The 115343-nt window shown below is 44.6% G+C and carries 91 protein-coding genes, 1 other RNA gene and 1 other annotated feature; of the genes, 62 read left to right on the forward strand and 30 right to left on the reverse strand.

What is annotated here, in order from left to right; genetic code table 11:
• Positions 1-115 precede the first annotated feature (115 nt).
• Together ACFI6G_RS11140 and ACFI6G_RS11145 are read right to left on the reverse strand one after the other, a co-directional pair.
• The gene (locus tag ACFI6G_RS11140) at positions 116-1378 is read right to left on the reverse strand and encodes an inorganic phosphate transporter (protein WP_010434641.1); all 1263 of its coding nucleotides are present in this window, start codon (positions 1376-1378) and stop codon (positions 116-118) included.
• A 128-nt stretch (positions 1379-1506) separates the two neighbouring features.
• Entirely contained in the window at positions 1507-2187 is a 681-nt protein-coding gene (locus tag ACFI6G_RS11145; protein WP_010434644.1) for a TIGR00153 family protein, read from the reverse strand.
• A 207-nt stretch (positions 2188-2394) separates the two neighbouring features.
• Here ACFI6G_RS11145 and ACFI6G_RS11150 point away from each other — a divergent pair, with 207 nt between their 5' ends.
• Positions 2395-3912, forward strand: coding sequence for a CYTH and CHAD domain-containing protein (locus tag ACFI6G_RS11150; RefSeq protein WP_010434654.1), 1518 nt, complete (start codon positions 2395-2397; stop codon positions 3910-3912).
• 51 nt (positions 3913-3963) lie between these two features.
• Here the strand turns inward: ACFI6G_RS11150 and ACFI6G_RS11155 are convergent, their stop codons facing one another.
• Positions 3964-4713, reverse strand: coding sequence for a potassium channel family protein (locus tag ACFI6G_RS11155; protein ID WP_010434656.1), 750 nt, complete (start codon positions 4711-4713; stop codon positions 3964-3966).
• A gap of 96 nt (positions 4714-4809) precedes the next feature.
• Here ACFI6G_RS11155 and ACFI6G_RS11160 point away from each other — a divergent pair, with 96 nt between their 5' ends.
• From ACFI6G_RS11160 to hldE, 3 genes are all read left to right on the forward strand, one after another.
• Positions 4810-6066 carry a methyl-accepting chemotaxis protein gene (locus ACFI6G_RS11160; protein ID WP_010434658.1) on the forward strand — a complete coding sequence of 419 codons (1257 nt, stop codon included), beginning with the start codon at positions 4810-4812 and terminating at the stop codon, positions 6064-6066.
• A gap of 242 nt (positions 6067-6308) precedes the next feature.
• Positions 6309-9158 carry a bifunctional [glutamate--ammonia ligase]-adenylyl-L-tyrosine phosphorylase/[glutamate--ammonia-ligase] adenylyltransferase gene (gene glnE / locus ACFI6G_RS11165; protein ID WP_102336816.1) on the forward strand — a complete coding sequence of 950 codons (2850 nt, stop codon included), beginning with the start codon at positions 6309-6311 and terminating at the stop codon, positions 9156-9158.
• Between the two features lie 121 nt (positions 9159-9279).
• Complete coding sequence (hldE, locus tag ACFI6G_RS11170) at positions 9280-10710, forward strand: bifunctional D-glycero-beta-D-manno-heptose-7-phosphate kinase/D-glycero-beta-D-manno-heptose 1-phosphate adenylyltransferase HldE (RefSeq protein ID WP_010434661.1); 1431 nt, start codon at positions 9280-9282, stop codon at positions 10708-10710.
• A 167-nt stretch (positions 10711-10877) separates the two neighbouring features.
• On the opposite strand, the gene tolC is transcribed toward hldE, so the two are convergent.
• Positions 10878-12206: an outer membrane channel protein TolC gene (tolC, locus tag ACFI6G_RS11175; protein ID WP_016787597.1), complete on the reverse strand. Its 1329-nt coding sequence runs from the start codon at positions 12204-12206 to the stop codon at positions 10878-10880.
• Between the two features lie 227 nt (positions 12207-12433).
• On the opposite strand from tolC, the gene nudF reads away from it, so the two are divergent.
• The 6 genes from nudF to parC all read left to right on the forward strand — a co-directional run bounded on the left by nudF (position 12434) and on the right by parC (position 19412).
• The gene (gene nudF / locus ACFI6G_RS11180; protein ID WP_010434668.1) at positions 12434-13063 is read left to right on the forward strand and encodes an ADP-ribose diphosphatase; all 630 of its coding nucleotides are present in this window, start codon (positions 12434-12436) and stop codon (positions 13061-13063) included.
• A 4-nt stretch (positions 13064-13067) separates the two neighbouring features.
• Positions 13068-13508: a DUF1249 family protein gene (locus ACFI6G_RS11185; RefSeq protein WP_010434670.1), complete on the forward strand. Its 441-nt coding sequence runs from the start codon at positions 13068-13070 to the stop codon at positions 13506-13508.
• Positions 13509-13568: 60 nt separating this feature from the next.
• Complete coding sequence (cpdA, locus tag ACFI6G_RS11190; RefSeq protein ID WP_010434672.1) at positions 13569-14393, forward strand: 3',5'-cyclic-AMP phosphodiesterase; 825 nt, start codon at positions 13569-13571, stop codon at positions 14391-14393.
• A gap of 31 nt (positions 14394-14424) precedes the next feature.
• Positions 14425-15030, forward strand: coding sequence for an esterase YqiA (gene yqiA, locus ACFI6G_RS11195; protein ID WP_010434674.1), 606 nt, complete (start codon positions 14425-14427; stop codon positions 15028-15030).
• A gap of 239 nt (positions 15031-15269) precedes the next feature.
• A complete protein-coding gene (gene parE / locus ACFI6G_RS11200) occupies positions 15270-17150 on the forward strand; it encodes a DNA topoisomerase IV subunit B (RefSeq protein ID WP_010434676.1) in 1881 nt (626 codons plus the stop codon).
• Positions 17151-17153: 3 nt separating this feature from the next.
• Positions 17154-19412, forward strand: coding sequence for a DNA topoisomerase IV subunit A (parC, locus tag ACFI6G_RS11205; protein WP_010434678.1), 2259 nt, complete (start codon positions 17154-17156; stop codon positions 19410-19412).
• 123 nt (positions 19413-19535) lie between these two features.
• Here the strand turns inward: parC and degS are convergent, their stop codons facing one another.
• From degS to zapG, 3 genes are all read right to left on the reverse strand, one after another.
• Positions 19536-20600, reverse strand: a complete 1065-nt coding sequence (degS, locus tag ACFI6G_RS11210) for an outer membrane-stress sensor serine endopeptidase DegS (protein ID WP_010434680.1) — start codon at positions 20598-20600, stop codon at positions 19536-19538.
• Positions 20601-20755: 155 nt separating this feature from the next.
• Positions 20756-22111, reverse strand: coding sequence for a DegQ family serine endoprotease (locus ACFI6G_RS11215; protein WP_010434682.1), 1356 nt, complete (start codon positions 22109-22111; stop codon positions 20756-20758).
• A 126-nt stretch (positions 22112-22237) separates the two neighbouring features.
• The gene (gene zapG / locus ACFI6G_RS11220; protein WP_010434684.1) at positions 22238-22693 is read right to left on the reverse strand and encodes a Z-ring associated protein ZapG; all 456 of its coding nucleotides are present in this window, start codon (positions 22691-22693) and stop codon (positions 22238-22240) included.
• 219 nt (positions 22694-22912) lie between these two features.
• Here zapG and zapE point away from each other — a divergent pair, with 219 nt between their 5' ends.
• The 8 genes from zapE (at position 22913) to sspB (ending at position 29255) form a co-directional block, all read left to right on the forward strand.
• Positions 22913-24016, forward strand: a complete 1104-nt coding sequence (gene zapE, locus ACFI6G_RS11225; protein WP_010434686.1) for a cell division protein ZapE — start codon at positions 22913-22915, stop codon at positions 24014-24016.
• Between the two features lie 247 nt (positions 24017-24263).
• The gene (gene rplM / locus ACFI6G_RS11230) at positions 24264-24692 is read left to right on the forward strand and encodes a 50S ribosomal protein L13 (RefSeq protein ID WP_010434689.1); all 429 of its coding nucleotides are present in this window, start codon (positions 24264-24266) and stop codon (positions 24690-24692) included.
• 13 nt (positions 24693-24705) lie between these two features.
• Positions 24706-25098 (forward strand): 30S ribosomal protein S9, encoded by a 393-nt coding sequence (rpsI, locus tag ACFI6G_RS11235; protein ID WP_004740758.1) that lies wholly within the window; start codon positions 24706-24708, stop codon positions 25096-25098.
• 330 nt (positions 25099-25428) lie between these two features.
• Complete coding sequence (gene petA / locus ACFI6G_RS11240) at positions 25429-26019, forward strand: ubiquinol-cytochrome c reductase iron-sulfur subunit (RefSeq protein ID WP_010434692.1); 591 nt, start codon at positions 25429-25431, stop codon at positions 26017-26019.
• Positions 26019-27284 carry a cytochrome b gene (locus tag ACFI6G_RS11245; protein ID WP_009848941.1) on the forward strand — a complete coding sequence of 422 codons (1266 nt, stop codon included), beginning with the start codon at positions 26019-26021 and terminating at the stop codon, positions 27282-27284. The genes petA and ACFI6G_RS11245 overlap by 1 nt, the downstream gene beginning before the upstream one ends.
• The gene (locus ACFI6G_RS11250; protein ID WP_010434698.1) at positions 27281-28018 is read left to right on the forward strand and encodes a cytochrome c1; all 738 of its coding nucleotides are present in this window, start codon (positions 27281-27283) and stop codon (positions 28016-28018) included. Before ACFI6G_RS11245 ends, ACFI6G_RS11250 begins: the two co-directional genes overlap by 4 nt.
• Before the next feature lie 98 nt (positions 28019-28116).
• The gene (gene sspA, locus ACFI6G_RS11255; protein ID WP_010434700.1) at positions 28117-28752 is read left to right on the forward strand and encodes a stringent starvation protein SspA; all 636 of its coding nucleotides are present in this window, start codon (positions 28117-28119) and stop codon (positions 28750-28752) included.
• Positions 28753-28757: 5 nt separating this feature from the next.
• Positions 28758-29255, forward strand: a complete 498-nt coding sequence (gene sspB / locus ACFI6G_RS11260; protein ID WP_010434702.1) for a ClpXP protease specificity-enhancing factor — start codon at positions 28758-28760, stop codon at positions 29253-29255.
• A 156-nt stretch (positions 29256-29411) separates the two neighbouring features.
• Here sspB and ACFI6G_RS11265 read toward each other — a convergent pair whose 3' ends face one another.
• From ACFI6G_RS11265 to ACFI6G_RS11280, 4 genes are read right to left on the reverse strand one after another with little or no spacing between them, the layout of a single operon-like run.
• The gene (locus tag ACFI6G_RS11265; protein WP_010434703.1) at positions 29412-30020 is read right to left on the reverse strand and encodes a BON domain-containing protein; all 609 of its coding nucleotides are present in this window, start codon (positions 30018-30020) and stop codon (positions 29412-29414) included.
• 16 nt (positions 30021-30036) lie between these two features.
• Positions 30037-30627, reverse strand: a complete 591-nt coding sequence (locus ACFI6G_RS11270; protein WP_010434705.1) for a phosphoheptose isomerase — start codon at positions 30625-30627, stop codon at positions 30037-30039.
• Positions 30628-30629: 2 nt separating this feature from the next.
• Positions 30630-31028, reverse strand: coding sequence for a YraN family protein (locus ACFI6G_RS11275; RefSeq protein ID WP_010434707.1), 399 nt, complete (start codon positions 31026-31028; stop codon positions 30630-30632).
• The gene (locus tag ACFI6G_RS11280) at positions 31015-32832 is read right to left on the reverse strand and encodes a penicillin-binding protein activator (RefSeq protein ID WP_016783970.1); all 1818 of its coding nucleotides are present in this window, start codon (positions 32830-32832) and stop codon (positions 31015-31017) included. Before ACFI6G_RS11280 ends, ACFI6G_RS11275 begins: the two co-directional genes overlap by 14 nt.
• 61 nt (positions 32833-32893) lie before the next feature.
• Here ACFI6G_RS11280 and rsmI point away from each other — a divergent pair, with 61 nt between their 5' ends.
• From rsmI to ACFI6G_RS11390, 22 genes are all read left to right on the forward strand, one after another.
• Positions 32894-33760: a 16S rRNA (cytidine(1402)-2'-O)-methyltransferase gene (rsmI, locus tag ACFI6G_RS11285; protein ID WP_010434711.1), complete on the forward strand. Its 867-nt coding sequence runs from the start codon at positions 32894-32896 to the stop codon at positions 33758-33760.
• Between the two features lie 176 nt (positions 33761-33936).
• Positions 33937-34376, forward strand: an RNA gene (gene rnpB, locus ACFI6G_RS11290) — RNase P RNA component class A.
• 228 nt (positions 34377-34604) lie between these two features.
• Entirely contained in the window at positions 34605-35555 is a 951-nt protein-coding gene (gene rsmH / locus ACFI6G_RS11295) for a 16S rRNA (cytosine(1402)-N(4))-methyltransferase RsmH (protein WP_010434714.1), read from the forward strand.
• Positions 35556-35558: 3 nt separating this feature from the next.
• On the forward strand, positions 35559-35876 hold the full coding sequence (gene ftsL, locus ACFI6G_RS11300) for a cell division protein FtsL (protein ID WP_010434716.1): 318 nt from the start codon (positions 35559-35561) through the stop codon (positions 35874-35876).
• Entirely contained in the window at positions 35873-37630 is a 1758-nt protein-coding gene (locus tag ACFI6G_RS11305; protein WP_010434717.1) for a peptidoglycan glycosyltransferase FtsI, read from the forward strand. The genes ftsL and ACFI6G_RS11305 overlap by 4 nt, the downstream gene beginning before the upstream one ends.
• Before the next feature lie 18 nt (positions 37631-37648).
• Positions 37649-39136 carry a UDP-N-acetylmuramoyl-L-alanyl-D-glutamate--2,6-diaminopimelate ligase gene (gene murE / locus ACFI6G_RS11310; RefSeq protein ID WP_016789749.1) on the forward strand — a complete coding sequence of 496 codons (1488 nt, stop codon included), beginning with the start codon at positions 37649-37651 and terminating at the stop codon, positions 39134-39136.
• Positions 39133-40506: a UDP-N-acetylmuramoyl-tripeptide--D-alanyl-D-alanine ligase gene (locus ACFI6G_RS11315; RefSeq protein WP_010434721.1), complete on the forward strand. Its 1374-nt coding sequence runs from the start codon at positions 39133-39135 to the stop codon at positions 40504-40506. The genes murE and ACFI6G_RS11315 overlap by 4 nt, the downstream gene beginning before the upstream one ends.
• Positions 40503-41585, forward strand: coding sequence for a phospho-N-acetylmuramoyl-pentapeptide-transferase (gene mraY, locus ACFI6G_RS11320; RefSeq protein ID WP_010434722.1), 1083 nt, complete (start codon positions 40503-40505; stop codon positions 41583-41585). The genes ACFI6G_RS11315 and mraY overlap by 4 nt, the downstream gene beginning before the upstream one ends.
• A gap of 57 nt (positions 41586-41642) precedes the next feature.
• A complete protein-coding gene (gene murD / locus ACFI6G_RS11325; protein WP_016791799.1) occupies positions 41643-42959 on the forward strand; it encodes a UDP-N-acetylmuramoyl-L-alanine--D-glutamate ligase in 1317 nt (438 codons plus the stop codon).
• A gap of 22 nt (positions 42960-42981) precedes the next feature.
• Entirely contained in the window at positions 42982-44178 is a 1197-nt protein-coding gene (gene ftsW / locus ACFI6G_RS11330) for a cell division protein FtsW (RefSeq protein WP_010434740.1), read from the forward strand.
• 12 nt (positions 44179-44190) lie between these two features.
• On the forward strand, positions 44191-45252 hold the full coding sequence (gene murG / locus ACFI6G_RS11335; RefSeq protein ID WP_016789751.1) for an undecaprenyldiphospho-muramoylpentapeptide beta-N-acetylglucosaminyltransferase: 1062 nt from the start codon (positions 44191-44193) through the stop codon (positions 45250-45252).
• 13 nt (positions 45253-45265) lie between these two features.
• Entirely contained in the window at positions 45266-46726 is a 1461-nt protein-coding gene (murC, locus tag ACFI6G_RS11340) for a UDP-N-acetylmuramate--L-alanine ligase (RefSeq protein WP_010434743.1), read from the forward strand.
• A gap of 191 nt (positions 46727-46917) precedes the next feature.
• Positions 46918-47697, forward strand: a complete 780-nt coding sequence (locus ACFI6G_RS11345) for a cell division protein FtsQ/DivIB (protein WP_010434745.1) — start codon at positions 46918-46920, stop codon at positions 47695-47697.
• Entirely contained in the window at positions 47690-48958 is a 1269-nt protein-coding gene (gene ftsA / locus ACFI6G_RS11350; RefSeq protein WP_010434747.1) for a cell division protein FtsA, read from the forward strand. Before ACFI6G_RS11345 ends, ftsA begins: the two co-directional genes overlap by 8 nt.
• A gap of 31 nt (positions 48959-48989) precedes the next feature.
• Complete coding sequence (gene ftsZ / locus ACFI6G_RS11355) at positions 48990-50219, forward strand: cell division protein FtsZ (RefSeq protein WP_010434749.1); 1230 nt, start codon at positions 48990-48992, stop codon at positions 50217-50219.
• 96 nt (positions 50220-50315) lie between these two features.
• Complete coding sequence (lpxC, locus tag ACFI6G_RS11360; protein WP_010434751.1) at positions 50316-51233, forward strand: UDP-3-O-acyl-N-acetylglucosamine deacetylase; 918 nt, start codon at positions 50316-50318, stop codon at positions 51231-51233.
• 388 nt (positions 51234-51621) lie between these two features.
• Positions 51622-54348 (forward strand): preprotein translocase subunit SecA, encoded by a 2727-nt coding sequence (gene secA, locus ACFI6G_RS11365; protein WP_065612351.1) that lies wholly within the window; start codon positions 51622-51624, stop codon positions 54346-54348.
• Between the two features lie 342 nt (positions 54349-54690).
• Positions 54691-55089, forward strand: coding sequence for an 8-oxo-dGTP diphosphatase MutT (gene mutT / locus ACFI6G_RS11370; protein WP_016767750.1), 399 nt, complete (start codon positions 54691-54693; stop codon positions 55087-55089).
• A gap of 93 nt (positions 55090-55182) precedes the next feature.
• Positions 55183-56007, forward strand: a complete 825-nt coding sequence (dapB, locus tag ACFI6G_RS11375; protein WP_016783966.1) for a 4-hydroxy-tetrahydrodipicolinate reductase — start codon at positions 55183-55185, stop codon at positions 56005-56007.
• A gap of 503 nt (positions 56008-56510) precedes the next feature.
• Complete coding sequence (gene carA, locus ACFI6G_RS11380) at positions 56511-57665, forward strand: glutamine-hydrolyzing carbamoyl-phosphate synthase small subunit (RefSeq protein WP_010434758.1); 1155 nt, start codon at positions 56511-56513, stop codon at positions 57663-57665.
• Positions 57666-57681: 16 nt separating this feature from the next.
• Positions 57682-60912, forward strand: coding sequence for a carbamoyl-phosphate synthase large subunit (gene carB / locus ACFI6G_RS11385; RefSeq protein ID WP_016767749.1), 3231 nt, complete (start codon positions 57682-57684; stop codon positions 60910-60912).
• A gap of 195 nt (positions 60913-61107) precedes the next feature.
• A complete protein-coding gene (locus tag ACFI6G_RS11390; RefSeq protein WP_010434762.1) occupies positions 61108-61887 on the forward strand; it encodes a TSUP family transporter in 780 nt (259 codons plus the stop codon).
• Here ACFI6G_RS11390 and ACFI6G_RS11395 read toward each other — a convergent pair.
• The 10 genes from ACFI6G_RS11395 to gltB (ACFI6G_RS11440) all read right to left on the reverse strand — a co-directional run bounded on the left by ACFI6G_RS11395 (position 61838) and on the right by gltB (ACFI6G_RS11440) (position 79186).
• On the reverse strand, positions 61838-62683 hold the full coding sequence (locus ACFI6G_RS11395; protein ID WP_010434764.1) for a LysR family transcriptional regulator: 846 nt from the start codon (positions 62681-62683) through the stop codon (positions 61838-61840). The genes ACFI6G_RS11390 and ACFI6G_RS11395 overlap by 50 nt on opposite strands.
• 207 nt (positions 62684-62890) lie before the next feature.
• Positions 62891-63508: a TRIC cation channel family protein gene (locus ACFI6G_RS11400; RefSeq protein ID WP_016767748.1), complete on the reverse strand. Its 618-nt coding sequence runs from the start codon at positions 63506-63508 to the stop codon at positions 62891-62893.
• 74 nt (positions 63509-63582) lie between these two features.
• A complete protein-coding gene (btuF, locus tag ACFI6G_RS11405) occupies positions 63583-64452 on the reverse strand; it encodes a vitamin B12 ABC transporter substrate-binding protein BtuF (RefSeq protein ID WP_010434768.1) in 870 nt (289 codons plus the stop codon).
• Between the two features lies 1 nt (position 64453).
• A complete protein-coding gene (locus tag ACFI6G_RS11410; RefSeq protein ID WP_016767747.1) occupies positions 64454-65407 on the reverse strand; it encodes a cobalamin biosynthesis family protein in 954 nt (317 codons plus the stop codon).
• Positions 65408-65417: 10 nt separating this feature from the next.
• Positions 65418-66113, reverse strand: coding sequence for a 5'-methylthioadenosine/S-adenosylhomocysteine nucleosidase (mtnN, locus tag ACFI6G_RS11415; RefSeq protein ID WP_010434770.1), 696 nt, complete (start codon positions 66111-66113; stop codon positions 65418-65420).
• A gap of 127 nt (positions 66114-66240) precedes the next feature.
• The gene (locus tag ACFI6G_RS11420) at positions 66241-66669 is read right to left on the reverse strand and encodes a DUF1499 domain-containing protein (protein WP_010434771.1); all 429 of its coding nucleotides are present in this window, start codon (positions 66667-66669) and stop codon (positions 66241-66243) included.
• A gap of 171 nt (positions 66670-66840) precedes the next feature.
• Positions 66841-68253, reverse strand: coding sequence for an FAD-dependent oxidoreductase (locus ACFI6G_RS11425; protein ID WP_016767746.1), 1413 nt, complete (start codon positions 68251-68253; stop codon positions 66841-66843).
• Positions 68254-68269: 16 nt separating this feature from the next.
• Positions 68270-72733, reverse strand: a complete 4464-nt coding sequence (gene gltB / locus ACFI6G_RS11430) for a glutamate synthase large subunit (RefSeq protein WP_010434773.1) — start codon at positions 72731-72733, stop codon at positions 68270-68272.
• Positions 72734-73169: 436 nt separating this feature from the next.
• Positions 73170-74639 (reverse strand): glutamate synthase subunit beta, encoded by a 1470-nt coding sequence (locus tag ACFI6G_RS11435; protein WP_016767745.1) that lies wholly within the window; start codon positions 74637-74639, stop codon positions 73170-73172.
• Positions 74639-79186 carry a glutamate synthase large subunit gene (gene gltB, locus ACFI6G_RS11440; RefSeq protein WP_016767744.1) on the reverse strand — a complete coding sequence of 1516 codons (4548 nt, stop codon included), beginning with the start codon at positions 79184-79186 and terminating at the stop codon, positions 74639-74641. Before gltB (ACFI6G_RS11440) ends, ACFI6G_RS11435 begins: the two co-directional genes overlap by 1 nt.
• Before the next feature lie 528 nt (positions 79187-79714).
• Between gltB (ACFI6G_RS11440) and mnmL the strand changes: the two genes are divergently transcribed.
• The 4 genes from mnmL (at position 79715) to ACFI6G_RS11460 (ending at position 85539) form a co-directional block, all read left to right on the forward strand.
• A complete protein-coding gene (gene mnmL / locus ACFI6G_RS11445; protein WP_010434776.1) occupies positions 79715-80671 on the forward strand; it encodes a tRNA modification radical SAM protein MnmL/YtqA in 957 nt (318 codons plus the stop codon).
• Between the two features lie 88 nt (positions 80672-80759).
• Entirely contained in the window at positions 80760-82511 is a 1752-nt protein-coding gene (locus ACFI6G_RS11450) for a diguanylate cyclase (RefSeq protein WP_016786006.1), read from the forward strand.
• Between the two features lie 189 nt (positions 82512-82700).
• The gene (arcB, locus tag ACFI6G_RS11455) at positions 82701-85088 is read left to right on the forward strand and encodes an aerobic respiration two-component sensor histidine kinase ArcB (protein WP_016767743.1); all 2388 of its coding nucleotides are present in this window, start codon (positions 82701-82703) and stop codon (positions 85086-85088) included.
• A 7-nt stretch (positions 85089-85095) separates the two neighbouring features.
• Positions 85096-85539, forward strand: coding sequence for a hypothetical protein (locus ACFI6G_RS11460; protein ID WP_016767742.1), 444 nt, complete (start codon positions 85096-85098; stop codon positions 85537-85539).
• Between the two features lie 152 nt (positions 85540-85691).
• Here ACFI6G_RS11460 and arcA read toward each other — a convergent pair whose 3' ends face one another.
• Both arcA and ACFI6G_RS11470 read right to left on the reverse strand, forming a co-directional pair.
• Positions 85692-86408: a two-component system response regulator ArcA gene (arcA, locus tag ACFI6G_RS11465; protein WP_004741534.1), complete on the reverse strand. Its 717-nt coding sequence runs from the start codon at positions 86406-86408 to the stop codon at positions 85692-85694.
• 372 nt (positions 86409-86780) lie between these two features.
• Positions 86781-86939, reverse strand: a complete 159-nt coding sequence (locus ACFI6G_RS11470) for a hypothetical protein (protein WP_016767741.1) — start codon at positions 86937-86939, stop codon at positions 86781-86783.
• A gap of 47 nt (positions 86940-86986) precedes the next feature.
• Here ACFI6G_RS11470 and ACFI6G_RS11475 point away from each other — a divergent pair, with 47 nt between their 5' ends.
• Complete coding sequence (locus ACFI6G_RS11475) at positions 86987-87472, forward strand: putative 4-hydroxy-4-methyl-2-oxoglutarate aldolase (RefSeq protein WP_010434787.1); 486 nt, start codon at positions 86987-86989, stop codon at positions 87470-87472.
• A 131-nt stretch (positions 87473-87603) separates the two neighbouring features.
• Here the strand turns inward: ACFI6G_RS11475 and ACFI6G_RS11480 are convergent, their stop codons facing one another.
• Complete coding sequence (locus ACFI6G_RS11480; protein ID WP_010434788.1) at positions 87604-88080, reverse strand: DUF7840 domain-containing protein; 477 nt, start codon at positions 88078-88080, stop codon at positions 87604-87606.
• Between the two features lie 317 nt (positions 88081-88397).
• Positions 88398-88516 (forward strand) — a sequence feature (Thr leader region).
• Between the two features lie 29 nt (positions 88517-88545).
• Here ACFI6G_RS11480 and thrA point away from each other — a divergent pair.
• Genes thrA through thrC form a run of 3 tightly spaced genes read left to right on the forward strand, consistent with a single transcriptional unit; the run spans position 88546 to position 93259 of the window.
• Positions 88546-91005 carry a bifunctional aspartate kinase/homoserine dehydrogenase I gene (thrA, locus tag ACFI6G_RS11485; RefSeq protein WP_010434791.1) on the forward strand — a complete coding sequence of 820 codons (2460 nt, stop codon included), beginning with the start codon at positions 88546-88548 and terminating at the stop codon, positions 91003-91005.
• Positions 91006-91022: 17 nt separating this feature from the next.
• A complete protein-coding gene (thrB, locus tag ACFI6G_RS11490; protein WP_032544909.1) occupies positions 91023-91979 on the forward strand; it encodes a homoserine kinase in 957 nt (318 codons plus the stop codon).
• A complete protein-coding gene (gene thrC, locus ACFI6G_RS11495) occupies positions 91976-93259 on the forward strand; it encodes a threonine synthase (protein WP_010434795.1) in 1284 nt (427 codons plus the stop codon). The genes thrB and thrC overlap by 4 nt, the downstream gene beginning before the upstream one ends.
• 79 nt (positions 93260-93338) lie before the next feature.
• Here the strand turns inward: thrC and grcA are convergent, their stop codons facing one another.
• Positions 93339-93716 carry an autonomous glycyl radical cofactor GrcA gene (gene grcA, locus ACFI6G_RS11500; protein ID WP_009848415.1) on the reverse strand — a complete coding sequence of 126 codons (378 nt, stop codon included), beginning with the start codon at positions 93714-93716 and terminating at the stop codon, positions 93339-93341.
• A 326-nt stretch (positions 93717-94042) separates the two neighbouring features.
• On the opposite strand from grcA, the gene nfo reads away from it, so the two are divergent.
• From nfo to ACFI6G_RS11515, 3 genes are all read left to right on the forward strand, one after another.
• Positions 94043-94951 carry a deoxyribonuclease IV gene (gene nfo, locus ACFI6G_RS11505; RefSeq protein WP_010434798.1) on the forward strand — a complete coding sequence of 303 codons (909 nt, stop codon included), beginning with the start codon at positions 94043-94045 and terminating at the stop codon, positions 94949-94951.
• 406 nt (positions 94952-95357) lie between these two features.
• Positions 95358-96038 (forward strand): uracil-DNA glycosylase, encoded by a 681-nt coding sequence (gene ung, locus ACFI6G_RS11510; RefSeq protein ID WP_016767739.1) that lies wholly within the window; start codon positions 95358-95360, stop codon positions 96036-96038.
• Positions 96039-96124: 86 nt separating this feature from the next.
• Complete coding sequence (locus ACFI6G_RS11515) at positions 96125-96676, forward strand: hemerythrin domain-containing protein (protein ID WP_010434801.1); 552 nt, start codon at positions 96125-96127, stop codon at positions 96674-96676.
• A gap of 212 nt (positions 96677-96888) precedes the next feature.
• Here the strand turns inward: ACFI6G_RS11515 and ACFI6G_RS11520 are convergent, their stop codons facing one another.
• Positions 96889-97077, reverse strand: coding sequence for a DUF3545 family protein (locus ACFI6G_RS11520; protein WP_010434803.1), 189 nt, complete (start codon positions 97075-97077; stop codon positions 96889-96891).
• Between the two features lie 712 nt (positions 97078-97789).
• Between ACFI6G_RS11520 and ACFI6G_RS11525 the strand changes: the two genes are divergently transcribed.
• Together ACFI6G_RS11525 and yaaA are read left to right on the forward strand one after the other, a co-directional pair.
• Positions 97790-99217, forward strand: coding sequence for an alanine/glycine:cation symporter family protein (locus tag ACFI6G_RS11525; protein ID WP_010434805.1), 1428 nt, complete (start codon positions 97790-97792; stop codon positions 99215-99217).
• Positions 99218-99425: 208 nt separating this feature from the next.
• A complete protein-coding gene (yaaA, locus tag ACFI6G_RS11530; RefSeq protein ID WP_016791804.1) occupies positions 99426-100202 on the forward strand; it encodes a peroxide stress protein YaaA in 777 nt (258 codons plus the stop codon).
• Positions 100203-100349: 147 nt separating this feature from the next.
• Here the strand turns inward: yaaA and srmB are convergent, their stop codons facing one another.
• Positions 100350-101615, reverse strand: a complete 1266-nt coding sequence (gene srmB / locus ACFI6G_RS11535; RefSeq protein WP_010434808.1) for an ATP-dependent RNA helicase SrmB — start codon at positions 101613-101615, stop codon at positions 100350-100352.
• 107 nt (positions 101616-101722) lie between these two features.
• On the reverse strand, positions 101723-102451 hold the full coding sequence (locus ACFI6G_RS11540; RefSeq protein ID WP_010434811.1) for a tRNA1(Val) (adenine(37)-N6)-methyltransferase: 729 nt from the start codon (positions 102449-102451) through the stop codon (positions 101723-101725).
• 314 nt (positions 102452-102765) lie between these two features.
• Here ACFI6G_RS11540 and brnQ point away from each other — a divergent pair, with 314 nt between their 5' ends.
• Positions 102766-104079 carry a branched-chain amino acid transport system II carrier protein gene (gene brnQ / locus ACFI6G_RS11545; protein WP_010434813.1) on the forward strand — a complete coding sequence of 438 codons (1314 nt, stop codon included), beginning with the start codon at positions 102766-102768 and terminating at the stop codon, positions 104077-104079.
• A 170-nt stretch (positions 104080-104249) separates the two neighbouring features.
• Here brnQ and fldB read toward each other — a convergent pair whose 3' ends face one another.
• Positions 104250-104771 (reverse strand): flavodoxin FldB, encoded by a 522-nt coding sequence (fldB, locus tag ACFI6G_RS11550; protein WP_016791805.1) that lies wholly within the window; start codon positions 104769-104771, stop codon positions 104250-104252.
• A 150-nt stretch (positions 104772-104921) separates the two neighbouring features.
• Here fldB and xerD point away from each other — a divergent pair, with 150 nt between their 5' ends.
• The 8 genes from xerD to ACFI6G_RS11590 all read left to right on the forward strand — a co-directional run bounded on the left by xerD (position 104922) and on the right by ACFI6G_RS11590 (position 114374).
• The gene (gene xerD / locus ACFI6G_RS11555) at positions 104922-105836 is read left to right on the forward strand and encodes a site-specific tyrosine recombinase XerD (protein ID WP_010434816.1); all 915 of its coding nucleotides are present in this window, start codon (positions 104922-104924) and stop codon (positions 105834-105836) included.
• A 26-nt stretch (positions 105837-105862) separates the two neighbouring features.
• Complete coding sequence (locus ACFI6G_RS11560; protein WP_010434817.1) at positions 105863-106642, forward strand: thioredoxin fold domain-containing protein; 780 nt, start codon at positions 105863-105865, stop codon at positions 106640-106642.
• An 80-nt stretch (positions 106643-106722) separates the two neighbouring features.
• Positions 106723-108459: a single-stranded-DNA-specific exonuclease RecJ gene (gene recJ, locus ACFI6G_RS11565; protein WP_016767733.1), complete on the forward strand. Its 1737-nt coding sequence runs from the start codon at positions 106723-106725 to the stop codon at positions 108457-108459.
• 236 nt (positions 108460-108695) lie between these two features.
• Positions 108696-109794 (forward strand): peptide chain release factor 2 gene (gene prfB, locus ACFI6G_RS11570; protein WP_100208942.1). Its coding sequence is split into 2 segments (ribosomal slippage): positions 108696-108770 and positions 108772-109794, totalling 1098 coding nucleotides; the frame shifts between segments, so codons are not numbered across the junction.
• Between the two features lie 98 nt (positions 109795-109892).
• Entirely contained in the window at positions 109893-111425 is a 1533-nt protein-coding gene (lysS, locus tag ACFI6G_RS11575) for a lysine--tRNA ligase (protein WP_010434820.1), read from the forward strand.
• Between the two features lie 271 nt (positions 111426-111696).
• Positions 111697-113031 carry a cyclic-di-GMP-binding transcriptional regulator VpsR gene (gene vpsR / locus ACFI6G_RS11580; RefSeq protein WP_010434821.1) on the forward strand — a complete coding sequence of 445 codons (1335 nt, stop codon included), beginning with the start codon at positions 111697-111699 and terminating at the stop codon, positions 113029-113031.
• 587 nt (positions 113032-113618) lie between these two features.
• On the forward strand, positions 113619-113870 hold the full coding sequence (locus ACFI6G_RS11585) for a hypothetical protein (RefSeq protein WP_004735015.1): 252 nt from the start codon (positions 113619-113621) through the stop codon (positions 113868-113870).
• A 192-nt stretch (positions 113871-114062) separates the two neighbouring features.
• The gene (locus ACFI6G_RS11590) at positions 114063-114374 is read left to right on the forward strand and encodes a DUF6482 family protein (RefSeq protein ID WP_004735016.1); all 312 of its coding nucleotides are present in this window, start codon (positions 114063-114065) and stop codon (positions 114372-114374) included.
• Positions 114375-114427: 53 nt separating this feature from the next.
• On the opposite strand, the gene mutH is transcribed toward ACFI6G_RS11590, so the two are convergent.
• On the reverse strand, positions 114428-115093 hold the full coding sequence (gene mutH / locus ACFI6G_RS11595; protein ID WP_010434822.1) for a DNA mismatch repair endonuclease MutH: 666 nt from the start codon (positions 115091-115093) through the stop codon (positions 114428-114430).
• Positions 115094-115343 lie beyond the last annotated feature (250 nt).

Genomic DNA, 115343 nt, shown 5'->3' on the forward strand with positions numbered 1-115343 from the left:
GAAGGGAGGCAAAGCCTCCCTTTCTGTGCGTTTGAGTCAATAATGACATTGCATTTACATATCGTTACTGAAGCTCACAGTATTCTGACGCTAGTATTCACTAACGAAATCGCTATTACACGCTAAACACAGCCTGAATTGCGTAGAAGAATACAACAGCAAGCAGAGCACCTGCTGGTAGCGTTACAATCCAAGATGCAACGATGTTACGTACAACACCTAAATTCAGCGCCGCGATACCACGAGCAAAACCTACACCCAGAACCGCACCAACTAATGTTTGTGTGGTTGAGATTGGAAGACCAGTACCAGAAGCCAATACAACTGTACATGCTGTCGCTAGTTGAGCTGCAAAGCCACGGCTAGGTGTTAGTTCTGTAATACCAGTACCTACGGTTGCCATTACTTTATGGCCCATGGTCGCAAGACCAACAACGATACCAATACCACCTAGAGGAAGAATCCACCATGCGATGGTGCTCTTACCTGAGATTTCACCCATGTGCTCAACCGTTGAAACAACCGCTGATAGTGGGCCAATCGCGTTTGCTACATCGTTTGAACCGTGTGCAAATGCCATCGCACAAGCTGTGATAACCATTAGTACGCTGAAGATGCCTTCTACGCCAGTAAAGCCATGGTCTTCTTCGCGGTTAGCAAATTTCTTCTGAATGTATAGGTAGCCGCCGACCATGATCAGGCCAGATACGCCAGCAGACCACATCCACGCTTCAGAGTTGCTTAGGTGAAGACCTACGTGCTTAAGACCTTTCTTGATCGTTACAAGTGCAATGACCATTGTGGTAATGAACATGTATACAGGTACAAAACGTTTCGCATTGAATAGCGGGTTTTCTGTATCGAATATCAGTCGTTGAGCACTGACAAAAATGAGATAGGCGAAAATACCGGAAATCAACGGTGTGACAATCCAACTACCAACAATACCTTGAACACTGTTCCAGTCTACTGCTTCTGTACCTACAGACACACACGCAAAACCGATGATTGCACCGATGATTGAGTGAGTTGTTGATACTGGCCAGCCCATGTATGACGCTAGAAGTAGCCATGTACCAGCAGCAAGTAGTGCAGACATCATGCCGTAAACAAGTACGTCAGGTTGCTCTGCGAAAAGAGATGTTTCGATAACACCTTTACGGATTGTGTCAGTTACTTCGCCGCCCGCAAGGTAAGCACCTGCGAATTCAAAGATCATTGCGATAATGATCGCTTGTTTTACGGTTAGAGCTTTAGAGCCTACTGAGGTGCCCATTGCGTTCGCAACGTCATTTGCACCAATACCAATAGCCATCAAGAAACCGAAAGCTGCTGCAACAATAATCAGGACAGTGCCGTAGTTAGCAAGGATATCCATCGTAATACCTAGTTGTTTGATAACAAGCGGAACAAATTTAGACGCAAAAAACCGCTCAGCGAGAGAAATACTCAGCGCATAAGTGGTTTGTTCAAAAAATGCTCTTCGTTATATGGTTAACGTATGATTTAAGATCGAGAAAGCATTACTTCAAGACGAGCGCCTACACGCTGTGCTTGATCTGCAATACCACCGACCCATTCAAGAATCTTGTATAAGAACATGATATCAACTGGATTCAGATCGCCTTCAATCGCCATTAGTTGTTGGCGTAGTTCGATCTGCATCGCATCCGTGTCATCTTCAATTACATCTAATTGATGAATCATTTCAGCAACGAGAGTTACTTCACGGCCTTTAAAGCCAGTCTCAAGTAATTCGTCTAATTCATTGATTACGTTTTGTGCTTGGTTCGCTGCATCTAAACAACGTTTAACGTAAGCGATGAAGTTTTCTTGCATAGGAGCAGGAATGACAAGTTGTCGACCATATACACGGCCAGCAATGTCTTTCGCTAGGTTTGCGAGTTTGTCTTGTTGCGTTAATAGCTCCAACATGTCGGTGCGATCAACTGGCATAAACAAACCACGAGGAAGTTTAAGGCGAATTTCACGTTTTAGTACGTCAGCTTCTTTCTCAAGGTGAGAAATTTGAGCTCGAATTTCTGATGCTTTTTCCCAGTCACCTTTTGAAGAAACTTCAAAGAAATTAACCAGGTGAGAACAACATTCGTTCACGCATACTACGTGACGCTGCAAAGGTTTAATTGGGGACTTTGCAAATAACCCCATAATTGTATTTACTGGCATGGTCATCCAACCTAATAAATAATAACCTTAAAACAACATACACCATATTCATGGTGAAATGTTAAGCGATGGCTACAAAGTCGCGCATGTTAACCTAATCAATGTCTCATTAAAACTGTTTTAGATCATCATAAGGGCGATATTTCTGACTTGCTGACTTTTGAAATTGGCAATATCCTGTCCCTATCTTCACAGAAAGGTATAACTATGGAAACCGAGATAGAACTGAAGTTTTTTGTTTCGCCTGATTTTTCAGAGACTTTACGCAATAAAATTGCTGAAACTAAAGTACTTCAGCACAGTTGTCGAGAGCTAGGTAACATCTACTTTGACACCCCTGACAACTGGCTACGTAAGCACGATACAGGCTTGCGCATTCGACGCTTTGATGACGTATTTGTACAAACCGTAAAGACCGCTGGTCGTGTGGTCGCTGGCCTGCACCAAAGGCCTGAATACAATGCTGAGCATGACAGCAACGAACCCAAGTTATCTTTACATCCAGAAGACATTTGGCCTGAGGGTAAAGATATTGAAACGTTGCAAGCTGAGCTGACGCCTCTATTTTCTACTAACTTCACGCGCGAGCAGTGGTTGATTGGTATGCCTGATGGTAGCCAAGTCGAGGTTGCGTTTGACCAAGGCTTTGTTGAATCCGGTGAGCTGCAAGAACCCATTTGTGAAGTTGAGTTAGAACTTAAATCTGGTCAAACGGATGCGCTGTTTACACTTTCTCGTCAATTTTGCGAGCAAGGAGGCATGCGCCTGGGTAACCTTAGCAAAGCGGCTAAGGGTTATCGTCTTGCCCAAGGTTATCAAGGGGATGAAGTCACTCCTTTGACCTTAGTTGATACTAGCAAAAGTGATACTGTTGAATCGTGTTTCATTCAATCTTTAGAGCACGCTCTCGCTCATTGGCATTATCACGAACAGATTTTCACGGAACGCCAATCGATTGAAGCGTTACATGAGATCAGTCATTCGCTGAGTTTCATTCGTCAAACTTTCACCATTTATGGCGGTATCGTGCCACGCCGTGCGAGTGCTATTCTGCGTCAAGAGTTGAAGTGGCTTGAGCAAGAACTCGATTGGCTTAAGAGCTATGACCATTTCGAGGATTTACTTGAAGACAAAGGCCATGTGCTGCGCAAATTGGACGCACGTAAATTCTTGGTAGCTGAGCTTAAAGAAATGCAAGATCAGCTTCCTGATCGTGAAGACTTACTCACTTTGCTAAGTTCGGCACGTTACACTGGTTTATTATTGGATTTGAGCCGCTGGATCTTGTCTCGTGGCTGGCAGCCGTTTCTTGATGATAAAGCGCGTGAACAAATGGAACGTGGTATTGAATGGTTTTCAGTGCAGCAACTCGATCGAACATGGGCAGAGTTGATGGAAGCCTTCCCACCAGAACGTGTCATGACCAGCCAAGCGTATATTGATCAGCAATACCGTTTGATGCGAAACCTATATTCTGGCGTTGGTTTCGCGAGTTTGTATGATGACGCTGAACGAAACAGCTTCCGCTTGCCATGGGCCGATATGGTTCAAGGCATTGATGACTTGCTAGCACTTAAAACATTAGAGCCTTTGACTGAGAAGCTGGAAGGCGACGAGAAGGTTCAGCTAGAGCGTTGGTTGGCTCGCCAAGAAGTGTCTATTCTGCATGCGATGGAGCAGACGCGCCAAATCAGTGTTGAGGTTGAGCCGTACTGGCAAGACTAAACCCAATACCGGTATCAATATTAATATGAATTTGAAAATAGGGCCTCGGCCCTATTTTTTTGTTTGTTGCTCGAGCTTTTCTAGTCGCTCTAGTATTTTTTGTTGTTGCTCTATTATCTTTTCAAGGTGCTTCTCTTTGTTTTCTGCTCGTTTATTTTCATGGTGAGTTGGAGAGGTGATCAAAGAAGTAATCAAGCCTGAAATCATACCGAACACACCCACACCACAGATTATCACCAGAGAGGCAACTAATTTGCCTGAGCTCGTCACAGGATAATGGTCACCGTATCCTACAGTACTGATGGTAACAAAAGCCCACCATAAAGCATCTTGGCCAGTGGTAATGTTGGCATTGGGATCTTTGTGCTCCAAGAGCAGGATAGTGCCTGCACCTATGGTCAATAAAATAACCAGCAGTAGAATGATTGAGGCGAGCGTGGTCTCTCTTCGATTACGAAAGAGCTCTCTGAAAACCCGTTTACCTGACCGCAAAACGAGAATGACACGCAGGATTTGAAAAATGCGAGCGAAACGAAGAGGTTCGATCATTGGGAGACTTGCTAAGAAATCGATCCAGTGTACTTTTAGATATTCTTTCTTGTTTTGTGATCTGAATAGATCAATTGTGAGCTGAAAAAGAAAAACACTACAGATTACAAAATCGAGGCCGATAAGGACTTGTTTTGATTCTTTATCAATCGGTGCAAACAATAAGCCTGAGATCACAAATAACGCTAAGAAAGAGAGAATCAGTGATAATAAGCTCATCGGCTTGGTTGCGTCTTTGGTACTATTCAACATTCATACGAGGCTCAAAATAAATCGCGACTTTGACTGACATAGCCACCTCGCGGATATAGAAGCCATCAATATATAAGAATTAATGGAGAACTGACAATGACTAAACTGTCATTCAAGCCGTGGGAAAGGGTAATCTCTGACGTTCGTCTCGTTCCGAAAATGGTCATGCTGATGATATTCAGCACTATTTTGATCATTTCAAAACAGCTATGGGACGCAAGTACGTTTTATGATTCATTGCTTGCAGTAACGAACAATGCGCAGGTTGCTCAGCAGCACTATGAGACTTATCTAGTTCAAGTCGCATGGCAAACCGCTTTAATGATCGTCGTGTTTGTGGTTCTCTTATTAGCTGCCGCTCGCGTGATGTTGCGTCAAACCCAGTACCTAAACGATGCTATTAAAACCATGGCCGATAAGAACTTATCAGTACCGATTGAAATGGACTGTAAAGATGAATACGGTGATGTGGCACGCGAGCTTGAAAAAACTCGTGTTCAATTGAATGACATGATTAAAACTCAAGTGGCATCTTCAGACGAGCTATTCGCTTTGACCGAAGTGATGACCATAAGCATGTCTGAAACCAAAGATTCTGCTCAAGAAGAGTTCAACGAAATCGACCAGCTAGCAACTGCAATGAGTGAGATGACATCTACCGTGCAAACCGTAGCCGAGCATGCACAAAGTGCTTCTTCATTGACTGAGCAGGCTTCAGGCCAAGCTCTGACTGGTCAAAAGTTCGTTCAAGGTTCTGTTTCCAAGATGAGTGAGTTGTCTTCAGATATCGCAGCCTCTGCTGCTGCGGTAAACCAAGTTGAAGAGCGCGTTGACTCAATTGGTAGCGTTGTGGGCACTATCCAAGGCATTTCAGAGCAAACTAACCTACTGGCACTGAACGCAGCGATAGAAGCAGCGCGTGCGGGTGAAGCTGGACGCGGTTTTGCGGTTGTTGCCGATGAGGTTCGTAACCTTGCGCAGCGTACTCAACAAGCAACAGTAGAAATCCAAGACATGATCAGTCACCTACAAAGCAGCGCTAACTCTGCGGTAGAACTGATGGAAAAAAGCGTGGTGGAAGCGGCTGAAGGTGTTGAACTTGTTACTAATGCTGGGTCTGAACTCGATGGTATCGTGAGCCAAGTAAATCAGATTAATGATATGAACTTCCAAATTGCAACGGCTGCGGGGCAGCAGAGCAGCGTAGCGGAAGAGATGAGTGTCAACCTCACCAATGTTCGTGAGTTGGTTGAAGCATCTGTAGTTGTCGTTGGTGAGCTTCTTGAAACATCTCAGATCATGGAAACCAACGCGCAAGAACTGGACGGTAAGATTAAGCAGTTTAAGGTGTAAATTTTAGGTTCTAGCCTTTGTTCTCAGGGGATATCCCTAGAGGTTTATTACGATAGACGAAGGCACTACTCGATAAGTTAACTGATAAAACGCCCACATTGCTAATGTGGGCGTTTTTTATTGGCGTAACTTTGGTATAACTTACTTTTGTTTTTCTAAACAGTCATTGAAACTCGTCTACTAGAACTCTTTATTAAAAACAAAACTGATTTTTCGGCTCGCAGCTAACACAAGGAAGAAACATGCCATTGCCTTCTCAACTCGTCACTCATTCCCAGTCTGCTTTTGAGCAATTGTTAGAGCACCAAAGTCAAGCTATTAGTACTTGGCCCGAGCCACTTATTGACGATCTTAAGCGTGTATTGGGCTTGAGTTGTTTTGTGGGTGATTGCTTACAACGAGACACGATACTATCCAGTACTTTACCTGATATGTTGGCATGCGAAGATCGTGCTGAAGGGTATCGTGAGCGATTGGCCGAGTTGCTTTCTGGTTGCACGGATGAAATGAGTGGCCAACGTGTGTTACGCCAATTCCGTAATCGAGAAATGACCTACATTGCGTGGCGCGATTTTATGGGGGCGTGGGAGCTAGAGCAGAGTCTAAACCATCTATCGATGTTGGCTGAGGCGATGATCTTCGAAACCTACCAATGGCAGTACGATATTTGTTGTAAAGAGTGGGGTACACCTTGCAATGAGCAAGGTGAAGCGCAGCCAATGTTGATCATTGGCATGGGCAAGCTCGGTGGTGGTGAGCTTAACTTCTCTTCTGATATCGATCTGATTTTTACCTACCCTGAGAATGGCGAAACCCAAGGAGCAAGACGCAGCATTGCCAACGCGCAATTTTTCACGCGTTTAGGGCAACGTATTATCAAAGCGTTGGATCAACAAACCTTTGATGGATTCTGTTACCGAGTCGACATGCGCCTTCGCCCGTTTGGTGAGAGTGGCCCATTGGTCATGAGTTACGCGGCTTTGGAAGATTACTACCAAGAACAAGGTCGTGATTGGGAACGCTACGCGATGGTGAAAGCACGGGTGATGGGCAGCGAAATGTACCCTGAATACCAAGAGCTTCGCCAAATGTTGCGTCCATTTGTGTTCCGTCGTTATATCGATTTCAGTGCGATTCAATCTCTGCGCCGTATGAAATCAATGATCAGCAGCGAAGTACGCCGCCGTGGCCTTTCAAACAATATCAAGCTTGGTTCTGGTGGTATTCGCGAAGTTGAGTTTATAGCCCAAGTCTTCCAATTGATTCGTGGTGGACGCGAACCAAGCCTTCGTGGCCGAGGATTATTAGAAACCTTGAGTGCGATTGAGTCACTTAACCTTCTGGAAGCTCAAGAAGTGGGACATTTACGTGAAGCTTACCTGTTTTTACGCCGCCTAGAAAACCTATTACAAGCGATGGCCGATAAGCAAACTCAAACCCTACCCGATGGTGAATTCGAACAGTTACAGCTAGCCGTCGCCATGCAGTTTTCCGATTGGGATGGTTTGATTGATGCGGCCCGTGCTCATATGGCAAATGTACATACGGTATTTGAAGACTTGATTGGGGTCGATGAAGAAGATGCGAACCCAATCGCGAGCCACTTTAGCGAGTTGTGGGATATGGCCCATAAACCCGATGTAATTGAGCACGTGTTGGAACACGATATTGCGGTCGCGAGCCCGCCTGATGCGGCGAAAACGATCATTCAGTTTAAAGCCGATTTGGCTAAAAAGACCCTTGGCCCTCGTGGGCGGGAAGTCCTGAATCGTCTAATGCCTAAAGTATTTCAAGCTTTATATACGAATAAAGACGCCGAGTTTGGTTTGTCGCGAGTACTACATTTACTGCAAAAGATAGTGACGCGTACCACTTACCTTGAGCTATTGGATGAACACCCAGCAGCGCTGACTCAGTTAGTTCGCTTATGTACAGCAAGCCCGATGATCTCGGAACAACTGGGTCGCTATCCTATTCTGCTGGATGAACTTATCGATCCTCAGCAACTTTATAACCCTGTGCCATTGGAATCTTACAAGACGGAGCTGCGTGATTACCTTGCTCGTATCCCAGAAGATGATATGGAGCAGCAGATGGAAGGTCTGCGTCAGTTTAAGCAGACTTGCATTCTCCGTATCGCAGCGGCTGATATTGCAGGTGTGCTTCCGGTGATGAAGGTCAGTGATCACCTGACGTATTTGGCTGAAGCGATAGTAGAAGCTGGTGTTAACCAAGCTTGGTTGCAGGTCTCGGCTAAGTTTGGCGAACCTACCCATGTCAAAGATCGCGAAGGGCGTGGTTTTGCGGTGGTTGGTTATGGAAAAGTTGGTGGTTGGGAGCTTGGATACAACTCCGACCTCGATATTGTGTTCATACACGATTGCCCGGTACACATCTATACTGATGGCAAAAAAGAGATAGATGGACGCCAGTTTTACCTAAGGTTGGCGCAGCGAATTATTCATATTTTCTCGACCAGAACGGCTTCTGGAATTTTATACGAGGTCGATACTCGCCTACGACCTTCAGGTGTCTCTGGCTTGCTTGTGAGCCCTACAGATGCTTTTGATGAGTATCAGCACAATGACGCGTGGACATGGGAGCACCAAGCGCTCACTCGTGCTCGTATGATTTACGGTGATGACTTATTGGCATCTGCGTTTAACAAAACTCGGCATGAGGTTTTGTGCTTGCCACGAGATGAGGCAACACTCAAAAAGTCAGTTGTCGATATGCGTGAAAAAATGCGTGGTCATTTAGGTGGCAAAAAAGTCGACCGGTTCATGCTGAAACAAGATGCTGGTGGTATCACTGATATTGAGTTTTTGGCGCAATATTTAGTACTTAGATACAGCAACGAGAAACCTAAGCTTACTCGTTGGTGTGACAATGTGAGAATCTTTGAAAGCTTGTTGTCGCAAGGAATAATGGACGAGCAACAAGGTATGGCATTGACCAATGCGTACACCACATTAAGGGATGAAATCCACCACCGTAATCTACTTAACCTTGATGCGGATGTGGCGATCGATAAGTTTGAAATGGAAAGAGAGCATGTCGTGCAAGCATGGAAGCAGTGGATGGAAGCGTAACCCAGCCATTGCGTAGTGGCTGCTGTGTCTATCTTGATAAGCTTTTACCCATTTATCTATAGTTTAGCCACTGTAATCAGTGTGCTAGACTCTAGCCAGATTTGATTTTTGGAGATCAATAATGAAACCAATTCTACCTGACTACAGCCAATCAGGTGTTCTTATTGTCGGTGACGTCATGCTTGATCGTTACTGGTATGGCCCAACTGGCCGTATTTCACCTGAAGCACCTGTGCCCGTTGTTAAAGTAGAAAATAACGAAGAGCGTCCTGGTGGTGCTGCCAACGTAGCAATGAATATTGCGTCTCTCGGTGGTCACGCTCATGTTGTTGGTTTAACTGGCAAAGATGAGCCTGCTGAGGTGTTAAAAAATACCTTAGGCGCACTAAAGGTTAAATGTGATTTCGTTGAGTTAGAAGATTACCCAACCATTACTAAATTGCGTGTAATGAGCCGTGGTCAGCAGCTGATCCGTCTTGATTTTGAAGACAAGTTTGAGAATACAGACCCTGAGCTTATTTTGTCTCGCATGGAGCAAGCGCTTCCAAATGTACGTTCGGTCATTCTTTCTGATTACGCGAAAGGTGCGTTAGAGCATGTGCAAAGTTTTATTCAAAAAGCTCGTGCGGCAAAGGTTCCGGTATTTATCGACCCGAAAGGTGCTGATTTAGAACGCTACCGTGGTGCGACTTTGCTTACGCCAAATATGTCTGAGTTCGAGTTGGTTGCAGGTAAGGTTAAATCGGAAGAAGATCTTATCGAGAAAGGCATCGCCTTAATCGAAAAATACGACTTTGAAGCCTTGTTAGTGACTCGTAGTGAGCATGGCATGACCTTACTTCGTAAAGGGCAGGCGCCATTCCATTTGCCGACTCAAGCGAAAGAAGTGTATGACGTGACCGGTGCGGGCGATACGGTTATCTCAGTATTGGCTGCTTCGGTGGCTGCGGGCAAACCTCTAGATGAAGCGTGTGCACTCGCGAATGCGGCGGCTGGTGTGGTAGTTGGCAAACTTGGTACATCGACACTGTCTACAATTGAGTTAGCGGAAGCGATTCACGGAAGCCAAGATACCGATTACGGCGTGATCTCTGAAGCGGCATTAGTTGAAGCGGTGAAACGTGCTCGTGCGAAAGGTGAGAAAGTGGTTATGACTAATGGTTGCTTTGATATTCTGCATGCCGGACATGTTTCTTACATGAACCATGCCGCTGAGTTGGGTGACCGTTTGATCGTTGCCGTTAATACTGATGAGTCAGTGAAACGCTTGAAAGGCCCAGGTCGCCCAGTGAACCCAACCGATCGTCGTATGGCGGTATTGGCTGGTTTAGGTGCGGTTGATTGGGTTGTTCCGTTTTCTGAAGATACGCCTCAACGTTTGATCTCTGAAGTATTGCCAAGCATTTTGGTAAAAGGCGGGGATTATAAACCTGAAGATATCGCTGGCGGTGCGGAAGTGATTGCGGCTGGTGGCGAAGTTAAAGTACTTAACTTTGAAGATGGTTGCTCTACAACTGAAATTATCAAAGCGATTAAAGGTGGTCGAGGTTAACCCTTCGCCTTCGAGTATAAAACCTTTAGCCTCAAGCTCATAGTCAGATTGTAAATCTAACTTTTGATAGATAATAAAAATGCCGCTCAATGAGCGGCATTTTTGTAACGGTAATCTAGTCGCTTTATTAAAGACTTTGATTAGAGTCTTTAACTAGGATTTAAGAATTACTTGCTTGCTACTTTTAGACCTGCGTTTACATCAACGATGTCTTGTTCGCTTAGTGTACCAACCGCTTGACGAAGCTGAAGAACACTTAGGATGTAGTTGTAACGAGCATCTGAAAGGTTTTTGTTCGCATCGTATAGACGGCGAGTCGAATCTAGTACGTCAACGATAGTACGAGTACCCACATCAAAACCAGCTTCTGTTGCTTCTAGAGCAGACTGAGCTGAAACAACAGACTGTTCGTAAGCGCGTAGAGCACCAATAGAAGCTGTGATGTTGTTGTTGAAGGCACGTACGTCTTTTACAACGCTACGGTAAGTTGCTTCTAGATCTTCACTTGCTGCAACGTAGTTGTATTCAGCCTGTTTAGTCAAAGAAGTTGTGCTACCACCCGTGTATAGAGGTACATTTAAGTTAACGCCAACATTGAAGTTGTTTGTGGTACCGTCAGAAGTAGCACTTGAACCAATATCAGTATAGTCGTATCCACCATCAAGAGTTAGAGATGGTAGATGACCTGAGCTCTGTAGTGAAATATTGTCTTTAGCTATGTCTTGCGAGATTCGCGCAGCAAGTAGACTAAGGTTTTTTTGCTCAGCTTGTTCAACCAGTGCAATCGCAGACTCAGAAGATTTGCTTGCTGAGAAACGGTCAGTGTCTAGGATGCTTAGGTTAGAGTGTTCTTGACCTGTAATCTCACGTAGACCTTCGTAGTTATTAATCAGAGTGTTCTCTGCTAAAACTTCATCAGCTAAAACGGCATCGTATTGAGCTTGCGCATCATGTACATCGGTGATTGCTGAAAGACCTACTTCAAAGCGCTGTTTTGTTTGTTCTAGTTGGCGCGCAACCGCTGCTTTTTCTGCACGAACGAACTCTAGGTTATCTTGAGCACGCAGTACTTCGAAGTATGCTGTTGCTACACGCAGGATCAAAGCTTGTTGCTCTGCTGCATACGCTGAATCAGATTGACGAGCTGTTTTTTCTGCTGTATCTAGCGTGATCCAAGAAGAACGTTGGTATAGTTCTTGAGAAAAGCTAATACCAGCTGTTAGAGCATTCTGGTCATTATCGCGAGTCGATGCTGAATCGAAATCTGTATCACCACGAGTAAGGTTGTACCCAGCTGTCAAATTGATTTGCGGTAATAAAGAGCTACGGCTTGACGTTACTGCTTCAAAAGCGGCATCGCGCTGCGCTGCTGAACGAAGAAGTTGTGGATCGTTCTGTTTTGCTTGGTCGTAAACTTCAGCTAGCGTATCAGCGAAAGCTGACGAACTCAGGCTGCCAATTGCTGCACTGATAAATAGTGGAAGCAGTTTTTTCATTTTCCTATTCCTGCCTTTAATAGAATTTTCTCTGAAAGAGTTTAACCCAGTTTGATGGTAATTTACTCGAAACTTTGCACTTTTTTACATTTAACTGTCCACTTGTGCAATATTTATTTTTTAAAACTTAACTTTAATTATAAAATTTATACAAAAAGTTGAACCTTATCCTTGGTAGTTAACTCGGACAATGAGTAAACTATAAAGATCACTTAGTGAGGTACCAAATGCAACAGTATGATAATCAACGACACGAGTTTACTCCTCAAGATGTGGAAATAGTCTCAAAAGAGACGCTGTTTCGTGGTTTTTTCAAAATGGTTAAATACACATTTAAACATAAGCTGTTTGAGGGGGGCTGGAGCCAACCTATAGAACGCGAGATGTTTGAACGTGGTCATGCTGCCGCTTTGTTACCTTATGATCCTATTCGTGACGAAGTGGTGATCGTAGAACAGATCCGTGTCGGCGCTCTAGAGCATGAGAACCCTTGGCAATATGAAATTGTGGCCGGGATCATTGATACGAACGAATCATCACAAGATGTTGCTCGTCGTGAAGCGATGGAAGAAGCGGGCGTTGAAGTCGGATCTGTATTGCCTATCACTTCGTATTACCCTTCATCTGGCGGTTGTTCAGAAAAGCTCGACGTCTTTGTTGGTTGTGTTGATACAACCACAGCAAAAGGTGTACACGGTTTAGATTACGAAGGTGAAGATATTCGCGTACAAGTGATGACTCGCGATGCGGCTTATCAGTTAGTAAAAGAGGGTGTGTTTGAAAATGGGGCCACAATTATTGCGCTGCAGTGGCTACAATTGAACTACCAAGAATTACAGTCAGAGTGGATAGATTAACGTTATGCCAAATATAGCAGTCAAGAAACCGTATCATGTTGATCTTGCTGAACTGATGCGAGTTTACGAGACTAACTATGCCAAGCTTAACGCTCTGTTACCGGTAGGGCATGAGGTTGGTGATGTTCGCTGTTACCAAGCCGTTAATATGGTGTATCAATTGACAGTGAATGAGGTCACAAAATACACCACATTAATAGACATATGTCAGAGTGACGAGACGCCAGTGTTTCCTTTGCCAAAAATGTCTGTCAGGCTATATCACGACGCTCGAGTTGCAGAAGTGTGCGCTAGCGGGGATTTTTCACGAGTCAAAGCGAAATATGACTATCCCAACACTAAGCTTCTGCAAAAGGATGAGAAATTTCAGTTGAACAAATTTCTTGGAGAATGGTTAACGTTTTGTTTAAAAACGGGTATCAGCCGTTCGCCAATTCCTTTTTAATTGAGCCCCATTGTAAAAACACTTTAAAGTTTAAACAGTAACGTATCTGGATTTGGTATTTTGGAATTATCACACACTTCAAAATTTGATGAGAGCAGTATTAAGCTTGTACAGCTAACGGACACGCATTTGTTTGCGCCGAGCAATGGCAGCTTATTAAGCATCAATACTCAAGATAGCTTTCGTGCTGTAGTTGATGGCATTGTTAACCAAGGCTTCGATTATGAGGCGATCTTGGCGACGGGTGATATCTCTCAAGATCACAGTGCTGAGTCGTATCAAAAATTTGAATCAGGTATTCAACCTCTGGAAAAGCCATGTTATTGGTTGCCAGGAAACCATGATTTCAAGCCTAATATGGGCAGTGTCTTACCATCACCTCAAATACAGTGCGTTGACCATGTCTTACTGGGTGATAACTGGCAGATGGTGATGCTGGACTCGCAAGTGGTTGGTGTGCCTCATGGGCGTCTAAGCGATCAACAACTTGATCTGTTAGAACAAAAATTGATCGAATTCCCTGAGCGTAATACCTTGGTTTTACTGCACCACCACCCGTTATTAGTGGGCAGCGCATGGCTGGATCAACATAACCTAAAAGATGCGGATCAATTTTGGGATGTGGTTCAGCAGCATACCAATGTCAAAGCGGTACTGTGTGGCCACGTTCATCAAGACATGAATCGAGATCATCATGGTGTGCAAGTCATGGCAACCCCGTCGACTTGTGTGCAATTCAAACCTAATTCAGATGACTTTGCCGTTGATACATTGTCTCCGGGGTGGAGAGAGATTGAATTACATCAAGATGGCACAGTAAGCACTCAAGTGCGCCGCTTGCCTAATGGGCAGTTCTTACCTGATTTTGAAGCGGGTGGTTATTGATGTTAGTGATTATTGTTGTAGGAGGCTATTAATGTCCGGTTCTAATCAGCAAGTCGCTAAGCCATCATTGCTTCTCTATATTCATGGGTTTAACAGTTCATCTCGTTCTCATAAAGCGAATGTGATGGCTAATTACTGTGCGGAGCATCGGGCTGATATTAAAGTCGTCACTCCTCAACTGCCGAGTTTCCCTCAGCAAGCGGCACTTCATCTGCAACAGCTGGTGGAACAATATAAAGAGCAATATCAGATTGCATTGGTCGGTAGCTCATTGGGTGGCTATCTTTCAACATGGCTGAATAGTCATTATGGTTTTAAAGCGGTTGTTGTAAATCCAGCAGTGAAGCCGTATGAGCTTCTTGCCGACTATTTGGGTGAACAAGTAAACCCATACACACATGAGCGATATGTACTGGAAACAAAGCATATTGATGAACTGAAGGCGTTAGAGGTTCCGGCTCTTTCTCAGCCGAGTGATTTCTGGTTACTTCAGCAAACGGAAGATGAAGTTCTGGATTATCGACAAGCTGTCGAAAAGTACCAAGGTGCAACACAAACAATAGAAAAGGGTGGGGATCATAGCTTTGTTGATTTTGAGCGTTACCCACAACAAATCATTACTTTTTTAGATTTATAACCTGTTCCATTAACTGAGTAATTTTCTCTTGTTTGTCTGTTATTTCATCTATCAATGGTGAAATATCATAGTTTGATGTCTTAGTTTTTGAACTAGCTTGACATCATTACTCAGCTTCCAGACTATATTCCCCAATACTTCGCTCATTCGCTCTACTATGACGGTTCATAGTAATGATTCTGCTTTAGTGAAACTAGAGCCAGCGAACTGACGCAAACTTTTTGAGTAAACTCCGTATTATGACTGAACAATATAATGCAAAAGACCTCGAGGTACTTGAAGGTCTCGATCCGGTGCGACACCGCCCGGGAATGTATACCGAGACAGAAAGACCCAACCACCTTGCCCAAGAAGTCATTGATAACTCGGTCGATGAAGCATTAGCGGGACACGCTAAGAAAATCAAAGTTGTGCTTCATGCTGACCAATCGTTAGAAGTTACCGATGATGGCCGTGGTATGCCTGTTGATATCCACCCTGAAAAAGGGATCTCAGGTGTTGAGCTGATTTTAACTAAGCTCCACTCTGGCGGTAAATTCTCAAACAACAACTACAAGTTTTCTGGTGGTTTGCACGGTGTAGGTATCTCGGTCGTAAACGCGCTGTCAAAACGTGTTGAAGTAACGGTTCGTCGTGATGGTCAAGTGCATGAGATCGCCCTTGAAGGTGGTCATGCTGTTACTGACCTGACAGTGACAGGAACTTGTGGTCACCGCAATACTGGTACTACGGTGCATTTCTGGCCGGATCCAAAGTATTTCGATAGCTCTAAATTTTCGACACTTCGTCTTATCAATAACCTACGAGCAAAAGCGGTACTTTGCCCTGGTTTAGAAATTACCTTTGTTGATAAAGTTGGTGGTGAAGAGCATAAATGGTTCTATGAAGATGGTCTAAAAGACTATCTAGCTGAGGGCGTAAAAGGTTACACCTTATTGCCTGAAGACCCATATGTTGGTGAGTTCGTTGCTGAAACGGAAATGGCTAACTGGGCAATCATTTGGCAGCCAGAAGGCGGTGATATGATCACCGAGAGTTACGTGAACTTAGTACCAACCAAGCAAGGTGGTACGCACGTAAATGGTCTTCGTCAAGGTTTGCTTGATGCAATGCGTGAGTTCTGTGAATTCCGTAACCTACTACCACGTGGCGTTAAGCTAACGGGTGATGACATCTTCGATCGCTGTTCATACGTACTATCGGTGAAGATGCAAGATCCGCAGTTTGCTGGTCAAACAAAAGAGCGTCTATCTTCTCGTCAAACCGCAGCGTTTGTTTCTGGTGTTGTAAAAGATGCCTTCAGCCTATGGTTGAATGAAAAACCGCAACTGGCAGAGCAATTGGCTGAAGCTTGTATTGCCAATGCTCACCGCCGTATGCGCGCGAGTAAGAAAGTTGTTCGTAAAAAGATCGCATCTGGCCCAGCGTTGCCGGGTAAATTAACTGACTGCTCAGTTCAAGATTTAAGTCGCACCGAAATCTTCTTCGTGGAAGGGGATTCGGCGGGTGGTTCTGCTAAGCAAGCTCGTGATCGTGAGTTCCAAGCGGTAATGCCACTGCGTGGTAAAATCCTAAATACATGGGAAGTGTCAGCAGACCAAGTCTTGGCTTCACAAGAAGTACACGATATCTCGGTTGCTCTGGGTATCGACCCTGATAACGATGACTTGTCGGGCCTGCGTTACGGTAAGATCTGTATCCTTGCCGATGCGGACTCGGATGGTCTTCATATCGCGACACTGCTATGTGCACTGTTTACTCGCCATTTCCATGCTCTGGTTGAAGCGGGTCATATCTATGTGGCAATGCCTCCTCTGTATCGTATCGATTGCGGTAAAGAAGTGTTCTACGCACTCGATGACGCAGAGAAAGATGGTGTGCTTGAGCGACTATCGCAGAAGAAAGCCAAGATTAACGTGCAACGATTCAAAGGTCTGGGTGAAATGAACCCACTTCAGTTGCGTGAAACCACCATGGATCCAAACACTCGTCGCCTTGTTCAATTAACGATTGATGATAACGAAGCAACCAACGAGATGATGGACATGCTGCTTGGTAAGAAGCGTGCAGATGATCGCCGTACATGGCTACAGACTAACGGTGATATGGCCGAGGTATAATGGATGTCTAACGAAATTACATATGATGGTGTTGAACAACTGCCGATGCGCAAGTTCACTGAAGACGCCTATTTAAATTACTCAATGTACGTGATCATGGATCGTGCATTGCCATATATCGGTGATGGCTTAAAGCCAGTACAGCGTCGTATTATCTATGCGATGTCAGAACTCGGCTTATCAGCTGCATCGAAATATAAAAAATCAGCTCGTACCGTTGGTGACGTGTTAGGTAAGTATCACCCACACGGTGATTCTGCTTGTTACGAAGCGATGGTATTGATGGCACAACCTTTCTCTTACCGCTACCCATTGGTAGATGGTCAAGGTAACTGGGGTGCTCCGGATGACCCGAAATCGTTCGCTGCAATGCGTTATACCGAAGCGAAATTATCTAAGTTTGCTGAGGTTCTTCTAGGTGAGCTAGGTCAAGGCACCGTTGATTGGCAACCCAACTTTGATGGCACGATGAAAGAGCCTCAAATGTTGCCAGCTCGCCTGCCTCATATCCTGCTTAACGGCATCACTGGTATTGCGGTTGGTATGGCGACCGACATCCCCCCTCACAATGTCCGTGAAGTGGCGGATGCAGCGATTCATTTGATTGACACGCCGAAAGCAGAGCTTCCTGATGTGATGGGTTTCATTCAAGGCCCTGATTACCCGACAGAGGCTGAAATTATTTCGCCAAAGTCGGACATCGAAAAGATCTATCGCACTGGACGTGGCAGCATTAAGATGCGCGCGGTTTGGCACAAGGAAGGCTCTGATATTGTTATCACGGCTCTTCCTCATCAAGTGTCAGGTGCTAAGTTACTTGAGCAAATTGCTAACCAGATGCGCGCTAAGAAGCTGCCAATGGTTGACGACTTGCGTGATGAATCTGATCACGAGAACCCAACGCGTATCGTCGTGGTTCCTCGTTCGAACCGTATCGACTGTGATCAACTGATGAGTCACTTGTTCGCTTCGACGGATCTAGAGAAGAACTTCCGCGTTAACTTGAACATGATTGGTTTAGACAGTCGCCCTCAAGTTAAAGGCCTGGTTCAAATTCTGAAAGAGTGGATTGAGTTCCGCCGTACAACGGTTCGCCGCCGTCTTCAGTACCGTTTAGATAAAGTACTGGCACGTTTGCACATCTTAGAAGGTTTGCTTGCTGCTTATCTTAATATCGATGAAGTCATTGAGATCATTCGTACAGAAGACGAACCATGTCCTGTATTGATGAGCCGTTTCAATATTTCTGAAATTCAAGCCAATGCGATTCTTGATATTAAACTTCGTAACTTAGCTAAGTTAGAAGAGTTTAAGATTCGAGCTGAACAAGAAGAGCTTGAAGCTGAACGTGAAAAGCTTGAGAAGCTACTTGGTTCAGAGCGTCGCTTGAATACACTAATCAAAAAAGAGATCCAAGCAGATGCGGATAAATACGGCGATGATCGTCGTTCTCCGTTGATTGAACGTGCTGAAGCGAAAGCGCTAACAGAACGCGACTTAGTACCAAGCGAGCCAATCACGGTTGTGTTGTCTGAGAAAGGTTGGATTCGTCATGCTAAAGGGCATGAAGTTGATGCCGAAGGCTTGAACTACAAATCTGGTGATAAATTCTTGGCGAGCGCTAAGGGTAAGAGTAACCAACAAGCGGTATTCCTGGGCAGTGATGGTCGAAGTTACTCCCTTGAGTCTCATTCATTACCGTCGGCTCGAAGCCAAGGTGAGCCTATTACAGGTCGCCTGAACGTCAGCCCTGGCACTTCGATTCGCCAAGTGGTGATGGGAGAGAATGAGCAGCTATGGTTAGTGGGTTCTGATGCTGGGTACGGTTTTGTTTGTAAAGGCAGTGATTTATTGTCTAAGAACAAGAGTGGTAAAGCGTTAGTTAACTTGCCACAAGCTTCTGAAGTGATGTTGCCAAGCCCGATTGCTGACTTGGATACTAACCAGATTCTGGCGATTACTAATCAAGGCCGCATGTTGTTGTTCCCGATTAAAGACCTACCTCAGTTGAGTAAAGGTAAGGGTAACAAGATCATCAACATTCCTTCTGCGAAAGCAAAAGAGCGTGAAGAGTTTGTCTCGCATTTAATGGCTATCCCTGAGAATGCAACGCTGACTATCTACGCGGGTAAACGTAAGCTTGGCTTGAAACCTGCAGATCTTGAAAACTTCCGTGGTGAGCGTGGCCGTCGTGGAGGGTTGCTGCCAAGAGGTCTACAGCGAGTGACTCGCATCGATATCGAAGCTCCTAGCGAATCATAAAGACGTTTGTTCTAGGTTCTCGTGACTAGATAAAAGAAAACCCAGCCTGAGAGCTGGGTTTTTTGTATCTATGTTCTTTTCTATGCGTACTTTAGTGGTTTGAATCTAGCGCCATGATTCGCTCTACAAGCGAGTATCTTCCGCTATCGTAACCTTGAGAGTTTTGTTCTCTCCTTGGCGCAATATACCAACCTCAATCACCGTACCCGGTCGAAGATCAGTAACAATATCCATCACGCTCTGTCTCCCGTTAATTTGGGTATTATTGATACTGATAATTATATCTTGTGCTTCAAAACCAGCATCTGCTGCAGGGCCGTTCGGGTCAATGCCTAATACGACAATGCCACCAATGTTCTTATTGCCAAGTAAGCGTGACGTTACTGAGTTGATGTCTTGCCCGTCAATACCAATGTAGCCACGAATTACACGACCATCTGCAATGATCTTTTCCATGATTTTATTGGCCAGTGGGTAGGGGATAGCAAATGAAATCCCGTAGGTTTCCATGTCTGTGGCTTGCTGGAAAGACGCGGTATTGATACCGACTAGTTCGCCTTGTGAGTTGACGAGTGCTCCCCCTGAGTTACCTTCATTGATCGCAGCATCGGTTTGGATAAAGGCTTGATGGCCGTCAGCACTGATCGAAGATCGGCCCGTAGCTGAGATAATGCCAAAAGTGGTCGTTTGACCTAGGTTGTATGGGTTACCGATCGCCAGAACCACATCACCGACATTGGCCTTGTAACTTGGATTGAGTGGAATCACGGGTAGGTTGTCACCACTGACTCTAAGTATTGCGATATCGGTGCGTTTATCAGAACCGACTAATTGCGCGGCAGCGACTCGTCCATCTTGAAGTGCTACTACAATTTGGTCAGCTTGAGCTACAACGTGGAAGTTGGTAATGATGTAGCCTTTTTCGCTGACAATGACTCCTGACCCTAAGCCTTGAGTCAGCAGTTTGTTGCGATCGCTCTCTGCGTATTTACGGCTATAGATATTCACAACAGCAGGTGCTGCACGGCGTACTGCTTGGTTAAATGAAATCTGAAGAGAGGCGATATTATCCACTTTAGGGGTGGTGACGTCAGAAACAATGCCTGATCTTAAACTCGGAAATGCGAGAAGAATAAGCGCCGCTGAAACAAGTCCAAGGGAAATAGAACGAAATAGAAAGGACAGCATGTTTCCCTCTTCAACAAGTAAGGTACGAAGCCATCAGCGAATGGATGACTTAATTACAAGTGAAGCATAGCATTTTGATTCATCTAAAGAAAAGGGAGACTGAGTAAGTTTCAAGCAAACTTATGCGGCCTCCCTTTGGTTATACTGACAAATTATTAACGAATGACTAGGTAGATAGTTCTATTTCCTCGTTGGATATTCAATGCCAATACGCCAGGTTGTTTCTCTAAAATATCTCTGAACTGCGCAAGGTTCTTAACCGTTTGGCGGTTTACGCCGATGATGATGTCATCTTTCAGAAGCTGGTAGGCTTCTGCTGGTGAGCCTTTAGCCACATTTGATACCTTCACTCCTGTAGCTGCATCGCTATCGTTAGTGTTGGTCAACTCAGCACCCGCAAGTCCTTCATGGAGCTTTTCAGCTTGTGTTTTGTTATTGGTTGATTCGCCTAACGTGACATCAAAGGTTTTGCTTTTTCCGTCACGAACGATTCCAAGCTCAATTTGCTTACCTGCACCGAGAGTGGCCACTTTGGCTCTTAATTCGCTAAAGGTATCAATGCGTTTACCATTGATAGAGGTAATTATATCACCCGCTTTCAGGCCTGCTTTATCTGCTGCGCTGTCTGGTACAATTTGGCTAACAAACGCACCTTTACTTGATTCATAACCGAGCGCCTCTGCTAATTCAGAGGTCACTTCTCCACCTTGAACTCCCAACATACCGCGCTTCACTTCACCGAAATCGAGAATCTGTTCTGTCAGGTTTTTCATCATATTAGACGGGATTGCAAAACCGATACCGACATTGCCTCCGTTAGGGCCAAGAATGGCGGTGTTGATACCAATCAGTTCACCGTTAAGGTTGACTAGCGCACCACCAGAGTTACCACTATTGATCGCGGCATCGGTTTGAATGAAGTTTTCAAAGTTCTCAAGGTTTAAGCCGCTTCTTCCTAGGGCCGATACGATACCTGATGTGACAGTTTGCCCGAGTCCAAATGGGTTACCGATAGCCACGCTAAAATCACCGACTCTTAATTGATCTGAGTCTGCGAGTTTTATCTGGGTTAGGTTCTTGGCTTCCTCTAATTTCAGAAGCGCAATATCAGACATTTGGTCGCCACCGATGAGTTCGGCATCATATTCTCGACCATCATGAAGTTTCACTTTGATATCGTCGGCGCCATTAATTACGTGATAGTTGGTGACGATATGGCCTTTTTTAGCGTCAATGATGACACCCGACCCCAAACCTCGGAACGGTCGCTCTCGAGTTTGCTCTGGGCCAAAAAAGAATTGGAATTGTTCAGGGATTTGCTGACGTTGTACTTGTTTGCCTTCTACAGCAATACTAACCACAGCGGGGGTAACTTGCTCAAGCATAGGAGCTAGGCTAGGTAATTGTTCATTACCCACACTTAGGGGAAGTGCGGCTGTCGCTTGAATTGGCGTGATGATTGAACTTAAGCTTAAAGTCAGTACCGATAAAGCAAGCAAAGGTTTTTTCATCATAAACTCCTCTCTAGTTAAGGTCTTAGCCTTCTCATATTTGCTATAGATATGAGAAATTTCAAATGACCTGAGTGAAAGTTATGACTCAAAAACCTTTGTAAAGTTCACAGAAGTATTAAATGTTTACGATGCTTTTGCTGTAACGACATCCGGAGCATCAATAATTTCTTTCTTCTGCTCAGTAAATAACCCCGTTGCGCCATTGGCGTAATCTTTGGGTTGTTCCTCAAGTGTTGCCTCTTTAACAGAAGCTTTATCTTGTGGCTTGTCTGAGTGTGCAGCCGCTGTTTTCACAAATGGATTGTCTTGCTCAGGTAGATTAGGGATGAGTTCTGAGCTCGTTTTTTCCATGTGCTGATACAGTTTCGTGTAGTCCTTACCTAAGGTATCCAGCATTTCTGCTGATTTCGCAAAGTGGTCAGCCAGCTCTTGTCGCTGTTGCTCAAGGGCAAACTTTGCGCTATCTAATTCTTTCTGTACGTTCTTTTGTTTTTTGTATTCAGGTGTCATGAGACGAGAAATAGCGACCCCTAAAATAACTCCGACTAGTAAACCGGCAACGGCATACATCCAAGGCATAACAGCTCCTTATTATTGTTTTTTAACATGTTTGTTACTGCTTAGTTACACGTGGTACGGCTCCATGGTACTATGAGAAAGCCGCAGTATAAAGAGAAATGCGTGTGCGCTAGTTAGCAGTTTAGTGCTGCTTTATTCGCCGTATGGCATTAACTCTAGAATTGTTTAGGCTCATTTTTCTTCGCTGTCTGATATTGCTTTCATTGTGGAAATGTCGTCATGAATCCCATTAAAAAATACGAACAAGATATAAAAGAACATGGATTTCAAAGAGATCCAGCACAAGAGCAAGCCGTTAAATCTTTAGATGAACTCTTTCATCAGTTCCAAGAATATATGAATACTCCTATTCCTGAGTTGACTCGATTTCAGAAGCTACTAGGGAAAAAAGTTCAATCACCGAAACCACCCAAAGGTCTCTATTTTTGGGGCGGTGTAGGGCGCGGTAAGACGTATTTAATGGATACGTTCTATGATGCCTTACCGACCACAAATAAAATGCGAGTTCACTTTCACCGTTTTATGTATCGCGTGCATGATGAGTTGAAAGCATTAGGTAATGTGAGCGATCCATTGCCTTTGGTGGCAGATAAGCTAAAAGAAGAAGCGGACATTATCTGTTTCGATGAGTTTTTTGTTTCGGACATTACGGATGCAATGATTCTAGGGACTTTGTTCCAAGAACTTTTCGCACGAAACGTTATTTTAGTCGCGACCTCAAATATCCCACCTGCAGATTTGTATCGCAATGGTTTGCAGCGCGCGCGATTCTTACCTGCAATCAAGCTTATTCAAGACAACTGTCACATTCTTAATGTCGATAGCGGGATCGATTATCGACTGCGTACTTTAGAGCAAGCTGAAATCTATCATTACCCATTAGATAGCCAAGCGAATATCAATCTTGAAAAGTACTACGCACAGTTGGTGGGCGAAGATAAACAGAAGTTAAAGCAAATAGAGGTTAACCATCGTCAATTAGACGTAATAGAAGCAAGTGACGGCGTTCTACATGGAACCTTTGCTCAGCTTTGTCAGTCGGCCCGTAGCCAGAATGACTATATTGAACTGTCTAAGGTTTATCACACGGTATTATTGGCAAATGTTTTGCAAATGGGTTCCACCTCAGATGACGCGGCACGACGCTTTATTGCGTTAGTCGATGAGTTCTACGAGCGCAATGTTAAGCTGATAATTTCAGCAGAGGTTGAGCTAGAAAGTTTGTATACTCATGGTCAGCTGGAGTTTGAATTTAAACGTTGTCAGTCGCGCTTAATCGAAATGCAGAGCCACGAATATTTGGCAAAAGAACACTTAAGTTAGCTTTGATTATCTCGAATAAGAAAGAGAATTAAAAAAATCGTGATTTTGTTCAAAAAGAGGTGATTTTTTCTTCGCTCTTCTCTATAATCCTGCGACCTACCGTTACTGCGGGCCTCTAGCGATGAGTAAAATCACGTTATGCCAAGAGTTTTCCAACACTCGAAGGGGTGATGAATGGTAACTCTTAGACAGTGGGAGTACGCGAGTATTCCTTAAGTGTAAATTTTTTAAATAGGTAATTATTAGCATGAAAACTTTCGTTGCTAAACCAGAAACTGTAAAACGCGACTGGTATGTTGTAGACGCTGAAGGCAAAACTCTTGGCCGTCTAGCAAGTGAAATCGCTTCTCGCCTACGCGGCAAGCATAAAGCAGAATACACTCCTCACGTAGACACTGGTGATTACATCATCGTTGTTAACGCTGAGAAAGTTGCTGTAACTGGTAACAAAGCTAAGGGTAAGGTTTACTACCGTCACTCTGAGTTCCCAGGTGGTCTTAAAACTATCACTTTTGAAAAGCTAATTGCTAAGAAACCAGAAATGGTTCTTGAACTAGCAGTTAAAGGTATGCTTCCACGTGGTCCTCTAGGCCGCGCGATGTACCGTAAGCTTAAAGTGTACGCTGGTACTGAGCACAACCATGTTGCTCAACAGCCACAAGTACTAGACATCTAAGGGGATTATGAAAATGGCAGAGAATCAATACTACGGCACTGGTCGTCGCAAAAGCTCAGCAGCTCGTGTTTTCATCAAACCAGGCTCTGGTGAGATCGTAATCAACAAGCGTAGCCTTGATGTTTACTTCGGTCGTCCAACTTCTCGTATGGTTGTTAAGCAACCTCTTGAGCTAGTTGAACTAACTGAGAAACTTGACCTTTACATCACTGTTTCTGGTGGTGGTATTTCTGGTCAAGCTGGCGCAATCCGCCACGGTATCACTCGCGCTCTTATGGAGTACGATGAAACTCTACGTCCTGCTCTACGTGCAGCTGGCTACGTTACTCGTGACGCTCGTTGCGTTGAACGTAAGAAAGTTGGTCTACGTAAAGCACGTCGTAAACCTCAATTCTCTAAGCGTTAATTTTTCTTTACGAAAAAGTACACGCTCCCAGTTTTACGACTGGAATTGTGGTTCAAAGCTCGGCTATATGCCGGGCTTTTTGTTTTTATACCCCCTCTAAACGCTTTCCCTCCCTCGTTTTATTTCCAAATTCTTATATTTTGAAAGCTTTTGTAACCCAATGTGCGCTTTGCCTCATGATTGTTACAAAAAGGTAGCTTTATCTTGTCAAAAAGTAGGGTTTTATTTATCATTTGCCGTCAATAAATAGAACTAAATACATATTTTGTTAGCCATGCTCTTTATTCGGAATTATTTCAATCCATAAGGAGCAAATGGGAGAATGTTTGGATGAGCAACGCGCCTTTAAATAACGGTCGCAGGCGTTTCTTAACCGCAACAACAGCCGTTGTTGGTGGTTTAGGAGCAGCTGCTGTAGCCGTGCCTTTTATTAAATCATGGAATCCGAGTGCTAAGGCGAAAGCTGCAGGCGCCCCGGTGGAAGTGGAAGTCAGTAAGTTAGAACCGGGACAAATGGTTCGTGTCGAGTGGCAAGGTAAGCCTGTATGGGTTGTACGCCGAGCTGAATCGGTACTAGAAAACCTAAAAGCGATCGGTGGTCAACTTCGTGACCCTCAATCTGAAGCTGAACAACAACCTGAATACGCACAGAACGAGTTCCGTTCGATTAAGCCGGAATTCTTCGTTGCTGTTGGTTTCTGTACGCACTTAGGTTGTTCTCCAACTTACCTACCGGATTCTTTTGCAGAACAAGTTCAGGGTGTTAAGTCTGGTTTCTTCTGTCCTTGTCATGGTTCAAAGTTTGATATGGCAGGTCGAGTATTCCAAGGCGTACCAGCTCCATTGAACCTTGTTGTACCAAAGCATATGTATTTGAGTGACACTAAGATCATGATCGGTGTGGACGAGGGAGACGCGTAATGCAAGGATTGCTTGATTGGGTAGAGAAACGTCTACCTGCGATGAATGCTTATAAAAAGCATTTATCTGAATACCCAATGCCTAAGAACTTTAACTTTTGGTACCTTTTCGGTTCTTTAGCAATGTTGGTACTGGTTAACCAAATCCTTACGGGTATTTGGTTAACAATGAACTACGTACCGTCTGGTGAAGGTGCGTTCGCTTCTGTTGAATACATCATGCGTGATGTAGAATACGGTTGGTTACTGCGTTACATGCACTCAACGGGTGCTTCGGCATTCTTCGTGGTTATCTACCTGCACATGTTCCGTGGTTTAATCTACGGTTCATACCAAAAACCTCGTGAGCTACTTTGGATCTTCGGTATGTTGATCTTTTTAGTGCTTATGGCTGAAGCTTTCATGGGTTACTTACTACCATGGGGTCAAATGTCTTACTGGGGTGCTCAGGTAATCATATCTCTGTTTGGTGCAATCCCAGTTATTGGTGATGACCTAACGCTTTGGATCCGTGGTGACTACATCATCTCTGGTGCAACGCTGAACCGTTTCTTCGCACTGCACGTTATCGCTTTACCAATCGTACTATTGCTGCTTATCGTACTTCACGTACTAGCACTGCACGAAGTAGGTTCGAATAACCCTGACGGTATCGAAACCAAGCTTCCTAAAGGTACGATGGGCGACGACTACAAGACTCAGTTCCCATTCCACAAGGATTACACTAAGAAATACGACATCATTGACTCTATTCCTTTCCACCCATACGGGACGGTAAAAGATATGGTTGGTGTTGCTGGCTTCCTATTCTTGTTCTGTTACGTGCTGTTCTTTAACCCAGAAATGGGTGGGTACTTCCTTGAGCCGCCAAACTTTGAAGCTGCAAACCCACTGAAAACACCAGAGCACATTGCTCCAGTTTGGTACTTCACGCCGTTCTACGCTGTACTTCGTGCTGTTCCCGATAAGCTGTTAGGTGTAGTAGCAATGGGCGCCTCTATTGTCGTGCTCTTCCTACTACCTTGGTTCGATCGTTGTAAAGTGCGCTCTTACCGTTACCGTAGCAAACTGCATTTGATTAACATCATCCAATTCACAATAAGCTTTATTGCGCTTGGTGTCCTTGGTGCGCTTCCAGCAACGCCAACATACACGCTACTAGCTCAAATCTTTAGCTTAGGTTACTTCATGTTCTTCGTTCTGCTGTGGTTCTACAGTAAAAATGAAGCGACGAAACCATTACCAGAAAGGGTGACATTCAAATGAAAAAGTGGATTGTAATTTTATTTGCTATGTTGCCGTCACTGGCGATGGCAGCGGGTGCAAGCGTACCATTAGACAAAGCGAACAATGATTTAACAGACAAAGCCTCATTGCAAAATGGCGCTAAGATGTTCATGAACTATTGTTTCGCTTGTCACTCAACGCAGTACCAACGTTATGAGCGTGTTGCGAATGATTTAGAAATTCCTTTAGACCTAATGAAGGAAAACCTGATTTTCGACCCAGAAGTGAAAATTGGTAGTTTGATGGTTAATGCTATGCCTTCTGATCAAGCGGCTAGTTGGTTTGGTGCTCCGCCACCTGACTTAACTCTGGTTGCTCGTGTTCGTGGTGCAGATTGGCTATACACATATCTTCGTACTTTCTATGAAGACCCGTCTCGTCCATTTGGGGTGAACAACATCGTTTTCCCAAGTGTTGGTATGCCACATGTTCTTGAAGAGCTACAAGGAATCCCTACGCCAATCTACGATACTCACATGGTAGATGGTGAGGAAGTGAAGGTTGTTGTTGGCACTGAAACTGACGGTTCTGGTGAGCTAAGCACTGGTGAATACGATGAAGCGGTTCGCGACCTTGTAAACTTCCTTGTTTACTCGGGCGACCCGGTACAACTTGAGCGCCACGCTATGGGTTGGTGGGTAATGGCCTTCTTAGTAATCTTCACTATCATTGTGATTTTACTGAAGAAAGAGTATTGGCGTGATGTGCACTAATTGTGCTATAATACCGTGCTAATTCCCAAATTATGTTAATGTTCAATGGAGGCTTTTAGGCCTCCATTGTTTTTATTTAAAGTGTACTGGAGGGCTCCATGGCTGTAGCTGCCAATAAACGTTCTGTGATGACTCTTTTCTCAAGTGCTTCTGATATGTATAGCCATCAGGTGCGCATTGTTCTTGCTGAAAAAGGCGTAAGTGTTGAAGTTGAGTTGGTTGATGAAAAAAATCTACCAGCAGAGCTTGTTGAACTGAACCCGTACAAATCAGTACCTACCCTTATTGATCGTGAGCTTGCTTTATATGACTCAAAGATCATTATGGAATATCTTGATGAGCGTTTCCCTCATCCACCATTGATGCCTGTATACCCGGTTGCTCGTGGTAATAGCCGTCTAATGATGTACCGCATTGAGCGCAACTGGTATTCAGTTGCTGAGAAAATCGTTAAAGGCAACGCTGAAGAATCAGAAGCTGCTCGCGTTAAACTGCGCAATGACCTACTGACTCTTGCTCCTATCTTCGCTGAATATGAATACTTCATGAGCGAAGAGTTTAGCCTAATTGATTGTTACCTAGCTCCGCTGTTATGGCGTTTACCTGAGCTTGGTATCGAACTAATTGGTCCTGGTTCTAAAGAGCTTAAGATTTACATGAACCGCGTATTCGAACGTGATTCATTCCTAGCTTCTCTAACTGAAGCTGAGCGTGAGATGCGACTCGTTCGCTAAGCGTTATGGATATTTCTAATATGACCCCACGCCGACCATACATGCTTCGTGCATTTTATGAATGGCTGGTTGATAACGAATTAACGCCTCACTTGGTTGTTGAAGCAACATTACCCGGTGTGCGAGTTCCTGAAGAGTTTGTTCAAGATGGCCAGATCATTCTGAACATCGCGCCTCGTGCTGTTGGGCAACTTGAATTGGGTAACGAAGCAGTAACGTTTAGTGCTCGCTTTAGTGGCCGTCCACATTCTGTGATCGTTCCGCTTTACGCAGTACAAGCGATTTATGCTCGTGAAAATGGTGCTGGTACCATGTTTGAACCTGAAGAGGCATACATGGAAGCGTTTGAAGAAGGGATCGAAGAAAGTCCTTTTGAAGAACCAGAAAAAGGCCCATCTTTGAGCGTAGCAACGGCAGACGAAGACGCTGAAGAAGAGCCTGACTCAGATCCTGAGCCTCCTCGTCCTGCGAAAGGTCGCCCAAGCCTTCGCGTTATCAAATAACGTTAGTAAAATAACAACCAAATAAAAAAGCAGCGATCTATCGCTGCTTTTTCTTTTTTTGCTTTCTTATTCTGTCTTCAGTCAGTTACTGCCCAGCTTTTTGAACGGGCTACTGAGCATCTGCATTATCCAGTATTGAGCATATAGATTGATTCGTTAATTAACCGAAGTCTCTTCTTCTTCACCATATTCAAACGCTCGAATTACCTGCTTCACACCAGATATATTACGTGCAACTTCTGTTGCGATATCAGCGTGTTCTCGAGAAACCAATCCAAGCAAAAATACTTCTGAATCTTCAGTGATGACTTTTACTTTAATGCCGTTAAGCTCAGCATTGGCAAGTAGTGCAGACTTCACCTTGGTGGTAATCCAACTGTCTTTGCTAATAGCGCTAACAGATAGTGGTTCTTTAACTCGAACTTGATTGTGAATGCTCTTTACACCGGTAACATCCTTGGCTTGGTTTTCAAAAGCACGACGTTCAGAGTCTGTCATGGCTTGTCCCATCAACACGACAGAACCTCGGTAAGAGCTGGCAGTGACACGAACATTGCCACGAAATGGTTGTTTATTGGTTATCGCCGCAACTTCAAATTCGATGTTGTTATCGTTCCAAATTTCTTTGGTGGTTCGCGTATCCGTGACTAGGTTTGCTGTGGTTGCCGCACCAGCAATGAAAATGCCAGCACAACCAGATAGGGACAGTGTAAGTAGCGAAACACTAATCAGCTTGAACAGCTTCATAGAGGTTAATGATTTCATTGTGATGCTCCGTATATCACTCTTCGTGAGCAGGGAAGAGTACTTGGTCGATTAGGTCACATAGGCAGTGTAGTGTCACCATGTGTACTTCATGAATGCGCGCTGTGCGGTGTGAAGGGATACGAATTTCAACATCGTGCTCACCAAGTAAGCCTGCCATTTCACCACCATCTTTACCAGTAAAGGCAATGATTGTCATGTCGCGTGTTACCGCAGCTTCCATCGCTTTGATGATGTTCTTGCTGTTACCGCTAGTCGAGATAGCCAGTAAGATGTCACCTGTTTGACCAAATGCTCGTACCTGCTTAGAGAAGATTTCTTCATAGTGATAGTCGTTTGCCACTGCAGTTAGCGTGGTGTTATCAGCCATGAGTGCCATCGCCGGAAGGCTAGGGCGTTCTGTTTCAAAGCGGTTGAGTAAGCATGATACAAATTGCTGAGCATTCGACGCCGAACCACCATTACCACAACAAAGAATTTTGTTTCCGTTGAGCAGGGTAGCAACCATAGCTTGAGCGGCATGCGTGATTGCGTCTGGCAGTGCTTCTGCAGCCGCAATTTGGATTTGAATACTTTCTGTAAAACTTTCTTTAATGCTGTCTAGCATGTTTATCCTTGGGTAATTGCGTTTTGAATCCAGTCGATATGTTCATTCGGCCCTTCAATGGCAACAATATCAAACCTGAAATCCGTAGAATGCACTGACAAGCCTTGCTGCATAAGCCAAACATTGGCTGTTTTGAGCAGCTTCTGTGACTTCTTTGCTGTTACCATTTCAGCGGCATGTCCGTAACGGGTTTGCTTACGGTATTTTACTTCGGCAAACACTACGGTATTGTTATGGCGCATTATAAGATCAATCTCGCCACATTTAGCTATGAAGTTTTGTTGAATTAACGATAAACCGTGGCCAATTAAATAATTCTTCGCCACGGTCTCGTATTTATCACCCACTTGTTTGTGGGTGACGGTTGCTTTGGACAAAAACGTACGGCTAAAAAGCCCCATGCTCTGCCCAGCTGATTTCGCGTTGTACGACACAATTATTATCGATGGTTAACACACCGGTTTCACCCGGAATACTGTAACCTTGTACAGCTTTCATCTGTGGCAGTGCATCCATTAGGTAATAAGCATCCATTCCCAGAGCTTGCAAACGTTTTTGGCCGTTTGAATGTGCAGGCCATAAGTCGTTTAGCTCTTTGTTGAGCTCGTTCTTGTTCTCAACTAACAGTGGGATATCGCTGTAGAAAACACCGGTTAGGTCTTCATACTGTTTATCACCGCTGTTGCTGCGTGAATTTGAGAACAGTGCTGGTTGACTAGCATCTGGATTAATTGCGACTTCAATGAACGGTTTGATTAGCGTTAGCTCTGAGTTCTTAGCCACAATGTAGACAGAATCGATATCACGGCGACTGCGTGGTTCTGTTTCTAGGTCTAGGTTCAGTAACCCGTCCATTTGAGCGATACGCTGCTGGCTTTCTTGTAATCCGAAGACTTGGTTTACCGTGCGCTGCAGTTGACGTTTATCAGCGAAAAAACTCATCGCGACGTCGTTGCTACTGTATTTTTGCCACTCTTCCTTAAAAGCTTGCTCAACTCGATCACCCAAACGTCCTTTTGGCGCAAGGATTAGCGGGTACTTGTAACCTTGAGCAAAAAGGTGTTTCGCGGCCTGAGCGACTTCTTGTTCAGGCGATAGAGCGAGATAGCAAATATTGGTATCAGGTTCTAGTTGCGTTGGAATGTTCAGAGCTAAAGCTGGAATCGAGTTCTCGTGGTTTTTCTGTGCTTGCTGAAGCTTAGTGATGTTGCTCTTAATCAGCGGGCCAACGATGAAATCAACGTTGTTCTCTTCCAATGTCGCTTTGATTTCAGCAGCACTTTGCACGTTGGTATCCATAACGGTCAGCGTTGCATCTTCTTCGCGTTCTTTGTCGTTCATCATAGCAAAGATGAAGCCATCACGTACCAGTTGTGCTTGCTTACCATACTTACCCGTTAGCGGCAGCAACAGTGCTGTGCTAGTTGGCTTGCTGATCTCTAGTGCTAAAATATCGGTGATCGCTTGAGGTGTGTAAGTAGCCGCAGGGTGCTGAGGGTTCTCGGCTAACCAATCAGATAGAGTTTCCTGTAGGTTTGGAAGGTTCGAGTTGAGCGTCTTCATGTAGATAGCCAGTTGTAACCAACCTGAAAGCACATCTTCTGTCGGCGATGTTTTCAGTTCTAGAATCTCGTATTGAGAGTAGCTATTCAGATTCTGCCAAATACGGTCGGCAGTTTGCTGTTGAAGCTCGTCGTCAGTGTCTAGGTACTCTGAATAGAGCACTAACTCACGGCTTGCCTCGAAATACTCACTTTTCATCTCTGAGATGTTCGCGCGTAGCTCGTGATAATCTTTCCACTGTTCGTCAGGTAGCTTCCACCAAGGCTGAAAGTTCAGTTGGCTATAAGCTTGATCAGGCTGTGAGTTATTCACTAGCAGCTGAGCGCGAGCTAATTGCCATTCCGCTTGTTGAACTTCACTTAGTTCTTGTTTTGCTAAGCGTTTGATAAGCAGTGTTGCTTGATCGGTTTTTCCAGCTTGCACAGAAGATTTAAGCGCCATGATTAACCAGTCGTTTTGTAGACTTCCTTTACTACTATCCGCCTGCATCATGTAACTTTCAGTTGATTGCGCTGGATCTAGTGTAATATCAACGCTCGTTGGTGCTTGAGGACCTGAAGAACAAGCCGCCAATGTAATTGCTAATGCAATTGGAGTTAGTAAGCGTGGTACACTGAGTCTCTTATGGTTCATCGTTGCCATGAGTTCTTTAAATTCCGTATAAATTTGTATCTATATTAATCGTTGAAGTGATGGTAAACAAATGACAGATAACAAAACCTTGCTCACAGAGAGCCCAACTCTCTACATTGTGCCAACTCCAATCGGAAATTTGGGAGATATCACTCAAAGAGCAATTGAAATTTTATCAAGTGTCGATGTTATTGCAGCCGAAGACACACGCCACACGGGTAAGCTGCTTGCTCACTTCAATATATCAACCAGAACGTTCGCTTTACATGATCATAATGAACAAACTAAAGCACAAGTTCTAGTCGAAAGGTTATTAGAAGGTCAGTCTATCGCATTAGTCTCTGATGCGGGTACTCCTTTAATCAGTGACCCAGGTTACCATCTTGTCTCACAATGTCGTCAAGCGGGTGTGAGAGTTGTGCCACTTCCTGGTGCTTGTGCAGTGATTACAGCGTTAAGTGCTTCTGGTCTACCGTCGGATCGCTTCAGCTTTGAAGGCTTCTTGCCACCAAAGAGTAAGGGTCGCAAAGATAAGTTCTTAGAGATCGCAAAAGCAGAACGCACGTGTATCTTCTATGAATCACCGCACCGTATTACGGATTCTCTGCAGGATATGCTAGATATTCTAGGACCTGACCGTGAAGTTGTATTGGCGCGTGAGCTAACCAAAACCTTCGAAACCATCCAAGGGCTGCCACTTGGTGAGCTGATTGAGTGGATTGAAGAAGACGCTAACCGCAAACGTGGTGAGATGGTGCTGCTGATTCATGGTCACCGTGAAGAAGCGACCACAGAATTACCAGACGAAGCGACTCGCACGCTAGGTATTCTAACCAAAGAGCTACCTCTTAAAAAAGCGGCGGCGATGACGGCAGAAATCTACAATCTGAAAAAGAACGCTTTATATAAATGGGGCCTAGAGTATCTAGACAACTAGATACCTCTTTAAAGAGTAGCTAACCTGTATTGAAAAGCTTGTGAGGAATGATGGTATTGCCGTCATTCCTCTTTTTTTGTCTGGATTGTGTGAAATTCACGCAGTTGCTTAGAGGTTTGCACCATATTTGTGATCTCGCTAGACACTGCACACGAATCTCTATACAATCCGCCTTCGGAGTTGAACGGGTAATCGCTGCTTTGCTGATGTCCTTCGGGAGACTGACGTTGAGGTCCTTCGGGAAACTGACGTTGAAGTCCTTCGGGAGACTGGTAGAGGGGAGGAACGTCCGGGCTCCATAGAGCAGGGTGCCAGATAACGTCTGGGGGGCGCGAGCCCACGACAAGTGCAGCAGAGAGAAGACCGCCGATGGCCTCATTTCTTCGGAAGAGGCACAGGTAAGGCTGAAAGGGTGCGGTAAGAGCGCACCGTGCGACTGGCAACAGTTCGTAGCAAGGTAAACTCCACCCGGAGCAAGATCAAATAGGCCCTCGCATTGCGCTGCTCGCGTATGGGGGCGGGTAGATTGCTTGAGCCTGTGAGCGATTGCAGGCCTAGACGAATGGTTACCGCCGCGCAAGCGGAACAGAACCCGGCGTATGTGTCAACTCCACCTATATAAAGAACCCATCATTACTTAACCGTAGTGATGGGTTTTTTGCTTTATATTGACGTAAATTATTTAGATTTCCTTAAAATCTTTCACCCTGATATAAGCTTGGGTCAAAAATTCCAAATGCCTATACACAATATGGTGGAGATACAGCGTGAAATCAGTACACTAAAACGTTAATAGAACAAATTATTGCCGAACTAATGGCTCAATCCACTCACTGAGAAGACTATGACAGAAGCATTCAAACATATTTCAGTATTGCTTAACGAATCTATTGACGGACTTGCGATCAAACCTGACGGTACCTACATCGATGGTACTTTTGGCCGTGGTGGGCACAGCCGTACAATCCTGTCTAAACTGGGCGAGAATGGAAGACTCTTTAGTATCGACCGCGATCCACAAGCAATTGCTGAAGCTCAGAAGATTGATGACCCCCGTTTTACGATTATTCACGGCCCATTCTCAGGTATGGCTGAATATGCAGAGCGTTATGACTTAGTGGGTAAAGTGGATGGTGTTTTACTGGATTTAGGTGTGTCTTCACCACAGCTAGATGATGCTGAACGTGGCTTTAGCTTCATGAAAGACGGCCCGCTAGACATGCGTATGGATCCAACGACGGGTATTCCGGTTTCTCAGTGGCTAGTTGATGCGGATCTTGATGACATCACATGGGTTATCCGTGAGTTCGGTGAAGATAAACACGCTCGTCGTATCGCGAAGGGCATCATTGCTTATCAAGAGAACGAAGAGAACGAACCGTTAACACGTACTGGCCAATTGGCTAAGCTTATCTCTGATGTCGCTCCAAAGAACTTTAAAGAGAAAAAGCACCCAGCGACACGTGCTTTCCAAGCATTTCGTATCTACATTAATAGTGAACTTGAAGAGATCGATACCGCACTGAAAGGCGCTGCAAGTATTCTTGCTCCCCAAGGTCGTATCTCTGTTATCAGTTTTCACTCTCTTGAAGACCGTATGGTGAAGCGCTTCATCCGTAAAGAGAGTCAAGGCCCTCAGGTACCTCATGGTTTACCATTAACAGAAGATCAAATTAAAGCTTTAGGCAGTGCCGATCTAAAACCAATTGGTAAAGCGATCAAGCCTTCTAAAGGTGAAGTGGATGAAAATACTCGTTCACGCAGCTCAGTACTACGAATCGCAGAAAAGCTGTAGTCAATGAAGACCTCCAAGCCTAACTTAGCCAAGATAATATTTTTTGATTTGATCTCCGTGGGTAAGGTCCCATTGGTGATTCTTATCTGTATCTTTGCGAGTGCGATGGGGGTCGTTCTTACGACACATATGTCACGTCAGGCGATTACGCAAAAAGACATGGCATTAGTCGAACGAGAGCAGCTAGATGATGAGTGGCGAAATTTAATGCTTGAAGAGACAGCTTTGGCTGAACACAGTCGCGTTCAAGCATCGGCAAAACGAGAGTTAGACATGAAACGTCCAGACTCTGATAAAGAAGTTGTGATCACACTGAAATGACCGGTAAAAAGGAAAAATCACCCGCGAAAACCGTTAATAAATCAACGAAAAAGCGTGTGAAGAGCGAAAAGGATTCGGATCCAGTTCTGATAAAATGGCGTTTTAACGTCGTTATTGCTTTCGTGTTTCTTGCCTTTGCTGCACTTGTTGGTCGTGTGGCTTATATACAAATCATTGAACCAGATAACTTAATTCGTCAGGGCGACCTTCGTTCGGTGCGTGTTAAGGCTATTCCTTCTGCTCGTGGCATTATTTCTGATCGCAATGGTGAGCCACTTGCTGTCAGTGTTCCTGTTGAAGCGGTATGGGCTGACCCGAAAACCATTTTCGATAAAAATGGTATGGCTCAAATTGATCGTTGGTATGCGTTAGCTGATGTACTTGGCCTAGAACGACAACCGATGATCGATAAGATCTCTAGTAACAAATCCCGCCGATTTATTTATCTTCAGAGACAAGTTAGCCCTGCGATGGCTAAATATATCCGCGATCTTAAACTCGTGGGTGTGGGGCTTAAAGCTGAATCTCGTCGTTACTACCCTGCAGGTGAAATCAGTGCTCATCTTATTGGTGTAACCGGTATCGATGGTCATGGTCTTGAAGGTGTAGAACGCAGTTATGATCAGTGGCTCACTGGTGAAGCGGGTAAACGTACCATTCGTAAAGATCGCTATGGACGCGTTGTCGAAAATATTGCCTTAGAAGAGCGTGAAGAAGGCAAGCCATTAGAATTAACCATCGACCAACGATTACAGGCCATTGCTTATCGAGCGATCAAGCAAGCGGTGGCCGATCATAAGGCGACTTCAGGCTCTGCGGTACTGCTCGATGTAAAAACAGGTGCCGTGTTAGCCATGGTCAATGCGCCATCTTACAACCCGAATAACCGTGCTGACCTACAAAGCTTTAAGATGCGAAACCGCGTATTAACCGACGCCATGGAACCTGGCTCTACCGTGAAACCTTTTGTGGTTTTAGCGGCGCTAGAGAACGGCACCGCAGACCCAGATGTCGTTATTGATACTGGCAACGGTATTATGCAGATCGGTGGTAGTCGTGTGCGAGATTCGTCTAAAGTGGGTAAGGCTGACTTAGCGTTGATCCTCAAAAAGTCGAGTAACATAGGTGTTGCGAAATTAGCGCTTAATATGCCACTCGAAGCCTTGCTTGGTATGTACAGCTCGGTTGGTCTAGGTGAGATGTCTGGGCTGAATTTGGTTGGTGAAACGAGCGGTATTTTCCCGAATCGCCGTCGCTGGTCAAAGTTTGAGATTGCGACCTTAGCGTTTGGTTATGGTTTGTCTGTTACACCGATGCAGTTAGCACATGCTTATGCGACGCTAGCCAACAAAGGCTTATATGAGCCAATTCATATTATTAAGAGCAACGACCAAGATTTTTCTAAGCAGATTATCAAGCGAGAAAACGCTGAACTGGTTTTGAACATGCTCGAAGGGGTGACTCAAAAAGGTGGAACGGCGACAAGAGCCGCCGTTCCGGGTTACCGCGTTGCAGCCAAAACGGGTACATCTCGTAAGGCAGAGGCTGGCGGATACAGTGATGAATACATTGCGATCACTGCAGGCTTTGCCCCAGTAAGTGACCCAAGAGTTGCGTTGGTTGTTGTAGTCAATGAGCCTCAAGGTGACCTTTACTATGGTGGCTCAGTCGCAGCCCCTGTATTTTCTGAGATCATGAAGGGTGCACTACAAATCATGAATGTCCCGGCTGATGAAAATAAGTTTCAAGAATAGAGTTAATCAGGATTCAATATGAGTAATAGCCTCACGCTGTCATCTTTACTTTCTCCTTGGGGGGACTTTGATTCAACAGAACTAGAGTCGATTGCTGTTGAGCAATTGGAGTTGGATAGTCGTGCCATCAAGAAAGGTGATATTTTCGTCGCCATTGTTGGACATGCCGTTGATGGTCGCCGTTTTATCGACAAAGCGGTCGCTCAAGGAGCTAAAGCCGTCATTGCACAGGCTGGTGATGACAAAGCTCATGGCTTGGTTGAGTGGTTAAATGCAGTTCCTGTTGTTTATGTAGCGGAGCTAAATTCAATTCTCTCTGAACTGGCTGGTCGAGTTTATTCTTCTCAAGCGACCAAACTGATTGGTGTTACTGGCACCAATGGCAAAACCACCATCACTCAATTGATTGCTCAATGGCTTGATCTCGTTGGTCAACGCTCTGCGGTAATGGGCACCACAGGTAATGGTTTCCTAGATAATCTAAAAACAGCGGCTAACACCACAGGCAGCGCGATTGAAATACAGCGCACGCTGAGTGAGTTGGCTGAAGAAAAAGCCGTTTATACTGCGATGGAGATCTCTTCTCATGGTTTGGTGCAAGGTCGAGTAAAGGCTTTGGACTTTGAAGTTGGTGTCTTTACTAACTTGAGTCGTGATCATCTTGATTACCATGGCACCATGGAAGAGTACGCTCTGGCGAAGAAGAGCTTGTTTACTCAACACAAATGCAAGCATGCCGTCATTAATGTGGATGACGAAGTGGGTAAGGCTTGGATGATAGATTTATCCAAGGCCATTGCTGTTTCACTATCACCGCTAGCGGGTTATCAACAATCGGTATGGGCGTCTGATGTCGCTTATGCAGAAACTGGTATTCAGATGTCTTTCGATGGTAACTGGGGACAAGGCGATCTTTCGGTTCCTTTAATTGGTCAGTTTAACGCATCAAATGTATTGGTTGCTTTCGCGACTCTGCTTTCATTGGGCATCGATAAGAAAATATTAGTCGATACTGCACCTCAGCTTCAGCCTGTTATTGGTCGTATGGAACTGTTCCAAGTGCCGAGCAAAGCTAAAGTAGTTGTTGATTACGCTCATACACCAGACGCGTTAGAGAAAGCTCTGGCAGCATTGCGCGTGCACTGCTCGGGAAAATTGTGGGCTATCTTTGGTTGCGGTGGAGATCGTGACACAGGGAAACGCCCGATGATGGCAGCGACCGCAGAGCAGTTTGCCGATAAAATTATTATTTCAGATGACAACCCTCGCAGCGAAGATCCGGTTTTGATTGTCAAAGATATGCTTGCTGGTTTAAGTGAGCCGGAATCGGCGTTCGTCGAGCACGATCGCTACCAAGCGGTTAAGTTTGCACTTGAGCAGGCAGACAGCAATGACATTATTCTTTTGGCTGGTAAAGGCCATGAGGATTACCAAGTATTGAAAGACAATACGGTACATTACTCAGACCGAGAGTCTGCGCTTCAACTTTTAGGTATTTCATCATGATTGATGTATCACTCGAACAAATTTGTTCAGCAGTCAGCGGCGAGTTGATTGAGGCTGTCAACTCCAGTCATAACGTAATTAATGCCGTTTCTACGGATACTCGCACCGTTGAAGAGGGCGCATTGTTTGTTGCTCTCGTCGGAGAACGTTTTGATGCGCATGACTTTTGTCATCAAGCCGTTGAGGCGAATGCGAGTGCGTTGTTAGTCGAACGAAAACTTGACTTAAATATTACTCAAGTTGTTGTTGAAGACACTAAACTTGCTTTAGGTCAGTTAAGTGCTTGGATCCATAAACAATGTGACGTGCCAACCATGGCGATTACTGGCAGTTGTGGCAAGACGACCGTCAAAGAGATGGTGGCGAGCATTCTGCAACAACGTGGCAAGGTGCTGTTTACGGCAGGTAACTTCAATAATGATATTGGTGTGCCTTTGACTTTGCTACGTAGTGAACCAAGCGATGACTATGCGGTGATCGAATTAGGCGCTAACCATATCGGTGAAATCGCCTACACTACCCAGCTTGTGAAACCACAGGTTGCCTTGGTAAATAATGTGGCAGCGGCGCACCTAGAAGGATTTGGCTCAATTGATGGTGTGAAGCAAGCAAAAGGTGAAATTTTTCAGGGGCTTGCAGCTGGTGACACTGCTATTGTTAGTTTAGAGAGTAACGGTGGCGAATTTTGGAGTGAAGTTCTCGCAGATAAAGCGGTTCTGACCTTTTCAGAAAGTGATGATACAGCGGATTACTTTGCCAAAAATATTCGTATCAACGAGCAAGGTGAAGCGTGCTTTGATATGCAGACACCAAAAGGTTCTGTGCCCGTTGAACTTGGCATTATCGGCCAGCATAACGTAGCGAATGCCTTAGCAGCAGCAGCGTTGAGCATTCAGTTTGGCGCAACGCTCGATGAAATAAAAAATGGTTTAGCGAATCTTATCTCAGTCAAAGGACGAGTTGAGGTTCAACAATTAAGTCAGAATATCAAGCTGATAGATGACAGTTATAACGCCAGCGTGCCTGCAATGAAGGCGGCAGCTAAATTGCTATCGAGCTTCAAAGGTCAACGTTGGTTGATTTTAGGCAATATGGCTGAATTAGGCGACGAAAGCCTTGCACTTCACCGTCAAGTCGGTGAATATGCTGCCCCATTCGCTTTTGAGCATGTACTCACTTACGGTAATGATACTAAGGTGATTAGTGAGGTCTGTAATGGTACTCACTTTGCAACGCATCAAGCGATGATCGCGCACATAGAGCAGCACTTATGCTTGCCAGAAAACGCGTCACATACCTTGTTGGTAAAAGGCGCAAACAGTGCAGGAATGAGTAAAATAGCCGCTGCTTTAAAGGAGAACTTTTCATGATAATTTGGCTTGCAGAGCTACTACAGCCACACTTTTCTTTTTTCCGTTTGTTCGAATACCTATCGTTTCGTGCAATCGCGAGTATTTTGACGGCATTATGTCTGTCACTGTGGATGGGACCTCGTTTAATTGAGCGTCTGCAAATGCTACAAATTGGCCAAGTTGTTCGTAATGACGGCCCTGAGTCTCACTTCAGTAAGCGTGGTACACCAACCATGGGTGGCGTGATGATCCTAGCTGCGATCATTATTACGGTATTAGTGTGGGCTGACCTTTCTAACCCTTACGTTTGGGCGGTATTGGTTGTTCTTGGCGGTTACGGTGCGGTTGGCTTTGTTGACGACTACCGTAAAGTCGTTCGTAAAAATACAGACGGCTTGATTGCTCGTTGGAAGTACTTCTGGCAATCGGCGATTGCATTGGTTGTCGCATTCGCTCTATACGCTCATGGTCACGATACTGCGGCAACACAATTGGTTGTTCCTTTCTTCAAAGATGTGATGCCACAGTTAGGCTTGTTCTACATAGTGCTGACGTACTTTGTTATTGTGGGTACCAGTAATGCGGTAAACCTAACGGACGGCCTAGACGGTTTGGCCATTATGCCAACGGTGATGGTTGCGGCTGGCTTTGCTGTGATTGCTTGGGCGACAGGTAACGTTAACTTCGCCGCGTACCTACACATTCCATACATCCCATACACCTCTGAGCTGGTTGTTGTATGTACTGCTATCGTGGGTGCAGGTCTCGGCTTTCTATGGTTTAACACCTACCCAGCACAAGTATTCATGGGCGATGTTGGTTCTCTAGCGCTTGGTGGTGCATTGGGTGTGATTGCTGTGTTAGTTCGCCAAGAATTGGTACTGGTTATCATGGGCGGTGTGTTTGTAATGGAGACCTTGTCAGTGATTCTGCAGGTAGGCTCTTACAAATTGCGTGGTCAGCGTATTTTCCGCATGGCACCGATTCATCACCACTACGAACTTAAAGGTTGGCCGGAGCCGCGTGTAATCGTGCGTTTTTGGATCATCTCAATGGTATTAGTATTGGTTGGTCTAGCGACACTGAAAGTTCGTTAATCCTATGTGAGCCTCAGATTAGAGGCTCTTTAAAACTATTAAGAGCATCTTGTTTAAATGGAACGTTGGCAAAATATTCAAAATGTAGTGGTTGTGGGGCTCGGTATTACCGGGCTCTCTGTCGTTAAACATCTCGTAAAATATCAACCTCACACACATGTGAAGGTGATTGATACTCGCGAGCTACCACCGGGCAGAGAATCTTTGCCTGAATCTGTGGAACTGCATTCTGGAAGTTGGAATAGCCAATGGTTAGCGGGAGCGGATTTAGTCGTTGCTAACCCGGGTATCGCCTTAGCGACCCCGGAAATACAAGATGTTATTCAAGCGGGTGTTCCGGTTGTTGGTGATATTGAACTGTTTGGCTGGGCGGTAAATAAACCCGTTGTGGCAATAACAGGTTCAAACGGCAAGAGCACGGTGACTGATCTTACAGGTGTACTGGCGAAAGCCGCAGGTCTCAATGTTGGTGTTGGTGGTAACATCGGTATTCCTGCCTTAGATCTTTTAGAGCTTGATGCCGACTTATATGTCCTTGAGCTTTCAAGCTTTCAGCTAGAGACAACATCCAGTTTAAACCTTGCAGCGGCGGCCTTTTTGAACTTGTCAGAAGATCATATGGATCGCTATCAAGGCATGGCCGATTACCGTGACGCCAAATTAAGAATTTTTTACAACGCTCAGTACGCGATTGTAAACCGCGAAGACAAAGAGACTTATCCTGACCACAGTATGCCATTAGTGACATTCGGACTCGACGACCAAGAGTTTGGTGTGGCGACGATTGATGGTACTGAATGGTTGGTGGATAGCAGCAAGCCAGTACTTCCTACTCAAGATTTAACATTGGTTGGACGTCACAATGTGGCAAATGCGCTAGTCTCGCTAGCACTGCTTAAACAAGTCGGTATTGATTACAGCAAAAGCCTTGAAGCTCTGAAGACCTACAACGGTTTAACGCATCGTTGCCAAGTGGTAGCTGATAAGCGTTCTATCAAGTGGGTTAACGACTCGAAAGCGACCAACGTAGCCAGTACATTGGCGGCTTTGTCGGGGCTAGAGTGCCAAGGTACTTTGTATCTTTTGGTTGGTGGTGTAGGTAAAGGTGCTGACTTTAGTGAGCTCAAGCCTGTGTTGGCGCAACTGGAGCGTGTTCAGCTGTGTTGCTTCGGTGAAGATGCTGCGCAATTTATGTCGTTGCATCAATCGGCTAAGACGTTTGAAACCATTAGTGACATTATCGAAAGCATCTCAACGCAGTTGGTGCCCGGTGATATGGTGATGCTGTCTCCAGCGTGTGCAAGCTTTGATCAATTTAATAACTTCATGGCGAGAGGTGATGCTTTCACTGAACTCGCTCATGAATACGCCTAACGTGTTGAAGGACTAACATTCAGTGCAAAGAGTGAAAGAGATCAATCAATCTATTTGGCAATGGCTTAATCGTGCCACACCAGAGGCGCTTTACGACCGTCAATTAGTATGGATTGCTCTTGGACTGATGCTGACAGGCTTGGTGATGGTAACGTCGGCTTCGTTTCCTATCAGCGCTCGTTTAACCGATCAGCCATTTCACTTTATGTTTCGCCACGCCATTTTCCTTGTGTTGGCGCTAGGTGTATCCAGCGTAATATTGCAGATCCCAATGAAGCGATGGTTTCAATACAGTATGTATCTGTTGGGTTTGTCCTTCTTTTTGCTAGTGGTGGTGCTGGCCGTTGGTAAGTCGGTTAATGGTGCATCACGCTGGATTCCACTTGGACTGTTTAACTTACAACCCGCAGAAGTCGCTAAGTTATCGCTGTTTATCTTTATGGCGGGCTATCTGGTTCGTAAACAAGACGAGGTCAGAAAAACGTTTTTCGGCGGTTTCGGTAAGCCAATCATGGTGTTTGGTGCCTTTGCTGTTTTGCTTCTCGGCCAGCCCGATTTAGGTACGGTTGTTGTAATGTTGGTGACCTTGTTTGGCATGCTGTTTATTGCAGGTGCTAAGCTTTCACAGTTTATTGCCTTGATGGTGGCGGGCATTGCCGCGGTCGTTGGATTAATTGTTATAGAACCCTATCGTGTTCGACGTGTGACCTCATTCTGGGAACCTTGGAATGACCCGTTCGGCAGTGGCTACCAATTAACTCAATCACTAATGGCATTTGGTCGTGGTGATTGGATGGGACAAGGTCTTGGTAATTCGGTTCAGAAGTTAGAGTATTTGCCTGAAGCACATACCGATTTTGTGTTTGCTGTATTGGCAGAAGAGTTAGGCTTTGTTGGTGTAACTCTCGTGCTGATTCTGATCTTTAGTTTGGTACTGAAAGCGATTTTAATTGGTAAGAAAGCATTCGAGAACGACCAGTTATTCAGCGGTTATCTTGCCTTTGGTATTGGTATTTGGTTTGCATTTCAGACGCTTGTTAACGTAGGTGCCGCTTCAGGTATCGTTCCAACCAAAGGTCTAACATTGCCATTGATCAGCTACGGTGGTTCAAGTCTTATCGTCATGTCAGTCGCGGTTTCAATGCTATTGCGCATTGATCACGAATGTCGAATACAACAAGAAGAACAAGCCGACAATCAAAACGAATTAGTAGAATAAGAATCCAACGTTATGAAACAAAACAAAAAACTTTTAGTGATGGCTGGTGGTACTGGTGGTCACGTTTTCCCTGGCTTAGCCGTGGCTAAAAAGCTTCAGCAACAAGGTTGGGAAATTCGCTGGTTAGGAACCGCGGATAGAATGGAAGCGGACTTAGTGCCAAAACATGGCATTGAGATCGACTTTATTAAAGTGAAAGGCCTGCGTGGTCAAGGCATTAGCAAGTTAATTAAAGCGCCATTCCAGATTATTAATGCCATACTTCAAGCAAGACATCACATCAAAGCATGGCAGCCAGATGTAGTGCTTGGAATGGGGGGGTACGTGAGTGGCCCCGGTGGTATCGCGGCATGGTTATCCGGTATTCCAGTAGTTCTGCATGAACAAAATGCAGTGGCGGGTTTAACTAATCAATGGCTATCTAAAATTGCCAAAAAAGTATTCCAAGCTTTCCCTGGTGCTTTCCCTACTGCTGATGTGGTGGGTAATCCAGTACGTGAAGATGTGGTTGCCTTAGCTGAACCCGAGCAACGCATGACAGAGCGCGACGGTGATATTCGTATCCTAGTGATGGGCGGCAGTCAGGGCGCTAAAATTCTGAACGATACCTTGCCAGTGAGCATGGCCCAGCTTGGTGAAGGTTTTACTGTGGTGCATCAAGCCGGTAAGAACAATCAACAGCAAGTGATTGAACAATACAAATCACACTCTGTAGATAATGTTCAAGTAACTGAATTTATTGATGATGTGGCGCAAGCTTATGAATGGGCAGATCTATTAGTTTGTCGTTCAGGTGCATTAACCGTATCTGAAGTGTCAGCTGCTGGTGTTGGTTCTATCTTTGTTCCGTTCATGCACAAAGACAGGCAGCAAGCGTTGAATGCCGACCATTTAGTTGAATGTGGCGCAGCATTAATGATTGAACAGCCACAACTGACGGCTGATAAGCTCGCGAACGCTATCGCTCAGCTTGATAGAAATGAATTAAAAATGATGGCAACAAAAGCTCGTCAAGCAGCCAAGCTTGATGCTGATGTGACCGTCGCTGAAGCAATTAAAGCTTTAGCAAAATAACGAGACTGAATTGATGACGATTGAACATACCCAAGACTTAGCGCAAATCCGTGCAATGGTGCCAGAAATGCGCCGTGTTAAATCTATCCACTTCATTGGTATTGGTGGTGCTGGAATGAGCGGGATTGCTGAAGTCTTGCTAAATGAAGGCTATCAGATCACGGGTTCTGATATTGCTCAAAACCCAGTGACTGATCGTTTAGTTAGCAAGGGGGCGACAGTTTACATTGGCCACCAAGCAAGTAACGTTGCTGATGCAAGTGTAGTGGTGGTTTCAACCGCTATCAACGAAGAAAATCCAGAGATTGTTGCTGCTCGTGAAGCGCGTACACCGATTGTTCGTCGTGCGGAAATGCTGGCTGAGCTGATGCGTTTTCGTCACGGTATTGCCGTGGCTGGTACGCACGGTAAAACAACGACCACAGCGCTAGTTACACAGATTTACTCGGAAGCAGGCCTCGATCCCACTTTCGTAAACGGTGGTTTGGTGAAAAGTGCAGGCACTAATGCTCGCTTAGGTTCAAGTCGTATCCTTATCGCTGAAGCTGATGAAAGTGATGCGTCATTTCTGCATCTGCAACCAATGGTTAGTATTGTGACTAACATTGAAGCGGATCATATGGATACCTATGGCGGTGATTTTGAAACGTTAAAGCAGACGTTTATTGATTTCTTACACAACCTGCCATTCTATGGTCAGGCTGTGATGTGTGTTGACGATCCTGTTGTACGTGAGCTTATTCCTCAGGTGAGTCGCCAAGTGATTACTTACGGTTTCTCAGAAGATGCTGATATCCGTATTGAAAATTACGTACAAGAAGGGCAACAAGGCAAGTTCACTGTGGTACGTGAAGGCAAAGCTAACCTTGATATTACATTGAACATTCCGGGCCGTCATAATGCGCTAAATGCATCAGCTGCAATTGCGGTTGCGACTGAAGATGACATCAGTGATGAAGCAATTCTAAAAGCGATGGCAGGAACGGAAGGCACAGGCCGTCGTTTCGATCACTTAGGTGAGTACGAAACCGGTAAAGGCGTTGCAATGTTGGTTGATGATTATGGTCATCACCCAACTGAAGTGGATGTTACTATCCAAGCTGCACGCAGCGGCTGGACTGACAAACGTCTTGTGATGATCTTCCAACCTCACCGTTATAGCCGTACTCGCGATCTGTATGATGACTTTGCTAACGTTCTTGAGCAGGTTGATGTTCTAATTTTATTAGATGTGTACTCGGCAGGTGAGAAACCTATTGCAGGTGCGGACGGGCGTTCGTTAAGTCGAACTATTCGTGGTCGTGGTAAGATAGATCCAATCTTTGTTGCTGATATCAACGCGCTGCCGTCGGCTCTAGCTAACGTAATTCAAGGTGGTGATCTTGTTTTAACGCAGGGTGCAGGTGATGTTGGCCGTGTAGCGAAGCAGCTTGAATCGTTACAATTAGACATTAATAAAATGCAGAACGCGTAACAGAATACCGTCTACAGACTGTGGTTGATCGCTCACTTCTTGCGATTGACCTAAAATTGACCAAAAATCTTATTATCAACGTTTGATAGTTTGATTTTGCTCAGTATAATTCATAGGTTAAAGTAAGTGCTTTTACCTCTATTACGAAGATAGGGAATAGAATTGCGAACCAACGACAGGGAATGCGGGCTTTGGTAGAAAGTACTTTTAGCGAAAACCGCCACCTATTCAGTTTACCGTCGCTCAAGAAACACGCCTTAGGCGGGTCTTTTTTTGTTGTGGTGCTGCTATTCATTGGGTTTCTTTTCTATACCACACTGACTTGGATGTGGGACGATCAGCGATTGCCTCTTTCCAAAATAGTACTTCAGGGCGACTTAACTTATGTAACGGCTGGTGATGTTCAGCATGCCTTTGGCGAGCTTGAGCATATTGGAACATTCATGTCACAGGACATTGGTGTGTTGCAAAACAGTTTAGAAGCATTGCCTTGGGTGTCTGTTGTCTCAATTCGTAAACAGTGGCCAGACACAATAAAAGTATTTTTGACTGAGTATCATGCAGCAGCAATCTGGAACGGTAACATGCTGCTTAATGACGATGGTCAGGTGTTTAATGGTGATATCGGCCTATTAAAGGGCGATCGAGTCAAGCTTTACGGCCCAGACGGCACCAGCCAAGAAGTGATAGAAAAATGGCGACAGATAACTCCTTTGATTAATAGTCTAGGGTTAACCGTTACCTCGCTCGTTCTCAATGAGCGTCGCGCGTGGCAAATAATCCTAGATAACGGTATCCGTTTAGAACTAGGTAAAGATTCTTTAGATGAGCGTGTTGAACGCTTCATTTCGCTTTACAACGAATTAGGTAGTAAGGCGAATCAAGTGAGCTACATCGACCTCAGGTATGATACGGGAGCCGCTGTAGGCTGGTTTCCAGAGCAAGAGTTAGAAGAGAGCACAGATGACTAAGACCGCAGATGACAACATAATCGTTGGTCTTGATATAGGCACTGCGACCATATCAGCTCTGGTTGGTGAAATATTGCCTGATGGTCAAATCAATATCATTGGATCAGGGCAAAGCCCATCTAGAGGTATGGATAAAGGTGGTGTAAACGACCTAGAGTCGGTAGTTAAGTCGGTTCAGCGAGCTATTGATCAAGCAGAGTTGATGGCGGAATGCCAAATCAGCAATGTGTTTATCTCGCTATCGGGCAAACATATCGCAAGCCGAATTGAAAAAGGCATGGGCACTATTTCAGATGAAGAAGTGTCTCAAGATGATATGGATCGAGCGATCCATACCGCGAAATCAATTAAAATAGGTGATGAGCAGAGAATTCTGCACGTGATCCCACAAGAATTTACCATTGATTATCAAGAAGGGATTAAGAACCCACTTGGCTTATCTGGTGTTCGAATGGAAGTCAGTGTTCACCTAATTTCTTGCCATAGCGACATGGCGAGAAACATTATTAAAGCTGTTGAACGATGTGGTCTCACAGTAGAACAGATCGTATTTTCAGGACTTGCCTCAAGTAACGCGGTAATTACTGAAGACGAGAGAGAGCTTGGAGTGTGTGTGGTAGATATCGGTGCGGGTACAATGGATATTTCCATATGGACTGGCGGCGCGCTTCGACACACAGAAGTATTTTCCTACGCAGGAAATGCAGTAACCAGTGATATTGCCTTCGCTTTCGGCACGCCAGTGAGCGATGCTGAAGAGATAAAAGTAAACCATGGTTGCGCTCTGAGTGAACTCGTAAGCAAGGATGACTCTGTTAACGTCCCAAGTGTTGGTGGTCGCCCATCGAGAAGTTTGCAACGACAAACTTTGTCGGAAGTGATTGAACCACGTTACACTGAACTTATGGGGCTCGTTAACCAAACTATTGATACGGTTCAATTACAGCTACGCGATGAAGGTATTAAACACCACCTTGCAGCTGGCGTCGTTCTCACTGGTGGAGCGGCACAAATTGACGGATTGGTAGAGTGTGCGGAACGCGTTTTCCGCAATCAAGTTCGAGTTGGTAAGCCATTAGAAGTTAGTGGCTTAACTGACTATGTTAAAGAGCCGTATCATTCTACGGCGGTTGGTTTACTTCATTACGCAAGAGATTGTCAGATAAGTGATGAAGGTGATTACAGCGAACCTAAGCGTTCAGCACCTTCTATGTCAGGCTTGTTTGGCAAATTGCGTAATTGGATACAAAAAGAGTTTTAACCTGAGTTGCAGGAAAAAACGGAGATAACACATGTTTGAACCGATGATGGAAATGTCTGACGATGCAGTAATTAAAGTCGTTGGAGTTGGTGGCGGTGGCGGTAACGCTGTTGAGCACATGGTACGTGAATCAATCGAAGGCGTAGAATTCATCAGTGTTAACACTGATGCCCAAGCACTTCGTAAAACAAGCGTGAGCAGCGTGATCCAAATTGGTGGTGATATCACTAAAGGTTTGGGCGCTGGTGCAAACCCACAAGTAGGCCGTGATGCAGCTCTCGAAGATCGAGAAAGAATTAAAGAAGTTCTAACTGGCGCCGATATGGTATTTATCGCAGCTGGTATGGGCGGTGGTACGGGTACAGGTGCTGCTCCAGTTATTGCTGAAGTTGCGAAAGAGCTAGGTGTGCTAACAGTTGCTGTTGTAACTAAGCCATTTAGCTTTGAAGGCAAAAAACGTTTAGCGTTTGCAGAGCAAGGTATTGAAGAGCTTTCTAAGCATGTGGATTCTTTAATTACGATTCCAAATGAAAAGCTACTTAAGGTACTTGGCCGTGGCGTAACACTGCTAGAAGCTTTCGCAAGTGCAAATGATGTGCTTAAAAATGCTGTACAAGGTATCGCAGAGCTAATTACTCGCCCTGGTATGATTAACGTCGATTTCGCGGATGTTCGCACTGTAATGTCTGAGATGGGTCATGCAATGATGGGTAGCGGTATCGCAAAAGGTGAAGACCGTGCTGAAGAAGCTGCTGAAACGGCAATTTCTAGCCCACTACTAGAAGACATCGACCTAGCTGGTGCGCGTGGCGTTCTTGTGAACATCACTGCAGGCCTGGACATGCGTCTAGATGAATTCGAAACTGTGGGTAATACAGTTAAGGCATTCGCTTCTGATAACGCAACTGTCGTGATTGGTACTTCTCTAGACCCTGACATGACGGATGAAATCCGTGTAACTGTTGTTGCAACAGGTATCGGAACAGAGAAAAAACCAGACATTACATTAGTTGCTGGTGGCAAGGCTAAAGTAGCGCCAACGCCTCAACCACAAGTTGCAGCTCAAACTGCACCAAAAGTGGAAGAGAAAATGGCACAGCCATTGCAAGAGAAAACTGAGGTTAAACCTCAAGTTAAGCCACAGCCAACAACGTCACCTGTTTCTTCAGGTACAGGCGCTAGCCAGAGTGCTGCACCTAAAGCTGAGAAAGAGAGTGGATACTTAGATATTCCAGCATTCTTACGACGTCAGGCTGATTAACAAATACCCAAAATTTGACTATCGTCGAATTAATGGTAAAATTCGCGGTCGGTAAATACTGACCGTGATTTGTAGCACTGATAACGAGGCAAGCAGATGATCAGACAACGTACTCTGAAAGAAATTGTGAAAACAACTGGTGTGGGTCTCCACTCTGGTCGTAAAGTCACACTTACTCTTCGCCCGGCAGCTGCAAATACAGGTATTGTTTATCGTCGTACTGATGTAAATCCACCTGTAGATTTCCCAGCTGATCCAGCATCAGTTCGTGACACTATGTTATGTACTGCTCTTGTTAACGACGAAGGCGTACGTATTTCTACAGTGGAACACCTTAACGCAGCTTTAGCGGGTATGGGTATCGACAACATTATTGTTGAGGTTGATGCACCAGAGATCCCAATTATGGATGGTAGCGCAAGCCCATTCGTATATTTGCTACAGCAAGCAGGTGTAGAAACACTGAATGCAGCGAAGCGTTTTATTCGAATCAAAAAGCCTATCCGTTTTGAAGATGGCGATAAGTGGGCAGAATTCGTCCCATTTAACGGCTTCCGCATGGACTTTGAGATCGACTTTAACCATCCCGCGATTGAATCTGATGAGCAACGTTTGTTGTTTGATTTCTCTTCACAAGGTTTTGTGAAAGAAATTTCTCGCGCTCGTACTTTCGGTTTCATGCGTGATATTGAGTATCTACAATCCCAAAATCTAGTACTTGGTGGTAGCTTTGATAATGCTATCGTACTTGACGAGTACCGAATTCTTAATGAAGAAGGTCTACGTTTTGACAATGAGTTCGTAACTCATAAAGTACTAGACGCGATTGGTGACCTTTACATGTGTGGACACGCTATTATTGGTGAGTTCCGTGCATACAAATCAGGTCATGGCCTAAATAACCAACTACTACGTGCAGTACTTGCTGACGCAGAAGCTTGGGAATGGGCAACATTCGAAGAAGAAGTAGGCTCTCCAGTTGCGTTTGCTGAACCAGGTATGGTTTTAGCGTAATTGTTGCTTACAACAATATAAGATTTCGAAAACCAGGTCATTGACCTGGTTTTTTTGTATCTATTTTCCAGATACAGTGTCGTCAACATCCGAAAGTTGTCTACCAATAGACTGCAGTCTGGCTAATCCGTCAGCAATTAGAAAGAAAAGTTCCAAGCACATCAAACAAATGGGGTTATAAATGGTCGTTAGTGTGAAAATTACTTACACTAGAGAGCATTAATTTTAACTCAAGCCTTGAAAACTCTACTCTCAAGTACAATATCAAAGATACTAGATTTATCTCAGTATCCTTGGTTAGTAACTGAAGACTAGTTCATAGCTAGTAGAGACTGACGGCATTTAAAATAGATCGCGGACGATCTGAGAACGAAGAGATTCCAAGCACATGATTACTAAGCTGCTGACAAAGGTAATTGGCAGTCGCAATGACAGAACACTGCGCCGCCTTAGAAAAATTGTAAAAGAAATTAATAACTACGAACCAACGTTAGAAGCACTTTCTGATGAAGAGTTAAAAGCTAAAACGGTTGAGTTTCGTGAGCGCTTAGATAAAGGCGAATCGCTAGATCAACTTTTACCTGAAGCATTTGCTACAGTACGTGAAGCGTCTAAACGTGTTTACGGCATGCGTCACTTTGACGTGCAGTTGATTGGTGGCATGGTTCTAAATGCTGGCCAAATCGCAGAGATGCGTACTGGTGAAGGTAAAACTCTTACCGCAACTCTACCAGCTTATCTTAACGCCCTACCAAGCAAAGGTGTTCACGTTGTAACGGTGAACGATTACCTAGCGAAGCGTGATGCGGAAACAAACCGACCACTATTTGAATTCCTTGGCATGACAGTTGGCGTGAACGTGCCAAATATGGCTCCGCCAGAGAAGAAAGAAGCGTACCAAGCCGATATCCTATACGGAACAAACAACGAGTTTGGTTTTGATTACCTGCGTGACAACATGGCTTTCCGTGCTGAAGATAGAGTTCAGCGTGAACGTTTCTTCGCTGTAGTCGATGAAGTTGACTCAATCTTAATCGATGAAGCTCGTACTCCGTTAATTATCTCTGGTCCTGCTGAAGATAGCTCAGATCTTTATACGCGCATTAATACGCTGATCCCTTCTCTAGAGCGTCAAGATAAAGAAGATTCAGAAGAGTACCGTGGTGAAGGTCACTACACCATGGACGAAAAATCTAAACAGGTTCACCTGACTGAAAACGGTCAAGAATTTGTTGAAGAGTTAATGGTTAAAAATGGATTGATGGAAGAGGGTGATACACTTTACTCTCCAACCAATATCAGCTTACTTCACCACGTAAATGCGGCTCTTCGTGCGCACGTATTGTTTGAGAAAAACGTAGACTACATCGTTACTGAAGAAGGCGAAGTGGTTATTGTTGATGAACATACTGGTCGTACTATGCCTGGTCGTCGTTGGTCTGAAGGTTTACACCAAGCTGTTGAAGCGAAAGAAGGTGTAAAGATTCAAAACGAAAACCAAACGTTAGCATCGATTACCTTCCAGAACTTCTTCCGTTTGTACGAGAAACTGTCTGGTATGACAGGTACAGCCGATACAGAAGCTTTCGAATTCCAGTCTATCTACGGCCTAGAAACGGTGGTTATCCCAACCAACAAGCCTATGGTTCGTAACGATATGCCAGATGTGGTTTATCGTACCGAAGAAGACAAATTCAATGCGATCATTGAAGACATTAAAGATCGTGTTGCGGCTGGTCAGCCATCACTGGTTGGTACGGTTTCTATCGAAAAATCAGAACTACTGTCTAACGCACTGAAAAAAGCAAAAATTAAGCATAACGTTCTCAATGCTAAGTTTCACGAAATGGAAGCCGAGATCGTTGCACAAGCGGGTACGCCAAGCGCGGTAACTATCGCAACTAACATGGCTGGTCGTGGTACCGATATCGTATTGGGTGGTAGCTGGCAGGCTCAGGTAGAGAAGCTAGAAAACCCAACTCAAGAGCAGATCGATAAGATCAAAGCTGACTGGAGAGTTATCCACGATAAAGTACTTGAGTCCGGTGGTCTGCACATCATTGGTACTGAGCGCCATGAATCTCGCCGTATCGATAACCAGCTACGTGGTCGTTCTGGTCGTCAAGGTGATGCGGGTTCTTCTCGTTTCTACCTATCAATGGAAGACTCTCTGCTACGTATCTTTACGTCTGATCGTATGGCTGGCCTTATTCAAAGTGGTATGGACGAAGGCGAAGCGATTGAATCTAAGATGCTGTCTCGCTCAATTGAAAAAGCACAACGTAAAGTGGAAGGTCGTAACTTCGATATCCGTAAGCAGCTTCTTGAGTACGATGATGTAGCTAATGACCAACGTAAAGTGGTTTATGAGCTTCGTGACGAACTGATGAGTTCTGACGACATCAGCGAAATGATCGAACACAACCGTGAAGACGTGTTTACTTCGGTTATCGATGAGTACATTGCACCTCAATCTCTTGAAGACATGTGGGATATCGCTGGTCTACAAGATCGCCTGAAAAACGACTTCGATCTAGACTTTGATATTCAAGGTTGGTTGGACGAAGACGACAAGCTTTATGAAGAAGCATTGCGTGAGCGTATTCTTGGTATGGCGGTTGACTCGTACAAACAAAAAGAAGAAGTGGTTGGTGCTCAAGTACTGCGTAACTTCGAAAAGTCTGTGATGCTACAAACGCTAGACGGTCTTTGGAAAGAGCACTTGGCTGCGATGGATCACCTTCGTCAAGGTATACACTTACGTGGTTATGCTCAGAAGAACCCGAAACAAGAGTACAAGCGCGAGTCGTTTGAACTGTTTGAAGGTCTGTTAGATGTACTGAAAACAGACGTTGTTACCATTCTTTCTAAAGTTCGCGTTCAGCAACAAGAAGAAGTTGAAAAGATGGAAGCTCAACGTCAAGCTCAAGCTGAAGAAGCGGCGCGTCGTGCTCAAACACAACATGCAGTGGCTGAAAATCAGTTAGCTGACGATGAAGCTGAAGCGGTATCTCCACAAACGGTAGTGCGTGATGAGCGTAAAGTGGGTCGTAACGAACCATGCCCATGTGGAAGTGGCAAAAAATACAAACAGTGTCACGGTAAAATTGACTAATGCTTTGCTGTAATGGCTGATAACTTCGTCGGCGATGCTCATTTACACTTGTAAACTCCGCGTCGCCTCCTCGTTCTCAACCAATACAGCTTTGCCTAAATATAGTTTTGATTAAAGAGTCGCTTAGGCGGCTCTTTTTGTATGTAAATTTCGTGGCTTATCTTTTGATTAAAGGGTAAGTCGTCATTCCCTCAAGCGAGGAACGAGCCTAGTAGGGAATCTCGTTTAATAGTTAGACTCACGCTCTTGTATTAGATCCTCAACTCAGTTGTTTGTCCTTCTTGAGGATGACGTATTGAGGGGGATGAGTGAGCAAAGCGTTTTATTAAGGAACACCATCATATGAAAAGAATCCATATTGTTGCGGGCATTATCTTCAACCAAGATAAATCACAGGTCTTTATTACTAAACGCCCAGACGATAAACACAAAGGTGGCTTTTGGGAGTTCCCTGGCGGTAAAGTAGAAGCGGGCGAAACCATTGAACAAGCAATGGCTCGTGAGTTAGATGAAGAAATTGGCATCAAGGTAACTGAACAGTCTCTCTTTGAGCATCTTGAATTTGATTACAGTGATAAATCGCTTAAGTTTGATTTCATCCTTGTGACAGCCTTTGAGCAACAGCCTTATGGTAAAGAGGGTCAACAAGGTGAATGGGTAAACCTAGAATCTTTGAATCAATACCCCTTCCCAGAGGCAAATGTGCCAATTTTAGAGCGAGTAATAAAAGAGTTTTCGTAATTGCTAGCCTGAGTTTGAGATTGTTGTTAGTTTAAAGGGATTAATCGATTGAACGTTGCCGCACGAGATAAGTGGCAACGGTAACCAAAAACAATGGAGATATTCGCAGTGGTAAGAATTGCAATTGCAGGAGCAGCGGGCCGTATGGGTCGTAACTTGGTGAAAGCCGCTCATCATAATTCAGAAGCAAGTGTTGGTGCTGGTTCAGAGCGTCCAGAGTCATCTTTAGTGGGCGTTGATGTCGGCGAGTTATGTGGTGAAGGTCGTTTTGATGTCGCTTTAGTGGATGACTTGTCTAAAGCTATCGAAGAGTTTGATGTGATCGTCGATTTTACCGCACCTGTTAGCACATTAGCGAATATTGAACTTTGTAAACGTCATGGTAAAAAGCTGATCATCGGCACAACGGGTTTCTCTGAAGAAGAAAAGCAGGCTATCGATGCGGCGTCAAAAGAGATGCCAATTGTCATGGCACCTAACTACAGCGTTGGTGTAAACCTGGTATTTAAGCTGCTAGAAAAGGCCGCTAAAGTGATGGGCGATTACTGTGATGTTGAAATCGTTGAAGCTCACCATCGCCACAAGGTAGATGCACCTTCAGGCACGGCTATTGGTATGGGTGAAGCGATTGCTGGTGCGATGGGTAATGAGCTTAACGATGTAGCCGTATGGTCACGTGAAGGTATTACTGGTGAGCGAACTAAGGATGAGATCGGTTTTGCGACGATTCGTGCCGGCGACATCATTGGTGAGCACACCGCTATGTTTGCTGATATCGGTGAGCGAGTGGAAATTACCCATAAAGCGACTGACCGAATGACTTTTGCCAATGGTGCAATCAAGGCGGCAGTTTGGCTAAATGATAAACCAGCAGGCTTTTATACCATGACTGACGTCCTTGGTTTGAATGACCTATAAATAGATATTTATGCGCTGGCAATTGCCAGCGCTTTCTTTATTTGATACATTTTCCTTCGTAATACCCCTTTTACAAACCTCTCTCTAGTTTCTTCTTATCGTCGATTTTCTCTTATTTAACTGCGATTTTTAATGCTTATAGTGTGCTTTTTGTTTTAGATCTTTAAATTTCGACCTTTTCTCTTTGTATTTATCGATTGCGTTTTGTTGCTGATATTTTTATCACTCTATGGTTGGCTAAAATGAGGGGTGAAAATTAGAAAATCGTAATATTCGGACAAAATGAGCATGAAAGTTAAACTTTTGAAGCTTTGATGGTGTAAATTGAATTAGTCCTTACAAATGTTTAATTTCTTTTGCGTTAAATGTTGACACGTATCACGCAGATCACTAAAATATCGCCAATTTGTCTAATTTCCATAAACACGCAGTTTCTGGTGTTACAGGAAGGTAGATTTGCAAATTAAATCAATTTTAATGCATTTTTATTTCTGGAGGTTGTCTTGAAGAAGTCAGCACTACTCGTCCTAGAAGATGGGACAGTATTTCACGGTGAAGCCATTGGCGCTGTAGGTTCCGCAGTTGGTGAAGTCGTTTTTAATACCTCGATGACGGGGTACCAAGAAATCCTCACTGATCCTTCCTATTCTCAACAAATCGTTACCCTTACTTACCCTCACATTGGCAATACCGGAACCAATTCCGAAGACGAAGAATCTTCTTCAATCCACGCTCAAGGCCTTGTGATTCGCGATCTCCCTCTAATCGCTTCTAACTTCCGTAATGAACAATCCCTTTCTGATTACCTTAAGTCGCAAAACGTTGTTGGTATCGCTGATATTGATACTCGTAAGCTGACGCGTATTCTTCGTGAAAAAGGTGCTCAAAACGGTTGTATCGTAGCTGGCTCTTCAGTAAACGATGGAAACCTAGACGAAGCTCTAGCTCTTGCTAAAGCAAAAGAATTCCCAGGCCTGAAAGGTATGGACCTTGCGAAAGAAGTTACAACAAAAGAAGCGTATCAATGGAAACAAGGTTCGTGGACGCTTACGGGTGGACTTCCTGAAGCGAAAGCAGACTCTGAATTGCCATACCACGTTGTTGCTTATGACTTCGGTGCAAAACGAAACATCTTACGAATGCTTGTTGACCGCGGCTGCCGCCTAACGGTTGTTCCTGCTGAAACTTCAGCAGAAGAAGTACTCGCTCTGAACCCAGACGGTGTTTTCCTTTCAAATGGCCCTGGTGACCCAGAACCATGTACTTACGCAATTGAAGCGACAAAAGTGTTCCTAGAAAAAGGCTTACCAATCTTCGGTATCTGTCTAGGTCACCAGATTCTTGCTCTTGCGTCAGGCGCTAAGACAGTGAAGATGAAGTTTGGTCACCACGGTGCAAACCACCCGGTTAAAGATTTAGATCGTGATGTTGTGATGATTACTTCGCAAAACCACGGCTTTGCTGCTGACGAAGAAACCCTTCCAGAGACACTGCGTGCAACGCACAAATCATTATTTGATGGTTCTCTACAAGGTATTCACCGTACAGACAAACCAGCATTCAGCTTCCAAGGTCACCCGGAAGCAAGCCCAGGTCCAGAAGACGCAGCGCCGTTATTCGACCACTTTATTGAACTAATCAAACAGCACACAGCGTAATTCGGAGTAGTAGACAATGCCAAAACGTACTGACATTAAAAGTATTCTTATTCTAGGTGCTGGCCCGATCGTTATCGGCCAAGCATGTGAGTTCGATTACTCTGGTGCTCAAGCTTGTAAAGCGCTTCGCGAAGAAGGTTACCGAGTTATTCTTGTAAACTCGAACCCAGCGACAATCATGACTGACCCAGATATGGCAGATGCAACTTACATCGAGCCTATCCAATGGGAAGTTGTGCGTAACATCATCGCTAAAGAGAAGCCCGATGCAGTCCTACCTACTATGGGTGGCCAAACTGCATTGAATTGTGCTCTAGACTTAGAAAAGCACGGCGTTCTTGAAGAGTTCGGTGTTGAAATGATTGGTGCAACGGCTGACGCTATCGATAAAGCAGAAGACCGTTCACGCTTCGATAAAGCAATGAAAGCAATTGGCCTTGAGTGTCCAACTGCTGATACTGCGAAAACCATGGAAGAAGCTTATAAAGTTCAAGAATTGGTTGGCTTCCCTTGTATCATTCGTCCATCGTTCACTATGGGTGGTACTGGTGGCGGTATCGCTTACAACAAAGAAGAATTTGAAGAAATTTGTCGTCGTGGTTTGGACCTATCTCCAACAAACGAACTTCTTATCGATGAATCACTTATCGGTTGGAAAGAGTACGAGATGGAAGTGGTTCGTGACAAAAACGACAACTGTATCATCGTATGTGCGATTGAAAACTTTGACCCAATGGGTATTCACACCGGTGACTCAATCACAGTGGCGCCAGCTCAAACGCTGACAGACAAAGAATACCAACTAATGCGTAACGCTTCTCTAGCGGTACTGCGTGAGATTGGTGTTGAAACAGGTGGTTCAAACGTACAGTTTGGTATCAACCCGAAAGATGGCCGTATGGTTATCATCGAGATGAACCCACGTGTATCTCGCTCTTCTGCACTAGCTTCTAAAGCGACAGGCTTCCCAATCGCTAAGATTGCAGCGAAACTGGCTGTTGGCTTTACGCTAGATGAGCTAATGAATGACATCACTGGTGGCGCAACGCCAGCGTCATTCGAACCAACAATCGACTACGTAGTTACTAAGATTCCTCGTTTTAACTTCGAGAAATTTGCAGGTGCTAACGACCGTCTAACAACGCAAATGAAGTCGGTTGGTGAAGTTATGGCTATCGGCCGTAACCAACAAGAATCTCTACAGAAAGCACTTCGCGGCCTAGAAGTTGGCGCGACTGGTTTTGACGAAATGGTAGACCTAGATGCACCTGATGCGCTAACGACTATCCGTCATGAACTAAAAGAAGCTGGCGCAGAACGTATTTGGTACATCGCTGACGCATTCCGTGCTGGTATGTCGGTAGATGGTGTATTCAACCTAACGCAAATCGACCGTTGGTTCCTAGTTCAAATCGAAGACATCGTTAAGCTAGAGCAAGAACTTAAAGCGAAAGGCTTTGCTGGTCTAAACAAAGACGAGTTAAACAAGCTTAAGCGTAAAGGTTTTGCTGATGCACGCTTATCTAAGATTCTAGGTGTAGCGGAAAGCGAAATCCGTCGCATGCGTGACCAATACGATATACACCCTGTTTACAAGCGTGTAGATACGTGTGCTGCTGAGTTCTCTTCAGATACGGCGTACATGTACTCATCTTACGATGAAGAGTGTGAAGCGAATCCAACAGACAAAGACAAGATCATGATCTTGGGTGGCGGTCCAAACCGTATCGGTCAAGGTATCGAGTTTGATTACTGTTGTGTACACGCCTCACTAGCACTACGCGAAGATGGCTACGAAACTATCATGGTTAACTGTAACCCTGAGACAGTTTCTACAGACTACGATACGTCTGACCGCCTGTACTTCGAACCAGTAACTCTGGAAGATGTACTGGCGATCGCTCGTGTTGAGAAGCCAAAAGGCGTTATCGTTCAGTACGGTGGTCAAACGCCACTTAAACTGGCTCGTGCTCTTGAAGCTGCTGGCGTACCAATTATTGGTACTAGTCCAGACGCAATCGACCGTGCAGAAGACCGTGAGCGTTTCCAAGTTGCTGTAGACCGCCTAGGCCTGCTTCAACCACAAAATGCAACCGTAACAACAATGGAGCAAGCGGTTGAGAAATCTCGCGAAATCGGCTTCCCACTTGTTGTACGTCCTTCTTACGTACTTGGTGGTCGTGCGATGGAAATCGTATACGACGAGCAAGACCTGCGTCGCTACTTCAACGAAGCAGTCAGCGTATCAAACGAATCTCCAGTATTACTTGATAGCTTCTTAGATGACGCTATTGAGGTAGACGTAGATGCGATTTGTGATGGTGAGCGTGTTGTTATCGGCGGTATCATGGAGCATATCGAACAAGCGGGTGTTCACTCTGGTGACTCAGCATGTTCTCTTCCTGCATACACGCTAAGCCAAGAAATCCAAGACGTAATGCGCGAGCAAGTTGAAAAGTTAGCGTTTGAGTTGGGTGTTCGTGGTCTGATGAATACGCAGTTTGCTGTTAAAGATAACGAAGTATACCTAATCGAGGTTAACCCTCGTGCAGCACGTACTGTTCCATTCGTGTCTAAAGCTACAGGCGCACCGATTGCTAAGATTGCAGCGCGTGTAATGGCTGGTCAATCACTAGAGTCTCAAGGCTTTACGAAAGAAATCATCCCACCTTACTACTCAGTGAAAGAAGTTGTACTTCCATTCAACAAATTTCCTGGTGTTGACCCACTGTTAGGCCCAGAAATGCGCTCTACTGGTGAAGTTATGGGTGTTGGTGCGACATTCGCAGAAGCATACTCTAAAGCTGAGTTGGGTTGTGGCAACATCTACCCAGAAGGCGGCCGTGCACTTCTTTCTGTTCGTGAAGGCGACAAAGAGCGTGTTGTTGACCTAGCTTCTAAGCTATCTAAGCTTGGTTACCAGTTAGACGCAACTCACGGTACTGCAGTTATTCTTGGCGAAGCGGGTATTAACCCACGTCTAGTAAACAAGGTACACGAAGGTCGTCCTCACATTCTTGACCGTATCAAGAATAACGAGTACACGTACATCGTGAACACTGCTGCTGGCCGTCAAGCGATTGAAGATTCTAAAGTTCTTCGTCGCGGCGCATTGGCTGAGAAGGTTAACTACACGACTACGCTAAACGCTGCATTTGCGACTTGTATGGCGCACACTGCAGACGCGAAGACGTCAGTAACTTCAGTTCAAGAGCTACACGCTCAGGTTAAAGCTTCTCTAGCGTAATAGCCTAAAGCGTAACGCTGTTAAACAGATATAAATACTCAAAGCCTACTCTTCGGAGTGGGCTTTTTTATGTCTGTTATTCTGTAGTGGTTAAATGATGAATATTTGGAATAGGTTAAAATCTTGTGTTTCGTTATTGCTCACCTACAGTGAGTGGTAACTTGTCGTTACACAGGACTTTAAGGCGTTGGGTATATGGAAATCACTCTTGAAATATTGGCTATCTTGTTTGTTGTTGCAACGGCGGCAGGCTTCATCGATGCAATGGCTGGTGGTGGTGGCTTACTGACTCTACCTGCATTGCTAGCGGCCGGAGTGCCACCAACTCAAGCATTGGCAACCAATAAACTCCAAAGCTCATTTGGTAGCTTTTCCGCCAGTTGGTATTTCGTGCGCAACGGTATTGTCAGTATCAAAGAGATGCGCCTTGCTATCTTTTGTACCTTTATCGGCTCTGCTATTGGCGCCGAGTTAGTTCAGCACATTGATGCGAGCCTACTGACCAGTGTGATACCGCTGCTGCTTATCGCTATCTCTCTCTATTTCCTGTTGGCACCGCAAACTAGAGCGTCTGAAGGAAAACAGAAGATCTCTGAGGCGATGTTTGCTCTGTGTGTAGGTGGTGGAGTTGGTTTCTATGATGGTTTCTTTGGCCCAGGAACAGGTTCTATCTTCACAGTCTGCTTTGTTGCGATTGGTCACTTCTCGTTAGTCGATGCTACGGCGCGCACCAAGGTACTTAATTTCACCTCTAATATTGCCGCATTGATCTTCTTTATTTTGGCTGGCTTGCCTATTTGGGAGTTAGGATTAGTGATGGCGGTTGGCGGTTTTATGGGCGCTCAGCTTGGCGCTAAAGTGGTGGTGACAAAAGGGCAGAAATGGATTCGACCCCTTGTGATCGTTATGTCGATGCTAATGGCGTCTAAACTGCTTTGGGAACAGCATCAACAATGGATTCTATCAGTGTTCTAACTCGTGGAGACTGATAGCTATTTGGTCTTACACAGATATGAATCGGTCGAATTAAGCCTGCTAATTCGGTGAAGCTATACAGGTATTGAGGCTCAATATTGAGTGTTTTTACGATAGAGAGCGGGATTAACGCTGGCCCAGTCCCGCCCAATGCAAGTTGAGCCGCTGCGGTGTAGGCATCCATCTCCATCAAGGGCTTGATACCAAACTTCTCTAAGACAGAAAGTTGATAAGAGTTCGCGGGGTTGGTCATATCGTTGGTAATCACCAATGGAGGAAGCTCCGTTAGCGGTGACTTACTCACTATGTAAAACGGCTCATCAAACAGATGGAAGGTCATCAACCCATGATGCGGTGGCAATAAGCCTGCGCATAACCCTAAGGTCGCTTTGCCCGATTGCACTCTTTCTATGATTCGAGGTGTGTGGTTAGTGGTAATGGTGATGTATTTATCTTGCTGGATAAATTGGCCCATCATCTCACCTAGATAGCCCGCTATCAGAGATTTAGAGCTGTCTAAGGTGATAAGAGTCGTATCTTCCAACTCTTGCTGTTCATAAATAAGACCACGTAGCTCATTGAATGTTGGGCCTATACTCTCGATCAATGCAATCGCATCTGGCGTCAGTTTTATCTGTCGGCCACTCGGTTCTATGAGTTTCTTGCTTAACTTCTTCTCTAAATTAGCAATCCGTTTGCTGACCGCTGATTGGCTGATATAAAGCAAACTGCCTGTGCGGCTCATGGTCTTTGCTTTACTCAATACCAGTAGAGTTTCGATTCCTTCGAGTAGCATTGGGTTATATTCATGAAAGTTGGGAATGATTAAACCAAATTACCTCAAACACTCTTTATTCTCTAGATTTGAAGCGAAAGGTTTGAACTCAGTTAGGTATTTTAAATTGGGAACGTAAAGTGTCACGAAAGATCATAATAATGGATTGGAGAGTGAGCAGGATTAAAAAAGGCTCCGTTGCAGAGCCTTTCAATTTGTAACGATGGCCTATTTGATAGCAAAGGTTGGCAATGATAAATGCCAACGAATGGCACCAAGCCTAATCAATAGTGTTGAGAACACGCCAGCTAAAAATGCAGTTTCTGAGTCGTGTCCCATGCTGATCGCCATTGTATGGAAAGCGCCACCAATGATGCAAGCGGTCGCGTAGACTTCACTTCTTAGAATCATTGGTACTTCGCGGGCAAGTACGTCACGGATAATACCGCCACCGCAGCCGGTGATGACACCCATGATGATGGCCACTAGCGCTGAATCTTGATAGGTAAGCGCTTTTTCTACACCAATACCAACAAACACCGCGAGGCCGATCGCATCACACACCGGCAATATCCACCAAGCCAGACGTTTTGGGCGCCTTACAATAATCATAGTCAGCAAACAGGTGGTGATGATGACCCAAAGGTAGGTGGTATCGGTGATCCAAAATACGGGAGTCGCGCCCAGAGCCATGTCTCGAATTGTACCGCCACCAATTGCAGTAACACTGCCTAGAACGGCTACGCCAAAGGGATCCATCTTAAGACGGCCAGCGACAAATACACCTGAGACGGCAAAGATGGCAGTGCCAAATAAATCGATAATATAAAGCAGCATGGAGTCCATGATACTGGTGCTCTTATAGTTAAAATTGTAGGGATAGGTCGGTGGCGAATTGTACGAAAAAACGCAGCAAATAGTTAGTGATTTTGCCTAGCTCTATCGAAGAAATCGCACACTTGTTGGATCGCTTTCAAAGTTCTCGTTGTCGGGCGATTAATCCAGTCAGAATTGAGGGACCAAATCTGATTTTGAGCGACAGCTGGGATCTCATCTTCCCATGTTTGCCACATGGTTCCATTCTCAATCGCGTGCTGAGAAGTGAAGATCACTTGCGGTTTTCTTAAGACAACTTGTTCAATTCCAACTTGCGGATAAGGGGATGCGCTGTCTTCAAAAATATTGCGGCCACCACAAAACTCAAACACCTCACTTGGCCAGTGCCCTTGAGCAACTGTGATGATCGGTTTCTCACTGAGTTGGTAGAAGTAGTTTACTGGCTCGGCATCTTTGTATTTTATTCTCAACGCCTTGAGCTGCTCTTTGTATTGCTGAGCGTTATTTTCGCCAATGCTTGGATCGCTAGCGTATTGGCTGAGTTGTTCAATATTGGTTGCGATACTGTTTAGGCTTTTGGTCTTGGAGTAGTAAAGATTAAAACCAAATTGCTCTAGTTTCGCCAGTTCTCTGGGCGGGTTTCCGGCTGGCCACGCAAGAATCAAATCAGGCTGAAGTGCAATGATCTTCTCAACCTTGATGCCTTGGTAATTCGCCACTTTCTCTAGCTTGTCAGCTTGTGGTGGGTAATCACTTCGCTCACTAACCGCGACAAGCTTATCACCTAAACCAGCGCTGTAGGCGAGCTCAGTGGCGTGAGGAGCAAGGCTTACTACGCGTTGAGCTGGCTGTACTTTTTCTGGAGTCAGCGATGTTTCTTCTGCAAATGATAAAGGCAGCCATAAGCTGGAAGATAAAAGAGTAAGTCTTGTAACAAGTGCTAAAGGTTTCACTCTAAATCCCTTGGTGAACAAATAGTAAGATTAGGCTTTGTAAAAATATCCAGATAGCGATACGGCCAAATAGTAGCTTCTGAACCTGCGACAAATGCAGGGCGGATGGGGCGATTCTGCCACCTAATTTGGCTCGAATGGCTTTGGTGTTGTCGTAAATCGCTGGGCCACCCAATGACAGCTCAAGCTTGTTGCCAACGGCCGTGATTAACCATGCAGGGCCGGGCAGTGGCCAAGAGCGACTTTGGACTAGCATCATTTTAAATGTGTGCGTGGCTTTATCACCACATACGATCATCAAAGCAAATAAACGCATCGGTATAAATTCGAGAATAGCGACGATCTTGATTGCCGTTGATCCAAATGGAGAAAATTGCTTGCGACTTGGCGACCAAGCTCGAGCTAACTCGACTACTAGACGATACATTAACGCGGCGATGCCACCACCAATGGCGTACCAGAACAACACACAAACCACGTTACGAGCGTAACCCATGATGATGGTTTCTACGGCGGCTTTACCTAGGCCAAGTGATGACAGTGATTCAGTTTGACGATTAACAATCGGCGCCAATAACTGGCGAGCCGTGGCTTTATCTTCTCGATCAAGTGCTTTGATCAGTTGGTTTGTTAGCTTTTCATTGTTGCGCCAATCAATCGCCAGTAATAACAGTGCTAATTCAAACAGTTGAGATTGCCAAACCAATGGTTGCAGTGCTAATAGAATTACTAGACTCGGCAGTACCATCAACCCCCAAGCTAATGTGCCCGAGATTAAGCTTTGGGAATAGTTTTGGTTGTTATTAACCTTGCTTGCTAAAAGCTCAGCAAACTTATGCCATAAGGTTGTGGGATGTGCGGCATGGGGGATAGGTAAAATCAAATGAAAAAGCAGTGCTCCCCACATTACAAGGAGCACGCCATTTGCAAATACCTGATCAAACAGTGTTTGCATGTCTAGTCGCTTAGTTTAGTAGGGCAACCATCTTGATAACCATTTCTGAAGAGCTTTGTGCTGCTAGTGGCAGAAACTCTTCGAAGCTCATTGGTGATTCTTTGTCTGCAACGTCAGAGATTGCACGAACAACCACGAATGGTACTTGGAATTGGTGACAAGCTTGAGCGATAGCCGATGCTTCCATCTCTACAGCAACGACAGATGGGAAGTGCTTGCGAATGAACGCTTGACGTTCTGCTGTGCAAACAAATGCGTCGCCAGTACAGATAAGACCGCGAACGGCGTGCTTATCTTCCATTTGTGCTAGTGCTTGTTCAGCGACAGCCATCAGCTTGTCGTCAGCTTTAAATGCTGCAGGTTGACCTGCCATTTGGCCGATTTCGTAACCGAAAGCTGTAACGTCTGCATCGTGGTGACGAACTTCAGTTGAGATCACGACATCACCAAGGTTCAGTGTTGAATCAAAACCGCCAGCAGAGCCCGTGTTTAGAACAACATCTGGTTGGTATTCGCTTAATAGGATTGAAGTCCCAACAGCCGCTGCTACTTTACCAATGCCTGATTGAAGTAAAACAACGTCAACACCATTTAGCTGACCAGAGAAAAAGGTACAACCGCCTTTATTAACTTCAGTAATGTCTGAAATTGCTGCTTTTAGGATCGCAACTTCTTGCTCCATTGCGCCAATGATGCCGATTTTCATGTGTAGTCTCTTAATAAATAATATTTAAACAGTAGAGCGAAATTGTAGCATGGATAAGAAGTGTCGAGCGACTGCCCAGAGGCACTTCTCATCCGAATAGCAGTGATTTATCTGCGGATTCTTTTATCTATTTGATTAGGCCTTCGCTTTTTAAGCTAGCACGAAGTTGTTCTGCACGTTTTCTGTTTACGCCAAAATCAGAATGGCCAGTGCGAGATTCTGAACGCACGATCAGTTTGTCATCAGTGATCTTAAGTTCTAAGTCATCGACAAAGCGCATGATGCGAGAAGTACATTCAATACGCAGATAATCTTCTGTTTTACTCGCGGTTTTCGATCCAGGTAAAGTTAGTGCAACCTGCTCAATCGCATCTAAGTTTGCTGAGTCAGATAACTCAAACGTGTCCAATGCATGCTGCTCACGGTCATCTTGAGTTGATACGCAGTTTGGTTTGTCTCCACAAGGTGATGAAGTTCTGTCTTTCATGTTCGTGATTCCTTGGCTGCATGCGGTTAAAGTTAAAAGAGATAGAGAAAGGAGAGCGGCTTTTTTCATGGTGTTTCCTATGGCTTGTTTTTAATTCTAATTGTAGTTATCGGCATTGGTTTATTTGTAATTGTTTTACGTATTTTCGTGATGCTTGTGATAAACGTATCTAATTTAAAAAAGGATCCATAATTGGATCCCTTTTTTATAGTAACGAACTGAGTAATAAAGGAAACCTAGTCACACTTCTAGGTAATCCAATATTCCTTCCGCGGCTTTACGGCCTTCATCGATAGCAGTCACCACTAAATCAGATCCTCGAACTGCATCACCACCTGCAAAGATCTTACAGTTGGTGGTTTGGTATTGAAACTCTTGCTGTCCGGGAGCCTTGATGCGACCCCATTGGTCGAGCTCTACACCAAATGGTTCTAGCCATTCCATTGCATGAGGTTGGAAACCAAATGCCATGATCACAGCATCGGCTTCTAGAACATGTTCACTGCCTTCAACGGGTTCCGGACGACGTCGGCCTGCTTCATCTGGTTCACCTAGCGCCGTTTTCACCACTTTGACGCCAGTAACATGACCTGATGAATCGGTTTCCAATGCTAATGGCTGAAGGTTGAACATGAACTTCACGCCTTCTTCTTTTGCATTCTTCACCTCACGGCGAGAGCCTGGCATATTGGCCTCATCACGACGATAAGCACAGACGACGTTAGCAGCATGCTGACGAATAGACGTTCGAACACAGTCCATCGCAGTATCACCACCACCAAGCACGACCACTTTTTTGCCTTTCATGTCGATGAATGGCGTTGGATTATCCAGCTCCATGACCTTGTAGGTATTGGAAACAAGAAAGGGGAGAGCATCATAAACGCCCGGTGCTTCTTCGTTGTCTAACCCAGCTCGCATGTTTTTATAGGTACCGACCCCTAAGAAAACGGCATCATAATCATCGACAAGTTGTTGTAGTTGAACGTCTTTACCGACTTCGGTATTCATCTTAAATTCGACACCCATACCACTAAAGATACGGCGACGGTTTTCCATGATGCCTTTCTCGAGTTTGAACGATGGGATACCAAACGTTAGTAGGCCACCGATCTCCGGGTAGCGGTCAAATACCACGGCCTTCACACCGTTTCGAACTAAGATATCAGCTGCTGCAAGACCTGCAGGGCCAGCGCCAATGATCGCGACCTTTTTGTCGGTCCATTCAACGTGAGACATGTCTGGTTTCCAGCCCATCTCAAACGCTTTGTCATTGATGTATTTTTCAATGTTGCCGATGGTTACTGCGCCGAAATCGTCGTTGAGGGTACAAGAGCCTTCACATAGACGATCTTGAGGACAAACTCGGCCGCAAACCTCAGGCAAGCTGTTGGTTTGGTGAGACAGTTCAGCCGCTTCGATAATACGCCCTTCATTGGCAAGCTTGAGCCATTGAGGGATATAGTTATGGACTGGACACTTCCATTCACAGTAGGGGTTACCGCAGTCTAGACAGCGGTCAGCTTGCGCTTTGGCTTGTTGCTTAGTGAAAGGTTCGTAGATCTCTACAAACTCAATCTTACGTATCTTGATTGGCTTCTTCGCTGGGTCTACGCGATTCACATCAATAAATTGGTATACATTCTGGCTCATTATTGGCTCCTTCCAATTATTGCGCTTGAACACGAAGTTCAGCAGAGCTACGACTTTGGTGGCCGAGCAAGGTGTTAAGATCCGCCGTCTTTGGCTTCACTAAGTAGAACTTCGGAATCCATTCATCAAAGTTCGCCAGAATAGCTTCAGCGTGTACTGAGCCCGTTTCTTCTAAGTGTTCTGCAATTAAGCCACGCAGATGTTCTTGGTGGATAAATAGGTCAGACAGAGAAAGTGCCTCGACCGACTCGTTGTTCACTCGGCCTTGGAAGTCTTCATTCTTATCCATCACATAAGCAAAACCACCTGTCATACCCGCGCCGAAGTTCACGCCCGTTGCACCAAGAATGGCAACAATACCACCAGTCATGTATTCACAGGCGTTGTCACCCGCACCTTCAATCACAGCAACCGTGCCTGAGTTACGTACACCAAATCGTTCGCCAGCAGTACCAGCAGCAAACAGCTTGCCTCCGGTTGCGCCATACAGACAAGTGTTGCCGATAATGGTCGCTTCGTTACAGGTAAATGCGGTGCCTTGGTGAGGCTTGATAACCACTTTTCCGCCAGCCATGCCTTTGCCAACATAGTCATTGGCATCGCCTGTTAGGTAAAGCTCAACACCACCTGCGTTCCAAACTGCAAAAGATTGGCCTGCGGTGCCGTCGAGGTACAACTTGATTGGTGAACCTGCCATGCCTTGGTTGCCGTATCGCTTAGCAATTTCGCCAGAGATACGAGCGCCAATCGAACGATCGGTGTTGATCACGTTGTAGTAAAGGCTGGTGGATTGACGTTTCTCAATTGCATCGATTACGTCATCAAGGATCTGTTGGTTGAGCTGAGCCTTATCAAACGGTGCGTTTGGTTCTGTCCAAAACAGTGGATGACCTTCAGTAGATACCGGAGCTTCCAATATCGATGAAAGATCCAACTTACTCTGCTTCGCCGTGAGACCTTGAACGGCTTCAAGCAAATCAGTACGGCCAATCAGGTCAGTAAGTTTTTCTACGCCAAGCTCTGCAAGGTATTGGCGAACCTCATCGGCTAGGCCGGTAAAGTAGTTCACCACCATGTCTGGTAGGCCTTTGAAGTATTCACGACGTAGGGTTTCATCTTGAGTCGCCACACCTGTCGCACAGTTATTTAGGTGACAAATTCTTAAGAACTTACAACCCATTGCTACCATTGGTGCAGTACCAAAACCAAAGCTCTCTGCACCTAAAATCGCACCCTTGATAACATCGAGGCCGGTTTTTAAACCACCATCGACTTGCAGGCGAATTTTATGACGAAGCCCGTTGGCGACGAGTGCTTGTTGAGTTTCAGCTAAGCCAAGCTCCCAAGGACAACCTGCGTATTTCACTGAGGTCAGTGGGCTTGCTGCGGTACCGCCGTCGTAACCTGAAATGGTGATCAGGTCGGCATAAGCTTTCGCCACACCTGTAGCAATGGTGCCGACACCCGGCTCAGATACTAACTTCACTGAAACCAAGGCTTTAGGATTAACTTGCTTAAGGTCGAAAATCAGCTGAGCCAGATCTTCGATAGAGTAGATATCGTGATGCGGAGGAGGGGAGATCAGAGTCACGCCTTGAACTGAGTATCTCAGCTTGGCTATTTCTGCGGTGACTTTATGACCCGGCAGCTGACCGCCTTCTCCTGGCTTCGCACCTTGCGCGACCTTGATTTGTAGAACATCCGCATTGGTTAAGTAATGTGGCGTCACACCAAAACGACCGGAAGCTATCTGTTTGATGCGCGAGTTACGATCAGTCCCAAAGCGTCGTGGATCTTCACCGCCTTCACCAGAGTTAGAATAACCACCTAATCGGTTCATCGCCATGGCCAGCGCTTCATGAGCTTCGGGGCTCAAGGCACCAATCGACATCGCGGCAGAATCGAAGCGTTTAAAGAGATCGCTACTTGGCTCGACTTGCTCTAGCGGCAGAGGTTGTTCGGCTTTTTTGAGGCTCATTAAGTCGCGCAGCATAGCAGCAGGACGAGCATTAACTTGCTTCGCAAAAGATTGATAATCCGATGTTTCACCTGTCTTTACAGCGGTTTGCAAGGTACTGACTACGTCTGGGTTGTAGGCGTGGTATTCGCCGCCATGTACGTATTTGAGTAAGCCACCATGTTCCAGTGGTTTACGTTTTGTCCATGCTTTACGAGATAGGTTATAGATGTCTTGTTGGAAGTCGCTAAAGCTAGCGCCTTGGATGCGAGTCGTTACGCCACGGAAACACAGATCAACAACATCGGTATGTAAACCTACTGCCTCAAATAACTGCGAGCAGCGATACGAAGCAATCGTTGAGATACCCATCTTCGACATGATCTTATACAGACCTTTGTTGATGCCGTTTTGGTAATTTTGCAATGCAGTGCGATAGTCTTTATCTAATGAACCATCGTCCAACATTTTGCCCAGAGCTTCATAAGCGAGATATGGGTAAACTGCGGTAGCACCGAAGCCAAGCAGTACGGCAAATTGGTGCGGGTCACGTGCGGTTGCTGTTTCAACCACGATGTTAGCATCACAACGTAGGTTGTTGTCTGCAAGTCTGGTTTGTACGGCACCGACAGCCATGGCGGCAGGAACTGGCAGCCTACCTTTCTCTAAACCTTTGTCTGAAAGTACAATCAAAACTGCACCATCACGCACTTCTTCCACTGCACGATCACACAAGTCGTTGATGGCTTGTTCGAGATCTTTATCTGCCGGATCATAGTGCATGCTAAGAATAGCGTGACCATAATGCTTTTGACTTAACTGCAGAAGCTGCTGCATATCAGAGTAAAGCAGCACCGGTGAATCAAACGTCACACGATAAGCGTGGCCATCGGTTTCACAGAATACATTCATCTCTTGGCCGATACTGGTCGCCAAAGACATCACGTGTTTTTCACGCAGAGGGTCAATCGGTGGGTTGGTTACTTGGGCAAACTTCTGACGGAAATAATCCGTAATAAGACGTTCTTTAGAAGACAGAACGGCCATTGGCGTATCATCGCCCATCGAGCCGACCGCTTCCTGTCCCATATCACCGAGTACGCGAAGTACTTGGTCTGATTCTTCGTTACTCATCGCAAATTGTTTTTGATAAGTTTTTAGTGTGTCATCGTCAAAGCTACGCTTACCGACTTGATCATCTGACAATTCGGAAAACGGTGTTAATTTGTGAACGTTCTTTTCCATCCACTCTTTATAAGGGTGTCGACCTTTCAGATCATTGTCGATCTCATTAGATTGCCATAGCTTGCCGCGACGAGTGTCAATAACAAGCAGTTCACCAGGCCCAACGCGACCTTTCTCTGCTACTTCATCTGGCGCGTAGTTCCAAATACCCACTTCTGATGCCAAAGTGATCAGGTTGTCTTTGGTAATGACATAGCGTGCTGGACGTAAGCCGTTTCTATCAAGGTTACATGCTGCATAACGACCATCTGAAAGTACGATACCAGCTGGGCCATCCCACGGTTCCATATGTTTGGAGTTGAAGTCGTAAAAGGCACGTAACTCAGGATCCATATCTGGGTGGTTTTGCCAAGCGGGCGGCACAAGCATACGCATCGCTCTGAACACATCCATACCACCAGCAAGGAACAGGTCGAGCATGTTATCTAAGCTTGATGAGTCTGAGCCTGTCTCATTTACAAAAGGTGCGGCTGTTTGTAAATCAGGCAACAGTGGTGAGGAGAATTTGTAAGCACGAGCCTTAGCCCATTGACGGTTGCCTTCGATGGTATTGATCTCACCATTGTGCGCCAAATAGCGGAATGGCTGAGCCAATGGCCAACGTGGCTGAGTATTGGTTGAGAAGCGCTGGTGGAACAGACATATCGCCGATTCCATACGTAAGTCAGCGAGATCGAGGTAAAATCGCGGTAGATCGGCAGGCATGCACAAGCCTTTGTAAACCATGACTTGGGTCGACAGGCTACAAATATAGAAATCTTTGTCTTCGGTGATCTGCTTTTCAATTCTACGGCGAGCGATATAAAGGCGTCGTTCAATATCGCGTTCACGCCAGCCAGCAGGGGCTGAGATAAAGACTTGCTGAATATTAGGAACGGAATCTTTGGCGATTGGACCTAATACATCGGTGTTGGTCGGCACAACGCGCCAACCCGCGATGGTTAAGGTCTCGTGAGCGAGCTCTTTATTGACGATGTCTTGCGCGGATTGTGCTTTGATTGGGTCTTGGCTGAAGAAAACCATGCCGACAGCGTATTGCTTGCCGAGCTTGAAGTTATTCTCTTCTGCAATAATTCTGAGGTAGGAGTCTGGTTTCTGTAGTAATAAGCCACAACCATCTCCGGTTTTGCCATCCGCGGCGATACCACCACGGTGTGTCATGCGATCGAGGGCTGAAATAGCAGTTCGTACCAACTTATGACTAGGTTGGCCTTCCATTTGCGCTATTAAACCAAATCCACAGTTGTCTTTTTCAAGACTAGGATCATATAGAGCCATTGCAATTCTCCCTTTTGCTTCTCTGTCATCCAGACAGTAAATGACTAACTATTCATATACTTGTTGTTTTTTATAAACTTGTTCTTATATAAACTGATAGTTTGTTTTTAGCTAGTTAAAACGTTATTAGCTGTGTTAACAAAACCTATTGGTTTTATTTTCATCAGCTTTACAACGTATAGCTAATTGTGTTTAAGGTCAAGTTCATGGTTAATTATCATGCGTAAACGCGATTAGCCACGTAATAACCTGAAATAATAGAACTATATCAAAGAGATATGAAAGCCAGTTGTTAACGGGATTTAACAGCTATCGTAGATGTATTGAAAGTGACAGGCAGAAAAAAGGCTAGCATCGAGTGCTAGCCAAATACAAAAGTTAGGAAGGGTGTTGCTTTTTCCCTAAGCTAACGTCAGCGACGTTAGCCCGAGAAATATTATGCGGAAAGCATGAGTGAATCAGCTTTCGCTTCTAAGTTTGAGTTACCCATTAAGAAGTCATCAATCGCAATTGCACATTCACGGCCTTCGTTAATACAACGTACGACTAGCGACTGGCCAGTACGCATATCACCAGCAGCGAAAACGCCTTTCTGGTTCGTCGCGTAACCTTCAGAGGCCACGTTACCGCGCTCATCCAGTTTAATGTCTAGCTGAGCCAGTACACCTGTTGGTTCTGGGTGTAAGAAGCCCATTGCTAGGAACGCCATATCACAAGGAATAACACGTTCAGAGTTAGCCACTTCATCAAAGCCTGGACGCTCGCCTGGTTTCACGTCTTGCCAAACAATGTCTGCAATACGTAGACCCGTCACTTGACCTTTATCGTTGCCGATGAATTCTTTGGTCAGGATGTTCCAATGACGCTCACAACCTTCTTCGTGAGAAGTGGTGGTTTTCATGATCATTGGGTATTGAGGCCAAGGCATGTTCGCAGGACGTTTCTCCGGTGGGATCGGCATGATCTCAACTTGAGTAATGCTTGCTGCCTTATGGCGGTTTGAAGTACCCACACAGTCAGAACCTGTATCACCACCACCGATAACCACAATGTGCTTATCTTTAGCATGGATTTCTTCGGTCTTGAGATCTAAATCGTTGGCACGGCGGTTATTTTGACCAAGGAATTCCATAGCAAAATGCACACCTTCCAACTCACGACCTGGGATTGGCAAGTCGCGTGGAACCGTAGAACCACCCGTTAGTAATACCACATCGAACTCTTGACGTAGTTGTTGAGCATTAACATCAACACCAATGTGCTGGTTAACTTTAAACTCAACGCCCGCTTCAGCCATTAGGTTGATCTTACGATCGATGACGTCCATACCCAGTTTGAAATCTGGAATACCGAAGCGAAGTAGACCACCTACTTTTTCGTCACGTTCAAATACCGTTACTGAGTGACCAGCACTGTTTAGCTGTTCAGCAGCGGCTAGGCCAGCAGGACCTGAACCGATCACGGCTACCGTTTTACCTGTGCGAGAACGTGGCGTTTTCGGTTTTGCGTATCCTTCACGGTACGCAGTTTCAACAATTGTTTTCTCGATATTACAGATAGTGATTGGATCTTGGTTGATACCAAGAACACAGGCACTTTCACAAGGAGCAGGACAAACACGACCTGTAAACTCAGGGAAATTGTTGGTAGAGCTTAGAATGTTCCAAGCCTCTTCCCAGCTGTCACGGTAAACCGCGTCATTGAATTCTGGGATGATGTTACCAATCGGACAGCCGTTGTGACAGAAAGGTACGCCACAGTCCATACAACGAGATGCTTGAGTATTGATCTTTTCACCAAACTCTTCGTTAAGTACGAACTCTTTGTTGTCTTCGATACGAACCGATGGGTCGAGCTTCTTTGGAAGCTCACGACCGTGTTCTAAAAATCCAGTAGGCTTACCCATTATACTGCCTCCACTTCTTCCGTTTGTGCCTGTTGTGCTTCAGCTTTACGCTTCTCAAGAACTGCTTTGTAGTCACGAGGCATTACTTTAACTAGTGATGCAACGCTTGTTTCAAAGTTGTCTAGGAAAGACTGAGCAACTTCACTTCCTGTGAATTCAACATGCTTCGTTAGCATATCGAGTAGAAGATCTTTATCTTCTTGTTCAATTGGGTCTAGGTCTACAAGTTCTGCGTTGAGCTTGGTTTCGAAGTCACCTGCTTTATCCCAAACATAAGCGACACCGCCACTCATACCTGCAGCAAAGTTACGACCCGTTGAGCCAAGGATAATTGCCGCGCCACCTGTCATGTACTCACAACCGTGATCACCAACACCTTCAACTACAACCTTCGCACCTGAGTTACGAACACAGAAACGTTCGCCAGCCATACCGCGAATGAAAGATTCACCAGAAGTGGCACCGTAGAAACATACGTTACCCACTACGATGTTGTCTTCTGCAACGATAGAAGATTTCGCATCTGGGTACAGTACCAATGTACCGCCAGACAGACCTTTACCCCAGTAATCGTTCGCGTCGCCTTCGACTTCGAACTTAACGCCTTTCGCAAGGAATGCACCGAAAGATTGGCCCGCACTACCGTGGAACTTAACGTTCATTGGTTGTGGTAAACCTTGGTCTTTGTAAACCTTCGAGATTTCGTTCGACAGCATGGTACCTGCAGAGCGATCCGTGTTGATGATAGGGAAGGTCGCATTCACGGCTTCGCCTTTCTCAAGTGCTGGAATTGCAGCTTGAATCAACTTACGGTCTAGAACGTCTTCTAGGTTGTGATTTTGTTTTGTCTGGTTGTAGATACCGTCTTCAGCACGAGCCTGCTCAATGTGCAGTACTGGTGTTAGATCTAGGTTCTTGTACTTCCAGTGGCCGATGTCGTCACGAACTTTAAGTTTGTGTGATTGACCAACCATTTCGTCGATAGAACGGAAGCCAAGCTCAGCCATTACTTCACGTAAACCTTCAGCCATGTATTGGAAGAAAGTCACTACGTCTTCTACGCGGCCGTCGAAACGCTCACGCAGAGTTTTGTTCTGTGTTGCAATACCAACAGGACATGTATTTTTGTGACACTTACGCATCATGATACAGCCTTCAACAACCAATGCTGCTGTTGCTACGCCCCATTCTTCAGCGCCTAGTAACGTTGCGACTGCAAGGTCTCGTGGTGTTTTCATCTGACCATCAGACTGAACAACGATACGGTTACGCAGGCCGTTTTTCAGTAGTGTTTGGTGCGTTTCTGCTAGACCAAGTTCCCAAGGCAGACCTGTGTGACGGATAGAAGACATCGGAGATGCACCTGTACCGCCATCAAAACCTGCGATAAGTACCACGTCAGCTTTTGCTTTCGCTACGCCTGATGCAATCGTACCTACGCCTGCTTCCGATACTAGCTTCACGTTTACACGGCCATTACGGTTAGCATTTTTCAGATCGTAGATTAGTTGAGCCAAATCCTCGATTGAGTAGATATCGTGGTGTGGCGGTGGCGAGATAAGACCTACGCCCGGAGTCGAGTGACGTGTTGCGCCGATCCAGTCATCAACCTTATCACCAGGTAGTTGACCACCTTCGCCAGGTTTCGCACCTTGAGCCATCTTGATTTGCAGCTCATCAGCGTTAGATAGGTAGTAAGACGTTACACCAAAGCGACCAGAAGCCACCTGTTTGATTGCTGAACGTTCCCAGTCGCCATTTTCTTTACGCTCGAAACGTGCTGGGTCTTCACCACCTTCACCTGAGTTTGATTTCGCGCCAATGCGGTTCATCGCAACAGCGAGTGTTGAGTGAGCCTCATGCGAGATTGAACCAAAGCTCATTGCGCCTGTTGCGAAACGCTTAAGGATATTCTCGATTGGTTCTACTTCCGCTAGAGGGATAGAGCCTGCAGGGTTCTTGATGAAATCAAGTTGGCTACGTAGCGTTGCTGCGTTGTCGCCTTGGTCATCGACTGCTTTTGCGTACTTCTTGAATTGACCGTAATCTTTGTTACGCGTCGACTCTTGAAGTAGAGAAATCGTTTCAGGGTTGAACAAGTGTTTCTCACCACGTTGTTTCCACTGGTAAACACCACCAACGTCAAGAATTTGAGCTGGGATTTCACGAGCAGGGTAACCAACACGGTGACGAACCAGTACTTCTCGTGCGATATCGTCGATCGTTAGACCTTGGATACGAGAAACAGTACCAGTAAAGTATTTTTCAACCACCGATTTGCTAACACCAAGGGCTTCAAAAATTTGAGCACCATGGTAAGACTGTAACGTAGAGATCCCCATCTTAGAGAAGATCTTCAGTAGACCGCCGTTGACACCTTTACGGTAGTTATCGAAGAACTCACGTGGGTGTACGTTTGGATCTAGCTTCTTAGTACGTTGCAATTCAACAATCGTTTCAATAACTAGGTATGGGTTAACTGCGTTCGCACCGTAACCGATAAGTGTTGCAAAATGGTGAGTTTCACGAGCATCACCCGTTTCAACAACGATGTCACACTTAGCGCGTAGACCTTTACGGATTAGGTGGTGGTGAACCGCGCCAACTGCCAGCATTGCTGGAATAGCGGCGTGGTTAGAGTTAACGGCACGGTCAGTCAGTAGAATGATAGAGTAACCATCAATCACTGCGTCTTCTGCGTACTGACAGATACGCTTAAGTGCGCGCTCTAACTTGCCTTGATCTCCGTTTGCTTGGAATACGATATCTAGCGTCTTCGATTGAAGGTGCTCGTTATCGATTGCACGAAGTTTCTCTAACTCTGAGTTAGAAAGAACAGGAGACTCAAGTTCCACTTTTTGACAGTGTTCAGGTGTTTCAGCAAGTAGGTTCTGATCTTTACCTAGGTAAGTGTTCAGAGACATAACCATACGCTCACGAATCGGGTCGATCGGCGGGTTAGTTACTTGTGCAAACAACTGCTTAAAGTAGTTTGAAAGGTGCTGCGATTGATGAGACAGAATCGCTAGCGGCCAGTCAGCACCCATTGCAGAAAGTGGCTCGTAGCCTGTTTTTGCAAGAGGGAGAATGATTTCGTTTACTTCTTCAGAGCTCACACCAAACGATTGCTGTTTGTGAAGCAGTTTCTCTGGAGAAGGTTGGTTAAATTCGTTGCTCGCATCCGGTAGCTTTTTCAAGCTCAGAAGATTCTCTTCAACCCATTTTTCGTAGGGTTGCGATTTAGCGATACCGTCTTTCACTTCTTCATCAGAAATGATGCGGCCTTGCTCAAGGTCAGCAACGAAGATACGACCAGGCTGTAGACGACCACGGTATTCAACGTTTTCTGGTGCGATTTCTACTACGCCAGATTCAGACGCCATTACTAGGAAGTCGTCTTTGGTCACCGTGTAGCGAGAAGGACGCAGACCATTCCGGTCAAGTGTTGCACCAACTTGAACACCATCGGTGAAACATACTGATGCAGGGCCATCCCATGGTTCCATTACGTTCGCGTGGTACTGGTAGAACGCACGACGAGTTGGATCCATGTTTTTGTTTTCTTGCCATGCTTCAGGGATCATCATCATCAATGCGTGTGGCAGAGTACGACCTGAAAGAACAAGAAGCTCAAGCGCCATATCGAAGTTTGATGAATCCGAGCTACCTTCCTGACAGATAGGAAGCAGCATGTCGATTTCAGCTTGTGTGAACAGATCCGATTCAAGGATCGCTTCACGCGCTTTCATCCAGTTTAGGTTACCGCGAACTGTGTTAATTTCGCCATTGTGTGCGATATAACGGAAAGGCTGAGCTAGACGCCAACGTGGGAATGTATTGGTAGAGAAGCGAGAGTGTACCAGTGCTAGAGCTGTCACCATGGTTGGGTTTTGCAGATCTAGGAAGTACTGAGGAACTTGTTCTGTTGTTAGCTGACCTTTGTACACCAATGTCTTGTAAGACATAGAGTTGATGTAGAAGTCATCACCGATATTTGACACGCTTTCTAGGCAAACACGAACGGTGTAGTTACGTAGAACATACAGTTTGCGCTCAAGCTCTTCTGGAGTGATACCAGGGCCGCCAGAGATAAATACGTGTTCAAATTGAGGTTCAGTGCTTAGTGGGTCAGCACCAATCATTGAATTGTCAGTTGGAAGTTCACGGTAACCGATAACTTCTAACTCTAGGCGCTGTGCATTGCGTTCTAGAATGTCACGACACTGTGCACGTTTGTGTTCATCTTTAGGGAAAAGTACAACACCAACACCATATTTTTCAAAAGATGGCAGTTTAATTCCAAGCTTTACGGCTTCTTCTAGTAAGAATTCGTGCGGCTTCTGTAGCAGGATACCTGCACCATCACCAGAACACGGATCGCAGCCTTGGCCGCCACGGTGTTCCATACGTGCAAGCATATCGAGTGCTTGAGTTACTACATCATGAGATTTGCGATTCTTTAGATGCGCAACAAAACCGATACCACAAGCGTCATGCTCCAATTCAGGAGTATACAGACCCTGTGAGTTCTGCTCTTGATCTACCATAGATACATCCTTCCAGTTAAATCTAGGCGCAACTTATTTGTATAAAGTTAGCCTTGTCCTTTTATATTTATGGGTCTAAACCTGCCTATGCTGGCGGTTTGAATCCTTTCCGTATCTCGCAGGAAAAGTATTGCGAGAAAAACAATCCTTAGTGATATCCGTTTATTTTTAACCACAAACTAGTGGTTTATATAGGTGGGATATGGGTATCACCGACTTATCAGCAAGTTTTGGTTGTAAGTAAATACTCAAAAATAGCCAATATGTGTAAGTATCCTACAATTTTGTCTAGGCGAATTGCAATGAAAGTTGCCCCATGTAGACCATTTTTTTCGTTTTATTTTGAATTTAATGCACAACAAATGTGCAACATTAGGCAAATAGAGCTGATTTTTTGCATGTTTATTGATATTTGATAGGTTGCTCGCAAAAAGCTTTGCGTAAACTATTTGGTCGAATTTTGCAGGGATGTAATTTTTTTTCAAAAAAGACTGATATTCATTCTTATTTACTGAGAACTTTGAAAATATGCAATTACATGAGTTGGTTAATACTATCGGCCAAGATCTTCAGCGTCGTTATGGTGAGAAGGTTCATAAGCTGACACTTCATGGTGGTTTTAGCTGCCCAAATAGAGATGGGACCATCGGTCGCGGTGGATGTACTTTTTGTAACGTTGCTTCGTTTGCGGATGAACAAACTCAAATTCAAAGTATTGCTGATCAGCTAAAAGATCGCGCCGGTGAGATCGCTCGTGCGAAGAAGTATCTTGCTTATTTTCAGGCATACACCAGCACTTATGCTGAAGTCCAAGTGCTCAAAAATATGTATGAAGAAGCGCTTAAAGCACCAGGTGCCGATATCGTAGGTCTTTGTGTTGGCACTAGGCCAGACTGCGTGCCTGATTCGGTATTGGAACTGCTAGCGGGTTACGTGGAACAAGGCTATGAGATTTGGCTAGAGCTAGGATTACAAACAGCCAATGATAAAACCCTTAAACGAATTAACCGTGGTCATGATTTTGCGGTGTATGAAACGATCACTCAGCGCGCACGGGCTTTAGGTATCAAAGTTTGTACGCACCTTATCGTCGGCCTGCCAAAAGAAACCAAAGTCGATAATCTGGAAACGTTAGACAAGGTATTAGCTGTTGGTACTGATGGTATCAAGCTTCACGGCCTTCATATTGTTGAGGGCAGTACCATGGCCAAAGCGTGGAAAGCTGGCAAACTCGAAGCGCCGACCCTGGAAGAGTATATTGATATCGCCAGTGAAATTATCCAGCGTACGCCTGCAAATGTGGTTTATCATCGTGTATCTTCAGCCGCTCGTCGTCCTACACTTCTTTCGCCATTGTGGTGTGAAAACCGCTGGTTAGCGATGACTGAAATTGGTCGTGAACTCGATAAAACAGGTGCGCAGGGCATCAAAACAGGTACGGCTTTCAAGTATACGCTCCCTGTATTAAATAGCGCCAATCTATAGAAATGCGTGGGAGTAGGTAACAGCAGATTAAACCAGCAAATAGTGGTAACATTTCCCTCACAGAATTTATGGTATAGATTGAGAGTAAATGGAACTGGTAATGACTTGGTTGTGGGACAAGGCGTATGGCTACGGTATATATATCGTGATCGTATTGCTAATTGCTCTCATCTGCTGGCATCTTTATTCGCGTTATCAGTCGCACATTGAAAAGCTTCTACTCTCTACTCCCTCACCACTTTACTTTGTCGATGTACGAAGTGGTGAAATCTTGTATGCCAATCTTCAAGCTATGCAATTATTGGGTATCCGCCAAATCGGTGTTAATTTTCGTTTTCCTACCGTGGAAAGTGAAAACAGTTTCCGTCACTACTTAACCAATCACATTAACTCTCGATCATTTGAGCAAATTTCGTTTTGGGCACTTTCCGAATTTGAGTCTTTTAAGGTCAATTTAGTCGGCCGTAAAATCCACTTTAGAAGCAAGAAAACCTGGATGATCCATGCCTCGCCTTATAAAAATACCAATGAAGAACTGTCCCAAGAAGTTCGTGAGCTCAATGTCGCGCGCACGGCTTTAGATTCTTTGTCTGAGCTGATCTACGTGAAAGATCAGAAAGGTGAGTTAGTGACGAGTAATCGCTCGTTTAAAAAGTTTTGGCATGGTCGTGCTGAAGAGGGCACCCTGAGTGTTTCTGGTGGAGCATTAAAAGGTCGTGTAAGTGAACGCTCTTGGACCACAGACCAAGATGGAAAAAGCTGCTTGCTTGAAACCTACCAAAGTGTCTTGCTTTCACAAGATGGCTCAACCATAGGTACGCTTTCGATTAGCCATGATGTAACCGATTGGCACGACATGCAGCAAAAGTTGCGCGGAGAGATGGAAAAACGAAAAGACACCGAAGTCGCGCTTGCACAGCGTGATACCATTCTACAAAACATCCTGGAGGCCAGCCCGGACTCCATTGGTATCTTTAATGAAAACATGGTTTATCAAGCGTGTAATAAACCATTTGTGGCTGCGCTGGGAATCTCTGAAGTGAGTGACTTGATCGGTAAGCGTTTACAAGATGTGGTGCCACATAGCATCTATACGCGAATTTCAGAAACCGATCATCAAGTGCTTCATCAAAGTAAATCGCTGCGTTATATCGACAAAGTGGTCTCAAGTGATGGAGCATTTACTTGGTATGATGTAGTCAAATCACCATTTAGAGATCCAGCATCGAGCACTAATGGTGTGTTGATCATGGCGCGTGATATTACCGAGCGCTATCTAGCAGAACAAAAGCTTGAAGAGGCGAACCTTGAACTTGAACGCCTCAGCTTTATGGATAGTTTGACTAAAGTTTCCAACCGACGCCGCTTTGATGAACAGCTTTCGACACTATGGCATTACCATGTGCGTGAGAGGCTACCATTGACGATCATGCTGTGTGATATCGACTTTTTTAAAGGCTATAACGATTTTTATGGTCACCAGCAAGGTGATGATGCTCTGATTCAAGTTTCGCAGGCATTCAAGCAAGTACTCAGTCGCTCGTCTGATTGCGTGGCTCGTTATGGCGGGGAAGAGTTCGGCTTTATTTTGCCAAATACGACTACGGATGGTGCGCTTCTTGTTGCAAGTCGTATTCATGATGAAGTACTTAAGTTAGGTCTGATACACGAAAAATCAGCGGTCTCTGAATTTATCACGGTGAGTATTGGCATTATTTCTTATATTCCATCACCTGATGACGAAATGGAGTCCGCAGTTGCGATGGCTGACAGTGCACTCTACCAAGCTAAATCTGACGGTCGAAATCGTTCAATGGTACATCCTTCTTCAATTAGCTAGTTCTATAAATTTATGGTTGGGTTAACCTGTCTTTTTGGGGTTGCTTAGCACTATCTTGATTGGTTACCACTATATTGATTGTTTGACCATGATATTGCTGCGGATCTCTTGCTGCGTGTGATGCAGCTAGCTTACCTCCTATCTTCAAACAGGGTAGAATGTTGCTAGTCTTATCGCATGGAGCGCTAAATGAAACCCATGAAAAATCTCGCTCAGTATTACGTAGATCTACTCGTAAAACTGGGGATTGTCCGCTTTTCTATCTTACTCGCCTTAGCGCTTGTTGCCCTCGCTGTTGTTGTGCAAGTCGGTATTACCCTCGCACTCAAAGGCAATGTTGATGACATCGACATTGTACGTTCGGTTTTCTTCGGTTTAGTCATCACGCCTTGGGCGGTCTATTTCTTGTCAGTAGTTGTTGACCAACTGGAAGAGTCCCGACAAAGATTGGCGAAGCTAGTATCTAAACTTGGCGATATGCGTGAGCGAGACCAAGAGCTCAACAATAAACTGCAGCTCAATATCGAGAAGCTTAACCAAGAAATTGAAGAACGTGAGAAAGCGGAAGAAGCGCGTGCTGAAGCTATGCATGATCTCGAAAATGAAGTCTTTCAACGTGAACGAACTCAGCTTGAACTCGCAGAGCGTACCGCACTACTGCGTTCGTTTATCGACGCTTCTCCTGACCTTATTTACTACCGAAACGAAGATGGTGTGTTCTCTGGTTGTAACCGCGCAGTAGAAGAACTTACCGGCAAAACAGAAAAAGATCTGGTTGGCTTAACGCCTTGGGATGTTTACAGCAAAGAAATCGCTCAGCAGGTTGTTGAAACTGATAAGAAAGTCTTTTCTGATAACCAAGCCCTGACCTACGACCAATGGTTGGAATACCCTGATGGTCGTAAGAGCTACTTCGAACTGCGTAAGGTACCTTTCTACAGTAAAGATGGCCGCCACTTAGGCTTAGTCGGCTTTGGTCGTGATATTACCGAGCGTAAAGAGCATCAAGAATCGTTAGAGAAAGCCAGTCGTGATAAGACTACCTTTATCTCAACCATCAGCCATGAATTAAGAACCCCACTTAACGGGATCATCGGCTTGAGCCGCATGCTACTGGACAGTCAACTGACACCCGAGCAGCGTAAACACATGCAAACCATTAAGGTTAGCGCCGTAACGCTGGGTAATATCTTTAACGATATTATCGATATGGATAAGTTTGATCGCCGCAAGCTAGAGTTATTCCCAACCCCGATTAACTTTGAAGATTTCGTTGTCGAGATTGAGAGTATTTCTGCATTGATGGCAGAGCAAAAAGGGTTGAGGTTTGATCTAGAAAGGTTGTCCGATCTTCCTGCATCTGTCGAAGTCGATGGTACGCGCTTGAGACAGGTGCTGTGGAACCTTGTCAGTAACGCGATGAAGTTCACCAAAGATGGTGGTGTAGTAATGACGGTCAGCGCCGATATCGATGGTGATTTTGCTGACATCACGATGGAAGTTGAGGATACCGGTATTGGTATTCCAGAGAGTGAAATCGAGAAGATCTTTGCAATGTACTATCAAGTGAAGTCAGGAACCGACAACCTGCACGCTGTTGGTACTGGTATTGGTCTTGCTGTATCTAAGCAATTGATCAACATGATGGATGGCGACATTGATGTCACCAGTGAAGAAGGCTTTGGTAGCACATTTACCGTTTCGATTCGCGTGCCGGTGAATCACGATACTCAGGCACTGATTAAAACACCAAGAAAGCAGTCGAACCTTAAAATCTTTATGGTGGAAGATATTGAACTCAATATCACGGTTGCTCGCTCTCTACTTGAAAGCCTTGGCCATGAAGTGACGGTGGTGATGACTGGTAAAGAAGCGCAAATTGTCTTCAACCCTAAAGACTATGATTTGGTGCTTCTGGATATTCAGTTACCAGATATGACAGGCTTCGACATCGCTCAGTACTACCGAGAGAAATATAGCCAGTTACCTCCTTTAGTTGCTTTGACGGCGAACGTTTTAAGCAACAAGCAAGAATATTTTCAGAAAGGTATGGACGAGGCGATCAGCAAGCCGCTGTCGGTTCGCGCTATTCAAGATGTCATCAGCGAGCTTATTGAGGATGCCCCAGAGGTTAATGAGAAAGCCAAGGGTATTGATACAGTAAAGGATGTTGAGAAAGCTACTGGTGTTGAAAAAGTAGTAGTGAGGAAGCCGGTTCTTCCTTCGGTTGATACGGCCCTGCTTGATATTGATATGCTAGAGTCTTATGTTGACATTGTTGGACCGAAACCGGTTTTGGATAGTATCGTGATGTTTGAAAATATGATGCCGGAGTATATGGAAATCTTGAACTCTAACATGGTCGCAAAAGATCAAGACAGCATCGTTTCTGAAGCTCATAAGATTAAAGGTGCGGCCGGTTCGATTGGTTTGAAGCGCATACAACAAGTCGCTCAGAAAGCTCAATCTCCAGATATGCCAGCGTGGTGGGAAAATATCTCAGATTGGGTCGATGAAATTAATAACGAATACCAGAATGATATTGAAGTATTAAAGAGTTGGTTAAATCAAAGGTAGAAGAATAATGAAAAAATTAGCATTCGCCGCATGCGTAGTGGCATTAGCCGGCTGCTCTGCCCCACAAGTAGAATGGCAGCAAGGTAACCAAGTTGAAGTCTCTGCGTCGACAGTCACAATGAAAAGTAACCTGTGGCACAACAAAATGCCAACGATTGGAGAGGCTCAAGATAAGACACTACACGGTTCCATCTACCTAGAGTCAGACTCACAATTGCCAGCAACGCTTGCAGTTGAGAGCGTCACGGTTAAGCAGGGTGCAGATACCTTGTTGGTAACGGCTGACGATCTTGATTTAAGAACTCACAGTGAAACTCAATGGGAAGTCGCTTTTGTATGGCAGCTAGAGATCGACAGTGATAAGCCGGTAGATGTAGCGGTTGAGCTGAAAGATGGCGAAACAGTTAAGTGGCTGGTGGAGAAAGACGTTAAAGTTGATACGGTTTACTAAAAACTCATTCAATTAAGAACAATAAAAAAGGGAGAATGCGTTGGCATTCTCCCTTTTTAATAATTATTGATTACGCTTCGACTGTTAGGAGTACTAGCTAGTTAGAAGTGCTCACCAACTACAGGAACTCAGCGTTCAGAAGCTTTATCGAATTAGTCTTCTAGGTCACCACAAAAGCGGTAGCCTTCACCGTGAATCGTTGCGATGATTTCTGGCGTACCAGAAACAGACTCAAAGTGTTTACGAATACGACGGATTGTTACGTCTACAGTACGATCGTGTGGCTTAAGTTCACGGCCAGTCATCTTCTTAAGAAGGTCTGCACGTGTTTGGATTTTACCTGGGTTCTCACAGAAGTGAAGTAGAGCACGGAACTCTGAACGAGGTAGTTTGTAGCCTTCGCCATCTGGGCTAACCAGAGAACGACTGTTGATATCGAGTACCCAACCGTTGAACTCGTACTTTTCAACGCTACGCTTTTCTTCTTGAACTGAGCTAGTGCTCATTGAACGGTTCAGAAGGTTACGTGCACGGATAGTCAATTCACGTGGGTTGAAAGGCTTAGTGATGTAGTCATCAGCGCCAATCTCAAGGCCAAGGATCTTATCAACTTCGTTATCACGACCCGTTAAGAACATAAGCGCTACATTTGCTTGCTCACGCAGTTCACGCGCAAGTAGTAGGCCATTCTTACCCGGAAGGTTGATGTCCATAATTACAAGGTTAACTTGGTTGTCAGATAGCACTTGGTGCATCTCTTCACCGTCGCTAGCCTCAAAAACAGCATATCCCTCTGCTTCAAAAATACTCTTTAGAGTGTTACGAGTTACTTGCTCATCTTCAACGATCAGAATCTGCGGGGTTTGCATTTGGCGGTACCTAAATTTGTGACGAAACTGTGCTAATAGAATAAATTCTAGGCAAAAACATAACATACAGGTAATGTAATTTTGATGATAACTTAAAGTTTTCAAAAAAACACTTACTTCCAGCTATCTGCCTTCCTTGAAGTATTGCCCAATAACGTAGATCCAGTACGCCTTTTAATCATTCTTTTAGTGATTGCAGAGGATTCTATAATGTTAACAGCATGCTAACAATGCGAGAATGTTAATTCCATTCACTTTGTTGATTTACATCAATTGCCGTATCGCAACAAACTTTAATAGTATGGCTACAACTTAACCAATGCTATGGTGATTATTTAGCAGCAAAACAAGAATGATTATTCGAGATGGCTCTCACATCTCACCTGCTAAAGGCAAGAATATGAACCAAGGAAGCTGAAAGCTGTCCTTAGAGTCTAGTAGATAAATATGCTCAATCAACTTTTTATTATTATTAGATTGAACATAGAACAATGAAAACAAAGGATTAATTTTAATAACATATAAAAGCATAGAGGTTCGCCTGACTTAACAGGTAACGCCTTACTCACGGAGGATATATGCACGATATAACACCCGACTTGTGTGATGAGTTTGAAAGCAAAGTCACATTACTTAACCTACCATTACAGAACTTCGGTCAACGTGGTGCGTTCTTTGGAAAAATTGTAACAGTTCGTTGTTATCACGATAATTCCAAGGTTCGCGAGGTTTTAGAGACTGATGGCATTGGTAAAGTGCTTGTTGTCGATGGAAATGGCTCGTGCCAGAAAGCGCTTCTTGGCGATCAGCTCGCCATTCTAGCAATAGAAAATGGATGGGAAGGCGTGATTGTGAACGGTGCCGTGCGCGATGTCGGCATGATGTCGCAAATGGACCTTGGGGTGCAGGCGCTTGGTGCATCTCCATTCAAAACAGAGAAACGCGGTGTTGGTCAGGTTAATGTCACTCTTTCTGTCCACAATCAGTTGATTCAACCTGGTGATTACATTTATGCGGATTGGAATGGTGTATTAATTTCATCTGAATTGTTAATTGAATCTTAACAGGTTTAAGTACAATAGGCTGGAATTATTGGATTGAGGAACGGTTTGTTGCGTGCACAGGTTGACGCTAAGATCTTGAGCTACTGAAAAATCAAAACGCATGCGAACTCATGAAGGACAACCGAATTCGATTAAAATCGAAATCCTAACCCCACTTCAACACCTTGCTGCCACTCTTCGTAATCAAGGGTGGCATGCAAATCCAAATTATCGGTAAGTTGTACTCGGCTTGAAACTTCTGCAGCTAATGACTTTTCGTTGTCTTCTTCTTCGTCTTTATAGGTGTGCAGAGAACTGTTAAAAGAGATCCTTTCTGAGAACTGATAACTGACACCACTTAAAAATCCGCTTTCATACTTAAGTGAATCGCTGTTGATTCGTGTACCTACATAAAGGTCAACATCAGCAAACAGACTGTATGAGTAACCACTGTCGATTTTCCAAGTGTCGAAGCTTTCACTTGAGGCATTTTGCGTTGAGATGAAGAATTTATGAGACGAACGATCGATTTGACTGGGAAGTAATGGTAAACCACTCAGTAGAGGCAAACTATTCGCTGAACAAATGACAGGCATAGCAAAGGCTAAAAGAATAAATAATCTCTTCACTTCCCACTCCTGATGTCATTATTATTGTTTTACGAACGTTATCGTTCAATTAAAGCACAGAAGTTGTGCGTTCGCTGTACAATCGATATAGCATTTTGTTATGACTATATATGCAACTTATGACTTCGCTTCATCTAGCAATCTAATTCCGCTTTTAAGTTGGGAGCTGTTTTAGGACGTTTTGTCGCTGAAATGGCTGTTTGCTCTGAAAAATGACGTGAATGTAAAAAAAACGCAACTTTTCATTGACGTCTAGTGGTAAAAATTGATACACGTAGAGTAAAGCACAAGCAGAGAATTTGATATGCAGCACCTAAGCCACCTAGTAATGACCACCACCATTATTATTACCGACATTCACATTGTTGGGGCAGGCTGCTAAGTAACGGATTTTAAAAGAAAGGCCTGTATCCCACAAGATACAGGCCTTTTTTTGTACCATTTTTATGACTTATGGAGAAAGGGATGCGCGTTTTAAAATTTGGAGGTTCATCATTAGCTGATGCAGATCGTTTTTTACGAGCGGCTGATATCATCGCTAATAATGCCCAGCAAGAAGAGCTAGCCGTTGTACTATCGGCTCCAGGAAAAACAACCAATAAGCTAGTTGCTGTTATTGAAGCGGCACTAAAAAATGGTGAAGCAGAAGCACAAATTGCAGAAATCGAATCATCATTTGCGAATCTGTTTACAGAGATTCAGGCTGTATTACCGGGTGTTGATGGTTCTGCATTTCAAGAGCAAGTGGATACGTCTCTTGCTCAACTAAAACAGTTTGTAAATGGCATTAACCTCTTAGGTATGTGCCCGAATCATGTTAATGCTCGTATCATCAGTAAAGGTGAGCGAATCTCCATCCAGTTAATGAAAGCGGTACTTGAAGCGAAAGGCCAACCAGCAAGCCTGATTGACCCAGTTCAGTACTTATACGCTAAAGGTGATCACCTTGAAGCGATGGTTGATGTGGATGTTTCTACTCAGAACTTCCGTCAATCACCCCTTCCACAAGGTCACGTAAACATCATGCCGGGCTTCACGGCCGGTAATGAAAAAGGTGAGTTAGTAACGCTTGGTCGTAACGGCTCTGATTACTCAGCAGCGGTTCTAGCGGCGTGTCTACGCGCGGATTGTTGTGAGATCTGGACAGATGTAGACGGTGTTTACAACTGTGACCCACGTTTGGTGCATGACGCTCGTCTTCTTAAATCGCTTAGCTACCAAGAAGCGATGGAGCTTTCTTATTTTGGTGCTTCGGTTCTACATCCGAAAACTATTGCTCCTATCGCGCAATTTCATATCCCTTGCCTAATCAAAAACAGCTTTAACCCACAGGGTGCAGGTACTTTGATTGGTCAAGACACTGGCGAAGATAACCTAGCGATCAAAGGCATCACAACTCTTAGTGACCTAACGATGGTTAACGTATCTGGCCCTGGTATGAAAGGCATGGTAGGCATGGCGAGCCGTGTGTTTGGCGCGATGTCTTCTGCGGGTGTATCTATTGTCCTTATTACTCAATCTTCTTCTGAGTACAGTATCAGCTTCTGTATTGAATCGGCTGATAAAGTAAGAGCAAAGCAAGTGCTATCAGAGGCGTTTGAACTTGAATTAAAAGATGGCTTGTTAGAGCCAGTCGAGTTCATGGACGACGTAGCGATTGTTACACTGGTGGGTGACGGTATGCGCACATCACGTGGTGTTGCTTCTCAGTTCTTCTCTTCTTTAGCTGAAGTAAATGTCAACATTGTTGCTATCGCTCAAGGCTCATCAGAACGCGCGATCTCTGCGGTTATCCCTGAAGATAAAATCTCAGAAGCGATAAAAGCGTGTCACGAGAATCTATTTAACTCGAAGCACTTCCTTGACGTATTCGTTGTCGGTGTTGGTGGTGTTGGAGGTGAACTTGTTGACCAGATCCAACGTCAACAAGGCAAACTGGCTGAGAAAGGTATTGTGATTCGCGTGTGTGGTTTAGCAAACAGCAAAGGTTTGTTGTTAGACAGCGATGGTCTGCCGTTAGAGCAATGGCGTGATCGTATGTCGAGCGCGACAGAAGAGTTCAGCCTAGCGCGTTTAGCGGCTCTAGTTCAACGTAACCACATCATCAACCCTGTGTTGGTTGATTGTACGTCTAGCGAAGGTATTGCTGCTCAATACGCGGACTTCCTAGCGGCTGGTTTCCATGTTGTAACACCAAACAAAAAAGCCAACACAGCAAGCATGGCTTACTACCATCAGCTTCGTGAAGTTGCACGTAACTCTCGTCGTAAGTTGATGTACGAGACAACAGTAGGCGCAGGTCTACCGGTAATCGAAAACCTACAGAACCTAATCTCTGCAGGTGATGAGCTTGAAAAATTCAACGGTATTCTTTCTGGTTCTCTGTCTTACATCTTCGGTAAGCTTGATGAAGGTATGACACTTAGCCAAGCAACAAACATTGCTAAAGATAACGGCTTTACTGAACCTGATCCTCGTGATGACCTATCTGGTATGGATGTCGCACGTAAGCTGCTTATTCTTGCTCGTGAAGCTGGTATGGCGCTTGAGCTTGAAGACGTTGAAGTTGACCAAGCATTGCCACCGGGTTTTGATGATTCAGGTACGGTGGAAGAGTTTATGGCTCGTTTGCCAGAAGCGGATGCTTATTTCAAAGAGCAGTCAGCTATCGCCGCAGAAGAAGGCAAAGTACTTCGCTATGTCGGTGAAATCACCGATGGTAAGTGTAAAGTTCGTATCGCAGCTGTTGATGGCGACGACCCAATGTTCAAGATTAAAGATGGCGAGAATGCGCTGGCATTCTACAGTCGTTACTACCAACCAATCCCTCTTGTACTTCGTGGTTACGGTGCGGGTACTGAAGTAACAGCAGCAGGCGTATTCTCTGATGTGATGCGTACTCTTGGTTGGAAATTAGGAGTTTAGGAATGAGTTCAAGTGATATGGATGTTGTCGTTTATGCTCCTGCATCAATCGGTAATGTCAGTGTAGGGTTTGATGTGCTGGGGGCCGCTGTGTCTCCAGTGGATGGCACATTACTTGGTGATCGAGTAATGGTTAAAGCTGGTGATCAAGCGTTTTCACTAAAAACAGCGGGTAGCTTTGTTTCTAAACTGCCAACTGAAACCAAAGAAAATATCGTTTATGACTGTTGGGTGGTGTTCTCTAGAGAGTTAGATAAGAAAGGCGTTTCGGTTAAGCCTTTGGAGATGACACTAGAGAAGAACATGCCTATCGGTTCTGGTTTAGGTTCAAGTGCATGTTCAATTGTAGCGGCGCTTGATGCTCTGAACCGTTTTCACGGACAACCACTGGATGAAACCGAACTCCTTGCCCTAATGGGTGAAATGGAAGGTAAGATTTCAGGCGGTATACATTACGATAATGTTGCGCCATGCTACCTTGGTGGTGTCCAGCTTATGCTTGAAGAGTTAGGCATCATTAGCCAAGAAGTACCGTGTTTTGATGATTGGTTCTGGGTAATGGCTTATCCGGGCATTAAGGTTTCAACCGCTGAGGCGAGAGAAATCCTACCATCTCAATACCGTCGTCAAGATGTGATTGCACATGGTCGCCATTTAGCTGGTTTCATCCACGCTTGCCACTCAGGCCAACCTGAACTGGCAGCTAAGATGATCAAAGACGTGATTGCTGAACCATATCGTGAGAAACTGCTTCCAGGGTTTGCTGATGCGCGTAAGTACGCAACTTCAGCCGGTGCACTGGCTACTGGTATTTCCGGTAGTGGCCCAACTCTGTTTAGCATTTGCAAAGAACAAGATGTCGCCGAGCGTGTTGCACGTTGGTTAGAACAAAATTACGTACAAAATGAAGAAGGATTCGTCCACGTTTGTCGTTTAGACAAACAAGGTTCGATCGTTACAGGAAGTGAGTTATGAAGCTGTACAACATCAAAGAAAACGATGAGCAAGTCTCTTTTGGCCAAGCCGTTCGTCAAGGTTTAGGTCGTAATCAAGGTCTATTTTTCCCATCAGAGCTGCCGAAGTTTGATGATATCGATGCGCTGCTAGCAGAGGACTTTGTCCCTCGTAGCTCAAAGATCCTATCGGCTTTAATCGGTGATGAATTACCAAAGGAACAAATTGATCAATTAGTGGATGCGGCATTCCAATTCCCAGCACCGATCAATCAAGTAAAAGACGGCGTCTACGCGCTTGAATTGTTCCACGGTCCAACACTGGCATTTAAAGATTTCGGTGGCCGTTTCATGGCTCAATCTTTAGCAGCGGTATCTGATGGTGGTCAAATCACAATCTTAACCGCGACATCTGGTGATACTGGCGCTGCGGTTGCGCATGCTTTCTACGGTATGAAAGACATCAATGTTGTGATCCTTTATCCGAAAGGCAAGATCAGCCCACTACAAGAAAAGCTGTTCTGTACGCTAGGTAAAAACATCCACACTGTGGCAATCGATGGTGATTTTGATGCGTGTCAGGCGTTGGTTAAAGACGCATTTGATGACGCTGAATTGCGTAAAGAGATTGGCTTAAACTCAGCAAACTCAATCAACATCAGTCGTTTAATGGCTCAAATCTGTTACTACTTTGAGGCTGCATCTCAGCTCACCAAAGAACAGCGTGAGAACCTCGTTATTTCAGTCCCAAGTGGTAACTTCGGTAATCTAACGGCTGGCCTATTGGCTAAAGCTCTTGGTTTGCCAGTGAAGCGCTTCATTGCAGCGACCAATGAAAATGATACGGTTCCTCGCTACCTTGAAACGGGGAAATGGGATCCAAAACCAACGGTTGCGACAACATCAAACGCGATGGACGTTAGCCAACCAAACAACTGGCCTCGTATCGAAGAGCTTTGCCAACTGAAAGGTTGGGGTTTAGATACACTAGGGAAAGGTAAGGTCTCTGACGAGCAGAGCGCTGAGTCAGTGCGCGACTTAAAAGCACAAGGTTACCTTTGTGAACCACATGGTGCGATTGCTTACCGCCTACTGGAAGAGCAACTGCAAGAAAACGAAACTGGCTTGTTCCTGTGTACTGCGCACCCTGCGAAGTTCAAAGAAGTGGTTGATGATATTTTAGGTACAGATATTGAGTTACCTGGTCCACTGGCTAAGCACGCGGCGATGGAATTGTTGTCTGAAGATCTAGACAATGATTTTGAAGCTCTGAAAACGGTACTACGCCGAGTTCAACCGTAACGTACATATGTATTGTTGAACAAATAAAAACGGCGCTCAATGAGCGCCGTTTTTGTATTCTAATTCAAGCTCTAAAAAATTATAGAGACTCAGTGAACGTACGTGCGATAACGTCACGTTGCTGTTCAGTAGTTAGAGAGTTGAAACGTACAGCGTAACCCGATACACGGATAGTTAGTTGTGGGTAGTTCTCTGGGTGAGCAACTGCATCTTCTAACGTTTCACGCTTAAGAACGTTAACGTTTAGGTGTTGGCCACCTTCGATGCGTGGCGCTGCTTCGATTGCAACTTCACGGCTTTCGTACTCGCCTAGGTCTGCAGCTGAGATAACTTGGTCAGCTTCGAAACCTGAAGTAGCAACAACACAACGAGCTTCATTCTTCTCGCTATCTAGTAGCCAGATTGAGTTTAGTAGGTCATCGTTCGCTGCTTTAGTAATTTGAATACCTTGGATCATAACTATCTCCTAGTCCACTGAATGTGGTTTGATTATGGTGTTAACTTTCGATTTTTATTGAGCTGGGTAATATATACCTAATATTAGTAAGGTTAACATTGATTTAAGTCAAAAAACAACCAAAAACCATATTTTTACAAAGGTAATTATATTGAGGTAAATCAATAAAACCTTTGAAAACAAAGTAATTACAAAATATTTTAAAGTATAAAAAATATTTAACAGTTGTATGTGTAGTAATTTTACTACATTTGTTGTGTTTTTATTGAACTACAACTGATACGACCCTTTATTTATTAAGCATTCTGAAAGTGTAAAGTGATTTAATGACAAACAATAATTCAGCCTCAAAGCCTCAAACAAATATCAAGTTTATTGGTGCTCATGTGTCTGCAGCGGGCGGTGTTGATCAAGCGCCAATGCGCGCTCGTGAGATTGGCGCCAATGCTTTTGCATTGTTTACTAAGAACCAGAGACAATGGGCGGCAAAGCCGCTAGAAGCCAAAACCATCAGCGCCTTTAAAGCCAACTGCAAAATGTTAGGCTTTACTGCTGAACATATTCTTCCTCATGATTCTTACCTTATTAACTTAGGGGCACCAGAAGAAGAGAAGCTAGAAAAGTCACGTGCGGCTTTTATCGATGAAATGGAGCGTTGTAATCAACTTGGTTTAACGCTTTTGAATTTTCATCCAGGGAGTCATTTAAAGAAGATCTCTGAAACCGAATGCTTGGCCAAGATCGCTGAGTCGATTAATTTGGCTCACCAAGCGGTGCCTGATGTGATTGCGGTGATCGAGAATACGTCTGGGCAAGGCTCTAATCTTGGTTGGAAGTTTGAGCACCTAGCAGAGATCATCGATCAAGTAGACGATAAGTCACGCGTCGGTGTGTGTTTAGATACTTGCCATACCTTTACTGCCGGTTATGACCTAAGAACAAAAGAAGCGTGTGAGCATACTTTTGCTGAGTTCGACCGTATCGTGGGCATGCACTATCTAAGAGCAATGCACATCAATGATTCAAAAGCTGAGTTCGCAAGCCGAGTAGATAGACATCATTCTTTAGGAAAAGGTGAGATTGGCTGGGACTGTTTTGAATATATTGCCTCGGATTCTCGTTTTAATGGTATCCCTCTTATCTTGGAAACCATTGATTCAACAATATGGAATGAGGAAATTCAACAACTTAGAATGTTTCATCACTCAGCAACGGCTATGAGTGAAGAAATGTAATATATAGAGGCGGAAATTAATTTCCTTCTATTTCTAATAATTGGCACCTTTCTTTCATAGTCTTAAAGTGAATATGTAGTTCACGAAGTCTTATAGGAGGTGCTTTTATGTATTCAATAGCCCAAACTCAAACTGTTTCTGTCGCAAGTCGTTTACCGACACCAAACCGTCATGTACATAACCATGGTCATCATCGTACACAGCAGAAAAGTGGTTAATAGAGATAAACACAACTTGAACTGATTATTATGATTCATCAACAAGTGAACCCTACACATCATGTTTATTGATAGCTGTATGAGGTATAACTAGATCCTTATTTAGGATAGTTAGCCGATACAGCTATTTTTTTGTGTAGCGAAAGGTCGGCAACCTCTAGAAACCTTGATGATTGGGAAGTAATACGATGAGCGCACCAAAGACATGGGAATCCATCATTAATGATGAACGTGAGAAAGAGTATTTCCAAAATGTTCTCACTTTTGTCGAACAGCAACGTAATAGTGGGAAAACTGTCTACCCTCCACAAGATCAGGTGTTCAGTGCCTTTGATATGACACCTTTTGAGTCGGTGCGAGTGGTTATCTTAGGTCAAGACCCTTATCACGGTGCCAATCAAGCGCATGGCTTAGCTTTTTCTGTACTGCCAGGTGTAAAAATTCCACCTTCGCTACGTAATATGTACAAAGAGCTTGCACAAGATATAAAGGGTTTTGAGGCTCCTAGTCATGGTTTTCTTGAATCTTGGGCATCGCAAGGGGTGTTAATGTTGAATACAGTCCTAACGGTAGAAGAGGCGAAAGCACACTCACATGCAAAGTGTGGTTGGGAGAGCTTTACTGATGCGATCATCGCTGAGTTGAATCAGCGTTCTGAACCTATCATCTTCTTGCTTTGGGGAGCGCATGCTCAAAAGAAAGGCCAAGTGATTGATGCCAAAAAACATCATGTGTTGGTTGCACCTCACCCATCGCCATTATCCGCACGTCGTGGTTTCTTCGGTTGTCAGCATTTCTCAACAACTAATAAGCTGCTTTCTTCTATTGATCAACAACCTATCGATTGGCGGCTACCAACAGAATTATAGATTGATGGTTTTCTGAGCAGGGTCAAACCATAAATAAGCATCTTCGTATACACTTGTAAATAGTAGGTGTAATGGAGTGCAATACTATGATGATTGAAAGGATAAGACGAGAGCATGGCTATATGGCTCGTTTGCTCGCGATTCTCAATAATAAGTTAGAGTGTCTAAAACAAGAGCGTGAAATAAACTACAGCCTGATCGCTGAGGTGGTTCATTATTTGATGAATCATTCGGAAAAGGTGCATCATCCTAAAGAAGATGTCATTTATCGGTATTACCTTAAGCAATATGGAAGTGACCAAGTGATTGAAGACTTGGAGCTAGAGCATCAATTGCTTTCGGAAAAAACCGCCGACTTTTTGGGGTTAGTCGATATGATCCTCCAAGATGCGGTAGTTCCTCAGCAAGTGTTTATTGAACAGCTTGAAGCTTTTGTAAAGGCGCAGAGAAAGCACATGGAATATGAAGAGAAGCATGTATTGCCAATGATTATTGAGGAATTTACTGTGAAAGATTGGCAAGAGGTTGAATCGCAATGGCTTCAACCTGAAAACGACCCTGTCTTTGGAGAGACGATTGCTGATCAATACCGCCAGCTTGCAGCTCGTGTACGACAAAATGAACAAGAGTGCGTTTAGTCTATCAGTACAGCTAATATGAGTTTTGAAGCACCTCTATGTTGAGGTGTCTTCTGTATTAGTCGCTTGATACTTGTTGACTCTTTATCTTCGGTCATAGGCGTTCAAAACGATGCTTTGAATTGGCGAGTAATCATATTTAGGACGGTACAAATAGAATAAAAAAGCACCTTTATAGGTGCCTTTTAGTTTTTATTCTATTGTCGTGCTGATTAAAGCTTTATATCGTCGAGGCTGAAGTCGAGGCCTAGGTTCATCTCTCTTAACTCTTTTTCAAGCTGTCTACGGTCGTTGATTGCTTCGATTTCACGCCATTTACGCTTGAGTGGTTTGGAGCGTGTTTTTTGAGTTGCACGAGGTATTTCTAGTTCTGATATTTCATCAAATTGAAAGCTATCCATAAGCCATATCTCCTTCCGTGGGACTCGTTCTTACGAACCATTAAATATCATATTTAAGTCTACAATAACCTTGATTTATTTCTCATTTGTTTCAAATCCATGAAGCTTTTGTTCTATTTTTTTATGCATGCTCACACATTGTGGTGATTTTTGTGTACAAAAAATGAGCAAACAAACATGAGTAAACGATTAAATTAGTGGTTATTGAATGTTAATTCATTGTGCGAAAGGGATAGCATTCTGATAGTGGTGCATTCAGTTGCACACTGCGCTGCGCGGTATGGGAATCTCATTGTTCTAGAAAAATGCACATATCTTCACTATACCTTGTAAAGCCTAGGCTGACGGTATTTATATAACATGGCGTCCTTGTTTTGTTGGAGGACTGATTTTTGTTGATATTATGTCCCGGTAATGTGACTTTTATTGGGCTTAATTGTTGAGAATTGTGTTAACAAAAGGTGTGTTATTAGTGAAATGTCATTTAAATATAAACTCTATTGCATATTGATTTTTAGGCCGTCTCGCTGCATTATCCGCCCGTCAAAAAATACACTGATACGTAAAATGGATGCATGAAGCGACATTTACAATCTAGATCGCAGCAAATAAATATAAAACTAATGCCGACACAACTATTGACACTGGCATAGGTGATCTAGAGGAAGGCTCGGAAGCAAGATCAGTGCTTAAACTCAATTACGAGGTTCACGTGACAGACTTAATCAATTTGATGAACGATCTCCTTTGGGGATCTATCTTAGTTTACTTACTCGTTGGTGTGGGTATCTACTTCACTGTACGACTAGGCTTCATTCAATTCCGCCATTTCGGCCACATGTTCTCTGTTCTCAGAAACAGCCGTAAAGCAGACAGTGCTGGTATCTCTTCTTTCCAAGCTCTTTGTACTAGTCTTGCTGCTCGTGTCGGTACAGGTAACATGGCAGGTGTTGCTGTAGCACTAACCGCCGGTGGCCCTGGTGCTATCTTCTGGATGTGGCTAATCGCCATGCTAGGTATGGCAACATCATTTGCTGAAAGCACTCTAGCACAGCTATACAAAACGCGTGATAACGACGGTAACTACCGTGGCGGCCCTGCATACTACATGGAGAAAGGCCTAGGTATGCGTTGGATGGGGGTTCTATTCTCTATCTTCCTAATCATCGCATTTGGTCTAGTATTCAACGCGGTTCAAGCAAACGCAATTGCAAGCGCAATGAATACGGCATTCGACTTTGAGCGCGGCTACGTTGGTGTTGGTATCGTAATTATCTCTGCATTCGTTATCTTCGGTGGTATCCGTAAGATCGCTCGTACTGCAGAAATCATTGTTCCAATCATGGCACTGGCTTATTTAGCTATCGCTATCTACGTAATGCTAATGAACATTGAGAAAGTGCCTGAAGTTCTGGCTCTTATCTTCAAGAGTGCTTTTGGTCTGCAAGAAGCAGCCGCGGGTGGCCTAGGTTACGCGATCGCACAAGCAATGATTAACGGCATCAAACGTGGTTTGTTCTCGAACGAAGCGGGTATGGGTTCTGCGCCAAACGCAGCAGCTTCTGCTACGCCTTACCCACCGCATCCAGCATCGCAAGGTTACGTGCAAATGCTAGGCGTATTCATGGACACAATTGTTATCTGTTCAGCAACAGTAGCAATCATCCTAATGTCTGGTGAGTATGTACCACATGGTGAAGTAACGGGTATCGAACTCACGCAACGTGCACTAACGGCACAAGTGGGCGAATGGGGCGGCATCTTTGTAGCGGTAGCGATTTTCTTCTTCGCTTTCACTTCAATCATTGCAAACTACTCGTACGCTGAAACGAACCTTATCTTCCTTGAGCACAACAACAAGAAAGGCCTAGTGCTATTCCGTATCGTTGTTCTGGGTATGGTTATGTTCGGTTCTCTAGCGACATTGCCAACAGTATGGGCACTGGCTGACGTATCGATGGGCCTAATGGCGATTGTAAACTTGGCGGCGATTATCCTGCTATCGGGTATCGTGATTAAGCTAGCGAAAGACTACAACCGTCAACTAGACGCAGGTAAAGTACCAACATTTGATTCGAATGACTTCCCAGAGCTTAAGTCTCAGCTGGAAGACGGTATTTGGGACAACAACAAGAAGTAATCTTGTTGGAGCGATAAACAGCTCATCCTAAAGTGATTAGAAAGGCTAAGGTTTCGACCTTAGCCTTTTTCTTTGCCTGTCATTTGCCTAATTCTGTCTATCAAAGCTCATTCTCCCTATAGAAGTAATAGGAAGAGTCATAAAGACAAGTTGATGTTTTTTCTATACTCTAGCAGCATCCAGTTAGATAACCGATTAGGGTAAAGTTATGTTAGTTGTCGTTTCTCCAGCCAAAACACTTGATTACGAATCACCATTAGCGACTGAACGCTTTAGTCAGCCTGAGTTTATTGAACACTCTGCTGAGCTGATTGAAGAGTGCCGTAAGCTGACGCCAGTAGATGTTTCTGCACTGATGAAAGTCAGCGATAAAATCGCAGGGTTGAACGTAGCGCGCTTTGAGCAGTGGAGCGAGACTTTTACCCAAGACAACGCACGCCAAGCAATCCTAGCCTTTAAGGGCGATGTCTACACTGGCCTAGACGCTGAGACTTTATCGGATGAAGATTTTGACTACGCACAAAACCACCTGCGCATGCTTTCTGGGTTATATGGTTTGCTTAAGCCGTTAGATTTGATGCAGCCATACCGCCTAGAGATGGGGACACGCTTGGCGAATGCTCGTGGTACTAACTTGTATCAGTTCTGGGGTAACATCATCACAGACAAGCTCAATGAAGCGTTGAATGCTCAGGGTGATAATGTGCTGATCAATCTAGCGTCGAACGAATACTTTAAAGCCGTGAAGCCAAAGAACCTTGACGGCCAAGTGATTACCCCAGTATTTAAAGATTGTAAGAACGGTCAATACAAGGTGATCAGTTTCTACGCGAAGAAAGCGCGCGGCATGATGGCTCGCTACATTATCGAGAACAAAATTGATTCGGTAGAAGCGCTAACTCAATTTGATACGGCGGGTTACTATTTCGTTGAAGAAGAGTCGAATGCGAAAGAGCTTGTTTTCAAGCGTGAAGAGCAAAGCTAGCAGCCCTTGGCTAACGAGTTAGTCTCGGCTTTAGCCTGTAATTAAAATTAGAGACGAATTATTTAGCCAGATAACAGGCCAGACAAAGAAAAGCCCCATGCTGCGAACTGCATGGGGCTTTTTTATGGAATCGTTGAAGCAGTTAGATTATTTCTTCTTTGCTGCTTTCTTTTTCTTCGCGATTTTTTTCTTCTTCGCGATTTTTTGTTTCTCTACCGCTTTCTTGTCTTCTTTCTTCGGTTTCTTCTTCTTAGTCACGGCCGCTTTCTTATGTGTTGGACGCATACCTTCGATAAAGCGCTCTTTGATCGGTTCTTCAGTGTAACGAGCTACACGCTCAATCATCAGCTGGTCGTGCGCTTCAATGATAGAAACCGCGTTACCTTTTTTACCAGCACGAGCAGTACGGCCAATACGGTGCAGGTAGACATCAGCAGTACGTGGCATGTCGTAGTTGATTACGTGGCTTACGTCTGGAAGGTCGATACCACGTGCAGCAACGTCAGTCGCGAGAAGTACGTTTACCGAACCGTCACGAAAACGAGCAATCGCATTGTTACGGCGATCTTGAGGCATTTCACCTTGGATCCATGCACATGGGATTTGCGCGCTTTCAAGTTGAGCTCGTAGATCACCTAGGCGATCACGAGTTTTCAAGAAGATGATGCTGCGCTCAGCTTGTTCAGTGATGATATGTTTTAGGATATCAAGTTTGTGTTTAGCTGAATCGGCACGGTGATACCACTGAGTGATCTTCTTACGCTCACGAAGCGATGATTTAGCATCGATCTCCGCTGGGTTTTTAAGTAGATCTTCAGTGAAGCCCTCAATACCTTTACCTTCTAGTGTTGCTGAGAACAGTAAAGTTTGTTTACGCCAGCGACACTCTGCTGACAAACGGTCAACGACAGGACCAAAGCCCATGTCTAGCATGCGGTCTGCTTCATCCAGAACTAACCATTCAATCGCACGACAATCGAAACGCTCACCTTCAATGTATTCCATTAAACGACCAGGTGTTGCGACTACGATATCTTGAGTTGTACTTAAGATATCTGCGTGCTCTTGGTACATCACACCGCCCGTGATCGTGAAGATGTTCAGGCTGGTGTATTTAGCAAGTTCACGTGCTTGTTCGGTGATCTGCATTGCCAGCTCGCGCGTTGGCGTTAGGATAAGCATACGTGCAGGGCCAGATTTCTTACGTGGGAAATCCAGTAGGTATTGCAGTGCTGGCAATACAAATGATGCTGTTTTACCAGTACCTGTTGGCGCAGAAGCCAAAACGTCTCTTCCATCTAACGCTTGTGGGATTGCTTCAGCTTGTATCTGTGTTGGGCGTTCGTAGCCCATTTCGTCAATTGCTTTAAGCAGCTCTTGGTTTAGATCGAGTTCTGCAAAGGTTCTGATCACTGTTGTTTCTCCACAAGCAATAAATGTTTCTGCCTCAAAAAGCAGACGATAAAAAAGAGTAGTCGGACATTATAGAAGCATTAGTGATTAGGATCACATGGTATTTGCTACATCTTGAGATAAAAATCTTTAGTAAGGGCAATAAATGCCTCGCTATAACCATTATTGTTGTGGATCGTGAGCGATTCACACTGCAAATCTTGCTCGCAAGCAGGATCTTTAGATAACTCAAACAAAATTCGGCTAGCGGTTTTTTTGTTTGTTGTTTTCACATCAAGGCGTTTTGCTAGATACCAACCACATTGCTGGGCAAGCTTGATGAAACCTTCTCCTTCTGGAGTCGGCAGTATGAAGCTTGCGGTTGCATTTTCTGTGGTAAGTTCGAAACAACGCATGGCAAGCTGAAGGTGATCCAAGCTTCCTGTATGTCTGGCCGTTGCTCTTTGGCTTTGCTGCGCCTGTTCACCAGAGTTGAAGTAGGGTGGGTTACAGATAATCGCATCAAATCTTTGTGAAAAATCCGCCGTTAACACACTGCCATGATGAAGAGAGATGCGATCTTGCCACTGCGACTGCTCAATGTTGATTGTCGCCGCATCAATCGCGTGCAGATCAATATCGATCGCAAAGATAGAGGCATCTTCATAGCGTTGTGCCGTCATCAAGGCTAATAAGCCAGTTCCTGTCCCTATGTCGAGTACCGATGATTTCGGTGCAAGGTTAATCCACGCTCCAAGTAGTACGCCATCGGTGCTAACGGGCATGCCGCTTTGTCCACCGTAAATAGAGAATTTTTTAAAATTGAAGCTTTTGGTTTCTATTGTTTTGTCTTTCATGAATGTTCTGATTATCGAGATTTTTTAAGTGATTAGCTCTAATGTTAATTAGTTGTATGAATCAATGTTCTGTTTGGAAAGCTATTGTTGTGAATTGTGGTTAGTTTATAATTGCGTCTATTTTTCTGTATCCAGTGGAATCCACTGCTTTTGGTTCTCATATGCAAATTTATATGGTGTTTTTTTGTGGTGACTTGCAGCTAGCCAAGTGTTTCGTCATTATGCGCGACTATTTTATAGATTGATTGGCAGCTTTGAGCTGTAACATTCATGTAAGCACAACATAAACTCATAAATATAATTAAGGATTATCTGTGAAACAGAGTCTAAAACTAACAGATATAATGGCATTGGGCTTTATGCTTTTTGCGTTTTTCTTAGGTGCGGGTAACATCATCTTCCCACCTCTTGCTGGTCAATTAGCTGGTGACCATTTCCTTCCAGCGATGTTTGGTTTCTTGCTGACCGCCGTTGGTCTGCCATTAATCACTATCGTTGCTGTGGCTGTGGCTGGTGGCTCTTGGGGCCATCTAACCAAAGATCTTCCTAAGCGAGCAGCTACCATTATGGCTGTGCTGATCTTTATTATCATTGGTCCTGCATTTGCTGCACCGCGTACCGGTCTTGTTGCTTATGAGATGGCGGTGAAACCGTTCTTCATCGATGCCTCTCAAGCTCACCTTACGTTCTTTTCGATTGCATTTTTTGTTGTAGCGATGTTCTTCTCATGGTCTCAAGGTAAGCTAATCGACGTTATTGGTAAGGTGCTTACACCTGTACTATTCGTTGGTTTAGTTGTATTGGCGATTGCTGTGTTTGTTAACCCTCAAGGCGACATTTTTGCGGCACACGGAGAATATATCACTCAGCCACTAACCAAAGGTTTCCTTGAAGGTTACAACACCATGGATACTTTTGCTTCTTTGATGTTCGGCATGCTGATTGTTGATGCGATTCGCAGCAAAGGAATTACTGATCGCGCGGCAACGACTAAGTATTTAATCAGCGCAGGTTGTATTGCTGCAGCTGGTCTAGCGTTTGTTTACATCTCTTTGTTCTTCTTAGGCGCAACGAGTGCAACAGTAGCTGCAGGTGCTGACAATGGCGGTGCTATCCTAAGCCTTTACGTTCAATCACTATTTGGCCCATCTGGTCAGCTAGTACTTTCAGTGATCGTATTGCTAGCATGTCTAACAACGGCAATCGGCCTTGTTTCAGCATGTTCTGATTATTTCAGCTCGCTAACGCCTCTGTCTTACAAGACTTGGGTAATCATCAATGGTGTAGCTTGTGCAACCGTTGCGAACGTTGGCCTTTCTCAGCTGATTTCTCTATCTGTTCCAGTACTGTTTGCACTGTACCCAGTAGCAATCGCATTGGTAGCACTGACGTTCTTGCGCAGCCGCTTCCCTAATCCAAAAGCGGCTTACCGTGTGGTTGTTTTAGTGTCACTGATGTTTGCTCTTATTGATGGCGCTAAAGTTGCGGGTATCGATGTATCTGCACTTAACATGCTTCCGCTATTTGAGTTCGGTATGGGTTGGTTATTGCCAACGACTGCAGCAATCATCTGTATGTTCTTTGTTGGTAAAGCAACAGAGCAAGAGATGGCTGAAGAGACGGTTTAATCTTCCGTTAAGATTAAATCGTTAGTCCGTATTCAATATAAAGTTGAATAGAAAAGGCCTCATTACTTTGCAGTGATGAGGCCTTTTTGTATCTAATCGATCATGTTTTTTCAGCTTAGGGTTAGAAACTCGCGCTTAATTCTTAACGCTTAGCTTTAAGAAAACTGAACTTAAAGCTTTTCGCTGTACTCGACGAGTACTTGTTCAACCCAAGTTGCGATGCGTTCGTCGCTGAGTTCGTACTGTGAATCTTCATCCAGAGCTAAGCCAACGAACTGAGATTTGTCTTCCGTTAACGCTTTAGATGCTTCAAACTTGTAGCTGTCATCGTTTGGCCAGAAGCCGACAAATTCAGCGCCAGCGGTTTTCAGTTCATCATGCAATAGTCCCATCGCATCTAAGAACCATTCACCGTAGCCCTCTTGATCACCTAGACCAAACAGAGCAACAACCTTGCCTTTCATTGGCGTGGTTGCGATGTCTTCCCACAGCTCATTCCAATCTTCTTGAATTTCACCGAAATCCCAAGTAGAAATCCCTAGCAACAAAAGGTCGTAGTCCGCCATCAATGAAAGAGGGGTTTCTTTCACGTTATGGATATCAACTAGGTCTTCACCAATTATGCCGCGAATTTTTTCTGCTGCCATTTCTGTGTAGCAGGTGGTTGAGCCGTAAAATAATCCAATTTTCATAGCAAACGTTCGATTTTAATTTCAGATGGCGAATTCTAACCATAAATCGACTTCGATTGCAGCGATTATCCGCTCAAGTCGTAATTTTTATGGCATTCATATTTGCTCTGGCATACTCTCAAAACAGTTTCCAATATTGTGAGTAACACTATGCAGTCGCCTCAAGGGCAGAGCGCAGACCACGGTCTCGTTGAGCAGTTTTTAGATGCTATGTGGATGGAGCGAGGATTATCTGAAAATACCCTCGTCTCGTATCGTACTGATTTATCCAAGTTATTAGCGTGGATGGAAAAGAACAATTATCGCCTCGACTTCATTAGCCTTTCTGGTTTACAGGATTATCAAGGCTGGTTAGCTGACGCTGATTTTAAGCAGACTTCTCGTGCTCGCATGCTGTCGGCAATTCGTCGCTTATTTCAATATTTACACCGCGAGAAAATTCGAGGAGATGATCCCAGTGCCTTGTTGATCAGCCCTAAGTTGCCGCAACGCTTACCGAAAGATTTGAGCGAAGAACAGGTTGATGCCTTGCTTGAAGCGCCTGATCCGAACGATCCTATTGAGCTTCGTGATAAGGCGATGCTTGAATTACTCTATGCGACGGGTTTACGTGTTACGGAACTGGTCAGCTTAACCATGGAAAACATCAGCTTAAGACAAGGCGTAGTACGTGTTATCGGTAAGGGCGGTAAAGAACGCTTGGTTCCCATGGGCGAAAATGCCGTGGATTGGATAGAGACTTTTATTGAACAAGGTCGCCCACAACTACTCGGCGACAATAGCTCTGATGTGGTTTTTCCGAGCAAGCGTGCCAAGCAAATGACCCGTCAGACGTTTTGGTATCGTATTAAGCACTATTCAGTTGTGGCTGGTATTGATACTGAATTACTGTCACCACACGTATTAAGACACGCTTTTGCCACGCATTTACTGAACTATGGCGCAGATCTCAGGGTCGTACAGATGTTGCTGGGGCATAGTGACTTATCGACAACCCAAATTTATACTCACGTGGCGACCGAGAGGCTGAAGCAAATTCACGCTCAGCATCATCCACGTGCTTAAATCCATTTATTTTTAAGGTGAACTTAATGAGCGTATTACGCCGTCTTCCTCTATTAGCGTTTCCTCTTATGATTGCTGCATGTAATGCATCAGAAGCGAAAGTAGAACCAACATCAACAGCCGTAGAAGTTGCTTCAGCTCAAGCTATTGATACCGCTGCGTTAACTAAGCGCTTTGAAAAAATCGGTATTAAAGTCGATAAGATCGTTCCTTCAGATATTGATGGCCTGCTGGAGGTTCAAACGAACAGCGGCATTATCTTTTCTTCTCCAGAAGGTGATCATTTTATCGCGGGTACTCTTTACTCTTTGGACGACAACGGCAAGTTCAGTGATGTTTTGGCTGAGCGTCAAGCGCCGTTGAATGCTGAAAAAGTCGCGGCAATGTCAGATACGGTTATCGAATATAAAGCCGATAATGAAAAGTACTTTGTGACTGTATTTACTGACATTACGTGTGGTTACTGTGTTCGTCTGCATAGCCAAATGCAAGGCTATAACGACTTAGGAATTACTGTTCGCTACATGGCTTACCCGCGCCAAGGCGCAACTGGACAAGTTGCCGACCAAATGGCGGCAATTTGGGCTTCTGACGATCCAAAAGAAGCCATGCACGATGCGAAAGTCAATCGTCAAATGCCAGCTTCTGGTAAAAACCTAGCAGAGCAAAAGCAGATCATCGCTAAGCAATACCAATTAGGCCGTGAGCTTGGTATTAATGGCACTCCAGCTATCGTGCTAGCAAGTGGTGAATTGGTGAGTGGTTACTTACCACCAGCACAACTGCTTCAACGTTTAGAGCAGTAATCTTCATTTCTGTATTACCAACATATTCCCCATGTTTTTGATTTAAGGAGTGGCCTGATTGATATCGGGCCCATTTTTATATGATAGAGATCCAACGCCGTCCTGAGGTCGATACTTCAGTTTTACCTGCTCATTTACCTGACTTGTTAAAGCGCATCTATGTGAGTCGCGGAATCAACAGTGCCGACCAATTAGAGACAGCAGCGAAAGGCCTACACTCTTATCAAAAACTGGGTGGTATCGATGCTGCGGTTGAATTATTGTTCAAAGCCATTCAGCAGCAAAAACGCATTATCATCGTTGGTGATTTTGATGCTGATGGTGCGACCAGTTCTGCTTTGTCGGTATTGGCACTGCGCATGCTGGGTAGTTCGAATGTTGATTATCTGGTACCAAACCGTTTTGAAGATGGCTATGGTTTGAGTCCTGAAGTTGTCGTGCAGGCTATCGAACTTGGCGCTGAGGTCATCATGACGGTCGACAACGGTGTCTCTTCGATTGAAGGGGTTCGTTTTGCTAAAGAGAAAGGATTAGAAGTTTTAGTTACTGACCATCATTTACCGGGTCATGAGTTGCCCATCGTCGATGCGATGGTCAATCCGAACCTTGAAAGCTGCGCTTTTCCATCAAAGGCTTTAGCGGGGGTTGGTGTCGCCTTTTATTTGATGATGGCGCTTTGTGTTCATATGCGTAAGTTGAATTGGTTTGCAGAACGCGGCATGACAGAACCTAAGTTGATGGAACTGATTGACCTTGTGGCTCTGGGCACCGTTGCCGATGTAGTCCCGCTTGATGAAAACAACCGAATTTTGGTACATCAAGGGTTGCAGCGTATTCGTGCAGGTAAAGCTCGTCCGGGTATTCAAGCTTTGATTGAAATTGCCAAGCGAGACGCTAAGCGTTTAGTCGCATCTGATTTTGGCTTTGCACTTGGTCCTCGCATTAATGCGGCCGGCAGACTGGACGATATGTCTTTTGGTGTTGAGTTGCTAATGAGTAACAACATCCATGCTGCACGTCGAATGGCGAGTGAGCTGGATGGTTTGAACCAAACACGTAAAGAGATCGAAGAGGGTATGAAGCAAGAAGCGATGGCTTTTTGTGAGCGCCTTGAGTTTGGTAAAGACGATCTGCCTTCGGGTTTAGCGTTGTTCCAGCGTGATTGGCATCAAGGTGTGATTGGTATCTTGGCTTCGCGCATCAAAGATAAATACCATCGTCCAGTGATTGCTTTCGCTGATGGTGGGGAAGGGAGCATAAAGGGCTCTTGTCGTTCGATTCCGGGTTTACATATGCGTGATGCGTTGGACCGAATCGACACTCAAAACCCAGGTTTGATTCTTAAGTTTGGCGGTCACGCAATGGCGGCAGGCTTAACCATCATGGAAAAGGACTTTGATCGCTTCAGTAAGCTGTTTAACGATGTCGTGAAGAATGAGCTTGGAGAAACAGCACTGAAGGGCATTATCTTGTCTGATGGTGAGTTGTTACCTGAAGAGTTCTCAATGCACACCACCGAAACGCTTCGTTCAGGTGGTCCGTGGGGACAAGCTTTCCCTGAGCCAATCTTCGATGGTGAATTTAAAGTACTGCATCAAAAGTTGGTGGGTGAAAAACATCTTAAGTTGATGTTGGAGCCGCTCTACAAAGGTCACCCGGCCAATGTGATGATTGATGGTATCGCCTTTAATGTGGACCTACGCCGCTGGCCTGATGCTTCGGTGAAAACTGTGCACCTTGCATTTAAGCTCGATATTAACGAGTTTCGTGGCAACCAATCTTTGCAGCTGATGATTGATTACATCGAGGCCAAATAGTTCTTTTTAGACTCAACAATTCTCATCATATAGCGCCAAATTCAACAAGCTTTGTTCAAAAACAGAGCTTGTTCTCTTTCCTTCCCTTACAAATTTTACGTGTTTTTTCTGCCTGTCAATTTTATATCCCATTAAGTTATTGAATCTTGGTTCACCGCTCTAAAAAATTCTGTATCTCCGTCACACTTTTGAGTACAATTCTTCGGTTAAATTCTACTCATAAATGATGAGCTAAAATGTTTGAAATCAATCCTATAAAAAACCGTCTGCAGGATGTGTCTGAGCGCACAAATATCCTGAGGGGGTATCTTTGACTATGACGCTAAGAAAGAGCGTCTAGAAGAAGTAAACGCAGAATTAGAACAACCGGATGTATGGAACGAACCTGAGCGTGCTCAAGCGCTAGGTAAAGAACGTTCTGCATTGGAAGCGGTAGTAGAAACAATCGACCAACTTGACCAAGGCGTTGAGGATGTTGATGGCCTATTAGAGCTTGCGGTTGAAGAAGAAGATCAAGAAACGTTCGATGAGATTGAACCAGAACTCGCCGAGCTTGAAGCTAAGCTAGAGAAGCTGGAATTCCGTCGTATGTTCTCTGGTGATCACGATGCATCAGATTGCTACATCGATTTACAGTCAGGCTCGGGCGGTACAGAAGCTCAAGACTGGACTTCAATGATGTTGCGTATGTACTTACGTTGGGCTGATTCGAAAGGCTTCAAGACTGAAGTTATCGAAGTGTCTGATGGTGATGTTGCTGGCCTTAAAGGTGCAACGGTACGTATCTCTGGTGAGTACGCTTACGGTTGGTTACGTACAGAGACTGGTGTTCACCGTCTAGTTCGTAAGTCACCATTTGATTCAAGTGGTCGTCGTCATACTTCATTTGCCTCTGCGTTTATCTATCCTGAGATTGATGACAACATTACGATCGACATTAATCCTTCTGACTTACGTATTGATGTATACCGTGCCTCTGGCGCTGGTGGTCAGCACGTAAACACCACGGAATCAGCGGTACGTATTACTCACGTTCCGACTAACACCGTGGTTCAGTGTCAGAATGACCGTTCGCAGCATAAGAACAAAGATCAAGCGATGAAGCAGCTACGTGCTAAGCTTTTTGAACTTGAGATTCAAAAACAAAATGCTGAAAAACAAGCGAGCGAAGAAACGAAATCAGACATCGGTTGGGGCAGTCAGATCCGCTCTTACGTACTGGATGATTCTCGTATCAAAGATTTACGCACCGGCATCGAAAACCGTAACACTCAAGCGGTTCTTGACGGTGACTTAGACAAGTTTATTGAAGCTAGCCTGAAATCAGGTCTGTAAGCTTTATCAACTATTAAGCTTTACCAATAATATTGGTAAAAATGCCTATATTTGAAAAAATATAGCTGTCCAAATTATAAAAGCAGGGTACATCTCTAATGACTGATGCTGTTCAAAACGAAAACGCACAAGAAGCTTCTTCACCTGAAGAGAACAAACTAATCGCTGAGCGCCGCAGCAAGCTGGATCACATCCGCCAAAACTGCAAAGCTAACGGTCACCCAAATGACTTCCGTCGTGAGCACCTAGCTGGCGACCTTCAAGCGGAATTCGGTGAGAAGACTAAGGAAGAGCTCGAAGAGCTTAACCACATCGTTGCGATCGCTGGTCGTATTATGGCGAAGCGTGGTCCATTCCTTGCGATTCAAGAAACTTCTGGTCGTATCCAAGCATACGCAGCGAAAGACGTTCAAAAAGTACTAAAAGAGAAGTACCAAGGCCTAGATATCGGTGACATCATCGGTGTTAAAGGTGCGCTTCACAAATCAGGTAAAGGCGACCTTTACGTGAACATGGAAGAGTTTGAATTGCTAACGAAAGCACTTCGTCCTCTGCCAGAGAAGTTCCACGGTCTAACTGACCAAGAGATGCGTTACCGTCAGCGTTACGTTGATCTAATCGTGAACGAAGACTCTCGTAACACATTCATCGTGCGTTCTAAGCTTGTGTCTTCAATCCGTAACTTCATGAGCTCAAAAGGCTACCTAGAAGTTGAAACGCCAATGATGCACGTGATCCCAGGCGGTGCAACAGCACGTCCATTCATCACTCATCACAACGCACTAGACATCGACATGTACCTACGTGTTGCACCTGAGCTTTACCTTAAGCGTCTAGTGGTTGGTGGTTTTGACCGTGTATTCGAGATCAACCGTAACTTCCGTAACGAAGGTCTCTCTCCACGTCACAACCCAGAATTCACAATGATGGAATTCTACCAAGCGTACTCTGACTACAAAGATCTAATGGATCTAACGGAAGAGATGCTAAGCACAGCAGCAATGGACGTTCTTGGTTCTACTTCTATGCCTTACGGTGAGGAAACAGTTGAGTTCGGTGGCACTTACGCTCGCATGAGCATGTTCGATGCAATCAAACACTACACTCCTGAAAATGCAAACATTCAAGCTTTGACTGAAGATGATCTTCAGAACAGAGAATTGATGGTTAAAATTGCAGAAGAAGTAGGTCTGTACGTTGAGAAGTTTTGGACGTGTGGTCAGCTTCTTGAAGAGATCTTTGGTGAAACGGCTGAGCCTCAGCTAATTCAACCAACGTTCATCACTGGCTACCCAGCGGACATCTCTCCTCTAGCACGTCGTAGCGATGACAACCCATTCTTCACAGACCGTTTTGAGTTCTTCATCGGTGGCCGTGAAGTCGCGAACGGTTTCTCTGAGCTTAACGATGCACAAGATCAAGACGAACGTTTCAAAGCGCAAGTTAACGCGAAAGACGCGGGTGATGATGAAGCTATGTACTACGATGCAGACTACATTACAGCACTAGAGCACGGCCTACCGCCAACAGCGGGTCAAGGTATCGGTATCGACCGTCTAGCGATGCTATTTACAAACACGCACACAATTCGTGATGTGATTTTGTTCCCGGCAATGCGCCCACAAGCGTAATTTTCGCTTACGGTTTGTAACAAACGCGTTAATTGAAAAGCCACCTTCGGGTGGCTTTTCTGCTTTTATGACTTTAAAACCTTGCTTGCACCGCACTCTTGATTCGAAAAATCACTATTTCTGACATAGTCTTACTATTGAGACGAAAAATCTAAGATAGTCTCATTATTATACGCCTCGGCGCTGAATACGATCTCGTGGCATTTTGTAGAGTTATCAGCATTAAACTCGTATTAGTCTGATTTAAATAAAAATAGAATAAGGAAGAAGGATGGGAACTCAATTTAAGATGGATTCCTTACCAGGTTCTCTTATCGTGGTTGGTGGTGCGTACGAACCCTGGTTATCAGTGTTAGAACAAGTGGGTTGGCAGTGTACCCAGTGTGCAGATCTACGAAAAGCCGATGCCTTGATTGCTGACATTGGTCCATGTATCGGTATTGTTGATCTTAGCCATGATGAGTTTAGTCTTAACGGTATTGCTAACCTCGTAAGCAATAACAAGCAGGTGCGATGGCTCGCCTTTATTCGTGAATCTCAATTGAGCTCTGATACGATCTGCCAATTTATCGTTAACTTCTGTATCGACTTTTTCACGGCACCAATCCCTGATGCTCAGCTACTGAGTACTATTGGTCACCAGTTGGGTATGCTCAAGCTTGAGCAGAAAGTATGGCCAAACTACGGCATTAACAACAATATGGGCCTATTGGGTGACTCTGTGGCTGTGAAGCGCTTGAGAGACCAAGTAAAGCGCATTGGGCCTACTGATGTCAGTATCTTAATTTACGGAGAGAGTGGGGCAGGTAAAGAGACGATCGCACGTTCTATTCATCAAAACTCTTCGCGAGCACAGAATCCATTTCTAACGGTTAATTGCCGTGCCTTGTCTGAAATGAGAATAGAAGCTGAAGTGTTTGGTATTTCAACACAGCAAACTTCGGCACCGTGTATATTAGAAGAAGCAGACGGCGGAACTATCTTACTCAATGATGTGTTGGCGATGCCCCGTAATCAACAATTGAATCTACTTCGCTTTTTACAAGAAGGCAAAATTGAAACTGCGGCAGGGCCAAAATCTATCGATGTACGTATTCTGGCGGCGAACTCTTCTGATATCGAAAAAGCATTGATTGAAGGTGACTTCAATGAAGAATTGTATCATTACATTAATGTGTTGCGTATTCATGTTCCGAGTCTGAAAGAGCGTGTGAGCGATATTTCTGTGTTAGCGAATCATTTCTTACGTGAGTACTCGAAAGAGTTTAATGCTCAGGCTAAGAGTTTCTCAGAGGATGCTATTCGTTCAATGAATCGCTACCACTGGCCAGGCAACGTTCGTGAGCTGATGAATCAGATAAAGCGTGTTGTTCTGATGTCGGATGCCGTGATCATAGAAGATCACCAACTTGATTTACCAAAACAGAATGATGAACGTCGCAGTTTGAAAAGCATTCGTGAGCGTTCAGAGCGCGATGCATTGTTGATTGTATTGGAATCTTACGGTGGACAGGTCTCGTTGGCTGCTAAGGAGCTCGGAGTATCACGAGCAACGATGTACCGTTTATTGAATAAACACAGCCTTATTTCTGAGGGCGTTATTTAGAATTCTTTGCTAAGTGATTCAATCTGTTAGTGTAAATTTAAGAGCGACGCATCATGCGTGGCTCTTTTTGTTGTTAGTCGCTGTGTTCACATTCGAACAATTGAGAGATGCCCCCTAGGTCACTAAGAGATATGTTCTGTGATTTTATATAATAATAGTGAATATCTTATATATAAATGAATATGCAACTGATATTCCAGGTGAATGCATTGTTTTAAAAATGTGAGCCAATTAGCGGTTGAATAATATACTCACTTGGTTAGACTTTAACCGTGAAAGCAGAGTTTTAACAAAGACTTGTCTGCTTTCACTACCCCATTTCTTTTTGGATTTTTTAGTTAGCTTGGAGGCGCAAATGAAACATTTCGATTTTATACAGCATATTTGCGCTTCGTTTGATCCGTGTTCTGACATGGTGACTGTTATGTCACAAACATCAGCCATGGCCGATCGAAACACCCAAGATAAACCTAACTAATAGATCCGTATCCTTATTTGGCTGCGGAAAAATAGCAGCTAAGTGAGAAACCCTCATACGATCTAACACGCTATTTTTCCTCAGTTTATTCAACAACTGGAGAGTTATTATGCGTCACTCAGTATATTTAAAATTAGCAACAGTCCTTATCCGTGCAGACCTTCGTCGTGAAGAGCGTGAATGGCAACGAAAAGTTCGTCGCAGTTCATATGATCTACCATGGAACAATACTCACTTACTAAGAGATATTGGTCTTGAAGCCGATGGTCGACCTATTGGTTTTTCTGAACCCGAAGTTGTTACGATTGAACGTCGAGTACGTCACCTTCGTCGTGTCTTAAGTGCGCGAATACCGACGTAATCTGCGGGGTTGATAGCACCTTTCAACCCCTAGGATAAATCACAGTGATAGTTATGGCGTCGAAAGTGCAAACTTTTGAATTAGAACTGGCCAAAAAAGAGAAGCACTTGCTTCTCTTTTTTGCTTTTTTAAGTCGTTACCTAGTAAAGGAAAAGAGTTCTACTACTCTTTAAAGAGCAGGGGAGGACGGTTATGCAAAAGCATCAATTAGACATGTGGTTACATGGAGAGCACAAAGACTCTTATCAAACACCCAAAGTGTACGTTATTGGTTGTTCTGATATCTCAGAGTATCTATTGGCGGTGGAGTACAAACACAAGCTAGAACCTGTAAAGCAAGACGGCGAGCCGCTTCACTTTGGATCCTTGGATCAAGTGAAAGAGGAGTTACTCCGGCTCGGCTTTGAAAAGGCTTACCTTCGCTTGCACAACGCGTATGATGAGTTTGGTAATGAACCTAGCCAGAGTTACTGCGATATTGAATTAGCGCTTAAACCTCATTAGAGGGAATTTACAGCGTACTTATAATCAGTATGTTCGACTTTCGTTCTCGACAGTTATGCATAGTGTGCAGTCAGCAGTTTATGGGTGAACTGGGTTCTTAAGTAAAAACCACGAGGTTTGGTTTTTATGGGTTTACCGCTTGCACCGTAAGCTTCCGTTAACACACGACTGTTTGCGGCCTTAGGGCGTAAATGCAGTGCTTCACCGTGCCTTGCTGTTATCTGTTCAACATTGCCTAAAACAATCAACTCCATCAGCTCTTCCCAATCTCTTTTCAATAGTTCATCTTCTTCTTGGCTTGGCGTCCATAATAAAGGTGAACCAACATGCCTTTCTGCCAACGGGATTTCTCTTTCTCCTTCAACTGGGATCCACAGCACTTTAGACAGTTTATTTCTAACGTGGCTAGTTTCCCATGTTATGCCTTGTACGCCCATCAGTGGCGCAACACAAACAAACGTTGTTTCGAGTGGCTTTCCAGAATAACCAATCGGAATGCTTTTAAGTTCGATGCCCAGCTTTGCAAAATCCTGTTCTGGCTTACTGCCAGCGGGTGCACCTAAATGCCATTCTAACAGCTGCCCAACCCAACCTTTATCACGCTTAAGGTCGCTTGGCATCACCATCTCGGCTTCATCGGAGAGCTCTTTGAAGGTCATCCCGGCAATAGTATACGCTCTGTCTAATAGCTCTTGTTGTGTTTGTGGTTCTGGTTTCATAATAAAAAGCATAATCAAAAAAACGATTTTACCAGAAGTTATCACCATATGACGACTGGTTAAGAAATGATCTCCTTACTTAAAAAGGGATCAAACTCGTGGTTATCCACAGGACATAAAGGTAATTAATTGAAATATTAATTTAGTGTATAAATAAACAGGGGTTTGTGGTGGATAAAATGCTTGCTAAATAGGGGGCAAAATGAATCTTTCAGTTGCTAGTGTGGATAAACACCTGAGTGGTTGATCT

It is taken from the genome of Vibrio sp. PSi01 (assembly GCF_054960695.1).

Bases quoted from the DNA above. Each gene is read 5' to 3' on its own strand.
- gltB (WP_016767744.1), bottom strand. From the start codon at position 79,186: ATGGTAGATCAAGAGCAGAACTCACAGGGTCTGTATACTCCTGAATTG.
- ACFI6G_RS11275 (WP_010434707.1), bottom strand. From the start codon at position 31,028: ATGGGGCTTTTTAGCCGTACGTTTTTGTCCAAAGCAACCGTCACCCAC.
- mnmL (WP_010434776.1), top strand. From the start codon at position 79,715: ATGCAATTACATGAGTTGGTTAATACTATCGGCCAAGATCTTCAGCGT.
- thrA (WP_010434791.1), top strand. From the start codon at position 88,546: ATGCGCGTTTTAAAATTTGGAGGTTCATCATTAGCTGATGCAGATCGT.
- yaaA (WP_016791804.1), top strand. From the start codon at position 99,426: ATGTTAGTTGTCGTTTCTCCAGCCAAAACACTTGATTACGAATCACCA.
- hldE (WP_010434661.1), top strand. From the start codon at position 9,280: ATGAAACCAATTCTACCTGACTACAGCCAATCAGGTGTTCTTATTGTC.
- ACFI6G_RS11280 (WP_016783970.1), bottom strand. From the start codon at position 32,832: ATGGCAACGATGAACCATAAGAGACTCAGTGTACCACGCTTACTAACT.
- parC (WP_010434678.1), top strand. From the start codon at position 17,154: ATGTCTAACGAAATTACATATGATGGTGTTGAACAACTGCCGATGCGC.
- fldB (WP_016791805.1), bottom strand. From the start codon at position 104,771: ATGAAAATTGGATTATTTTACGGCTCAACCACCTGCTACACAGAAATG.
- yqiA (WP_010434674.1), top strand. From the start codon at position 14,425: ATGTCCGGTTCTAATCAGCAAGTCGCTAAGCCATCATTGCTTCTCTAT.
- gltB (WP_010434773.1), bottom strand. From the start codon at position 72,733: ATGGCTCTATATGATCCTAGTCTTGAAAAAGACAACTGTGGATTTGGT.
- murD (WP_016791799.1), top strand. From the start codon at position 41,643: ATGGAACGTTGGCAAAATATTCAAAATGTAGTGGTTGTGGGGCTCGGT.
- sspA (WP_010434700.1), top strand. From the start codon at position 28,117: ATGGCTGTAGCTGCCAATAAACGTTCTGTGATGACTCTTTTCTCAAGT.
- ftsA (WP_010434747.1), top strand. From the start codon at position 47,690: ATGACTAAGACCGCAGATGACAACATAATCGTTGGTCTTGATATAGGC.
- ACFI6G_RS11305 (WP_010434717.1), top strand. From the start codon at position 35,873: ATGACCGGTAAAAAGGAAAAATCACCCGCGAAAACCGTTAATAAATCA.
- ACFI6G_RS11155 (WP_010434656.1), bottom strand. From the start codon at position 4,713: ATGTTGAATAGTACCAAAGACGCAACCAAGCCGATGAGCTTATTATCA.
- ACFI6G_RS11520 (WP_010434803.1), bottom strand. From the start codon at position 97,077: ATGGATAGCTTTCAATTTGATGAAATATCAGAACTAGAAATACCTCGT.
- ACFI6G_RS11250 (WP_010434698.1), top strand. From the start codon at position 27,281: ATGAAAAAGTGGATTGTAATTTTATTTGCTATGTTGCCGTCACTGGCG.
- ACFI6G_RS11435 (WP_016767745.1), bottom strand. From the start codon at position 74,639: ATGGGTAAGCCTACTGGATTTTTAGAACACGGTCGTGAGCTTCCAAAG.
- ACFI6G_RS11185 (WP_010434670.1), top strand. From the start codon at position 13,068: ATGCCAAATATAGCAGTCAAGAAACCGTATCATGTTGATCTTGCTGAA.
- secA (WP_065612351.1), top strand. From the start codon at position 51,622: ATGATTACTAAGCTGCTGACAAAGGTAATTGGCAGTCGCAATGACAGA.
- ACFI6G_RS11395 (WP_010434764.1), bottom strand. From the start codon at position 62,683: ATGCTACTCGAAGGAATCGAAACTCTACTGGTATTGAGTAAAGCAAAG.
- rsmH (WP_010434714.1), top strand. From the start codon at position 34,605: ATGACAGAAGCATTCAAACATATTTCAGTATTGCTTAACGAATCTATT.
- mutH (WP_010434822.1), bottom strand. From the start codon at position 115,093: ATGAAACCAGAACCACAAACACAACAAGAGCTATTAGACAGAGCGTAT.
- ACFI6G_RS11145 (WP_010434644.1), bottom strand. From the start codon at position 2,187: ATGCCAGTAAATACAATTATGGGGTTATTTGCAAAGTCCCCAATTAAA.
- mraY (WP_010434722.1), top strand. From the start codon at position 40,503: ATGATAATTTGGCTTGCAGAGCTACTACAGCCACACTTTTCTTTTTTC.
- murG (WP_016789751.1), top strand. From the start codon at position 44,191: ATGAAACAAAACAAAAAACTTTTAGTGATGGCTGGTGGTACTGGTGGT.
- dapB (WP_016783966.1), top strand. From the start codon at position 55,183: ATGGAGATATTCGCAGTGGTAAGAATTGCAATTGCAGGAGCAGCGGGC.
- ACFI6G_RS11585 (WP_004735015.1), top strand. From the start codon at position 113,619: ATGCGTCACTCAGTATATTTAAAATTAGCAACAGTCCTTATCCGTGCA.
- ACFI6G_RS11420 (WP_010434771.1), bottom strand. From the start codon at position 66,669: ATGAAAAAAGCCGCTCTCCTTTCTCTATCTCTTTTAACTTTAACCGCA.
- ACFI6G_RS11590 (WP_004735016.1), top strand. From the start codon at position 114,063: ATGCAAAAGCATCAATTAGACATGTGGTTACATGGAGAGCACAAAGAC.
- ACFI6G_RS11560 (WP_010434817.1), top strand. From the start codon at position 105,863: ATGAGCGTATTACGCCGTCTTCCTCTATTAGCGTTTCCTCTTATGATT.
- ACFI6G_RS11410 (WP_016767747.1), bottom strand. From the start codon at position 65,407: ATGCAAACACTGTTTGATCAGGTATTTGCAAATGGCGTGCTCCTTGTA.
- rplM (WP_010434689.1), top strand. From the start codon at position 24,264: ATGAAAACTTTCGTTGCTAAACCAGAAACTGTAAAACGCGACTGGTAT.
- ACFI6G_RS11160 (WP_010434658.1), top strand. From the start codon at position 4,810: ATGACTAAACTGTCATTCAAGCCGTGGGAAAGGGTAATCTCTGACGTT.
- ACFI6G_RS11460 (WP_016767742.1), top strand. From the start codon at position 85,096: ATGAAAAAATTAGCATTCGCCGCATGCGTAGTGGCATTAGCCGGCTGC.
- nfo (WP_010434798.1), top strand. From the start codon at position 94,043: ATGACAAACAATAATTCAGCCTCAAAGCCTCAAACAAATATCAAGTTT.
- ACFI6G_RS11515 (WP_010434801.1), top strand. From the start codon at position 96,125: ATGATGATTGAAAGGATAAGACGAGAGCATGGCTATATGGCTCGTTTG.
- ACFI6G_RS11540 (WP_010434811.1), bottom strand. From the start codon at position 102,451: ATGAAAGACAAAACAATAGAAACCAAAAGCTTCAATTTTAAAAAATTC.
- arcA (WP_004741534.1), bottom strand. From the start codon at position 86,408: ATGCAAACCCCGCAGATTCTGATCGTTGAAGATGAGCAAGTAACTCGT.
- mutT (WP_016767750.1), top strand. From the start codon at position 54,691: ATGAAAAGAATCCATATTGTTGCGGGCATTATCTTCAACCAAGATAAA.
- ACFI6G_RS11215 (WP_010434682.1), bottom strand. From the start codon at position 22,111: ATGAAAAAACCTTTGCTTGCTTTATCGGTACTGACTTTAAGCTTAAGT.
- thrB (WP_032544909.1), top strand. From the start codon at position 91,023: ATGGATGTTGTCGTTTATGCTCCTGCATCAATCGGTAATGTCAGTGTA.
- ftsL (WP_010434716.1), top strand. From the start codon at position 35,559: ATGAAGACCTCCAAGCCTAACTTAGCCAAGATAATATTTTTTGATTTG.
- nudF (WP_010434668.1), top strand. From the start codon at position 12,434: ATGCAACAGTATGATAATCAACGACACGAGTTTACTCCTCAAGATGTG.
- glnE (WP_102336816.1), top strand. From the start codon at position 6,309: ATGCCATTGCCTTCTCAACTCGTCACTCATTCCCAGTCTGCTTTTGAG.
- ACFI6G_RS11265 (WP_010434703.1), bottom strand. From the start codon at position 30,020: ATGAAATCATTAACCTCTATGAAGCTGTTCAAGCTGATTAGTGTTTCG.
- thrC (WP_010434795.1), top strand. From the start codon at position 91,976: ATGAAGCTGTACAACATCAAAGAAAACGATGAGCAAGTCTCTTTTGGC.
- rsmI (WP_010434711.1), top strand. From the start codon at position 32,894: ATGACAGATAACAAAACCTTGCTCACAGAGAGCCCAACTCTCTACATT.
- ACFI6G_RS11450 (WP_016786006.1), top strand. From the start codon at position 80,760: ATGGAACTGGTAATGACTTGGTTGTGGGACAAGGCGTATGGCTACGGT.
- tolC (WP_016787597.1), bottom strand. From the start codon at position 12,206: ATGAAAAAACTGCTTCCACTATTTATCAGTGCAGCAATTGGCAGCCTG.
- zapG (WP_010434684.1), bottom strand. From the start codon at position 22,693: ATGCCTTGGATGTATGCCGTTGCCGGTTTACTAGTCGGAGTTATTTTA.
- ACFI6G_RS11470 (WP_016767741.1), bottom strand. From the start codon at position 86,939: ATGCTTTTATATGTTATTAAAATTAATCCTTTGTTTTCATTGTTCTAT.
- carB (WP_016767749.1), top strand. From the start codon at position 57,682: ATGCCAAAACGTACTGACATTAAAAGTATTCTTATTCTAGGTGCTGGC.
- ACFI6G_RS11315 (WP_010434721.1), top strand. From the start codon at position 39,133: ATGATTGATGTATCACTCGAACAAATTTGTTCAGCAGTCAGCGGCGAG.
- grcA (WP_009848415.1), bottom strand. From the start codon at position 93,716: ATGATCCAAGGTATTCAAATTACTAAAGCAGCGAACGATGACCTACTA.
- mtnN (WP_010434770.1), bottom strand. From the start codon at position 66,113: ATGAAAATCGGCATCATTGGCGCAATGGAGCAAGAAGTTGCGATCCTA.
- xerD (WP_010434816.1), top strand. From the start codon at position 104,922: ATGCAGTCGCCTCAAGGGCAGAGCGCAGACCACGGTCTCGTTGAGCAG.
- ACFI6G_RS11245 (WP_009848941.1), top strand. From the start codon at position 26,019: ATGCAAGGATTGCTTGATTGGGTAGAGAAACGTCTACCTGCGATGAAT.
- ACFI6G_RS11400 (WP_016767748.1), bottom strand. From the start codon at position 63,508: ATGGACTCCATGCTGCTTTATATTATCGATTTATTTGGCACTGCCATC.
- ACFI6G_RS11390 (WP_010434762.1), top strand. From the start codon at position 61,108: ATGGAAATCACTCTTGAAATATTGGCTATCTTGTTTGTTGTTGCAACG.
- murC (WP_010434743.1), top strand. From the start codon at position 45,266: ATGACGATTGAACATACCCAAGACTTAGCGCAAATCCGTGCAATGGTG.
- parE (WP_010434676.1), top strand. From the start codon at position 15,270: ATGACTGAACAATATAATGCAAAAGACCTCGAGGTACTTGAAGGTCTC.
- ACFI6G_RS11270 (WP_010434705.1), bottom strand. From the start codon at position 30,627: ATGCTAGACAGCATTAAAGAAAGTTTTACAGAAAGTATTCAAATCCAA.
- ACFI6G_RS11150 (WP_010434654.1), top strand. From the start codon at position 2,395: ATGGAAACCGAGATAGAACTGAAGTTTTTTGTTTCGCCTGATTTTTCA.
- ACFI6G_RS11425 (WP_016767746.1), bottom strand. From the start codon at position 68,253: ATGAGCCAGAATGTATACCAATTTATTGATGTGAATCGCGTAGACCCA.
- ACFI6G_RS11140 (WP_010434641.1), bottom strand. From the start codon at position 1,378: ATGGATATCCTTGCTAACTACGGCACTGTCCTGATTATTGTTGCAGCA.
- vpsR (WP_010434821.1), top strand. From the start codon at position 111,697: ATGGGAACTCAATTTAAGATGGATTCCTTACCAGGTTCTCTTATCGTG.
- recJ (WP_016767733.1), top strand. From the start codon at position 106,723: ATGATAGAGATCCAACGCCGTCCTGAGGTCGATACTTCAGTTTTACCT.
- lysS (WP_010434820.1), top strand. From the start codon at position 109,893: ATGACTGATGCTGTTCAAAACGAAAACGCACAAGAAGCTTCTTCACCT.
- murE (WP_016789749.1), top strand. From the start codon at position 37,649: ATGAGTAATAGCCTCACGCTGTCATCTTTACTTTCTCCTTGGGGGGAC.
- arcB (WP_016767743.1), top strand. From the start codon at position 82,701: ATGAAACCCATGAAAAATCTCGCTCAGTATTACGTAGATCTACTCGTA.
- ung (WP_016767739.1), top strand. From the start codon at position 95,358: ATGAGCGCACCAAAGACATGGGAATCCATCATTAATGATGAACGTGAG.
- rpsI (WP_004740758.1), top strand. From the start codon at position 24,706: ATGGCAGAGAATCAATACTACGGCACTGGTCGTCGCAAAAGCTCAGCA.
- degS (WP_010434680.1), bottom strand. From the start codon at position 20,600: ATGCTGTCCTTTCTATTTCGTTCTATTTCCCTTGGACTTGTTTCAGCG.
- zapE (WP_010434686.1), top strand. From the start codon at position 22,913: ATGAATCCCATTAAAAAATACGAACAAGATATAAAAGAACATGGATTT.
- ACFI6G_RS11475 (WP_010434787.1), top strand. From the start codon at position 86,987: ATGCACGATATAACACCCGACTTGTGTGATGAGTTTGAAAGCAAAGTC.
- lpxC (WP_010434751.1), top strand. From the start codon at position 50,316: ATGATCAGACAACGTACTCTGAAAGAAATTGTGAAAACAACTGGTGTG.
- petA (WP_010434692.1), top strand. From the start codon at position 25,429: ATGAGCAACGCGCCTTTAAATAACGGTCGCAGGCGTTTCTTAACCGCA.
- sspB (WP_010434702.1), top strand. From the start codon at position 28,758: ATGGATATTTCTAATATGACCCCACGCCGACCATACATGCTTCGTGCA.
- ftsZ (WP_010434749.1), top strand. From the start codon at position 48,990: ATGTTTGAACCGATGATGGAAATGTCTGACGATGCAGTAATTAAAGTC.